This window comes from Mycobacterium sp. IS-1742 (genome assembly GCF_001500125.1).
In the GTDB taxonomy this organism is placed as follows: domain Bacteria; phylum Actinomycetota; class Actinomycetes; order Mycobacteriales; family Mycobacteriaceae; genus Mycobacterium.
Window position 1 is genome coordinate 1 of sequence record NZ_LQIV01000016.1, and the last position, 92,686, is coordinate 92,686.

Below are 92,686 nucleotides of genomic sequence, written 5' to 3' on the forward strand. Positions count from 1 at the left end.
CGACCCAGCCGACCACGACGACGACCACGCAGCCGACCACCACGACCCAGCCGACCACCACGACCCAGCCGACCACCACGCAGCCGACCACGACCCAGCCGCCGGTGACCACCACGACGAACGCGGTGACGACGACGTACGTGACGGTGCCGTTCGTGCCGGTCCCGATCCCGATCCCGGTGCCCGGCAACTGAGCGGACGGCCGCAGTCCTTGCGTTTGTTCGACAGCGGTTCACAGCTTTGCTTAAGGTTGACCCGGGGTTGGGCGAATCAGCGGGGTGAGTGATGGATGCGCATGTGCGACTGGGGCTGAGCACTCCTGCGGGTGTGTTCGGTCTCGACGAGGTCGCCGCGACCAGCGCCGCCGTCGCCCGGCAGGTGGATTACATCCTCTGGTACGAGGATTTCGCCGCCCCACCGCCGGTGAGCGGGATCGCCAAGGTGGATGCCGCCGGCGCCACTGCGGTGATCACCTGGGAACCCTGGCTCTGGCGCACCGACGTCACGGCGGCCGGCGCGGCCACGATGTCCGGGATCGCCGAAGGCCGGCACGACGACCACCTGTTCGCGTGGGCGGCGGCCCTCGCGGTGACCGGCACGCCGGTCCACCTCCGGTTCGCGCACGAGTTCAACGGCGACTGGTATCCGTGGACGCCCGCCCAGGGCACGACCCCCGACGTCTACGTCGCCGCCTGGCGTCACACACACGACCTGTTCCGCCGCGCCGGCGCGACGAACGTGCGGTGGATGTGGTCGCCGGACGCGATGTCGCGCGGTGATCAGCCGCTGAGTGCGTGGTTCCCCGGCGACGACTACGTCGACGTGGTCGGTATAGACGGCTACAACTGGGGAACAACACGTCCATGGAGTCGATGGACACCTCCGGTCGAGCTCTTCGGCCCCGCCGTCACCGAGGTCCGCGCGCTGACCGGCCGGCCCATGATGCTCGCCGAGGTCGGCTGCGCCGAGGACGGCGGCGACAAGGCCGACTGGATCTCCGCGCTGATCGCCTGGGCGGCCGCCCAACCCGACGTCGGAGCGGTCATCTGGTTCGACCACGACAAGGAGACCGACTGGCGGATCACCAGCACGCCGGCGGCGACCGCGGCGATGGCAGACGCGCTGCGGGTGGTGACGCCGTGAACGCCGAGACGACGGTGTCGCCGTACGCCCTGCCGCCGGAGGTGGAGGACGAACGCGTCCGCTCCCTGGCCCAGCTCCACGTGCTCGACACCCCGCCGGAGGACCGCTTCGCCCGAATCACCCGGATGGCGCGCCACGTGTTCGGCATCCCCATGGCGGCCGTCGCTCTGGTCGACCGGGACCGGCAGTGGTTCAAACAGGTCGACGGCCTCGACATCGGCGTCAACCTGCCGCGCAGCAGGACGATCTGCCAGGCGACCATCGCGCGCAGCTACGAGCAACCCGACAATCCGGCGCTGATCATCGAAGACGCCGCCGCGAGACCGGAATTCGCGATGGTGCCGGGCATCGGGGAGCCGGGCGGCATCCGGTTCTACGCCGGCTACCCGCTGTACGGTCCCGGCGGGCATCCCGTCGGCACCTTCTGCATCTACGACACCGAACCCCGGTCGCTGACGGAGGCCGAACTCGGGACGTTCTTCGAACTGGCCTCCTGGGCGCAGCGCGAACTCGAACAGGCCGACGACATCGAGCGCGCGGCGGAGGTCCAGCGCCATCTGCTGCCGCGAGCGCTCGGCGACCTACGCGGCTACTCGGTCTGCGCGATGTGCCTGCCCGCCTACGCGGTCGGGGGCGACTTCTACGACCACTACCGGGTCGACGGCGGCGCGGTGTTCACCGTGGCCGACGTGATGGGCAAGGGTCTGGGCGCGGCGATCCTGGCCGCCAGCGTGCGCTCGGCGCTGCGGGGCGCCTCCCGCGCGGTCGACGAGGCCGCGTGCGCGATGGACCTCGAGGACGTCGTCAAGGCGGTCGCCGAACAACTCGCCGACGACCTGAGCAGGACGGATACGTTCGTCACGCTGTTCCACTGTCACCTCGACACGGCCACCGGGAGGGTGCACTACGTCGACGCCGGCCACGGCTTCGCCGTCGTGGTCCGCGCGGACGGCCGCGTCGACGGACTCGACAGCGTCGGCATCCCCCTGGGAGTGATGCCCGGCGCCACCTGGGATTGCGGCGAGGCGACGCTGGGCGAGGGCGACACCCTGATCGTCGCCTCCGACGGGGTGCTCGACCTCATCGGTGACGGCAGCGATGTGCGCCCTGCGCTGCGCTTCGTCGCCCACCACGCCGAACCGGCCGATCTGTGCGCCCGCGCCCGCGCGCTGGTCGCCGAGAAGTCACCGCTGGACGACGTCACTCTCGTGGCGGTGCGCCGAGAGCCGACCGCGTGAGGCATCACCTGCCCGACACCCCCACCGGGACGTACCCGTCGCCATGGCTGCGGCTGCTGATCCTCTGCACCGCCCTGCTGGGCGTCAACTACATCGTCTGGCGCTGGTTCGGGTCGATCAACTGGGCCGCGTGGTGGATTGCCGTGCCCCTGGTGATCGCCGAGACCTACAGCGTCATCGACTCGCTGCTGTTCGGGATGACGATGTGGAAGATGTTGCGACGCAACCCTCCTCCGCCACCTCCCGACGATGCGACCGTCGACGTCTTCATCACCACCTACAACGAACCGATCGAGATGGTGCTGGAGACCGCCGAGGCCGCCCAGCGCATCCGCTTCCCGCACTCGACGTGGATCCTCGACGACGGCGACCGTCACGAGCTGGCCGAAGCGGCGGCCGAACGCGGGATCGGCTACATCACCCGATCGTCGAGTTGGACCCCGGACAAACCGCGGCATGCCAAGGCGGGCAACCTGAACAACGCGCTGTTCGAGACCGACGGGGAGTACATCCTCGTGCTCGACGCCGATCAGGTACCCGACCCCGGCATTCTCGACAAGACGCTCGGCTATTTCCGCGATCCCTACATGGCGCTGGTGCAGACGCCGCAGTACTTCCACAACGTGCCGTTCAGCGATCCGCTGGGCAGCCAGGCACCGTTGTTCTACGGCCCGATCCAGCAGGGCAAGGACGGGTGGAACGCCGCCTACTTCTGCGGGTCGAACGCGGTGCTGCGCCGGGAGGCACTGATGCGCCTCGGGATTCGCGGGTACGTCCGCGCCGTGGAAGAAGGTGTCCGGCGGACCTTGTATGCGGCGCGGAAGATGATCAAGACCGCGCGCAAACAGCCCGGCGGGGACCAGCCCGAGGTGCAGGAGGCGCTCGAGTCGGTGCTGCAGGCGGTGCGCGACGCCCGCCGCCAACTGCGGGACAAGCGTGCCCTGGCCGACATCACCTTCGACTTTCAGCAGCGTGTCGATGCGGCGGCGCGCACGGTGGTCGACGCCGACGTCACCGCCATGCGGGCAGACCTCGAGGTCATCACCGCCCTGAGCGAAAGCCCCGAGACCACCGCCACGACAGTGGTGTTCGACGACGAAGCGCTGGAGTCGCTCGCCGGCCGGGAGTGGTCACCGCTCGGTGCGATCGAATCGATCGGCGCGATGATCCGTGCCGTCGACGTGGGCCGCGACGACGAGGCACAGCCCATGCTGCCGATGGCCACGATCTCGGTCACCGAGGACATGGCCACCTGTATGCGGTTGCACGCACTGGGCTGGAAGTCGGCCTACCACCACGAAGTCCTCGCCCGCGGCCTCGCACCCGACGACGTGCGCACCATGCTCACGCAGCGGCTGCGGTGGGCGCAGGGCACCATCCAGGTGATGTTGCGGGAGAACCCGTTCGTGCAGAAGGGGCTCTCGATCGGCCAGAAGCTCATGTACTGGGCGACGATGTACAGCTACCTGGCCGGGTTCGCCGCCCTGGCCTACATCGCCGCGCCCGCGATCTACCTGATCTTCGGCATCATGCCGGTGACCGCCTACAGCTGGGACTTCTTCGGTCGGCTGATCCCGTTCCTGCTGCTCAACCAGTTGATGTTCATCATCATCAGCCGCGGCACGCCGACCTGGCGGGGTCAGCAGTACAGCCTCGCCCTGTTCCCGGTGTGGATCCGGGCCTGCTACACGGCGTTTCTCAACGTGGTGTTCGGGCGGCCGCTGGGCTTCGCGGTCACGCCGAAGACACGGCAGGAGGCGACCGCGATCCCGTGGCACCTGGTGAAGTGGCAGCTGGCCGCGATCGTGATGCTGGTGGTCGCGTCGATCATCGGCATCGTGCAGTTGTACTTCGGCGCGATCTCCGTACTCGGTGTGGGCGTGAACCTCTTCTGGGTGCTGTTCGACCTGTTGATTCTCAGCGTGGTGTTTCAGGCGGTGCGATACCGCGGACACCAGGACGAAGGAGTGTGATGAGCAACTACCCGACCCGCACCACCGATTCCGGTGTGTTGGTGATCCGTCCGGAGGGGCGCCTGAACATGGTGGCCGCACCGGCGCTGCGCAAGCAGATCCACGAACTCGTCGACGGCGGCAGCGCCCGCGTCGTCGTCGACCTCAGCGCGACGGACTTCATCGACTCCTCGGGCCTCGGCGCTCTCATCTCCGGCCTCAAGGTGGCCAGGCAGGCCGGCGGCGACCTCCGGATCGCGGCGCCCACCAGGCAGGTGACCACCGTGCTCGAACTGACCAACCTCAATCGTGTTCTGAGCACCTATGATTCGGCCGACGGTGCGTTCGATGCCGACGCATGATCCGTCGGTGGTACTCGAGACCACGACGGGGCCGGACACGCTCGACGCGGTCCAGCGCACGCTCGACGCACTGTGGGCGGACCATGACATCGACGAGATGGTGCGCATCCACGTCGATCTCGCGGTCGGCGAGATCGCGGCCAACATCGTCGAGCACTCCGGCGGGGGTGACTCGGTCCGGTTGCGCATGGAGGTGACCCTCGACGCGGATGCGGTGCGCACGACCTTCTTCGACGACGGCCACCCCTCGCCGGTCGACCTCGACGAGGTCAGCATGCCCGAGGAGTTGTCGGACCGCGGTCGCGGTCTGGCCATCGCGCACCGGGTGCTCGACGAACTCGCGTACCGCCGCGACAGCGACGGGAACCACTGGACGCTGGTCCGCAGCCGCACCCCCTGATCGCCGACGTCGCATCTGCAAGAATCGAGCGATGTTGGTTCCCGAGAAGCCGGGGGGATTGCGGGAGCGCAAGAAACTGAAGACCCGCGCCACGATCCGGCGTGAAGCGCTGCGGCTCATCAAACAGCAGGGATACCACACCACGACCGTCGAACAGATCGCCGCGGCGTCCGACATCTCGCCACGGACCTTCTCGCGGTACTTCCCGACCAAAGAGGCCGTCCTGCTGTCGGATGACCAGATCGCCCCGATCATCGAGGCGTTCGTGGCCGCCCCCGCCGAACTGTCGGTCATCGACGCCTACCGGCATGCGGTCGAGACGACGTTCGGCGCGTTGAGCGATGACCAGCGTGAGGACGCCATCGTCGGGCAACGGTTGATGTACGAGGTGCCCGAGGCGCGCGGACTGCTCTACACCGAGTACATCCGGCTCATCGAGCTGATCACCGAGGCGCTGACCAAGCGTCCGAATCAGCCGGACGACCTGATCGAACGCCGCACGCTCGCCGGGGCGATCGTCGGGGTGCTGATCGCGGCCTCACACGACACCCCGCTGCCCGGCGATCCCATCTCGCAGCATCTGCGCATCCTCGACGAGAAGCTGAAATAGGCCCGCACACACGACGAGGGGCGCCCGTTCCGGGCGCCCCTCGTTGCGGTTGCCGCGTCAGCGGACGGTGACGTAGACGACGCGGTCGTCGTTGTCGTAGCGGACCGAGACGATGCTGGACTGGTCGAGCGGCTTGACCATGCCCTGGTGGTTGACCCGCACCGCGTAGCCGCGGTCGTCGAGCTGCTCGATGGTGTTCTGCGCGTTGCCCGGTCCGGCCGGGGCGGCCTGGGTGGGGGCGGCGAGCCCGAAGACGGCGGTGGCCAGTCCTCCGGCGATGATGGTGGCGAATCCGAGCTTGTTCATGTCCATCCCTCTTTCTTTCCCTCTGTCTCGTGGTGGTCTGATCTGGTAAACCCCCAGGTCAGGGATTTAATTCCGGTGGCAGTCATTGATCGACGAATGGCAGGATCGGTGCCCCGCACCGCTGACCGACCGGATGAACCCGCAGGTCAGGAAACGAAAGATCTTTGCCGAAATTGCATCATCAAACGACTTTGCCGCTATCGTCAGGTGACCACCGGCCGCGATGCCGAGGGAATTCCAGATGGCGTCGGGGGATGCATCTTCAAGGGGACAACGATGGATGCTTCGGCGTACGTGGGTCGTGTGGGCGGCTTGGCGGTGGCGTTGGGGGTGGGCGCCGCGGTGATGGTCGGAGCTCCTGGTACGGCGTTCGCCACGACCGGAGAACAGCCGTCGTCGCAGACGCCGTCCGACGAAAGCGCGAAACCTGCTGAGGGCGAGCAGGTTTCGGAGCCGCAGTCGAACCTCGACCAGAGCGAGGAGGGCGACCCCGAAGAGGGGGACGAGCCCGAGGGTCTCGAGGAGGAACCCGACGACGAGCCCGTCGTCGAGGAACCGGAAGTCGTCCAGGAACCGGTGGTCGACGAGCCGGTGGTCGAAGAACCGGTCATCGAGGAACCGGCGGTCGAAGAGCCGGTGGTTGAAGAATCCGCGGTCGAGGAGACCGTCGACGCCACCACCCTGCAGCGTGACTCACGCGACCGCGGGGGCGACGCGCCGCAAGCCCAGCAGGCACTGGAGCCCGAAGAGCCCGAAACCCTCACCGAGACCGGGAACCTCGCGCGCGCCGGCTTCGACGCGGAGGCGCAGAAGGTCGCCGTACCACCCGCCGACACGGCGCAGACCGTCCTTCTCGGGAACGTCGAGCAGGTGGTGCAGTCGGTGGTGCCGCAGGCCGGGGCGGCCGTCACGGCGTTCACCGCACCCAGTGCCGCCCGCAACTCGGCTCCGGTGATCAGCCGGCTGCTCGCCGCGTTCGGTCTGGGTTCGCTGCGCAATCTGCCGTCGCTGCCCACCCCGGCGTGGGCGCTGAGCGCTCTGATGGCGCTGGGCTCGCGGCGCGAACTCGACCGGTCGGTGACGACGCGGTCGGTCACGACGAGCAGCCCCACCGTGTCCCTTGCCGCCGCCGCGGCTCCGTACGACCCGGCGAAGGACTATGTGGTGACCCCGGTGTCCGTCAGCGGCAACACCGTCCGCATCACGAACGTCACCGGCCCGGGCGGTCTGAACAACACGATGACCCGCTTCGGGATCGGCGGCACCGACCTCGGGATCGTGTGGGACAACGGGATCAAGGACGATCCGACCACGGCGGTCAACGAACACCAGGTCCTCATCGCCTTCGGCGACACGTTCAGCAACCGCACCCCGGTCCGCACCGGCGTGTGGCGGATGAACACGCTGTTCCGCAGCACCGACACGATGCTGTCCAACGGTATGTACGTGGCCGACGGCATCCCGCACGACCCCGGCATGTACAGCGGCTCGCCGATGAGCGACCCGAACTTCTCGCGCGAGATCATCGGCAACTACCACTACGGCATCGGGCCCGAGGTGACGATGATCCCGACGGCGGCGATCTCGGTGCCCGGCGCGGGTAAGAACGGCGCGACCCGGCAGTACATCAACTACATGGCCGTGAAGAGCTGGGATTCGCCCGGCCGGTGGACGACGAACTACTCGGCCATCGCGTATTCCGACGACAACGGCCAGAACTGGACCGTGGTGCCGCAGTCGTCGGTACGTCCCGCGGCCGCGGGCCGCACGATCCTGCCGTTCGTCAACGGCGACCAGAACTTCCAGCAGGGTGCCTACGTCCGCAAGTACACCGTCGACCCGGTCACCGGTAAGCCGTTGAAAAATGCTGCGGGACAGGAGATCACCGACGGCTACATCTACTCCTACGGCACCCCGGCGGGACGCACGGGTACGGCGTACGTGTCGCGGGTCGCCGAAGCCGACATCCTCGACAAGACGAAGTACGAGTACTGGAACGGGACGTCGTGGACGCCGGGCAACCCGGCCGCCGCCAAGCCGATCCTGCCGTCGACGACCACCACGAGTTTCTTCGGGCTGGTCAAGACCACGACGTACCCCACGGTCAGTGAGATGTCGGTGCAGTACAACAGCTACGAGAAGAAATACATCATGTTGTACGGCGACAAGAACAACAACATCGTGATGCGCAAGGCCGATTCGCCGGAAGGGCCGTGGTCGGCCCCGATCACGCTGGTCACCGCGTCGAAGATGCCGGGGCTGTACGCGCCGATGATCCATCCGTGGTCGTCGACGGACAACGTCAGCGCCGAGGACCAGAAGTACCTGTACTGGAACCTGTCGACCTGGGACGACTACCAGGTCAAGCTGATGCGCACCGATCTGACGAAGGTGTAGCGCCACGGCCGCGGCGGACGACAATACGGATATGACGCGAAGGACGCTGGCCGCGCTGGCCGTCGGTGCCGCCGTGCTGAGTCTGCCGGCGACGACCGTGGCGCACGCCGCGCCGCCGGCGCCACAACCGGGTGCGGGGTGTGCCCCCGGGGTGGAGCGCGCGCTGTCGCACACCGCCGACGACACCGTCGTGCAGTGCAGCGCGGGCCGCTGGGAGGTGTACGCGGGACCGTACCCGTCGAGCGACCGCTGGTTCTCCGGCGGCGACGGTCTGGATCTGCACGGGCAGGGTATGCGCAACCCCGAGATGTTGTCGGGTCCCTGGACCGGGATCCCGCAGGACCCGGCCGCCCGCTGCCGCGCCGAGCAGGCCGCCGTGGTGAGCGCAGGCGAGGTGGGAGAACCCCAGGTCGCCGAGGGTGCGCCCGGCCAACCGCTGCGCTTCGAGGTGCTGCCGGTGATGTTCACGATCCATCTCAGCGGCGACTGTCTCTGGCAGGCCGGCTGACCGGCGGTCACGGGATCGTTGCCCGGGCGAACTTGAACCGCGCTCGCACAGCGGTATGGTCAGTCCGAATTGTGCAACCAGAGCGGGAAAGACCAGTGGACCTAGTACTCGGCGTGTCGGTGACCTCGACGGCGCTACGCTTCGTGCTCGTCGAGGGCGCGACAGGTGACGGCGCGACCGTCGACAGCGGAACGCTCGCGATGCCGGTCTCCGGCGACAGCCTCGACACGCTGGTCAGCGCGGTGTCCGGCGACGGCCCGTACGCCGCGGCGCCCGGGCACCGGCCGCTCGCGGTCGGTGTCACGTGGACCGACTCCGTCGCCGACCTGGCCGCCGCGCTGATGTCCGCCCTGACCGCCAGGGGCGCGCGGAACGTCGTCGCGCTCTCACCCGCGGAGGCTGCGGCCGCACTGAGCGCCGGACTCGGTGATCTGGCCGCCCAGAACGAAGTCGCCGTGTGCGTCACCGAACCCGACGCCGCGCTGCTCGCGGTCGTCACCGCCGACGCCGTGCACGTCGACCAGATCGCCCGCACGGACGCCGGCACGTTGGCCCGCCGGGTGCAGGAGACGGCCGACTCGACCGCGGTGTACCCCGAGGCGATCTACGTCCTCGGCTCGGCCGACGACGTCGACGCGGTGGTGGGCGCGCTCGCCGGTCAGGTGGCGGCTCCGGTGCTCTCCGCAGCGGAGGCGGACCTCGCGTTGGCGCGCGGTGCGGCCTTGGCGTCGGCACAGGGGTCCGTCGGGGTGGACGCCCCGCTGGCGCTGGCGCAGGTGCGCGGCGAACGGAGATCATGGCTGGGGTGGCGGGTGCCCGCGCTCGCCTCGGTGCTCGTCGCGGCCGTGGTCACGTTCGTGGTGTCGCTGTCGGTCGCGTTGGGCCTGGAGTTGACGCCGCAGATGCGGTCGGACGACGCGGCGACCCGACAGGTGGCCAGTGCCTCGGACCAGGCGAAGGCCGCCGTCGACGCACCGGCTCCCGAGGCGCTGCCGAAGGCGGCGCCGAAACCGGCCGCTGCGCCGCCTGCGCCCCAGGCGCCGCCGGCACCGCCCCCCGAGGCGGCCGTCCCCGTCGTCGACATCGCACCCGCGGCACCGGCCCCCGAGCCCGAGGTGGCCCCGGTGATCGAACCGGTCTACGCCGCACCCGAGGTGGCGCCGCCACCGGCGCCGGTGTACGTGCCCCCGGCCCCGCCGGTGTACGTGCCGCCCGCACCGGTCTATACCGCGCCGCAACCGGCATATGTGCCGCCCGCGCCCGTGGCCCCGGCGTACACACCGCCGCAGGCGGGCTACGTGCCGCCCGTCGCCCCCCAGCAGCCACGGTTACGCGACCGGATCATCGAGCGACTGCCGATCATCAACCGCTTCCACGAACCGCAGTATCCGTAACTAGGCGTCCTCGCGGCGGTCACGGCGGCGCAGCACCAACCCGGTCACACCGCACACCACTGCGATCGTCAGCGCGACGGTGGCGATGGTGAGCCCGGCGTGGCCCGCGGACGACTCCACTCCGAGCATCTGCGCGCGTCCCCAGGTGACCCACCCGATCAGAATCGCTTTGACGATCAGGATGAGCGAGACGATGCTCAACGCCGTGGCGGGCCGCATGGAACCGAGGGTAGGCGCGCCGGGCACTGTTAACGGGTCCGCGCCGCGGACCGATATGCCACATGGGGGGTTGTGACCGGGTCTTGGATCGTCTCGGTGAACGAGACGGCGGACCGATCCTGATGCGCGTGAGCGCTGGAAGGAAGACACGTATGAACCTCAAGAAAATCGGACTGACCGCCACCGTCGCCGGTGCCATGGGAGCCGCGGCACTCGGCCTCGGCGCAGGCACCGCACAGGCAGACCACGACGAGTGGTGGTGGGGGCCGGAGATCCCGCACGTCGGCGATTTCGTCGAGCTGCCGCCGCCCGGCCACATCGGGCAGATCACCCATGTGCCGCCGGGTCAGCTCAAGAAATGGGTTCCGGGTGCCCCGCCGCCCGGGCACTGGGGCTGGTAAGACCTCAGAAGATGGCCGCCTCGTCGTCGACGGGGCGGCCATCTCGTGTCTTGACGCCTGGTTCGTCACCTTTCCGTGACCTCGCCGTGACATAACGCGGGTTATTTCGTACAGTGCTGGGGTGGGTAAGCACTCGAAGCCCAGCCAGCACCGCCGGACATCGTCCTCGTCCCTGGTGCTGGCGTTGCTCGCAGCACCCGCGGCCGTGGTTCTCGCCGGCGGCGCCGACGTGCACCGCGATGCCGAAACCGCCGCCGCACCCGCCCCCATGCCACTGCCGCCGCCGCAACTCCCGCCGTACGACGTGCAGGTCGTGGCCTCGGGATCGATCGGCGGGCCGGCCGACCTGAAGGTGGCGCCACACGAGACGGTGTCGGTGGCCAACTGGAAGGTGGCCAACCGCGCCCAGTACCGGGCGCTGCCGGTCGGGGTCGCCCCCGAACAGGGGCTGCAGGTCAAGACGGTCCTGGCCGCCCGCGCGATCAGCGCGGTCTTCCCCGAGATCCAGCAGATCGGCGGCGTCCGCCCCGACGCCCTGCGGTGGCACCCGAACGGCCTGGCGATCGACGTGATGATCCCGAACCCCGGTAGCGCGGAGGGCATCGCACTCGGCAACCAGATTGTCGCGTACGTGATCAAGAACGCCGAGCGGTTCGGTATGCAGGACGCCATCTGGCGGGGCGTCTACTACACCCCCAACGGCCCGCGTGGCTCGGGTAACGGGCACTTCGACCACGTGCACATCACGACGACCGGCGGCGGATATCCCTCCGGTTCCGAGACGTATTTCCGCTGACGCAAATCTCAATTCGCGTCAATAAATAGCGATCTCTTTTTCGCGTCGTTTCGACGTCGACTCGGTACCGTGCACATTCATTTCCCTCGGTGAGCGTTATACAGACTCCGCACCGCAAACAGGGCGAGAGGGTCGAAAAATGTCATCAGCGGGCCGATCGGCAATATCGTCGTTGTTCGCATTGACGCTCGCCGCGGGGGCAGTGGGCCTCGCGCCGATATCACACGCGCAACTCGGTCCCGGTGGCTCGACGGTGTTGACGCTGGCGCCCGCGTTCAACGAGATGGCCTCCAATTGGCTGCGCGGGGAATTGTTCGCCGCCCCGAACGTGAAGGTCAAAGTGCCCTACACGAATTTCCCGAGTGCGACCAACACGCACAAGGGCGCGGACAAACTCAACGAGATGCTGCATGCATACCCGGGACCCAAGATCGTGGCCGGACACAGCCAGGGGGCGCAGGTGGCCGACGACTGGCTGCGGCGCTACGGTCCGACGAGCGACATCGACCCGGCCACCGTGCAATTCGTTCTCACGGGTGATCTGGAGAGCAAGTACAACGGTTGTGCGAACATCCCCGGCAGCGGCTGCGTCGCGGCCTACGGCGGAAACAACTTTCCCGACGACACCCCGTACACCGTGAAGGTGATCGCGCGTCAATACGACTACTTCGCGGACTGCCCAAACGACCTGTCGAATGAAACGGCCAAAAAGAACCGCAATGCCTCCCAGTTCGTCGGCGGTAAGGGCGAACTCAAGAGCGTGCACACCAATTACAGCAACATCGGTGTGAACGATCCCGGGAACAAGACATTCGTCGAAGGAAATGCCACGTACATCCTCGGCGCTCCGGCGACGTATTTCCTACCGATGGTGACGCAGAAATGGACGTCGAACGAGTCCAAAGTGGTGGAGGACGCTCAGTTGCGTCCGATCGTGGAAGCGGCCTACAACCGGCCCATGGAAGCACCACCGGCTCCATAGACCGGGCCGGATCGACCCGTTCGGGGGATATCGGCGGGTTTGGCACCCGAAAACGCGCGCTCTCCGTTTACGGTTTGGGGGTGCCAAACATGGATCGCCGTAACGCAATGATGATGTTCGGGTTCGGGGTGGCGGCTGCCGCACTCCCGGCCGCCCAGGCCGGGGCCCAGCCCGTGATCGGCGATGCCCCGCCCGGGCCGGGTGTGCCCGAGGCCGGCGTACCCGGTCTCCTGTTCTCCGATGAGTTCAACGGACCGGCCGGATCGCCTCCGAACCCCGCGTCGTGGTTCATCGTTCCGGCACGGGAGACCATTCGGAACCCCGTCGAATGGGACAAGCCCTTCAACATGGGCCGATACGTCACCGACCAGGAACACGTCTTCCAGGACGGGGCGGGCAACCTGGTCATCCGGGCCACCCGCGGGCCGGGCGCGAACATCCAGGAGAAGTACGCCAGCGCCAAGATCATCGGGAACTGGCGGGGCGGTGTGGGAACGACGTGGGAAGCCCGCATCAAGCTCAACTGCCTGACCGACGGCGCATGGCCGGCCTTCTGGTTGATCAACGACAACCCCGTGCGCGGTGGTGAAGTCGACCTGGTGGAGTGGTACGGCAACCGGGACTGGCCCTCGGGCACGACCGTCCACGCCCGGTTGGACGGCACGCAGTTCCAGACGCACAAACACCCCGTCGACGGGGACTGGCACACCTGGCGCATGACGTGGAAGCCCGAAGGCATGTACTTCTGGAAGGACTACGTGCCCGGTATGGAGCCGTTCTTCACCGTGCTGGCGAACTCCCTGCCGGAGTGGCCGTTCAACGATCCGGGCTACACGATGGCGCCGGTGTTCAACATCGCCGTCGGCGGCTCCGGTGGTCGCGAACCGGCCGGAGGCAACTATCCGGCGGAGATGCTCGTCGACTGGATCCGGGTCTTCTAGTCCCAACCCCGACACAATCGGAGCGCCATGTCCAACTACGGACCGCCGGATGACCGCGGGTACTACTCCGACCCTTCCGGGGGGTACGGCGGCCAGCGGCCGCCCGGCCCGCCCCCGGAGGAGCCGGTCCCGTGGTATCGCACGCCCGCGGCGATGTTCGCCGCGGGGATGCTCGTCACGCTGTTGCTGGCGTTGATCGTCTGGGCCGTCTTCGGTTCGGATTCCGACGAGGTGGACAGCACCGAGACGACCACGCTCACTCCGATCACCCCGACGGCGACGACCGCCCCGGCGACGACCACTCAGGCACCGGAGACCGAGACCGAGACGGTGACGATCACGGAGACCAGCACGCCGCCGCCGACCACCACGGCCGAGCCGAGCACGTCGACCAGTGTGGTCACCAGCACCACCACGAGCACGACGACCAGCACGACGACGGTCACGGTGACGGCTCCGCCGCCCGCGCCGTAGGGGTCTTACGAGGCGTCGGTGGTCGACAGCGGGTGACGTTCGACGGAGCGCCCGAGGACGACCTTCGCCGTGATGACGCCCAACTTGACCATCCCCAGGTACGTCGACGGGTTGAACATCGTCGGCCACACCGTGCGTGTTCTGTGCTCTTCGACGGGCCGGTCGGTGAATCGATCGCGCAGCCACCTCAGCGTCATGGGCGCCGACAGGGGATGCAAAAGCAGATGACCGCAGAACCGGTCGCGGTGATAGGTGACCGCTGCACCGACCCGTTCATACTCGGCCACGAGTGCGTCGACGTCGTCGACGCTGATGATCCCGTCGTGCACCGCCTGTATGACCAGCACGGGAGGCTTGGGCTTGGATTTGCCGAGCTTGGTCTCGTCGAAGATGTGGCGCACTTCGGGCAGCTCCCACAGCTCGTCGGCCGTCATGTCGACGTACGAACCGATGTCGACGTTGCGAAACCGCCAGACAGCCTGGGCCGTCGTCATCGTCTGCAACTGCTCGAGTAGCGCCTTGCCCTCGTCGGTCGCATGCTCGTCGACGACATTCTGTGCGCCGGGAAAGACCTGCGTCAGTGCGGAGATCATCAACGCGGCGAGACCGGCGAAGAAGCTGTTGTTGAGCCGGCGTGCCACACTCCCGGGGTCCCCTACCGGCGAACCCAGCACGGCACCCACGAGGTTGATCTCCGGGGCATACCGCTCACACAGTTCGGCCGCCCAGGCCGACGCCAAGCCGCCACCGGAGTATCCCCACAGACCCACCGGTGCAGACGGCGACAGATCTACTCGCTCGCTCCGCATCGCGGCGCGCAGACCGTCCAGAATCCGGTAGCCGGGCTCGACGGGAGCGCCCCACATGCCGTGGCAGCCCTCGTGATCCGGTACGCACACCGCCCAACCTTCGGCCAGCGCGGCGACCACCAAGAGGTACTCGGCTTGAACGAATGCACCGATCGGTCGTGCGCCGCGCCGCATGGCGAACGAGGGGAAACAGCGTGACGCCACGGCGTCTATCGCGCACTGGTAGGAGAGCACCGGAGTGTCGGATTCGCGCTGCGCCGGCACCAGCACGGTCGTCACGGCGACTTCCGGTTCCTCGTGCAGATTCGTGGTGCGGTACAGCAACTGGGTGGCACTGACGGGTTGTGGGATGAGACCGAGAAATCCGATCTCCACGTCGCGCGACCGCAACACCGTGCCCGGTTCCGCGTCCTCGTAGCCCTGCGGGGCCCGGTAGAAAGGGTCGTCATCGGGGGAGATCGGGTTCTCGCCGCGTCGCAGCCCGTCGTGCGGGACACTTGCGACGCTCGCCGCCGCGAAATACTCATCCATCGGTGTGGCGCCTCCTTGGCGTTCTGCTGCCTTAACCATTACCCGCGGTACCGGGAATCAACCCTCGGTTTGGTGATCCGCACGGCGGTCCGATCGCGACGACGAGTGTCGTCATGTGAAGTCAGATCGCAGGCTACAAGTGCCCGCGCTCGGTCGAACCCCTTGGCGGACAGACGTGGCTGCACGCCATGACGGCCGCCTCGAGGTGTGGACCACCGCAACGAGGCCGGAGTGCGGTTGCCACCGCGCGATCCCTGTTCCCCCGTAATAATTGTTCGAGCAACCTGTTTCGCGCGACGGGCAAACACGTGCGGCAGGTGTCCTCATCGCCCCACACAGCGCGCGAGTGGAGCCCGTCCGCCGAAGTGCAGGCAATGGGGCTGGACCGCGAAATCCAGGCGATCTACGGATTCGTCAAATCTCGAATGTCCGCCTCGTAGAATTCGGTACGCCGCGGTCCGGGAGAGATCGAGGGAGGCCTCTGATGATCCGGGTCTTGACTTTTTGTCGTGCATTCGTCGTGGCGGCACGCCGTGGATCAGCAATATCGCCGTCCCTTCTCGGTGGGCATAAGCGCTCTCATCCCCTTTGCCGGTGAGTACAGGAATCGAGGAAATCATGACCACGAACGAACACCCCCCGTTGTTCCGGCATCTCTGGAAGTCCACCCTTGCGTCCGGCGTGCTGGCGGTGATCGTCGGCGTCTTGCTGCTGGTGTGGCCGGGCATCTCGATCCTCGTCGCAGCCGTCCTGTTCGGCGCCTACTTGCTGATATCGGGCTTCACGCAGGTCTTTTCGGCCTTCAGCCGGCACGCTGCGGACGGTAGCAGGGTGCTGCTGTTCGTCAGCGGCGCGGCATCGCTGATTCTCGCGGTGTTGGCATTCCGGCACTTCGGCGACGCCATCCTGCTGCTTGCGATCTGGATCGGCGTGGGCTTCGTCTTGCACGGCGTCGCGACCACCGTGTCGGGCATCAGTGATCGCGGCGGGTCCGGGCGTGTCTGGCAGATCGTATCGGGGGTGATCGCCGTCATCGCCGGCATCGTGGTGATGGCGTGGCCGTTCACCTCGCTGGCCAATCTCGCCTTGATCGCCGGTATCTGGTTGATCATCACAGGCGTGGCAGAGGTGGTCGCCTCGTTCGGCATCCGACGGGCTTCCAAGAACGTGGCCGAGTTCCGCGAGGCACGAAGCGACGCGCGGGCCTCGTCGGCGGGTCCGATGTTCAACCCGGGATTGAGCGGCACCGCCTGATCAACTTCGGAGCCACGGGACTCCGGCTCAGCTTCACCGCCGAGGTGCTGTCCTCGGCCGCACATTCCACACGGTTCGGGAACCCGCACGGCGGGTAAGCGGCGTCAACCGACAAAGAAACGGACGCCGATCCACGTGCCACCTGAACCGCCCGGCCCACCGACGACTCGACCGTCGCGGATCGTGGTGACCGGTGCGTCGGGCAACGTGGGAACCGGGGTCCTGCGCGCGCTCGCCAGGCAGTTGCCCGATGCCGAGGTCGTGGGGGTGTGCCGGCGACCTCCCACCCACGGTCAGCCCTACGAGCGTGTGCGGTGGCACGCCGTCGATCTGTCCGCGCCGAGCGCCGCCGCCGACCTGGAACTCGCCCTGCGCGGCGCAGACGTCGTCGTCCACCTCGCGTTGGCCGTGCACCCGGTGCGCGACGAGGACTACCTGTACCGGGCCAATGTCAGGGGCACGCAGGCACTGCTGGACGCCATGACGGCCGCCGGGGTGGGGCAGCTGGTGTACGCCTCCAGTCTCGGCATCTACGCGCCCGGCTCAGGACCGCCGGTCACGGAGGACTGGCCCACGACCGGCCAGGCCACGTCGGTCTACAGCAGGCACAAGGTGATGGTGGAGCGGATCCTGGACCGGTTCGAGCTCGACCACCCCGAGGCCACGGTCTCCCGGTTCCGTCCGACCGTCGTGGTGCAGCGCGAAGCCGCATGGCTGATCAAATCGCTGTACCTCGGTCCGCTGGTGCCGACATCGGTCCTCGGGCTGCTGCGACGTCGTGAGCTGCCCGTCCTTCCCGTTCCCGGGCGGCTGGAACTGCAGTTCGTCCACGCCGACGACGTCGGCGATGCGGTGGTCCGGCTGATCACGCAGCAGGTTCGCGGATCGTTCAACATCGCGGCCGATGTGCTCGACACCGCTGCGCTCGCCGCCCTCGTCGGCGCGCGTCCGGTCACCGTTCCCCCACAGGCGGTGCGGACCCTCATCGCCGCGTTGAGTGCCGTACGCGTCGTGGCCCTGACACCCGGGTGGTACGACGTGGCGTTCAAGACCCCGCTGATGGACACGTCGAAGGCCCGCCGAACGCTGGGCTGGACACCGGCGTGGTCCTCGACGGACAGCGCGCGGGAGCTGATTGAAGGTCTGGCGGACGGGGCCGTGGGCACCAGCGAGGCCATGGGGTGGGAGCTGCGGCCCCGCAGGGACGTCCGCGGCGCGATCGATCGTGCGCACGATGTGACCCTCGGCGTGTGGGGTGCGCTGGCTGTGCTGCGCGCGGTCGGCGGGCGCCGAGCCCGCGCCGTGGATGCGGCGGTGGTGGCGTCGAACCTGGCCAGCGGGACACCGATGGCACTGGACCGGGTCTTCGAGCGGCGCACCGATCCGGTCGCGCTGCTCGCACCGGTTGCCGTTGTCGCCGCGCTGGGCGCGACGGTGCGCGGTGGGTGGCCGGCCGTCGCCGCCACCGGCGTCCTGCAGGTGCTCCGCGTGTCCGAACGCAGGCGACGCGCGACGAAACTCGTGAGCGACGCCGAGTTTTCGGCCGCGTCCCCGGGGTAAAGCCCCCCCGATGGATGAATCCACCGCAGCGTCCGACGTGGTCGTGGTGACGGGCGCCTCCAGCGGGATCGGCGAGGAGACCGCCCTGCGCTATGCGGGGCGTGGCGCACGACTGGTGCTGGCCGCACGCAACGAGGAGGCGTTGCAGCGGGTCGCGGACGAGTGCCGCGCGGCGGGCGCCGAGGCGGTGCTGGCCCGGGCCACCGACATCGGCGTCTGCGGGGAGGTCGAGGCGCTGTTCGACACCGCCGCCGACCGCTTCGGCCGGATCGACATCGTGGTGCAGTCGGCCGCGATCACCGCCTTCGGCCGGTTCGAGGACGTGCCCGCCGGCGTCTTCGAGAGCATCGTGCGGACGAACCTCATCGGATCGGCGAATGTGGCGCGGTGCGCTCTGAATCGCTTCCACGAGACCGGGCGCGGGCATCTGGTGCTGATCGGATCACTGCTCGGGACCACGGCCGCGCCATTCCAATCCGCGTACGTGGCAAGCAAATTCGCACTCAACGGGTTGGTGCGGACCCTGCGTCAGGAGAATCGCCACCTATCCGGGATCAAGATCCACGGCGTCTACCCGGGCCCGGTCGACACCCCGGTCTACAACACCGCGAGCAACTACTTCGGCCGCACGCCCCGGGTGCCACCCACCGCGGTCAAGCCGTCGACCGTGGTATCGGCGATCGTCCGCGCCACCGATCGCGGGCGGTCGAGCGAACGTCAGGTGGGTCTGTTCAACCGGCCCGTCATCGCGATGTACCGCCTGGTGCCGCCGGTGTACGACGTGCTGATGGGAGCGTTCCTGCGCACCTTCGGCTTCACGTCCGAAGCGACGGAAGCGCACCACGGCAACGCGTTCGCCCCGAGGGGCTGAAGGTTGCAGGTCATCACGCTCAGTTGCTGGTGCTTCCGGAATCGTTCTTGCCGTTCGACTTGCCGGCGGTGCCGGAACCGCTTTTCCCGTTCGACTCGCCGGCGCGGCGTGGACGGTCGTTCGCCACCCCGCTGCTCGGGCGCGGTCGGTCGGGAGCTTCAGCTACGGAGTTCGTGGTGGACACCGACCTCTTCACCGTGGCGGCAGGCGATGGTTCGACGACCGGATCGCGGGCGATGTTCTGCTCAGGCGCCGGCGGGATCGGCGACGAAGGCACCGGGTTCACGACGTCCGGTACCGGTAGGTCGGCCGGCGCCGATGGTCCGGTCCCCGCGGGTGTCGACAGGTCGGGAGCTGACGGCGCCACCATGGTCTGGACCGGGGCCGGCGGCGGCGTCTGGTCCGGCAGGGTCACCGACGGGGCGCCGATGCCGTAGGCGTCCTGCCCGGCCACACCGGCAGGCGGTGTGCCCGGTTCGCGCATGTGGAGGACGTCCTGGACTCCGTATGTCAGTCCGGCAGGGATTGCATGCAGGAGACTGGTGCCGAAGGTGAGCGGGTCCGGGAAGTAGTGGAAGTCGGCCGGCGTGGGCGCACCGGGATTGACGGTGCGGTCGTACCCGGCCTCTACCAGCACGCGCAGGATGGGATCCAGAATGTCGACCGCGATGGGGCCGACCACCGGTATCCAGGTCAGCGGCGTCAGAAGCGGCAGAGGGTACGTCGGGATCAGGTAGTACGCGGTGTCGCCGTACGTGCCCTGGAACACCGCTTGGCTCATGTCGACGGAACCGTAGTCGGGGTGCACGAAGATCTGACCCGCGAATGCGTTGGCGACAGCGAGGATGTTCAGAGGATTGGTCGGGAAATCGGCGAACAGGTCGTACTGACGTGCGATGTCGTACGTCGTGATCTCGCCCGGGGCCGCGCCCGCCGTGGTCGTCGGGGTGGGGCCGGTGAACGAGACGTCGAGGATCGGCAAGTAGGCCCCGTCGAAGCGCGACATCAATCCACCGTTGGGGCGACTGCCGTTGCCGAGGAGCACGAAGGTGACGTCGGGCGCACCTGCTGGATTGCTCGTCCAGTACTCGTTGAACTCGCGCTTGTAGATCGTCGCGACCTGGGCGCCCTGGGAGTAGCCGAAGAAGACGCTTCCGTCCTCGACCTCGCCAGGTACCGGCAGTGCTTCCACGCCCTGTCTCACCGCGTCGTCGTACTTGGGGTCGGCGAAGTAACCGTCGGAGAACGGCCAGAAGCCGGCCGGGTAGTCGACCACGACGATGGCGTCGGGCGGATTGGCGACGGTCCCGTTGACATACGGCATCGCCAGTTCCTCGGGCGTGGGGTTCCCGTGGCAGAACGGCAGGCAGAAGGGAACCCCGTAGTCGGTTCCCCGGATGATGTAGGTCGACGCTGCGAGCGTGAAGACCAGGCCGATCGTCGAGACGAGCGCCAACAGGACGGTGCCGAGGGCGACGAGTAGAGCGACGCCGGCGCGAAGAAGAACTCGCATGTGAAATCAATCCCCAGAGCAGTACCCGAGTGAGTGCCCGCCTCCCGCGAGCAACCACACCACTGCGCAGCACAATACCCAAACGTCGATCAATATCACTAGAGCTGATTCACAGCAAATCGACAACCGGGAGGATGTGCTGGTCAGGCGCCCCGCTCGATTGACTCCGTGATCTCAACGGTGCCGAGTGTCACGGCGCCGGTCACCGGATCTACCGCGGTGCCCGCTGAGTGGAACACCGGTGACTCTCAACGCGACACGTCGATCGAATAGCCGCGTGACTGCAACCCGCGAATCGACCGAGGCTCCTCGCCTGCGCATCTCCATGGGTCTTCCGACCCTGTTTCCTCACGGGCGGGAGACCGAGCTCGCGTGGTACCGCAAGATCGACGAAGGGCCGTGGGCGGCCTGGTCACCTATGAGCGGCTCGTCTATCCGGACAGCTGGTCGGTGGTCCCGCAACTCGCCGCCGCGGCTGCGCTGACCGAGCGCGTGCGGCTGTGGACCGACGTGGTCGCGCTCCCGATGCGCAACCCCGTCCTGTTCGCCAAGGACCTGGCGACCATCGACGTCCTGTCCGGTGGGCGCCTGACGCTCGGTGTCGGGATCGGCGCGTGGGACGAGGACTACCTGGCGGTCGGCAGCCCGCTGGAACGGAAACGTCAACGCATGGACGAGGCGGTCGGGGTGATGCGCGGCGTGTGGGCCCAGGAGCCGCCCGTCGAGGGACACCTCCCGGTCGGGCCCGCACCGGTGCAGCCCGGAGGCGTCCCGCTCGTCGCCGGCGTGGTCGGTCCGAAGGCCCTCGCCCGGGCCGCGAAGTGGGCGGCCGGGGTGAGCGATCCGGCGCATTCTCTGCACTTCGACCCGCAGGGGTTGGCCGCGCAGCGGGAGCGGGTCATCCAGGCGTGGCGGGCGGCGGGTCGGGCGGAGCGGCCGCACTTCTCGGCGCCGGTCTGGTTCGCGCTCGGACCCGACCCGCAGACCCAACTTCGGGAGCATGTGAAGGACTTCTGGGACCAGGAGGTCGACGCTCTGGGAACCGAGTCCTACGTGACGGCTCCGGACGCAGGGACGCTGAACTGCGGAGCATCCGGCCTCCTCGCCGCGGTGAACGGCGCGCGCGAGGCCGGTCTCGACGAGCTGCGGCTCATTCCGTCGACCGCCGATCCCGACGAGATCGATCGGGCACGTGAGGTGCTCGGCATCTGACCCGGCTGGCAGTTACGGTTTTACGTTCGAGACAATTTTCGCCAGCAGAGGTGACCGCCTCACCGTGAGTTTGGGTTGTTGACCAGCGACGCGGCGGAAAGCAGCACCTGAGCAGTGTCGAAAGTTACTTGCGAACGCAAATGGTGGTGGGCTTGTCACCACCGTTGGGTTTGCTGTAACCGCAACGCTGCTATGTTTCGTTGGCAAGTGACGTCCCGGGGCCAAGCGCTCCCTTCAATTTCATACGACTGCGCGCGGCGGTGGTCGCGACGCGAGGAAGCGAGCGCCATGACCATCAGCGGCATTCCGAGCGTCCTGGCGGCGGTGGCCCCGGCCCGTCCGCACACGACGGTGCTCGCCCAGCACATCGGCCGCGTCGGCGCGCTGGCGGTGGCGCTGGGAATCGGCGTGGCCGTGGTCGCGTCGCCGGGCGTGGCCTTCGCACAACCCGGTACGGAGAACTCGTCGTCGGTGGGCGACAACGACACCGCTGAGGCGTCGCCGGATGACCGGGACGGCAACGACATTCAGTCGGCTGAGGGTGCGGACCCGGATGTGGATCCGGACGAGAACGACGAGGACGAAAACGACGAGGACGACGAGGAACCGGTGGCCCTTCCGGGCGACGACGGCGAGCCGGTGGACCCCGCGGACGATGACGACGACGCCGAACTGGAACCGCCCGGCGATGACGACGACGGCACCGTGGTAGACGACGGAACGACCACGCCCCCTCCGCCGGTGGTCGTCCCGGATCCTCCCGTCACAGTGACGCCCCCGCCTTCGGACCACCCGCCGATCGGCGATTCCCCAGACGATCCGATCGATCGCGGCGGCGCGGTCACCAAGAGGGCCGATGACGTTCCCTCGCCCAGCGACACAACAACTCTCATCGTGTCGAACGACGAGCCCCCCGTCTCGGCAGAGGTCGCCGACACCCTGACGTTGTCGACCGACGCCGATCCCGCGGCATTCCGCACCACCGCGAATGACCTCGGCGAGCAACCGCCGACCGCGGCGCCCGTGTCACCGACCCACAACCTGATCGCGCTTCCGGTCCGCATCGCCCACACAGTCGTGGGAGCGTTGCTCGCGCCGTTCCTGGCCCCCGCCGGGCCTGCGCCCGCCAACCCCCCGTTGTTGTGGGCGGTACTCGGTTGGGTGCACCGCGAACTGGAGCGAACGTTCTTCAACCGCTCTCCGGTGCTCGGGCAACCGGGCGCCACGCAGCAGGACGGCGTCGTCGTCACCGGAACCATCACCGCCACCGACGCCGATGGCGACAAGATCGCCTACTCCGTCGCGCCGACGACAGCACAGGGCGGAACGGTCGTCATCGACCAGCAGGGCCGCTTCACATACGTTGCGCCACAGACCTGGAACGGTGTCAGCCCGCTCACCGACACCTTCACCGTCAAGGCCACCGACCGCGGTTTCCACGTCCACGGACTGCGGGGTCTGTTCTTCGGTGGTGGGCACACGTCGACCCGCGACGTCACGGTCACCCTCGCCCCCCGGGCAACGGGCGTCACCGACACCTGGACGATCACCGCGCCGGACGCGACCAGTCGCACCGCGGTCGGACCCGACGGGACCATCGCGATCGCCAGCCGCACCGGCACCGGCACGGTGAACGATCCGTACCGGGTGACCGTCAAGGTACTGCGGCCGGGTCAGGACGTTCCGGTCGAATCCAGCGCCGCCGGTGACTTCACCTTTCAACCCTCAATCGCCGTGCTGACGGATGGGACGGTCGCCTACTCCACCGTCGTGCGCTCTGCCGACGGCGGGGTCCCGAGCACCACCACGACCGTGATGCGGCCGGGCGAAGACGCGGTAGCCCTCACCGCGCCGGGTGAACCGCTCGGCGGCGTGTACTCCGCGGGCGGCACGGGCTATCAGATGACGCGCATCGCGACCGCGGGCGCACCCACCCACGTCCGGGTGACCGTGGTGAGCGCCGATCAGCCGCTGCAGACCTACGTTCACACCGGCGACCTCACCACCCAGCCGCAGATCGCCGTCGACGGCACCGTCCACTACACGCTCGTCGAGCCCGGCGTGGCGGGCGCGCCGTCGAGTACCCATCTGGTGCTGATGCGTCCGAGCGGCATCGTCACCCGCGACGGGGTGGGTCTGGGAGGTACGGCCATCGGCGACGACGGGACCGTCGCCTTCGTCGAGTGGACCGGCACGGGCACCGACGAGGACCCGTTCGTCACCTTCCTGAACGTCCTGCGCCCGGGGGAGCAGGCGTCCCGGACGCCGGTCGCAGGGGCGCCCGGATCCGCGGTCGTCGGTCCGAACGGGACCGTCGCCTATGTCGCGACCACCGGTGCAGGCACCGCGCTCGATCCTGCGACCACCACGGTGACGGTGTTGCGGCCCGGACAGGATGCCATCGAATCGCATTCGACGGGAACGCTCTTCGCTGTCGACGCGGCGGCCGACGGCACGGTGGTTTACAGCACGGTCGTGCTCGACGACGGCTCGGGCGGCATCTTCGGCCCGGGCTCGAGTACCACCACCGTGCTGCGACCCGGGCAACCGGAGATCTCGCACACCGCGCCGACGACCAACCGCATCTACCCGCTGGTGAACGCAACGGGGACCGTCCTGGTGACCGATGTGCTCGGCACCGGTGCACCCCACGACCCGGTGTCCACCACGCTGACCATCTACCGCCCTGGTGAAACGCCCGTCGTGGTCGTAATTCCCGGTCCGCCCGTGGGCAAGGGCCTCGGCGCCGACGGCACCGTGACCTACGCGGCGTCCACCGATTCGGGATCGACGTTCACGGTGCTCCGTCCCGGCCAATCCGCGGAAACCTTCACCGCCCCGGGTGGTCCGTGGGCCAACCCATTGATCACCGCTGACGGCACCGTCGTCCACACGTCGCGGGAGAGTTCCACGATGGCGTACTTCACGATCATGCGCGCCGGTGAACCCGCCGTCACCGTCGACACGCCCGGTCTGGTCGCCAACGGGCCGGTGATCGGACCCGACGGCACGCTCTACCAGGTGACCGACGATCGGGTGCTGGGGCGCACGAACCTGACGATCGTGACCACTTCCGGGGAGGTGAGCAGATTCGACTTCGCGGGCAGCAACCCACGTCTGGCGATCGACCCGGCCGGCGGCAAGGTCGTTCTCGTGACGTCGACCCGTACCGGCGGGATCGAGACACTCACCGGCCACGAGATCACGGTCGTGACGGGCGGCGCTTCGTCGGTGTAGCGGCTCAGGCGTGGAGCCGATGACGGGAATCGAACCCGCGTATTCAGCTTGGGAAGCTGATGTTCTGCCATTGAACTACATCGGCCTGGCCAGCTGACGCTGGTGATCACGGAGATTATCACCCGGAGCCGATACTCTCGTCGGGTGCTGCTCTCCGATCGTGACATCCGGGCCGAGATCGACGCAGGACGGCTGGCTCTCGATCCGTTCGACGACAGCCTGGTGCAGCCCTCCAGCATCGACGTCCGCCTCGACACGCTGTTCCGGGTCTTCAACAACACCCGCTACACCCACATCGACCCGGCCAAGCAGCAGGACGAGCTGACCAGCCTCGTCGAACCGTCGCCCGGCGAGCCGTTCGTCCTGCACCCCGGCGAGTTCGTCCTCGGCTCGACCCTCGAAACGTGCACCCTGCCCGACGACCTGGCCGGCCGCCTGGAGGGCAAGTCGTCCCTCGGGCGGCTCGGCCTGCTCACCCACTCGACGGCCGGCTTCATCGACCCCGGCTTCAGCGGCCACATCACCCTCGAACTCTCGAACGTCGCCAACCTGCCGATCACGCTGTGGCCCGGCATGAAGATCGGCCAGCTCTGCCTGCTGCGCCTCACCAGTCCCGCCGAGCACCCCTACGGCAGCGCCAAGGTCGGCTCGAAATACCAGGGCCAACGCGGGCCGACGCCCTCGCGGTCGTACCAGAACTTCATCAAGCTGAGTTGACCCTGCGCTCAGGGCGCGAACGTGCGAGAAATCGACGCCGTGAGCGCAGAGTCAACGGCGAAAATCCTTGAACCGACAGGCGCCTGTCGCCGTTGTTCCGAGTAGGGTTTTCCGTACGCGATCAGCTAACGCCGTTGCGTGTAACGACTCGGCAGGTCGCGCCGATGAAGGTTCTAGTTGAGGGCTCGTTCGGTTCGGGCGCGCCACGGCCATATTGACGCTATAGCAAACTTTTGGAGGGCTTGGTGGACATCGTACTTGGTGTCTCGATGACACCGACGACGGTCCGCATGGTGCTGGTCGAAGGCGTGAAGGCTGACGGAGTGACCGTCGACCACGATGTCTTCGACATCAACGCGGTGGAAGGCTCAGCAACCTCGAGCGCGGCCGATCAGGTCGTCGCCGCGGTGCTCGGCACGCAGGAAAGCGCCGCCGCGGGCGGCCACCACCTCAGGTCGGTGGGCGTGGCGTGGAGTGACCACGCCTCGGCGGCCGCCCTGCGCGACACGCTCACAGCACGCGGCATCGAAGACGTCATGCTCGTTTCCGAGGGCCACGCCGCCGCCTCGCTGGCGCAGGCGGTCGGCCGCGCCGTCGGGTACGCCACCACGGCCCTGTTCTTCATCGACCGTGACACCGCGACCCTGTCGGTCGTGCAGACCGACGACGGCTCCGTCACCAAGGTGCTCAGCCGCAGCCTGCACAGCACCGACGCGATGGCCGTCCTGACCGAGATGGCCGCCGCCGTCGACGCGCAGGACTCGCCCCCGCAGGGCATGTTCGTCGTCGGCTCCGGTGTCGACGTCGGCGAGGTCAAGGCGCACCTCGGGCGCCTGCTGTCCCTGCCCATCAGCGCCCCGGACGAACCAGAACTCGCGCTCGCCCGCGGTGCGGCGCTGGCATCCGCCCACGCGCCGGACTTCGAGGCCTCGACCGTCGGGCTGGCCTACTCGCAGGATCCCGAGGACGGGACCACCGCGGGCAGCGCGTACGCCGCGTTCGGCGCCGCCGCCACGCAGATGGCGCCGGTCAGCAGCGCCGCCGCCGCCCCGCCGATGGTGTTCGCCGAGCCCGACGCCGTCCCCACCCCGGCCGACGACGAGAACCGCAAGCCGTTCCTGCTCGTCGGCAGCGCGCTGTCGTCGATCTTCGTGGTCGGCGTCGTCGCCCTGGTCATCTCGCTGGCCGTGAACATCCGCCCCACCGCCGACCAGCGGCCCAGCCCCGCCGAGGCCGCCATCGTGCCGAGCGCCGAGGCGCCTCGCCCGGCGCCCGCGCCGGAGGCCCGGCCGGTGGTCGCCCCGCCCGCCCCGCCGGCCGAGACCATCAAGGCCCCGGTTCCCGTCGTGCGCGAGGCCCCGGCCCCGGTCCCGGCGGCGCCGCGCACGGTGTACGTCGAGAAGGTTCCCGTGCCTGCGGCACCCGCCCCGGCGCCCGCGCCTGTCCCGGCAGCGCCCCCGGCGCCCGTGCCCGCCGCACCGCCCGTGCCGGTTCCCGCGGCGCCGGTGCCCGCCCCCGTCCCGGTCCTGCCTGCGCCCGCGTACCGGCCGCCAGTGGTGCTCCCACCGCCGGTCATCCGGCTCCCGCGTCCTGCGCTCCCGCCGATCTTCCGCGACGACGACGAGCCCGAACGCCCGTCGTGGCCCAATCCGTGGCAGCCGAAGCCGCAGAAGCCGCCGCAGCAGGACGACGACTACTGGCCTCAGCGTCCGACCATCCCGACTGTGCCGCAGGCGCCGAGGCCTGTTGTGCCGCAGGTGCCGCAGGTGCCGCAGACGCCCTACGTGCCCTCGGTGCCCCAGGCGCCGTCGAACCCGTACTACCCGCCGTCGAGTGGTTCGGGGTCCGGGCCGAGCCGTGGTGACTACGGGTCCGGATCCGGCGGCTCGTACGACGACGGCGGATCGTCGTCCGGCGGCGAGGATTCGCTGTGGCCGTTCCCGTCCTTCGGCGGCGGTGACTAGCGGACGGTAGCGTCTCCGGCCATGTCGCCGGTGTATGCGCTGAACCTGTTCGACGTCGCGGACCGTGACGAATACCTGGCCTACGCGCGGCGCTCACCCGCCGCGGTGGCCGCCCACGGCGGCCGCGTCGTCGCGCTCGGCAAGTTCCGTGAGTCGGTGACCGGTGACATCGCACCCCGCCAGGTGCTGATCCTGGTCGAGTGGGAGTCGAAGGACGCCTTCGACAGCTACCGCAACGACCCCGACCTGGCCGATCTGCACCCGCACCGCGAGGACGGTTCGTCGGCCTACGTCTGGCATCTGTTCGACCGCTTGGACGATCTGCGGCCCGTCCTTAAGCTCGAGTGATGGTGGACGACTCCTCGCGCGTGACGGTTCGGCAGCGGGTGCGGTGGCTGGCGCTGCATGGTTTCGTCCGCGGGATGTCCCGGATCGGAATGCGCCGCGGCGACCCGCAGGCACGGCTGATCGCCGACCCGACCGTCCGCGCCGACCCGGCCGCATTCGCCGACGAACACCGGGCGAAGGGACCCGTGATCCGCGGGCGCGTCGGCCTGATCACCTTCGACCACGCCGTCGCACACGAACTGCTGCGCTCGGACGACTTCCGGGTGTCGTCGCTCGGCGGCGAACTGCCCACACCGCTGCGCCGGGTGATCGACCGCACCGACACCGGTCTGCTGCACCCCATCGAACCGCCGTCGCTGCTGTCCATCGAGCCGCCCGACCACACCCGCTGCCGCAAGCTGGTGTCGTCGGTCTTCACCACCCGCGCCGTGGCCGCCCTGCGCGACGGGGTCGAGGCCACCGCGCAGCAGCTGCTCGACGACCTCGAACGCGACGCCGCCGGCGCCGGGCCCGTCGACATCGTCGCGCGGTACTGCTCACTGTTGCCGGTGTCGGTGATCAGCGACGTGCTCGGGGTGCCCGACGCCGACCGCGCCGAGATCCTGGGCTACGGCGAACTCGGCGCGCCCAGCCTCGACATCGGACTGAGCTGGCGGCAGTACCTGCAGGTGCACAGCGGCATCGTCGGGTTCAACGCCTGGCTGGTCAACCACCTCGAGAACCTACGCCGCAACCCCGGCGACGACCTACTGAGCCAGCTCATCTCCGCCACCGAGGACGGGGCGGGTCTGAGCGAACGGGAACTGCAGGCGACGGCCGGGCTGGTGCTCGCCGCCGGGTTCGAGACCACCGTCAACCTGCTCGGCAACGGCATCAAGATGCTGCTCGACCACCCGGAGCAACTGGCCACACTGCGTGAGCGCCCGGACCTGTGGCCGACCGCCGTCGAGGAGATCCTGCGGCTGGACTCCCCGGTGCAGATGAGTGCACGGGTGGCCAAGAAGGACGTCGAGGTCGCGGGTGTGCCGGTGCGCAGCGGCGAGCTGATCATCATCCACCTCGCCGGAGCCAACCGCGACCCCAAGGTCTTCGACGATCCGCACCGCTTCGAAATCGAACGCGACAACGCGGGCAAGCACCTGTCGTTCTCCGGGGGCAGGCACTTCTGCCTGGGCGCCGCCCTGGCGCGCGCCGAGGGGGAGGTGGGGCTGCGGGCGTTCTTCGACCGGTTCCCCGACGCCGAACTCGCGGGGGCGGGCCACCGCCGCGACACCCGGGTGCTGCGCGGGTGGTCGACTCTGCCGATCGCGCTCGGAACCGCGCGCGCCGCGCTAGGTTCGTGACGTGGACTTCCGGGCGGCGCTGCTCGAGCAGACCAACGGTTTCGGCGAACTGATCGCGACGGGCGATCCGGCGACGCCGGTGCCCACGTGCGGGGAGTGGACGCTCAAACAGCTGTTCCGCCACGTCGGCCGCGGAAACCGTTGGGCCGCCCAGATCGTCGCCGAACGGCGCCACGAACCCCTCGACCCGCGCGAGGTGCGCGACGGCCGGCCCCCCGAGGATCAGGCGGGCGCCCTGGAGTGGCTGCGCGACGGTGCCCGGCTGCTCGTCCACGCGGTCGACGGCGTCGGATCGGGCACCAAGGTCTGGACCTTCCTCGGCCCGCGTCCGGCCGGCTGGTGGGTGCGCCGTCGGGTGCACGAGGTCGCCGTCCACCGCGCGGACGCGGCCCTGGCGCTCGGCCAACCGTTCGACGTGCCGCCCGAGCTGGCCGCCGACGCGCTCAGCGAATGGATCGAGTTGGCGGCGGTGCAGGCCGGCCGCCACGGTCTGCCCATCGAGCGGGGCCTGACGCTCCACCTGCACGCCACCGACGACGTCCTCGGCGGAGTCGGGGAGTGGATGATCACCAGCACCGAAGAGGGCATCGACTGGACCCACGAACACGGCAAGGGGGACGTCGTGGTCCGGGGGCCCGTCACCGACCTCCTGCTGGCGGTGACACGGCGTCGCACGTTGGCCGACAGCGGCCTCGAGGCGTTCGGGAGAACCGATGTCTGGGACCGGTGGTTGGAGAAGACGCCGTTCTGAAGTGGCGTACCTTCACGGACATGACCACATCGGAGATGGCGACCGTGCTCGCGTGGCACGACGCGCTCAACGACCGCGACGTCGACACGCTGCTCGAACTGTCCAGCGACGACATCGAGATCGGCGACGCCCACGGGGCGGCCCAAGGCCATGCGGCACTTCGGGATTGGGCACAGGCAGTCGACGTGAACGCCGAACCCGGCCGGATCTACATCCGTGACGGCGTGGTCGTCGTCGAACAGCAGATCACCTCGGTGACCGGGGAGACCGGAACCGCGGCGGCCGCGTTCCGGGTCGTCCACGACAAGGTGACGTCGGTGTTCCGGCACGGTGACCTGGCGTCCGCACTTGCGGCGACCGAACTCGACGAAGACGACCTGACCGGCTGATGCGGGGGATCATCCTGGCGGGCGGGTCCGGGACCCGGCTGTACCCCATCACGCTCGGGGCGAGCAAGCAACTGCTGCCCGTGTACGACAAACCGCTCGTCTATTACCCGCTGTCCACGTTGATCATGGCGGGCATCCGCGACATCCAGGTCATCACCACCGCCGACGACGCCCCCGCGTTCCACCGATTGCTCGGCGACGGTTCGCAATTCGGCGTCAATCTCAGCTACGCCGTCCAGGATCAGCCGGACGGTCTCGCGCAGGCTTTCGTGATCGGCGCGGACCACATCGGCACCGACTCCGTCGCACTGGTGTTGGGGGACAACATCTTCTACGGCCCCGGCCTCGGCACCGGCCTGCACCGCTTCCACGACGTCAGCGGTGGCGCGATCTTCGCGTACTGGGTCGCCAACCCGTCGGCGTACGGGGTGGTGGAGTTCGGCGAGGACGGCACCGCGCTGTCGCTCGAGGAGAAGCCGGCCACCCCGAAATCGCACTACGCGGTTCCCGGGCTGTACTTCTACGACAACGACGTCATCGAGATCGCGCGGTCGCTCGAGAAGTCCGCGCGCGGTGAATACGAGATCACCGAGATCAATCAGCGCTACCTCGATCAGGGCCGACTGAGCGTGGAGGTCCTCGCGCGCGGCACCGCCTGGCTCGACACCGGCACGTTCGACTCGCTGCTCGACGCCAGCGACTACGTCCGCACCATCGAACGCCGTCAGGGCCTGAAGATCTCGGTGCCCGAGGAGGTGGCCTGGCGCGTGGGGTTCATCGACGACGAGCAGTTGGCCGCCCGCGGGCATCAGTTGCTGAAATCCGGGTACGGCGCGTACCTGCTGGAGTTGCTCGACCGCTGATCAGGGCAGCCCGGCGAGCACCTTGTCGAGGGTGACCGGCAGATCCCGCACCCGCACGCCGGTGGCGTTGTGGACGGCGTTGACCACCGCCGCGGCCGATCCGACGATGCCGATCTCGCCGGCGCCGCGCGAGCCCATCGGGTTGGCGTGTTCGTCGGGTTCGTCGAGCCAGATCGCGTCGATGTCGGCCACGTCGGCGTGCGCGCTGATGTGGTACGTCGCGAAATCCTGTGTGACGACGTGACCGAACCGCGGGTCGCGCACGCTCTCCTCGTGCAGCGCCATCGACAGACCCATCGTCATCCCGCCGATGAGTTGCGAACGCAGCGTGCGGGCGTTGATCGCCCGGCCGATGGAGAAGACGCCCAGCATCCGCGGCACCCGGATCTCGCCGGTGTCCCGGTTGACCCGCGCCTCGACGAAGTGTGCACCGAAGGACTGCATGGTGAACCGCTCGGATTCCGGGTTCTCGGGCGCCTCGGCCACCGTGGACGCCCCGATCGCCGGTGGGTCGCCGTGGTCTCGGCGGAACTGCCGCGCGGTCGCCACGATCGCCCGGCCCCACGAGTTGATGCCCGACGATCCGCCCGCCACCGAGGCGTCCGGTAACGCGCTGTCGCCGATCTGCAGTTCGACAGCGGCGACGTCGCAGCCCAGCGCGTCGGCGGCGATCTGCGTCAGCGTCGTCCACGTGCCGGTGCCGATGTCGGCGGCGCCGATCTGCACCAGGTAGCGGCCTTCGTCCGAGTAGGTGATCCTGGCGGTGTTGCCCGGCATCTGCATGGCCGGATAGGTCGCGGACGCGACACCCAACCCGACGTACCAGTCACCCGAGATCCGTTGCGCCGGAACCGGATCGCGCGATGACCAGTCGAACCGCTCGGCACCCAGGCGCAGACATTCGACGAGGTGGCGTCCCGACCACGGGTTGCCTGTCTCCGGGTCGACGTCGGGGTCGTTGCGCACCCGTAGCTCGATGGGGTCGACGCCACAGGCCACGGCCAGCTCGTCCATCGCGACCTCGGCGGCGTACGTGCCCGGGCATTCACCCGGGGCGCGGAACCAGAACGGCACCGGCACGTCGAGGGCCGCGAGCCGGTGCCCCGTGCGCCGGTTGGGCGTCGCGTACATCTTGCGTGACGTGACCGCCGTCTGTTCGGCGTATTCCTTGACCGCAGAAGTCTGTTCGACGACCTCGTGGACCAGCGCGGTGAGTTCACCGGTGCGCGTCGCGCCGAGACGGATGCGCTGGATGGTCGGGGTCCGGTACCCGACCAGCGAGAACATCTGCTGCCGGGTCAGCGCCAGCTTCACCGGCCGCCCGCCGCTGCGCTGCGCGGCCAACAACGCCAGGACGTCGTGGGCGTGGGGCGCCCCCTTGGAGCCGAAGCCGCCGCCCACATGCGGGGCGATGATGCGCAACTGGTCGGGTTCGAGGCCGAAGATCGGGGCCAGCGCCTTGCGCGCCGCGTGCACCCCCTGCGTGGAGTCGTACATCGTCACCGAGGTCCGACCGTCCTCGGTGGTCCACACCGCGATGCAGGCGTGCGGTTCCATCGGGTTGTTGTGCTCGAGCGGTGTGGAATAGGTCTGGTCGACGGTGATCTCGGCCGATGCCAGCGCCGCGTCGACGTCACCGTCGTCGGTGTCCGACGGATATCCCGCGTTGACCTCCTCGGGCGTGTACAGGCCGGGGTGGTCGACGGTCAGTTCCACGTCGTGCGGTTCCTCGGTGTACGTCACACGCACGAGACCCGCTGCGTGCCGGGCGATCTCGGCGGTCTCCGCGACGACACCGCCGATGATCTGACCGCGGAAGTGGACCCGGTCGTCCTGCAGGATCGACAGTTCGCCGTCGGACGTGTCGGCGAGCTCCGGGGCGTCGAACACCGTCAGCACGTCGAGTACGCCCTCGACCTGCCGGGCGGCGTCGACGTCGACGGCCGTGACCTGTCCCCGCGCGACGGTCGACTGGACCGGATGGAGGTAGGCCGGGTCAGCGACGCGCTGTTCGAATGCGTACGGGGCGGCACCGGTGACCTTGGCGCGGCCGTCCAGCCGCGCCAGCGGCGCACCGATCGCCCGCGGGTCGAGCAGCGTCATCGGCGTCCCCGATCGGTCAGTGCGCGCAGTTCGGCGATCAGGGTGCGGCGGGTCAGCGTCACCTTGAATTCGTTGCCCGGCTGCGGGTCCGCGGCCGAGAGTTCCGCGTCGGCGGCGGCCGCGAACGTCTCCTCGGTGGCGGGCGCACCGACCAGAATCTCCTGGGCGCGGTGAGCGCGCCAGGGTTTGTGCGCGACGCCGCCCAAAGCGATTCGCGCCGAGACGATGTCGTTCCCGTCGAGGCTCAGTTCCGCAGCGACAGAGACCAGCGCGAACGCGAACGAGGCCCGGTCGCGCACCTTGCGGTAGTCCGACACCGCACCGGGAGGGGGTGTGGGCAGTTCCACCGCGGTGATGAGTTCGCCGTGGCGCAGCACGGTGTCGCGGTGCGGTTCGTCGCCGGGCAGGCGGTAGAACTCGTCGACGGGGATGCGGCGCTCACCGTCGGAGCCTTCGATGACCACCACGCCGTCCAGCGCGCTCATCGCGACCGCCATGTCCGACGGATGCACGGCGATGCACTGTGGCGATGCGCCGAGGATCGCGTGATAGCGCACATAGCCGCCGATCGCCGAGCAGCCGCTGCCCGGTTGGCGCTTGTTGCACGGTGTGGTGACGTCCTGGAAGTACACACAACGCGTGCGCTGCAACAGGTTTCCCGCAGTGGTGGCCGCGTTGCGCAACTGACCCGACGCCGCCGAGAGCAGCGCCCGCGACAAGCCGGGATAGCGCGACCGGATCACCGGGTGCGCGGCGAGGTCGCTGTTGCGGACGGTCGCGCCGATGCGCACCCCGCCGTCGTCGGTGGCCGTCACGTCGTCGAGCGCGAGCCGACTCACGTCGACGAGCAGATCGGGGGTGGCGACCCCGAGTTTCATGTGGTCGACGAGGTTGGTGCCGCCGGCGAGGTAGGCGGCGTCCGGGTGGGCGGTCAGCGTCGCCACCGCGTCGGCCGGGCTCTCGGCGAGGTGGTAGTCGAAGGCCCTCATTGAACGGAAGCCCGCTCGATGGCGGCGACGATGTTCGGGTACGCCGCGCAGCGGCACAGGTTGCCGCTCATCCGCTCCCGGATCTCGTCGGCGGTCAGTTCCGGTGGTGCCTCGAGATCGTCGGAGACGACGCTCGGCGCGCCGGCCTTGACCTCGTCGAGCATCCCTACCGCAGAACAGATCTGACCCGGTGTGCAGTACCCGCACTGGAAACCGTCCGTGTCGTGGAAGGCCTGCGCGACGGGATGCAGGTCCGCACCGTCACCGAGGCCGGCGGCGGTGGTGATGCTCGCGCCGTCGGCGGCGACGGCAAAGGTCAGGCAGGTGGTCACCCGGCGGCCGTCGCGCAGCACGGTGCACGATCCGCACTGGCCGTGGTCACACCCCTTCTTGGGGGCAGTCACCCCGAGGTGTTCACGCAGCGCGTCGAGCAGGGTCACGCGGTTGTCGAGGTGCAGTGTGCGCTGCTGCCCGTCGACCTCGAGGGTCACTTCACGATGACCGGTGGGCTGGGCCATGGCGCGGGGGTACCCCTGGGCCTCACCGCGAAACGTGAGCTAGTGGCGGTTCGCCCGCGGCGTCGCCAGCACGGCCGCGATGCCCGTCGTCAGCGGGACCGACAGCGCCAACGCGATCCCGCCGACCGCCGACCGCGCGATCTCGATGGCGACGCTCTCACTGGTCAGCACGTCGACCAGCGAGCGGTTGGCCACGCTGAACAACAGCAGCAGCGGCAACGCGCTACCGGCGTAGGCGAGCACGAGCGTGTACACCGTGCTGGCGATGTGGTCGCGGCCCACCCGCATCGCGCCGACGAACACCGCCCGCCGCGAAGTGCCCTCCAGTTCGGCGAGTTCGAACGCCGTCGACGCCTGGGTGACCGTCACGTCGTTGAGCACACCGAGCGACCCGATGATGAACCCGGCCAGCAGCAGACCCGTGATCGACACGTTGCCCAGGTACGCGGCGACCTCGTTGTTCTGATCCTCCGACAGCCCGGTGAGGTGGGCGATTTCGATTGCGCCCCAGGACAGGACGGCCGCCAGCAGCAGCGAGGTCAGGGTGCCGAGCAGGGCCGCGCTGGTGCGCAGGCTGACACCGTGCGCGAGATAGATGACGGCGTAGAGGATCACCGCGGACGCCACCAGCGCGACCGGGACGGCCGACGCGCCGTCGCGCAGGGCGGGAAGCAGGAACACCACCAGCACCGCGAACGCCACCACGATGCCCACCAGCGCACGCAGACCCCGCCAGCGCGCGACCGCCACGACCACGACCGCGAAGGCGGCGGCCAGCGCTGCCAGCGGCCATCCCCGGGCGTAGTCGTAGAACGTGTAGCTGGTGGCGCCGCCCTGGCCCACCTGGCGGCTGAGCCGGATGTCGTCGCCCGCGGCCAACTGCGGTTGGCCGGGCCCGCCGCTGAACTCCAGCAGTGTGTTCGCGCCCTTGTTGGGCCCGGAATCGATCGCGACGAGCACCTGGACGCACTGCGACCCGTCTGCCGGTGCGGAGATCGGGTCGGCGGTGAGCACCTGACCCGCCGACGGGCTGCCGCACGACGAAAGGCTGGTGGCACGCACCTGCCCGGCCTCCGTCGTCACCGCACCACCCTCGGCGTTCTGGAACGGCAGCGGGATGTCGGCCTTCTGCTGGCTCGGCCACAGCAGCACCGCGCCGATCGCCACCACGACACCGATCAGCACCAGCAGTCCGACGACGATCCTGGCGGCGAGCGGGCCGAGCGGCGACGGGCCGCTCAGCGAGTGGGAATGGGCGTGCGAGTGGGTCACCCGCTACTGCCGGTAGCTGACCAGGAAGTTGCCGAGCCGGTCGATCGCGGCGGCCAGGTCACGTGCCCACGGCAGGGTCACGATGCGCAGGTGATCCGGTGTGGCCCAGTTGAACCCGGTGCCCTGGGTGACCAGGATCTTCTCCTGCAGCAGCAGGTCGAGAACCAGTTGTTCGTCGTCGTGGATGTCGTAGACCTCGGGATCCAGCCGCGGGAACGCGTACAGCGCACCCTGCGGTTTGACGCACGAGACGCCGGGGATCTCGTTGAGCTTCTCCCACGCCACGTCGCGTTGTTCGAGCAGCCGCCCGCCGGGCAGCACCAGATCGTCGATGCTCTGGTGACCGCCGAGCGCAACCTGAATGGCGTGCTGCGCAGGCACATTCGGGCACAGCCGCATATTGGCCAGCAGGCTGATGCCCTCGATGAAACTGCTCGCGTGTTCCTTGGGTCCGGTGATGACCAGCCAGCCCGAGCGGTAGCCCGCCACCCGGTAGGCCTTCGACAGCCCGTTGAACGTCAACGTGAGCACGTCGGGCGCGACCGAGGCCATCGCGATGTGCTTGGCGTCGTCGTAGAGGATCTTGTCGTAGATCTCGTCGGCGAGCAGCAGCAGCTGGTGCTTGCGCGCCAGCTCGGCGATCTGCTCCAGGACCTCGCGGCTGTACACCGCGCCGGTCGGGTTGTTCGGGTTGATGACGACCAGCGCCTTGGTGCGGTCGGTGATCTTCGACTCGAGGTCGGCGATGTCGGGCTGCCACCCCTGCGTCTCGTCGCACAGGTAGTGCACGGGGGTGCCGCCCGCCAGCGAGCACGACGCCGTCCACAGCGGATAGTCCGGGGCGGGGATCAGCACCTGATCGCCGTTGTCCAGCAGCGCCTGCAGCGTCATCGTGATCAGCTCGGACACGCCGTTGCCCAGGTAGACGTCGTCGATGTCGAAGCGCGGGAAACCGTCGACCAGCTCGTAGCGGGTGAACACCGCACGCCGGGCGCTCACGATGCCCTTGGAGTCGGAGTAGCCCTGGGCGGTCGGCAGCGCCGCGATCATGTCGCGCATGATCACGTCGGGCGCCTCGAAGCCGAACGGCGCCGGGTTGCCGATGTTGAGCTTGAGGATGCGGTGGCCCTCGGCCTCCAGTCGCGTTGCGTGCTCGTGTACCGGGCCGCGGATCTCGTAGAGGACGTCCTGCAGTTTCGACGACTGCGTGAACGTGCGGGTCCGCTGCTGATGGCCCTGGGCGTGCCAGGTCGCGGGCGTCTGGGGCATGGTCACGTCGTCCATGGTGGCATTGCCGTCCACTCATTTAGAAATTCGTGCAGGCTGCGGCTACGCATAGGTCACCGACCGGTTCGCCAGCTCGGCCCACGTGTTCGCGAAGTCCACCGGGCTCAGCACGGTCTCGACATGGTTGCCCACCGGGGCGAACAGGCCGGGCTCGAGCAGCGCGAGCGCCGTGGACTGGTCCCAGAACATCGAACGCCCGCCGTAGCCGGACCACTCCCAGGTGTCGATGGCCCACGACGCGGGCTCGCCGAGCAGCATCTGCCGCAGCGTGCCGGGCAGGCCCAGCGGACGGAGCTGCTGGACCATCGCCAGCGTCGGGCCGTGCACCGTGCCCACGCATCCCGCGCGGTTGGGTGTCGTATCGCAGTCGCTGCGCGGGACGTCGACGAACGTGTGGTCCAGTCCCGGCAGCTGCCGGTGGAAGGCCTCCTCGCAGGACGGCCGGTCGTACACGCAGTTGAAGGATTCGCCGGCATCGAGTTCCGGATCGCCTTCGAGCGGCCTGCCGGTGATGACCACCCGGCCGGTCTTCGCGCGGATCGCCGGGCCGTAGTCGGCGTACGAGGTGAAGCCGCCGAGGAGAAGCACGTCCACCTTCGCGCAGCCGGCGACGGCGTCGACGACCTGCGCGACGTGGTCCCCGCGAGCGGGCGTCGGGGGCGGTTCCTCGGGCAGGAAGTTGTTGAGCCGGTTCATCAGGGCGCGGTAGACCAGGACGTAGTCGCCGAACGTCTCGGCGATGTCGGATTCCGGGCGGTCGACGCCGGCGCCGACGATGACCGGGATCGTGCGCTGGCCCGGTTGGGCCACCATGCGGCTGACCGCCGACGCCCCGGCTTCCGGGAGCGTGTACCCCTCGGTCGTCACGATCGCCGCGACGTGGCGGGACCCGATGACCGCGGAGATCGCCATCGGGTCGTCGATGTCCATATCGGTGTCGACGACCACGCAGGCGTCCGGCGGCGCGGCGCTCGACGCTCCCGCGGCGGTGAGCGCCGAGCAACCCAGGACCACCGCCGCGGCGAGCGCGGCCAGCCGTGTCATACGCGTCCGGATTACCGCTTCCCGGGGCGGCGGGCACCCTTGGCGATGCCGAGGCCCTTGACCGGCGGTTCGTCACCGACGACGCGGGCGTCCCCGTTGCCCGATGCCGGCTGCGACGGTGTCTCGGGTTTGGTGTCCGGCTCGGGTGCTGCGTCCGGCTCGGGTGCCGACTCGGCCTGCGGTTGCGGCTCGGCCGGCTTGGCTGCCGGTGCGGGTGCCTTCTTCTTGGCGCCCGGGCGGCGCGCACCGGGGGCGATGCCCAGGCCCTTGACCTCAGGTTCGGGCTTGCTCTCCACCCCCAGGTCCGAATCGGCGGTGTCCGCCGGCCGGTTGTCGGTCTCGGTACCGGCCTCCGCCTTGTCCGGATCCACATTGGGCGGCTGCACGACCGTGCCCGCGCCTTCGTTCGGCGAAGCCTTCGGCGCGGCCTTCTTCGCACCGGGTCGACGCGCACCGGCGGCGATGCCCAGGCCCTTGACCTCGGGCTCCGGCTTGGCGGGGGCTTCCGGGGTCTCGGCCTTGGCTGCGGGCGCCTCGGCCGGGGCGGCGGCGGTCTTCTTCGCGCCGGGCCGTTTGGCGCCGGCCGCGATGCCGAGCCCCTTGGCCGGAGCCGCGGCCGGAGCCGCGGCCGGAGCCTCGGCGGTCTCGGCCTTGGCTGCGGGCGCCTCCGTCGGGGCGGCCGCCGTCTTCTTCGCGCCGGGACGCTTGGCTCCGCCGGCGATCCCGAGGCCCTTGGCCGGAGCCGCCGCGGCGGCCGGCTTGTCACCGGCCTTGTCGTCGGCGGCAGCCGTCTTCTTCGCGCCCGGCTTCTTGGCGCCACCGGCGAGGCCCAGGCCCGTGACGGGCTTCGTCGCCGTAGCCGTCGACGCCGTGGCGGCCGGCGCTTCTTCGGCTTTCTCGGCAGCCGGCTCGTCGGCGGGCGCCTTCTCCGGCGCCGGGGCCTCCTCGGTGCGGAGGGCGGCGCGTTCCTCGGCCTCCTTGGCGGCGGTGCCCTTCTCCGGCAGGGTGACCGTGCTCGTGTCGAGCGAGCCGAGCAGCAGCTGGGCGACGTCGAGCACCTCGACCTTCTCGATGTCCCTGGCGGCGGCGACCTCGTCGACACCGTCGGTCATCATCACGCGGCAGAACGGGCAACCCGTCGCGATCCGCGACGCGCCGGTGTCGATCGCCTCTTCGGTGCGCTCGGTGTTGACGCGCTTGCCGATGTGCTCTTCCATCCACATGCGCGCACCGCCTGCGCCACAGCACAGACCGCGGTCGGCGTGACGCGGCATCTCCGTCAGCTTCGCGCCGGAGGCACCGATCAGCTCGCGGGGGGCCTCGTAGACCTTGTTGTGCCGGCCCAGGTAGCAGGGGTCGTGGTAGGTGATGTCCTGCCCGTTCGCCCCGTCACCGCCGACCGGGGTGACCGGCACCAGCTTCTTGTCGCGGATCAGCCGGTTCAGCAGCTGCGTGTGGTGCAGCACCGTGTAGTTGCCGCCGACCTGCGGGTATTCGCGGCCCAGGGTGTTGAAGCAGTGCGGGCAGGTGACGATGACCTTGCGGTCGACCCGCTCGACGCCGGAGAACAGGTCGTTGAGGGTCTCGACGTTCTGCGCGGCGAGCTGCTGGAACAGGAACTCGTTGCCCGAGCGGCGGGCCGAGTCACCGTTGCAGGTCTCACCCTCGCCCAGCACCAGGTACTTGACGCCGGCGATCGCGAGCAGTTCGGCGACGGCCTTGGTGGTCTTCTTGGCGCGGTCCTCGTAGGCGCCGGCGCAGCCGACCCAGAACAGGTACTCGTAACCCTCGAAGGAGTCGACGTCCTTGCCGAACACCGGCACGTCGAAGTCGACCTCGTCGATCCAGTTGGTGCGGTCCTTGGCGTTCTGGCCCCAGGGATTGCCCTTGGTCTCCAGGTTCTTGAACAGCACCCCGAGCTCACCGGGGAACTCGGATTCCATCATCACCTGGTAGCGGCGCATGTCGACGATGTGGTCGATGTGCTCGATGTCGACCGGGCACTGCTCGACGCAGGCGCCGCAGGTGGTGCACGACCACAGCACGTCGGGGTCGATGACGCCACCCTGTTCGGCGGTGCCGACCAGCGGACGGGTGGCCTGTTCGGGGCCCGAACCCATGATCCGCTCGAAACCGGACTCCGGAACGTGGTCGTGGGAGTGCTTCTCGGACTGCTTCTCGCCGCGCAGTTCCTCGCCGAGGCCGCCCTCGGGGGTGTTCTCCAGCGGCGACTCCTTGTCGCCCAGGATGTACGGGGCCTTCGCGAACATGTGGTCGCGCAGGTTCATGATCACGAGCTTGGGCGACAGCGGCTTGCCGGTGTTCCACGCCGGGCACTGCGACTGGCAGCGGCCACACTCGGTGCACGTCGTGAAGTCGAGGTAGCCCTTCCAGGTGAAGTCCTCGATCTTGCCCCGGCCCAGCACCGCGTCCTCGGCGGGATCCTCGAAGTCGATCGGCTGGCCGTTGTACTCCATCGGCAGCAGCGGGCCGAGGCCGTTGGGCAACCGCTTGAACGTGACGTTGATGGGAGCCAGGCCGATGTGCAGGTGCTTGGAGTGCAGCACGATCAGCAGGAAGATCAGCATGACCGCGATGTGCAGGAGCAGCGCGATGGTCTCGACCCACTCGTTGACGTCATGGCCGAGCGGGCTGAGCACCCAGCCCATGAACTGCGAGAAGAACGCGCCGTTGCCGTAGGGCAGGTTGCCGACGTCGGCGGCTGCGCCGCGGACCAGGGCGTAGGTCCAGATGACGTTGAAGATCATGAACAGGATCAGCCAGGCGCCGCCGGTGTGCGATCCGTAGAACCGCGAGTCGCGGCCGTGCTTCTTGGGTTCGCGCACGATGCGGATGATCGCGAAGGTGATGATGCCGAGCAGCACGGCGACGGCGAAGAAGTCCTGCAGGAAGCCGAGCACATCCCAGGTGCCGATGATCGGGATGTGGAAGTCGTGGTCGAACAGCAGGCCGTAGGCCTCCAGGTAGACCGACGCGAGGATGAAGAAGCCCCACATCGTGAAGAAGTGCGCGATACCGGGGATCGACCAGCGCAGCAGGCGGGTCTGACCGAAGACCTCTTCGAACTGCGTGGTGATGCGCTTGCCGAGGTTGTCCTTGCGGTTGTTGGCCTCGCTCGTGGGCGCGCCGGACCGGATCAGCTTGGTCAGCCACAGCACGCGTTTTGCGGCGAGCGCGATCACGATGGCGGTCATCAGCAACCCGACGACGAGTCGGATGAGAATCTGCGTGTCCACGCGCGGCCTCCCGGTGTGAAGTTACTCAACAGTAACTTAAACTAAGTTACCCGTCGGTAACTTAGGCTCGATCCTGCTCATAGTGACATCACCGGGATACGGGCCGCTACGAAGGCTGCCCTAACCCGCGGTGGGGCTAACTCGACGGGGCGAGAAGTGCGCGCAGCATCGACAGCATCTCGGACCGCGATTCGGCCCCCAGCCGGCGGCGGATCCTCGCGACGTGGTGTTCGACCGTCTTCGCTGAGATGAACAGTTGGGCGCCGATGTCCCGGTACGGCATGCCGAGCAGCAACAGCTCCGCCACCTCGCGTTCGCGTTCGGAGAGCTGGGCCGAGGACGAAGGGCGGGCCGGCGTCCCCGCCGACGGGGCCGGCACCGGTGTCGGTGCCGCGCTCTCCACCGGGACCTCGGCGCCGGTGACGCTCTGTTTGAGGTCGCGGGCCAGCTGCAACATCGCCTGCGAGACCCGGCCGTCCGGCGTCTGCAGGGCGGCCTGCCCGGCCAGTCGGGTGGCGTCCCAGGTGTGGCCGAACTGCGCGAGCCCACGGGCGGCGGTCGTCACCTCGTCGACGTCGACCTGGTTGGCGAGCACCCGCAACCAGGTACGGCCCGCGGTGGCGAGCGCTTTCGCGAACGCGCTCTGCGCGCGCCTGTCCCGGCTGGCGGCGGTCAGCGCCTGTCCGTGCGGGGCGACGGCCTCCGGGGAGTTCGCCAGGATGCCGGCGTGCACGCCGGCCCAGTGCAGCGGCACCGACCACAACACCGGGTCGCCCAGCCCTGCCAGCAGTGCGAACGCCTCGTCGAGGGTGTGCTGCAGCTGCTCCACCTGCCGCAGCCGCGCCGCGGCCACCCAGAGCTCGCCGAGCGGGAGCAACGCGAACAGGTCCACCGAGTATTCGGCGAGCACCTCCATCGCGGAGTACCAGTGCATCTGCATGGCGCCGCTGTCGCTGCTGCGCCGGGCGATCGCCGTGTGCAGCGCCGCCGCCCACAGCGCGTCGCGGCGGTGCAGGTCGGTGCCCGGCCGCGGCGCTGCGGCGGCCGCGGCCTGCAGCTGCCCGTCCTGCATGTGGGTCCACCCCAGCAGCAGCCGGTGCCGGTGGGTGACGAAGATCGCATCGGCGGAGCCGTCGTCGCGCCCGGTGCGCACCGCCCGGCCGATCACGCTGCGGGCGCGCACCGGGTCGCCGCCGTGCAGGGCGGCCAGCGTCACCAGTGCGGCCGGGGTGTCGGGAGTGACACCGCCGCGGCCGCGCTCGGCGTTCAGTGACTGGCCCAGCCGCGCCGCCGCGACGGGGTAGGGCTCGCCGAGGGACAGCACGAGTCCCTCGCCGAGGCTGCGGGCCGCACGCGCGATCGACGTCGGCGGCCCGGCGGCCTGTGTCCGCGCCAGCTCCTCGGCGGTGGTCGCGTCGCCCGCGGCGAGGGCGGCGACGGTGCCCGCCGCGCTCAGCACCGCATCCGGGGACGGCCCGAGCCAGCGGAAGAGGTCGAGCGCCTGCGTGGCGCTGCCGTCGTGCATCGCGATGCTCGCCGAGATCCGCACCGCCGCCGCCCGCTCGTCGGGATTCTGCGAGGTGAGCAGTTCGTCGGCGATCCGCCCGGCCGTCGCGCAGTCGCCGGTCAGCGCGAGCGCGTCGGCGAGTTGCGCGCTGAGCGCGGTGGCTCCGGCGTCCGCGGCCGCCCGGTACAGCCGCGCCGCGCGGGCGGGTTCGTTGCCGGTGTGCGCGGCCAGCTCGGCGAGTGCCGCGGCGAGCCGCTCGTCACGCAGTCCGTGTTCGGCCATTCGAAGCGCGAGATCGGCGCTCAGAGTGCGCAGTTCGAGCTGTGAGCAGAGCAGGGACACCTCGATGTCGTGGTGGCGCGCGGCGCCGACGATCTGGGCGAGGCCGTCGTGCAGGGTGCGCAGGAAGCTGTGGTGGTGGCTCGGCTCGAGCAGGCCGCTGGCCCTGGCCCGGTCGACGTCGGCCAGCGCGGTCTCCGACGGTATGCGCAGGGCCGCCGCGACGTCGTCGGGTCCGAGCTCCGGGCTCAGCGACGCCACGAGCAGGGTGTCGAGCAGCGGTTCGTCGAGGCGGCGCAGACGTTCCACGAGCGCGATCCGGGCGCTGTGCCGCACCGCCGCCGCGCCGTCGCCGACCGCGGCGAGAGCCGGACGCAGCAGGAACGGCAGACCGGCGGTGACCGTGGTGAGTAGCCGGACGGCCTCGGGTGCCGGCGCGGCGCCGAGCGTCACGGCCGCCGCCCGCCCGACCTCCACCGGGGTGACGGAACCCAGTGCGACAGCGGGATTCTCGCGCTCGAGCGCGGTGGCCAGCCCGCGCAGCGCGGCGTGGTGGGCGAGCGGCTGGGTGGCGATCACCACCGTCGACGCCGAATCGGCCACCAGATCGGTGAGCCGTTCGAGGTCACCGGCGTCGAGCAGGTGCGCATCGTCGACGACCACCGCCGCGCCGGCGGGGTCGCCAGGCCGCGGCGAGCGGGACAGCACGGGACGGCCCGCCGCCCGCAGAGCCGTCCGCACGGCCGCGAGCACGGTCGACTTGCCCGTTCCGATGCCGCCGGTGACCAGGATCTTCGCAGGCGCCGCCGGGTCCGCTTCGACCGCCGCGACGGCATCGCGCGCCGCGGCCGGGAGCTCCGCTTGACGGTGCGGCGCCGGGCTCGTCATGGCGTCGGGTCAGGCGCCGTCATCGGGCACGGGGACCGTCGTGACCGGCGGATCCGGCGGGTCGACCGTCGTGGGCGGCGGCGCGACCGTGGTGGTCGGCGGCGGCTGCGTCGTCGTCGGCGGCTGGGTCGTCGTCGGCCGCGTGGTGGTCGGTTGGGTCGTCGTCGTGGTCTGCTGCGTGGTCGTCGTCGTGGTCGGTTGAGTGGTCGTCGTGGTCTGCTGCGTGGTGGTCGTCGGCGGCGGCGGGGGAGGCGGCGGCTGGCTCACCGTGGTGGTCGCGACGCCGTCGGGGCCGATGGTCACGGTGGTGACCGGCGGGGGCGGGGCCTGCGGCGACGGCTCCATCGACACCGTCGTCGCGGTCTCGGTCACCGGCGTCGAATCGCCTTCGTTGCCGGTCAGCGTGACCGCCAACCCGCCGAGCGCCAGCAGCGCCGCCGCGGCGGCCGCACCGAACAACACCGGCGGGCGTTTGTACCAGGGCAGCGGGCCCGGCTCGTCGTCGTAGCCCGTCCCGTACCCGGAGTCGTCCGGCGCGAAGGCCACCGGTGGACGCGCACCGGTCGCCGACGGGTCGTAGTCCGCGCCCGCGTAGGGCACCGGTTCACCGGCCGGCGCGTCGTCCTGCGACCAGGCCAGCGCGCGGAACGTCGCCGACGAGGCCCCGTCCGAGGCGGCCGCACCCGCGGCCAGACCGGCCGCACCCGCGGCCCAGGCCGCCGGCCCCATGCTGGTCGCGGCGTCGGCGGCCGCGGCCATACCGGTCGGGGCGTCGGCGTCCGCGCTCTGGTTGGCCACGAGCGCCGCGCCGGCCGCGACGTTGAGCTGCGACTCCGGGGTCGTGACGACCGGCGCCCGCAGGTGCTCGGAGAGCCGCTGGGTGACCAGCGGGATGGCCGCCCCGCCACCGACCGTCGCCACCGCGGCCACATTCGCCACCGGAATCTGGTTGCGCTGCAACGTGTCCTCGATGGCGTTCAGCAGCCCGCCGAGCGGTTCGGAGATCAGCTGCTCGAGTTCGGGACGCGTGACCCGGATGTCGGACTGCACGCCGGGCAGTTCCACCGGCACCGCGGTCGCGGTCTCGGCCGACAGGCGCTCCTTGGCCTGCCGGCACCCGTCGCGCAGGCGGGCGAGTGAGCCGACCGCGGCGGTGCCCGCCGGATCGGCCGCGCCCGAATCGGCGATACCGGCCAGCACATGGTTGAGCAGGGCCTGGTCGATCGCGTCGCCCGAGAACTCCGGGTACCGCACGGTCTGGCCGACGGCGTCGAGGTTGGCGCCCGCGTCGGCGAGCGAGATGCTGCTGCCGCTGCCACCGAGGTCGACGAGGACGTCGACGCCCCGGTCGGGCAGCCCCGGCGCGGCCTGCAACGCGGCGAGCGCGGCGGTCGAATCGGGGATCAGCGCGGCGGGCACACCGTGCGGCGCGAGGTTCGGCCGGTTGCGCAGCGCGCCGCGCAGCGCCCCGACCGTGCCCGGGCCCCAGTGGGCGGGGACCGCTATCGCGATCGGCGACCCGCCGTCGACAGTGCGGGCCATCGCGTCGAGCGCCTCGGCGAGCACCAGCTCCCCGCGGTGCGCCGAACCGTCGGCGGCGACGAGCGGGACCGGATCGCCGACCCGGTCGACGAAACCGCTCAGCACGAGGCCGGGTTCGGTGGGGTTCGCCGACCATTCACTGGGCACACCCACCTCGGGTGCCCGGTCGCCGAAGAGCGTGAGGATGGCGCGTCGGATCACCGGCGGGCGGCCAACGCGGGCCGCCACCAGATTCGTCATCCCGATCGACAACCCAAGGGGTTCGGTCATGGTGGCTTGTCTCCTGTCTGGACCGGTGACCACAATAACGCCGGAACCCCCGCATCCTCGGGAAATCCCCCTAGTGGCGCGGACCCCCTAACGGCAAACCCCCTAACGGCCCGGGGTCAGGAGTGGGCTGTGCACCGATCCCGGCGACGCCCAGCGTGCATAGCATCGTGACAAGCAGTCGGGGGACTGGCTCCCGACCCGCATGAACAAGGTCCGCCATGGGATCGGTAATGGAAAAGGTGCGCGATGGCTAACTCGTTACTCGACTTCGTGATGTCGCTGGTGCGAGACCCGGACGCAGCCGCACGCTACGCCGCCGATCCCGCCGCCGCCATCGCCGATGCCCAGCTGTCCGACGTGACCAGTGTCGACGTCGACAATCTCATCCCGGTGGTGACGGAGTCCATGCCGATGGCGGCGCCGTCGGCCGGCCTGGACCCGTTCGGGGCGGAGGCCGCGGGCAACGTGTGGTCCAGCGGCGCGGCCACTGCCGCCTTCGACGCGTTCGCCGATCCGGCGCCCGCAGCGGCTGTCATCGACACCGCGTCCGCCGTCATCGACACCAGCGACGGGTTCGATCCGGCCGTCGAGGCCCTCACCTCACCCGACCCTCTGGTCGGCACGGCATCGCCGCAGTTCGCGGACCCGGTTCTCGACGATGCGGCGCCCGCGGGCACGGGCCTCGACGACGTGTGGGGTGCGGCGGTCGACGACGCCCAGCCGGCCGACCATGCCCCCGGGTTCGACCTGTTCGACTGACCTCGCCAGCACAACCGAAGCCCGCACGGATTCCGATCCGTGCGGGTTTTTTGGCGTCTGAGCTGTGAGTATTCCGTTCTCCCCGCAGGCCCCCGGCCTATCCCCTAATCCCCTAACCGGGTGGTGCGCACACCCCCTACGCGGGTCGGCGAGGCAGGGGTGGCAACCCCGTTTGCCGGGTGTCGCGAACTCCATAACGTGGTGTCCAGATCGCCGGAGGGCCGGCGAGACAACCTCCCCGGCACCCGGGAAGACAGAAAGGCAGTCACATGACCAGCATCATCGACTTCATCCTCGATCTGTTCCGCAACCCGGCCTCGGCGGCCTCCTTCGTCGTCGACCCGGACGGTGCGCTGCGCGACGCGGGCCTGCCGAACGTGACCGCCGCGCAGCTGGCGTCGGTGGCCGCCACGGCCGCTCCCGCCGGCTACGCGCTCGGCGGCGGCGACCCGATCGTCGGCCTGCAGCGGGCGGTCGCCGACCACCACCAGCTCGCCTCGAACTTCGCCTCGCCGTTCTCGCCGCAGACCTCGTTCGCGCCGACGACCGAGTTCGCCAGCCGCAACGACACCGACCTGCTCAGCGGGAACAACGTCCCGGTCGCCAGCCCCATCCAGGACGCAGGCGCCAACGCCCAGAACGGAGCCTTCAACCTCGGCTTCGGTGACATCACCCTCGGCGACAAGACCTCCAACACCGCCACCAACGGCGGCGTGGTGGTCGCCGGCGACAACGACGGCGACATCGTCAGCGGTGACGGCGCGGCGCTCGGTGACGGCAACACGATGAACAACGGCGACATCCTCGCCGGCTCCGGCTCCAACGTGGTCGTCGGCAAGGACAACGAGGTCGAGGACAACTCGCAGACCGCGGGTGGCGACCTCATCGCCGACAACGACGCCCCGGTGCTCAACGACGTCGACACCAGCGGCGGCAACGGCGGCGGCGCCGACGGCGGCGGCAGCCTGATCGGGATCGGCGGCGGCAACGCGGTCGGCGGTGACGGCGGCAACGGTGGCGGCATCATCATCACCGACAACGACGTGAACGCCGGGACGCAGATCGACGGCGACTACGGCAGCGACAACGTCGAGGACAACTCGGTCAACACCTCGGTGGAGACCAACACCTCGACCTCGACCGAGAGCTCGATCGAGGACAACTCCTCGAGCTACGAGTCGAACATCGGCTCCGGCAACGACACCGCGATCGGCTCGGGCAACGAGACCAACACGTCGCTGTTCTCGGGCAACGAGACGAACACCGGCTTCGAGACCGACCTGAGCGCAGACGTGGCCTCGAACAACGACACCAACACCGGTCTGGACGCGTTCTGACCGACAACCGGATAGCGCGACTGGCGGGGACCGACATGGTCCCCGCCAGTTCGCGCGCTTACCGTGAGAGCAACTCCGTGTGAGAGAAGGGCGTCATGACCCAGCCGGCCAAGGCCGATCCGCGCCGCGTCATCGGTGAGCTGATCGAGCACACCACCAAGATCGCCGAGACCCAGGACCGCGGCGACCTGGTGGCGCGGCTGGCGCGCGCCCGCACCCGCCTCGGCGACCCACAGATCCGGGTGGTGATCGCCGGGCAGCTCAAACAGGGCAAGAGCATGCTGCTCAACTCGCTGCTCAACATGCCGGTGGCCCGCGTCGGCGACGACGAGTCGACGGTGCTGGCCACCGTCGTCTCGTACGCCGAACAGCCGTCGGCGCGGTTGGTGGTGGCGCGGCCCGAGGGCGAGGAACCCGAACTCATCGAGATCCCGACCACCGACCTCGGCAAGGACCTTCGCCGCGCGCCGCAGGCCGGCGGACGGGAGGTGCTGCGCGTCGAGGTGACCGTGCCCAGCCCGCTGCTCAAGGGCGGCCTGGCGTTCGTCGACACACCGGGCGTCGGCGGCCACGGGCAACCCCACCTGTCGGCCACCCTCGGCCTGCTGCCCGACGCCGACGCGATGCTGATGATCAGCGACACCAGCCAGGAGTTCACCGAGCCGGAGATGACGTTCATCCGGCAGGCCCTGGAGATCTGCCCGGTCGCCGCGATCGTCGCGACCAAGACGGACCTGTATCCGCACTGGCGACAGATCCTCGACGCCAACGCCGCCCACCTGCACCGCGCCGGTGTCACCACCCCGGTGATCCCCGCCTCGTCGACGCTGCGTAGCCACGCCGTCCAGCTCAACGACAAGGAACTCAACGAGGAGTCCAATTTCCCGGCGGTCGTGAAGTTCCTCTCCGAGCAGGTGCTCTCCCGCAACAGCGACCGCGTCCGCGATCAGGTGGTCGGCGAGATCCGCGCCGCGGCCGAACACCTCTCGATGGCGGTGCAGTCGGAACTGTCCGCGCTCGACGACCCACAGGCGGGCGGCACCCTGACCGCCGACCTGGAGCGTCGCAAGAAGGAGGCCGAGGAGGCGCTGCAGCAGACCGCGCTGTGGCAGCAGGTGCTCAACGACGGCATCGCCGACCTGACCGCCGACGTCGACCACGATCTGCGGCAGCGCTTCCGCAACATCACCTTCCACACCGAACGGGTCATCGACTCCGGCGACCCGACGCTGCACTGGGCCGAGATCGGGGCGGAACTCGAGGACGCCGTGGCGACCGCCGTGGGCGACAACTTCGTGTGGGCCTACCAACGGGCGGAGGCGCTGGCGGCCGAGGTGGCCCGCACGTTCATGGAGGCCGGGTTGGACGCGGTGCGGATGCCCGCGATCGACGCCAGGGAGATGGGGGCGGAGTTCGGCGAGTTCCGGTCGCTGGCGCAGCTGGAGGCCAAACCGCTCAAGATGGGCCACAAGATCGTCACCGGGATGCGCGGGTCGTACGGCGGCGTGCTGATGTTCGGCATGCTGACCTCGTTCGCCGGGCTCGGCATGTTCAACCCGCTGTCGCTCGGGGCCGGCTTCGTCCTCGGCCGCAAGGCCTATAAGGAGGACATGGAGAACCGGATGTTGCGGGTGCGCAGCGAGGCGAAGACCAACGTCCGGCGGTTCGTCGACGACGTGGCGTTCGTGGTCGGCAAGGAATCCCGCGACCGGCTCAAAGGCATCCAGCGTCAACTGCGCGACCACTACCGTGAGATCGCCAACCAGACGACCCGCTCGCTCAACGAATCGCTGCAGGCCACGATCGCCGCGGCCAAACTCGAGGAGTCCGAACGCAACGCCCGCACCAAGGAGCTGCGACGGCAGCTCAACATCCTGCGGCAGGTCATCGACCATGCCGAGAAGCTCGCCACGCCTGCCGCGGCGCCGGTCGCCGCCCCCTGACCCGCGGGCGGGGTCTGGCAAGCTCAATGGGTCAGCAGTCGGGTAACGGGAACGGACTGGGCGAACCCTGAGCACAAGCGACCACGTGCGCGCGATCCTGGGCGGCACCATCGCGGCCTACCGGGAGGATCCGGCGTACCGCCAGCGCCCCGACGTGCACAACGAACTCGAGCGCATCGGCGCCCGGCTCAACCAGCCGATCCGCATCGCGCTGGCCGGCACGCTGAAGGCCGGTAAGTCGACGCTGGTCAACGCGCTCGTCGGCGAGGAGATCGCCCCCACCGACGCCACCGAGGCCACCCGCATCGTCACGTGGTTCCGCCACGGACCCACCCCGAAGGTGACCGCCAACCACCGCGGCGGCCGGCGCTCGAATGTGCCGATCGCCCGGGATCCGCACGAGCGCGGCCTGACCTTCGACCTCGCCCGGCTGGACCCCAACGACGTGCTCGACCTCGACGTGGAGTGGCCGGCCGCCGAACTGATCGACGCGACCATCATCGACACCCCGGGCACCTCCTCGCTGTCCCGCGACGTGTCGGCGCGCACGCTGCGGCTGCTGGTGCCCGACGACGGGGTGCCGCGGGTCGATGCCGTGGTATTCCTGCTCCGCACGCTCAACGCCGCCGACATCGCGCTGCTCAAGCAGATCGGTGAACTGGTCGGCGGCTCGGCGGGGGCGCTCGGCGTCATCGGGGTGGCCTCGCGCGCCGACGAGATCGGCGCCGGGCGCATCGACGCGATGCTCTCGGCCAAGGACGTCGCCACCCGGTTCACCGGGGAGATGGACCGCACCGGCATCTGCCAGGCGGTCGTGCCGGTGTCGGGACTGCTCGCGCTGACCGCGCGGACCCTGCGCCAGAGCGAGTTCGTCGCGCTGGAGAAGCTCGCGGGCGTGGACCCCGCCGAGCTGGCGAAGGCCATGCTGTCGGTGGACCGGTTCGTGCGTGAGGACAGCCCGTTGCCGGTCGACGCGGCGACCCGGGCCGCGCTGCTGGACCGGTTCGGCATGTTCGGTGTGCGCATCTCGATCGCCGTGCTGCGGGCCGGGGTGAAGGATTCGGTGGCGCTGGCCGACGAACTGCTCGAACGCAGCGGCCTGGTGGCGTTGCGCGACGTGATCGACCAGCAGTTCGCGCAGCGATCGGACCTGCTCAAGGCGCATACGGCGCTGTTGTCGCTGCGGCAGTTCGTCCAGCTGAACCCGATCTACGCGACGCCGTACATCATCGCCGACATCGATCCGCTCCTGGCCGACACCCACGCGTTCGAGGAGCTCAGGTTGCTGAGCCAGCTGCGGTCGCGGGCGACCACCCTGACCGACGACGAGATGGCGTCGCTGCGGCGGTTGATCGGCGGCTCGGGGACGGACGCGGCGAGCCGGCTGGGGCTGCAGCCCGAGGACCCCTACGACGGGCCCCGCGCGGCCTTCGCCGCGGCCCAGCGGTGGCGCAGGCGGGCCGAGCATCCGCTCAACGATCCGTTCACCGCGAGGGCTTGCCGGGCTGCGGTCCGCAGTGCCGAAGCGCTGGTCGCCTCGTATGCGGCGAAAGGTCGCGGATTCGCTTAACGTTTGACCGCGCGCCGACGACAAAGAGGTATGCGCACTTCTCTCGGCGTATCCCTCGGCGCGGCCAACCTGGTCGCCGTGGCCGACGGACGCCCGATCATCCGGCCCGCGGTGCTCACTCTGGGCGGGTCGACGATCACCGGTTTCGTGGACCGCGTCGGCGATCCCGTACCTCTGATCGCGCCCGACGGATCGGCACACTACGGCGGGCAGCTCGCCGCCGCCGCGATCGAGGCGATCACCCGCGCCGCCCACCCGTACCGGCGCCCCGACAGCGTGGCCGTGGCCGTGCCCGCGCACTGGTCGCCGACTGCGGTGGCGGCGTTGAGCGCCGTGATCCCGCAGTCGACCGTCGTCTCCGACGCCGTCGCGGCGCTCACCGCACTGCAGGCCAACCCCGGACTGCCCGCGCGGGGCGTCGTCGCGCTGTGCGACTTCGGGGCGAGCGGTACCGGCATCACGCTCGCCGACGCGGGCGACGGGTTCCGTGTGATCGGCGAGACCGTCCGCTACGACGACTTCTCCGGAGACCTGATCGACCAGGCCGTGCTGCAGCACGTGCTCGCCGATCTCGAGGTGGACCCGAGCGGGACGTCGGCGGTCGCGTCGCTGCAGGCGCTGCGCGAGGAGTCGCGCGCCGCCAAGGAGCGGCTGTCCGTGCAGACCGCGACGGCACTGACCGGTCCGCACGCCAACGTGCGGCTGACCCGGCCGGAACTCGACTCGCTGCTGGCCGGCCCGCTCGCCGGGTTCGTCGACACCGTCATCGACGTGCTGCACCGCAACGGGGTGGTGCCCGCGCAGCTCGCCGCGGTCGCCACAGTAGGTGGTGGGGCGCGTATACCGCTTGTCACACAACGTCTTTCGGAGGCGTTGCGGCTGCCGGTGATCACCGGGCCCTACGCGCAGGTCGCCGCGGCGGCGGGTGCGCAGCTGCTCGCGTCGCGCGGGGGGGAACTGGAGGCCGTCACCACGATCGCCCCCGTGCCCGACGCGTTCGTGAGCGACGCCCCCGCGACCGAGGCCGCGATCCCGCTGGCCTGGTCCGCCGAGACCGTCGACTTCGACGCGGCGACGCAGTACGTGCAGCCCGTCTACGACGCCGCGATGGCCCGGCCCGGGATGCACTTCGACCAGGCGCCGGTCGAGGAGGCCCCGGACGGCTCGCCGTGGTTCCGCAAGCCGGGGGCGCTGTTCGCCGGTGCCGCCTGTCTGGCGGCCCTGGCGGCGACGGGTCTGATCCTCACCTCGCAGACCGGCGACGCGGAGGCGGTGCAGGCCGGGGCCTCGGGGATCACCGCGCCGGTGGCGACGCAGCCGATCGACCAACCGGCCCAGCCGGTCGAGGCCCCGCAGCAGGGGGCCCCGGCTCCGGCCGTCACCGAACGGGTGGCCGCCGCGGCCCCGCGGCCCGCGCCGAGGGCGGTCCGGCCGCCGTCGCAGCCGAGCCCGAACAGCGCGGCCGAGCGGCGGGTGGCGTCGAAGCAGGTGGCGCCGCGGCCGGCGGCACCTGCTCCCGCGCCCGCGCCGCGTGCCCCGGTACCCGCTGCCCCTCCGGCGCCCGCGCCGTCGATGGGTCTGCCTCGGCTCCCGCTGCCGGCGTTCACGCCGCGGCCGGCTCCGTCGCCGCCGTGCTCGGCGCCGGCTCCGTCGCAACCCGCACCGTCGCCTGAGCCGGCACCCGAACCGGAGCCGACGCAGGAGCCCGCACCGCAACCGGAGCCGACGCAGGAGCCCGCCCCACAGCCGGAGCCCGAGCCCGCACCGGAGCCGGAGCCGACCGCCGCGCCGCAGCCGACGCAGGAGCCCGCGCCGCAGCCGTCAGCGGAGCCCACGGTCGAGCCGGCGCCGTCGGAGTGCGTGCCGGACGCCGAAACCGTCTGCTAGGCGCGCCGAACCGCTCAGCCGCCGGGTGGGACCAGCGTCGGGACCGTGATCGTCACCGTGCTGGTGCTCGTCTCCACCGTCGTGGTGGGCGGCGGCGTCGTGGTCGTGGTGGGGGCCGTGGTGGTCGTCGTCGGCGGTGGCGGCGTCGTGGTGGTCGTCGTCTCCGCCGGAGTGGTCTCCTCCGGAGCCGTGGTCGTCTCCGTCGGCGACTCGGTCACCGTCTGCGGAGGAACCACCGACGGCGCTTCCGACGTCGTGGTGGTCGTCGTCGTGGTGGTGGATTCGGACGACGAGTCGTCACCCGACACCAACTGCACGATGAGCCAGATGATCAGCGCCACCAGCAGGGCCGCGACCGCGCCGAGTGCGATCAGCGCGCCCGGCTTGCGGTACCACGGCTGTGGCTCCTCGGGCGGTGGCTGGTCGTAGGCGCCGGTGTAGTCGCCGTACTGGGTCGGCTCCGCGCTGTACGCATTCGAGTACTGGGTCGGCTCGTCGTCCGAATAGTTCGGATCTTCAGGAGGTCGCGCCACGGGCTCCGATAGTAGGCGTCGTTGCTCAGGGACGCGGGTAAAGCGTGCGTGTCTCGTTGAGCCGGGGCCGGTTGCGCGTCGTCGTCGGCGGATCCTCCTCGGTCGACGGGCTCTCCTCGGACTCCTCCTCCCGGGTCGTGGGCCGCTCCCGCGAACTCGAGGTCTCCGACGGCGAAGGGGGAGTCGACGAGGGGATCACCGGTGGGAGCTCCAGGTCGGTGGTCAGCGGTGGGCTGATCCGCGTCGTGGTGGTCGAGGTGGTCGCCGAGCTGGACCTGGTGGTCATCGACGAGAAACTCGGGTCGACGAAGTTCGTCGGCGCCTGCGGCGAGTCCCCGGCCCGCGATGCGAACAGGACCCCGGTCACGATCAGCGCGATCGCGGCGATGCCGGCGAGGCTCGCGCCCAGCACTTTGCCCGTCGAGTGGTGCCACGGCGTCGACGCATCCGCCTGCCGGCCGGATTGCTCGTCGTCGTCGCGGGCGCCCGTCACGGGCACCGATCCTAACCGCGACCAGGCGCGTCGTGCCGGGTCAGCGCAGCTGGGGCAGCACTTGACCGGCGACCAGCGCGAGATGGTCGAGATCGGACATGTCGAGCAGTTGCAGGTACACCCGCTCCACCCCGGCCTCGGCGAACGGACCGAGTTTGTCGACGATCTCCGCGGGCGTGCCGACCATCGGGGAATTGCCCCGCAGCTCGTCCACCTCGCGGCCGATGGCGTCGGCGCGCCGGGCGATCTCGGTGTCGTCAGCGCCGGCGCACAGGACGAAGGCCGCGGAGTAGACCATCGAATCCGGTTCGCGGCCGGCGTCGGCGACCGCGGCCCTGACCCGGTCGAACTGGGTGCTCAGCGTGTCGAGGGGGACGAACGGCACGTTGAACTCGCCTGCGTACTTCGCCGCCAGCGCCGGGGTGCGCTTGGCGCCCAGACCGCCGATCACGACCGGCGGCACCGCCTGCACCGGTTTGGGCAGGGCGGGGGAGTCGACGACGGTGTAGTGCGTGCCGCGGTAGTCGAACGTCTCGCCGACGGGCGTGGCCCACATCCCGGTGAGGATGTCGAGCTGTTCGGTGAGCCGGTCGAACCGTTCACCCAGCGGCGGGAACGGGATCGCGTACGCCTGGTGTTCGGCCTCGAACCAGCCTGCGCCCAACCCGAGTTCCACGCGTCCGCCACTCATCTCGTCGACCTGGGCGACGGCGATCGCCAGCGGGCCGGGATGGCGGAAGGTCGCCGAGGTGACCATGGTGCCCAGCCGGATCGACGACGTCTCACGGGCGATACCCGCCAGCGTCACCCAGGAGTCCGTCGGCCCGGGCAGGCCGTCACCGCTCATCGCCAGGTAGTGGTCGGAGCGGAAGAACGCCGAGTAGCCCAGTTGTTCGGCGGCGCGGGCGACGGCGAGCTGGTCGGCGTAGCGGGCGCCCTGCTGCGGTTCGACGAAGACACGGAAATCCACGGCGGCCAACCTACAGACCCTTCGGTGCGTCGCGCAGCGCCTGGACGGCGGCGGGATCACCCTCGAACTCGACCCGGGCCTCGCGTCCGACGGCGAAGAGCAGCAGTTCCTCGGGCCGCCCGGTCACGGTGACGGGAGCGCCTCTCCCCGCGGTGACCAGTGTCTTGCCCTCCGGCGTGCGCAACGCCGCGCGGGCCGGCGCCTTGGCCAGGGTGAGCCGGGCCATCAGTGACAGCGTCCGGGTCAGCCCCTTCACCGTCGCGTCGTCGAGTGTGCGCGGCTCCCAGCCCGGCTGCGCGCGCCGCACGTCCTCGCAGTGGATGAACATCTCGGCGAGGTTGGCGACCGGGTCGAGCAATTTGAACGGCGAGTACAGCGGCGGACCGGCCGCGATTTTGGCCAGCAGCGCATCCCACTCGGTCGCCTCGGCGGTGCGGTTCTGCACCTTGTCGGTGTACTTCGCCAGCGCGGGGACGGCGATCCCGGCCGTCGCGTCCGGGCGGTGCTCGCGGATGTAGAGGTGGGCGGCCAGGTCCCGGGTCGTCCAGCCCTCGCACAGGGTCGGCGCATCGGGACCCCGGGCGCGCATGGCCTCGACGAGCGCGGCGCGTTCCCGCTGGGCGGCGGTCATGGTGTTCCTCCATCTGGTCCGTCGAGAGAGAACGTGGGCATCGGGTTCAGCAGTACCCCCGCCCCGGATCGACTACGCCTCCGCGACGAACGCCGGTGTGAGAGGTATCACCTGCGGTGCGATGGGGTATCCCACCCCACGGTGGACACCTCGCGTGGCTTCGGACGAGCTTCGCGGCGGCCGCTGACCAGGGTCGCCGCGCTGACCGTCGTGTTGTCCGCGGGGCTGACCGGATGTTCGGAACAGAAGTCCACCGAACCGCCGGTCACCCGCGCCACCGTGACCGTCAACGACATCGCCGTGGGGCCACTCGTGCCCCGGTGTGAACGGCAGCAGCGGTATCTGTCCGTTCGGGCCGGTGATCCGCCGGGGGAGATCACCGGGGTCGTCGACGTCGGCGGTGCGCGGCCGGTGGCGAAATGGGTGAAGATCCGCGACCTGGGCGGCTTCACCGGTGACGCGTGGGAGGGCGGCGTGGGGAACATCGCGACGGTCCGGAACGACGGTCGCATCACCGAGGTCACCGGCACCGCCTACGGCGTCTACACCGCGCGTCCGCATGAACTCGCCCGGACCGCCCGCTTCTCCATGACGGTGCAGTGCTGAGCGCGGCGGACGTCACTCGTCCGGCAGCCGCCAGCGCGCTGTACCCGGCAGGGCCAACGCCTGTTCGGGACCCCACGACCCGCGGGCGTAGGTGTGCAGCGGCGGCGGAGTGTTCAGCACCGGCTGGCATACCTGCCACAGCCGGTCCACCTCGTCGGCGCGGGTGAACAGCGTCTGGTCGCCGCGCATGACGTCGAGCAGCAGGCGTTCGTACGCCTCGAGCGGGGTGTCGTCGGAATTCTCGTCGGCCACGCCGAGGCTCAGATCGAGGGGCATCAGCGCGAGGTCGGGCCCGGGGCGTTTGGCCAGCAGGCGCACCTCGAACTCGGGTGAGTCGGTGAGTTCGAGGACGAGCTGGTTCGGGCGGGGATCGTCGGCGCCGAAGAGCGCCATCGGCGGGCTGCGGAAGGTCAGCGTCACGGTGCGGCGGGTGGCGCCGAGGGCCTTGCCGGTGCGCAGGTAGAACGGCACGCCCTGCCACCGCTCGGTGTCGACGAACGTCTCCAGCGCGACGAACGTCTCGACCTGCGAATCGTCGTCGACGCCGTCCTCGTCGCGGTAGCCGTCGTACTGGCCGAACACCACCCGGTCGGGGTCCAGCGGCCGCATGGCCTGAAAGACCTTGGCCTTCTCGTTGCGCAGCGACACCGGGTCGAGGTGGACCGGCGGTTCCATCGCGACGAAACCGAGCACCTGGCACAGGTGGGTGGAGATCATGTCGCGGAAGCATCCCGTCGATTCGTAGAAGCTGCCGCGACCCTCGATCGAGAGTTCCTCGGGCACGTCGATCTGCACCGACACGACGTGAGTGCGGTGCCAGGCGGGTTCGATCAGACCGTTGGCGAACCGGACGGCCAGGATGTTCTGCACCGCCTCCTTCCCGAGGAAGTGGTCGATGCGATAGACCTGATCCTCGTCGACGACCTCCTTGAGCGCCTCGTCGAGCGCACGCGCCGAATCCAGGTCGGTGCCGAAGGGCTTCTCGACCACCACGCGTGCCCCGTCGGTGAGCTGCTCGCGGCCCAGCATCGTGATCATCGGCTGCATCGCCCTCGGCGGGACCGACAGATAGATCAACGTGCGGGCGTCGTCGCCGAGCCGTGTCCGCGCGGCGCGGACGGCCCCGGCGAGTTCGGCGCCGTCGTCACTGTCGGACGTCTGAAAGGACAAGCGTTGCAACAGGTTCGAGAGAACGTCGTCATCGACGTGGTCGACCGAGTCGCGGAGGCCGGCGCCCACGGCGTCGCGGAACTCGTCGTCGCTGCCGGGCGAATGCCGGCCCGATCCGATGATCGCGTAGTCCTCGGGCAGGCGTCCGGCCGCGGCCAACCGGTACAGCCCCGGGAAGAGTTTGCGTTTCGCCAGATCCCCGGTCGCCCCGAACAGCACGAAAATGTGTGGGGCAGGCCGCTGTTCGCTCACCGGTGCTGCATGCCCGGCGGACGTGAGGGTTCAAACCGGTGTGACCGAGGAGTCAGAAAGTCTGCACCCGTTCGACGGAGACGAACATGCCGCGGTGGGTGCGGTCGTTGCTGAAGCGGGTGCCGTCGCTGCCTGCGTCGATGGTCCAGCCCACCGCCGAATAGCGCCGGTAGTCGAGGGTGACCGCCGGAATGTCGCCCAGATTGCCCACCACCCACTCGACCTGCCCGTCCGCCGACAGCCGCACCCCGTTGGCCGGCAGCCCGCCGACCTCGGGGGCGTCGGTGAACGGCGCCTCGCAGCCGACCTCCTCGGCCGACAGCTGGCAGCGCGTCTTCCCCGATTTCGTCTCGATGAACACGTAGCCGTTCTGCGGTGAGAGCACCTCGGCCGCAGGCGCGGGTGCGGGCGACGCGCTGGGCGGGGCCGGGGTCAGGGTGCGCGGCGGCGGTGCGGGCGTCGAGGTGCGCGACGGCCGGGGAGTGGGGACCGTGGGCTCGGTCGGCGAGTCAGGGCTGCGGACGGCGGTGCCGGTGGTGTCGCTCTGGCAGCCGGTGAGCAGCGTGGCGACGGTGACGGTGACCTGCACGACGCCCGCCATCACGACTTTCGACCGCACCCCCCAACCCTACGGGGATTGTGGTGCAAGTGGCGGAAGTGACGCGCGCATCATGTCGGTGTAGCCGTCGGCGAGGCGACGCAACTGGTCCTCGCCGTCGCCGGTGAACGACGAACCGTGCATGATCGCCAGTGTCGTGGGACGCAGCTCGGCCAGGGCCGTCAGGGTGGGAACGAGATCGGTGCAGAGCCCGGTGGCGTGGAAGAAGCTCTCCGCCTCGAGAGCCGGAGCGACGCAGTCGTTTTCGGTGAGTGCAGGACAACGGCCGACGTGGGTGAACAGGTCTCCGGCGAGCAAGGTGCCCGTCGCCTCGTCGAACCACAGGCCGGCCTCCCAGTTGTGCGGGACATGCGGGGTGGCGATGAACCGCAGCGCGTGTCCGCCGGTGTCGAGCGGTTCGTCGGCGGCCGCGACCGGCGGCCGGTCGCACATGTCGATCAGCGACAGCATGCAGGCGAGCTGGCCGTGCACCACCTGGGCGTTCGGGGCGGCCTCGAGGAGCAGGTTCACCGCTCCGCACTCATCGGCCTCGAGATGACCGAACGAGATCCATCGCAGCTTCTCCAACGGGACGATCCGTTCGATCGCCGCCGACACCAGCGGGAAGAGTTGCCGCTGTCCGCAGTGGAAGAGAAACGGCTCGTCGCCGGTGAGCAGGAACTGGTTGAAGGTGAACCCGTGCTCGGTGATCTCGGGAACGTAGGTCGACAGCCGGAACACTCCGGGCGCGATCTCGTCGACTGTGGTCTCCATGCCCCGATGGTCCGCCCCTCGACGTCGGCGTTGGGCGTTGTGGGCAAAAAATCCGCGGCGGGAACAAATCCGCCGGACGGTCCGTTGAGCCTTTCGACAAGTTGAGTGAAACACGCTCAAGTCTGAGTTGACAGCCGGGCCTCCGGCGGAGCAGTCTTGAGTGCGGTCCGCTCAGACCCCACAAACGTAGTAGTCGGTAACAAGGAGGACACACCATGGCTCGTGCGGTCGGAATCGACCTCGGGACCACCAACTCCGTCGTCGCGGTGCTGGAGGGTGGCGACCCCGTCGTCGTCGCCAACTCCGAGGGCTCGCGCACGACGCCGTCCGTCGTCGCGTTCGCGCGCAACGGTGAAGTGCTGGTCGGCCAGCCCGCCAAGAACCAGGCGGTGACCAACGTCGACCGCACCATCCGGTCGGTCAAGCGGCACATGGGCACCGACTGGAGCACCGAGATCGACGGCAAGAAGTACACCGCCCAGGAGATCAGTGCGCGCACGCTGATGAAGCTGAAGCGCGACGCGGAGAGCTACCTCGGCGAGGACATCACCGATGCCGTGATCACGGTGCCCGCGTACTTCAACGACGCCCAGCGTCAGGCCACCAAGGAAGCCGGCCAGATCGCCGGCCTCAACGTCCTGCGCATCGTCAACGAACCGACCGCCGCGGCGCTGGCATACGGCCTCGACAAGGGCGAGAAGGAACAGACCATCCTGGTCTTCGACCTCGGTGGCGGCACCTTCGACGTGTCCCTGCTGGAGATCGGTGAGGGCGTCGTCGAGGTCCGTGCGACCAGCGGTGACAACCACCTCGGTGGCGACGACTGGGACGAGCGTGTCGTGACGTGGCTCGTCGACAAGTTCAAGGGCACCAGCGGCATCGACCTGACCAAGGACAAGATGGCCATGCAGCGGCTGCGTGAGGCCGCCGAGAAGGCCAAGATCGAGCTGAGCTCGAGCCAGAGCACCTCGATCAACCTGCCGTACATCACCGTCGACGCCGACAAGAACCCGCTGTTCCTCGACGAGCAGCTCACGCGCGCCGAGTTCCAGCGCATCACCCAGGATCTGCTCGACCGCACGCGGCAGCCGTTCCAGTCGGTGATCAAGGACGCCGGCATCTCGGTCGGCGACATCGACCATGTCGTGCTGGTCGGCGGCTCCACCCGGATGCCCGCGGTCTCCGAGCTGGTCAAGGAGATGACCGGCGGCAAGGAGCCCAACAAGGGCGTCAACCCGGACGAGGTCGTCGCCGTCGGCGCCGCCCTGCAGGCCGGTGTGCTCAAGGGCGAGGTCAAGGACGTCCTGCTGCTCGACGTGACCCCGCTGTCGCTGGGCATCGAGACCAAGGGCGGCGTGATGACCAAGCTCATCGAGCGCAACACCACGATCCCGACCAAGCGGTCGGAGACCTTCACCACGGCCGACGACAATCAGCCGTCGGTGCAGATCCAGGTCTTCCAGGGTGAGCGTGAGATCGCCTCGCACAACAAGCTGCTCGGCTCCTTCGAGCTGACCGGTATCCCGCCGGCCCCGCGCGGTGTCCCGCAGATCGAGGTCACCTTCGACATCGACGCCAACGGCATCGTGCACGTCACCGCCAAGGACAAGGGCACCGGCAAGGAGAACACGATCCGCATCCAGGAGGGCTCCGGCCTGTCCAAGGAAGAGATCGACCGGATGATCAAGGACGCCGAGGCGCACGCCGACGAGGACCGCAAGCGGCGCGAGGAGGCCGACGTCCGCAACCAGGCCGAAACGCTGGTGTACCAGACGGAGAAGTTCGTCAAGGAGCAGCGTGAACCCAAGGAGGGAGAGGGCGGAGGCAAGGTCCCCGAGGACGTGTTGACCAAGGTCGACGGCGCGATCTCCGAGGCCAAGACGGCGCTCGCCGGCACCGACATCGGCGCGATCAAGGCGGCGATGGAGAAGCTGGGCACCGAGAGCCAGGCGCTCGGCCAGGCGATCTACGAGGCCACCCAGGCCGAGCAGTCCGCGGGCGGCGCCGGTGCGGGTACGGCAGGCAGTGGCGGAAACAGCGATGACGACGTCGTGGATGCCGAGGTCGTCGACGACGATCGGGAGAACAAGTGACCCGTCCCTTCGACAGCGGAGGCGATCCGCACGAGCCGGTGACCGTCACCGACAAACGGCGCATCGATCCCGTGACCGGTGAGGTACGCGATCCGTCCGGCCCGGCCCCCGGAGCCGCTTCGGCGGCAGCCCCCGGTGGGCCGGCGCCGGACGCCGCGCCGGAGGCCTTCGCCGGGGAGACCCCGGAGGAGGCCGACAAGGCCGGTGAACTGCTCGCCGATCTGCAGCGCGTCCAGGCCGATTTCGCCAACTACCGCAAGCGGGCACTGCGCGATCAGCAACTGACGGCCGACCGCGCCAAGGCGGGCGTGATGGCACAGCTGCTGCCGATCCTCGACGACCTGGACCGGGCGCGCAGCCACGGCGACCTCGACAGCGGCCCGCTCAAGGCGGTCGCGGACAAGCTGGTGAGCACGCTCGAGGGCCTGGGCCTGACGTCCTACGGCGAGGAGGGCGACGAGTTCGACCCCCTCCTGCACGAGGCCGTCCAGCACGAGGGCGAGGGCACCCACCCCGTCCTCGGCGCCGTGATGCGGCGTGGCTACAAGGTCGGCGAGCAGGTGGTGCGCCACGCGCTCGTCGGCGTCGTGGACACCGTGCCGGAGGCCGACACGGCCGAGAACGCCAGCGCGGCGCCGCATCAGGCCGCAGAATCAGACGACTGAACAACGAGAAAGGTGAGGAGGTGACGCGGCATGGCCCAACGCGAGTGGGTCGAGAAGGACTTCTACAAGGAGCTCGGCGTCTCCTCTGACGCCGGCGCGGACGAGATCAAGAAGGCCTACCGGAAGCTGGCCCGCGATCTCCACCCCGACACCAACCCGGACCCCACGGCCGCCGAGCGGTTCAAGGCCGTGTCCGAAGCGCACAGCGTGCTGTCGGACCCGGCCAAGCGCAAGGAGTACGACGAGACCCGCAGGCTGTTCGCCGGCGGCGGTTTCGGGCGTGGCCGCTTCAACGGCGGCAGTGGGGGATTCGGCGGGTTCGGCGGCGGCGGTGGCTACGGGTCCGAGGGGGTCGAGTTCAACCTCAACGACCTGTTCGACGCCGCGGGGCAGACCGGCGGCGCCAACATCGGCGACCTGTTCGGTGGACTGTTCGGGCGGGGCGCCTCGCCCCGGCCCAGCCGCCCACGTCGAGGCAACGACCTCGAGACCGAGACGGAGCTGTCGTTCCTGGAGGCCACCAAGGGGGTGGCGATGCCGTTGCGGCTGACCAGCCCCGCCCCGTGCACGAATTGCCACGGCAGCGGCGCACGTCCGGGCACCAGCCCGAAGGTGTGCCCGAACTGCAACGGCGCCGGCGTGGTCAACCGCAACCAGGGCGCGTTCGGGTTCTCCGAACCGTGCACCGAGTGCAAGGGCAGCGGCTCGATCATCGAGCACCCCTGCGGCGAGTGCAAAGGCACCGGCGTGACCACCCGAACCCGCACCATCAACGTGCGGATCCCCCCGGGTGTGGAGGACGGTCAGCGGATCCGGCTGGCCGGTCAGGGCGAGGCGGGTCTACGCGGGGCACCCTCGGGTGACCTGTACGTGACCGTGCACGTGCGCCCGGACAAGGTGTTCGGCCGCGACGGTGACGACCTCACCGTCGCGGTACCCGTCAGCTTCCACGAGTTGGCGTTGGGCACAACGCTTTCGGTTCCGACGCTGGAGGGCAAGGTGGGTGTGCGGGTGCCGAAGGGCACCTCGGACGGCCGCATTCTGCGGGTGCGCGGCCGCGGTGTGCCCAAACGCGGTGGTGGGCACGGCGATCTGCTGGTCACCGTCAAGGTGGCGGTTCCGCCGAACCTCGACGGTGAGGCCGCCGAGGCGCTCGAGGCCTATGCCAAGGCCGAGCGGGCGAGCGGTTTCGACCCGCGGGCCGGCTGGGCGGGGGCGTGAGCCGATGGCAGCCAAGCGACACGAGGAAGCCCGGACCTTCCTGATCTCGGTGGCCGCGGAGTTGGCCGGTATGCATGCGCAGACCCTGCGCACCTACGACCGGCTCGGTCTGGTCAGCCCCCAGCGCAGTTCCGGTGGCGGCAGGCGGTACTCGGAGCGCGACGTCGACCTGCTGCGCGAGGTGCAGCGGCTGTCGCAGGACGAGGGCGTCAACCTGGCGGGGATCAAACGCATCATCGAGCTGACCAATCAGGTCGAGGCGTTGCAGTCCCGGGTCAAGGAACTGGTCCGCGAGGTCGAGGAGTTGCGGGCCAACCAGCGCCGCGACATCGCGGTGCCCACCAAGAGCACTGCGCTGGTCGTCTGGCAGCCGCGCCAGGGCCGAGGCCGCTAGGCGACCCTGATAGAGAACCGGCTCGTGTCCGGTTCCCCGGGGACGGCGACCCGGTGGTTCTCCCGCCGCAGCGCATCGGTCGGCGCGGCCATCGGTTCGACGGCGATCAGGTCGTCGCTGCCGGGTGCGAACAGTTGCGCTGCCGGATAACCCTTTTCGAACGTCACGTCCACCCGCCGGTCGCCACCGGCGAGGACGAACACCGCGCCGTCGTCGACCTGGTCGAACCCGTCGTCGAGTTCGGTGCCGCCGAGCGGCGCATCGCCGCCCGCCCACGCCTCGGTGGCGCCCGTCGGCAGGCCCCAGGTGTCGGCGGTCAGGCGACGCATCGCCGGGGACCGCAGCCGCCACTGCGGGCGCGGGACGTCGGGGATCTGCAGATACGGGTGATAGCCGTAGCAGAGCGGAACCGGCGTCGCGGCCGACGGCGTCACGGTGGTCTCCACGGTCAGAGTGCGGTCGGCCAGTCTCACCGCCATGGTCAGGACGTGCGGGAACGGGAACGTGGCCAGCAGCCGTGGCTTGTCTGCCCAATTCACCTCGGCCACAAGTGTGTTCGTGGTCTTCTCGACCACCACCCAACCCCGGTAGGCGCCGAGCACCCCGTGGATCGGCACGCCGTGCTCATCGGTGCGCACCCCGGCCACGCCGGGAGTCAGCGTCACCACGCCACCGTCGATGGCGTACTTCATGGCGCCCAACCGGTTCGCCCACGGGTAGAGGATCGGGATGCCCATCGTCTTACCGCTGGTGATGTAGGCCTCGACTCCTCGCCGCTGGCCCAGGAATTCGGTATCGCCGTCGGCGAGCGAGGTGCAGATCATCCCCGCCTCGGGCACATACGTCGCGGTCACCGACGACGACGGATCGCGCAAGGTGACAGGTTGGTATTCGGCCACGCCGCCAGTGTGGCATGAGTCAGGCGGTGAGCGGGTCGTGCTGGATGCGCTCGGGCGGCGCGCCCCTGGCGATCAGCGCGGCCTTGGTGGCTTCGGTCATCGCCACCCCGCCGCAGATCAGGATCTGCCGGTCGCCCCAGTTGCCGTAGCGGGTGACCACCTCGTCGAGCCGCCCGGTCTGCCGGACGTGCAGTCCGCGCGGCGGTGACGGGTCGGGATACTCGGACGCCCACGGCGGATCGCTGCTGTACTCCGACACCGGCGTGACCGACAGCCAGGGGTTCGTGGAGGCGATCTGCCACAGCGTCACCAGGTCGTAGAGATCGCAGGGGAACCGCCCGCCGAAGAACAGGTGCACACGCGGGTTGACCCCGAACCGGGTCATGTCCATGATCAGCGTCCGCAGCGGCGCCAGACCGGTGCTGCCCGCGACCATCAGGACGTCGCCGCCGTCGCGGTCCACGGCCAGCCCGCCGTGCGGATTCGACATCCGCCACCGGTCCCCGACGCGGGTCTCGTTGACGATCGCGGTGCTGACCATGCCGCCGGGCACCGAACGGATGTGGAACTCGACGTAGCCGTCGGGATCGGCCGGGATCGCCGGGCTGAGGTACCGCCAGCGCCGCGGCCACTGAGGCACCTGGACGGTGACGTACTGGCCCGGGTGGTAGGCCAGCGGCTGGTCCAGTTTGAGCCGCACCACCGAGACGTCGCGGGTGGCGCGGATGTGTTCGATGACGGTGCCGTCGCAGAAGGGCGGGCCGTCCTCGGCGTCGGCGGCTCCGCGCATCACCCCGGTGGCCAGCGCGACGGCGTCGTGGGCGGCCTCGGCGAGCCGGTCGGACCACTGCTCGGCCAGCCGGCTCCGCAGCGCGGCGTAGAGCGCCTCGCCCATGGTGTCGTAATGCCGTTGCACCACACCGTATTTGCGATGGTCGCGGCCGAGTTGGGCGAGAAACGCCACCGGCTCCTCGGCGCGCTGGGCGATCAGTTCGCCGAACAGCCAGGTCATCGCCTCGGCGAACACGGTCCGCTGGCGGGCCATGTCCGGGGGGAAGAGGTCGCGCACCGAGAGGTCGGCGGCGAACCAGCGGGTGTAGAAGTCGGCGATCAGCGCATCGGAGCCACGGCGGGGATCGACCGCGTCGCGCAGTATCGCCAGCGCGTCACGGTCGTCGAGTCCCACGTCGTGCGAGTGTAAGTCAGTCCGCTGTGCGTGCCCGTTGCCGCAGCGCAGCCATCGCGACGAGCGCCGCGCCGACCAGCGCCCAGCACACCGCCACCACGACTGCCGTGGTCGCCCCGGCGCCGCCGAAGTACGCCGTGGAGCGCAGCAGCGTGGCGGTCGCGCCCTGGGGCAGCCATTGGCCGAACTCACCCCACCCGCGGGGCAGCATCTCGGGCGCACTCGTCAGACCCGAGAGCGGATTGCCGACCAGGACGGCGAGCGCCGCGCCGACGGCCAGCCCGACCCGGCCGAACAGGGCGCCCAGTCCGAGCACGGGCAGCGCGCACGCGAGCAGACCGAGGGTCAGGCCCGCCGTCACACCCCAGAAGTTCTGGTCGAACGAGCCGAGGACGTAGTACAGGAGCGCGGCGATCGTCCACGCCGCGACGCCGCTGAAGACGACCGTCGCGGTCAACCGCGTCCACACCTCCTGGCGCAGGGCCACGGTCAGGGCGATCGCCGAGAGGATGCCCGCCAGCGTGATCGGCAGGGCCGAGGCGGCCAGGCCGGTGCCGCGCGGGTCGGTGTCGGGCAACGGCGCGACGTCCTCGATGACCGGGGCGCTGCCCGCCTGCGCGGCCATGCCGGTGCCGAGCTGGGTCAGCACCTGCGCGACGGCCGGGCTGGCCCCGCTGGCGATGAGCAGTGTGCGGCCCTGCGGGCCGAGCGCCAGACCGCCGTAGACCTGACGGTTCGCGATCGCCTCACGCAATGCCCCCTCGCCGGGGTAGTAGGTGACGGCGAAGGCCCCGGGTGCCCGTTCGTCGAGCATCGCGGCCACCTGACCGTTGGCGGCCTGTGGGCCCGCGACGCCGATCGGCACGTCGTGGGGATCGGACTTCGCGGCGGGCAGCGCGAACGCGAGCGCGACGATCGCGACGGCCGCCGTCAGCGCGATGACGATGCCGGCGGCGCGGGCGGCCGGCGGCGGTTCCCGGTGGGTGCGGGTGTGGAGGGATGACGTCGTTGTCATGGCCCCGGCTCCTTTTCATCTGTCGTTGAAATTCGTGGCCAGAGCGTAACCCCGTGCGGCCAATTATTCAACGGTCAGTGAAATGATAGGGTCGCGATATGGCCTCACCTGCGAAGACGCCGCGACGCCGCGGCCGGCGGCAGGGGGAGCCGGTGTCGCGTGAGGCGGTCCTCGCCGCGGCCAAGAACCGGTTCGCCCTCGACGGCTACGAACGCACCACGTTGCGGGCGATCGCGAAGGACGCGCACGTCGACCCGTCGATGGTGCTGTACCTGTTCGGGTCGAAGCTCGACCTGTTCCGCGAATCACTGCGCCTGATCATCGATCCCCAGGTGCTGGTGGCGGCGCTCTCGGAGGCAGGCGGCGACGTCGGCACCCGCATGGTGCGGGTGTACCTGCAGATCTGGGAGTCGCCCGACACCGGACCGAGCATGGTGGTGATGCTGCAGTCGGCCACCTCCAACGGCGAGGCGCACGAGGCGTTCCGCAGTTTCATGCAGACCTACGTGCTCGGCGCGGTGTCCGGGGTGCTGGGCGGTGACGAGCAGGCGCGACTGCGCGCCATGTTGGCCGCCACCACGCTGGTCGGCACCGCGATGTTGCGGTACGTCATGAAGATCCCGCCGCTGGCGACGCTGTCCGCGGACGATCTGGTGGCGCTGCTCGCCCCGACGGTGACCCGATACCTGACCGCGGACGCCGACGAGTTGGGACTCCCGCGTTACAGTGCGTGAATTCCCTTGTACAACACCAGAAGTCCGATGACGACGAGGATCACCGCCATCAGGGTGGAGTGATTGCGCTCCATCCAGTCCTTGAGCCGCGCGAGCGGATCGTCGAGTCGGCCGCCGGAGACCGCGTAGGCCAGGACCGGCACTGCGACGCTGCAGCCGGCGATCGCGGCGAAGTACACCACCGCGGCCCACACGGCAGTGCCCAGGCCGGCCGAGCCGATCGCCAAACCGGCTGCGACACAGATGAACAGCACCTTCGGGTTGGCGACGGTGAGCGCGGCGGCGGCGGCGGCCGCCTTCACCGGGCCCAGGGTCGTCATGGTGCGCAGCCACGCCGGTTGGTGCGACGAGGAATGCCTGCGCGCGAAGCGGACGACGCCGAAGACGATCAGCGCGGCACCGATGACGATGCGCAGCCAGGACGCCCAGCTCGGTGGCTTCTCGAAACCGCCGATCGCGCCCGAGACCGCCACGAAGATCGCGGTCAGGACCCCGAGGCCGATCACCCAGCCCGCCATGAAGGCCAGCGCGGTCGGACGCGGCCGGGGCGTCTGCAGCATCAGCACCGCGGGTATGACGGACAGCGGCGAGAGCGCGATGACCAGGGCCAACGGAACCAGTTCGGTGAGCACGCTTCCCCAGCTGCCGGTCATGGTGCGACAAGGTAGCAAGCCGGGCGGGGGTTCAGGTCCCGTCGAAGCGGTTGCACCCCAGCGTGTCGACGAAGGTGGGCCCCAGCAGCTCCAGTTCGCCGCGGTAGTCGTCGGCCCATCCGCTGAACGGGTGGAACGCCAGGTGCTCGTTGCGGAACCGGTCGTCTTCGGACACCTCGGTGGTGCAGAACGACGGAATCACCAGATCGACGACGGGGGAGTCGCGTTCCACCTCGGCGAGCACCAGCGGCGCGTTGCCGCCCAGGAACCGGTCGATCACCCAGCCGTCCTCACCCAGCCAGACCGACGATCGGACCTTGACCACGACGTGCTCGGCCCGGGAGACGATCTGCCCGGCGACGAGTGGATCGAGTTCGCGTTCGGCTTCGTAGCGGGTGCCGCCGGCGGCCGGCCCCTTGGCCGTCATGGTGCCGATCGCCTCCTCGCCCAGTGCGGCCACGAGCTCGGCAGGGCTGACGTCCACGTCCACGGGTGCCCGGCCCTGTATCCGGACTCGTACCGCATAGCCGTCGGAGGCGAACAGATACGCCTGGGCGATCAGGGCCGGACTCGGGTCGGAGGCGGCCACCGCGGGCATGTCGCTGACGAGGAACTTCCGCTCGTACTCGAAGTCGCCGAAGTCGGACACACGCCGACGCTAGCCCGGGTGCGGCCGGGACCGTGGAGTTGGCGTTCGTGTCCGCGAAAAAAAGCTAGACTTGAGCGGAACAGACTCAACCTTGACCGCGTTGAGTATGGCGACAAGCATTCTCACCAGACGATCGGAGGTGTCGTGGACTCGTTCAACCCGACGACCAAGACCCAGGCGGCGCTGACTTCGGCGTTGCAGGCGGCCAGTGCCGCAGGCAACCCCCAGATCGCGCCCGCTCATTTGTTGATGGCACTGCTGACGCAGAACGACGGCATTGCCGCACCCCTTCTGGAGGCCGTCGGCGTCGAACCCGCGACGATTCGCGCCGAGACGCAGCGCTTCCTCGACCGGCTGCCCAGCGCCAGTGGCGCCAGCAGCCAGCCGCAGCTGTCGCGTGAGTCGCTGGCCGCGGTCACCGCCGCCCAGCAGCTCGCCACGGAGATGGACGACGAGTACGTCTCCACCGAACACCTGATGGTCGGCCTGGCCACCGGCGACTCGGACGTCGCCAAGCTGCTGACCGGCCACGGGGCGTCCCCGCAGGCGCTGCGCGAGGCGTTCGTCAAGGTCCGCGGCAGCGCCCGCGTCACCAGCCCGGACCCCGAGGGCAGCTACCAGGCGCTGGAGAAGTACTCCACCGACCTGACCGCGCGCGCCCGCGAAGGCGAACTCGACCCGGTGATCGGCCGGGACACCGAGATCCGCCGCGTCGTGCAGGTGCTGAGCCGCCGCACCAAGAACAACCCGGTGCTCATCGGTGAGCCGGGCGTCGGCAAGACCGCGATCGTCGAGGGCCTGGCCCAGCGCATCGTCGCGGGCGACGTCCCGGAGAGTCTGCGCGGTAAGACCGTCATCTCGCTCGACCTGGGTTCGATGGTCGCCGGGTCCAAGTACCGCGGTGAGTTCGAGGAGCGGCTCAAGGCCGTCCTCGACGACATCAAGAACTCGGCCGGCCAGATCATCACGTTCATCGACGAGCTGCACACCATCGTCGGCGCCGGCGCCACCGGCGATTCGTCGATGGACGCGGGCAACATGATCAAGCCGATGCTCGCCCGCGGTGAGCTGCGGCTGGTCGGCGCCACCACGCTCGACGAGTACCGCAAGTACATCGAGAAGGACGCCGCGCTGGAACGCCGCTTCCAGCAGGTCTACGTCGGCGAACCGTCGGTCGAGGACACCGTCGGCATCCTGCGTGGCCTCAAGGAGCGCTACGAGGTGCACCACGGTGTGCGCATCACCGACTCCGCGCTGGTGTCGGCCGCGGCGTTGTCCGACCGCTACATCACCGCCCGCTTCCTGCCGGACAAGGCCATCGACCTGGTCGACGAGGCCGCCTCCCGGCTGCGGATGGAGATCGACTCCCGGCCCGTCGAGATCGACGAGGTCGAGCGGCTGGTCCGTCGTCTCGAGATCGAGGAGATGGCGCTGGCCAAGGAATCAGATGATGCGTCGCAAGAACGCTTGGCCAAGCTGCGCGGCGAGTTGGCCGACTACCGGGAGAAATTGGCGGAGCTGACCACGCGCTGGCAGAACGAGAAGAGCGCGATCGACGTCGTCCGCGAACTCAAGGAGCAGCTCGAGACGCTGCGCGGGGAGGCCGACCGGGCCGAACGCGACGGCAACCTCGAGAAGGCCGCCGAGCTGCGCTACGGCCGCATCCCCGAAGTCGAGAAGAAGCTCGACGCGGCCATCCCGAGCGCGCAGGCTCACGAGGACGTGATGCTCAAGGAGGAGGTCGGCCCCGACGACATCGCCGAGGTGGTGTCGGCGTGGACCGGGATCCCCGCCGGCCGCATGCTCGAGGGCGAGACCGCCAAGCTGCTGCGGATGGAGGACGAACTCGGTAAGCGGGTCGTCGGCCAGAAGAAGGCCGTGCAGGCCGTGTCCGATGCGGTGCGGCGTTCTCGCGCGGGCGTGGCCGACCCGAACCGGCCCACGGGCTCGTTCATGTTCCTGGGCCCGACCGGTGTCGGCAAGACCGAACTGGCCAAGGCGCTGGCGGAGTTCCTGTTCGACGACGAACGGGCGATGGTCCGCATCGACATGAGCGAGTACGGCGAGAAGCACTCCGTCGCCCGCCTGGTCGGTGCGCCTCCCGGTTACATCGGCTACGACCAGGGCGGTCAGCTGACCGAGGCGGTGCGCCGCCGCCCGTACACGGTGGTGCTGTTCGACGAGATCGAGAAGGCCCACCCGGACGTCTTCGACGTGCTGCTGCAGGTGCTCGACGAGGGCCGCCTGACCGACGGGCAGGGTCGCACGGTCGACTTCCGCAACACCATCCTGATCCTGACGTCCAACCTGGGCGCGGGCGGCACCGAGGAGATGGTGATGGCGGCGGTGCGCTCGGCGTTCAAGCCCGAGTTCATCAACCGGCTCGACGACGTCATCATCTTCGACGGGCTCAACCCCGAAGAGCTGGTGTCGATCGTCGACATCCAGTTGCAGCAGCTGGCCAAGCGGTTGTCGCAGCGCCGGCTGACGCTCGAGGTGTCGCTGCCCGCGAAGAAGTGGCTGGCCGAGCGCGGGTTCGACCCGCTCTACGGCGCCCGGCCCCTGCGCCGGCTGGTGCAGCAGGCCATCGGTGACCAGCTGGCCAAGATGCTGTTGGCCGGCGACGTGCACGACGGTGACATCGTGCCGGTCAACGTCAGTGCCGACGGCGAAACGCTCGTCCTGGGCTGACGCCACAATCGTTGACTCTGCGCGGAGGGCTGTGCGCACTCGCACTTTTCCGCCCTCCGCGCAGAGTCGACGTCAACACCGTGACTTGTGTGACTCACGAGGCTTCTGGCAGAGCCTGAGACGGGGTTGTGACCAACTTGAGTTCGGGCGAAAGCGGTACCAGCAAGTAGGCTAGGCCCGATGGTCCCGCTCTGGTTCACGCTGTCTGCGCTCTGCTTCGTGGGTGCAGCCGTGCTTCTCTACGTCGACATCGACCGTCGACGCGGGCTCGGTCGACGCCGGAAGTCGTGGGCCAAGTCGCACGGCTTCGACTACGAACACGAATCCGCCGACATCCTCACCCGCTGGAAACGCGGCGTCATGTCCACCGTCGGGGACGTCACCGCCAAGAACGTCGTGCTCGGCCAGATCCGCGGCGAGGCGGTGTTCATCTTCGACCTCGAGGACGTCGCCACCGTCATCGCGCTGCACCGCAAGGTCGGCACCAACGTCGTCGTGGACATGCGGCTCAAGGGCATCAAGGAGCCCCGCGAGAACGACATCTGGCTGCTCGGCGCGATCGGGCCCCGGATGGTGTACTCCACCAACCTCGACGCGGCCCGCCGCGCCTGCGACCGGCGCATGGTCACGTTCGCCCACACCGCGCCCGACTGCGCCGAGATCATGTGGAACGAGCAGCACTGGACGCTGATCAGCATGCCGGTCACCAGCACCCGCGCTCAGTGGGACGAGGGGCTGCGTACCGTGCGGCAGTTCAACGACCTGCTGCGCGTGCTGCCCCCGATCCCGCAGACCGATTCCGTGCAGGCCGTCGCCCGGCGCAGCGGTTCGCCGAGCCGGCCGATCACGCCAGGGCCGCACCGTCAGCCGGAACCGCCGCAGGGCCGCCCCGACGCCGGCCGTCCCGGCCCCGCCGCCCCGGCCCGTCCCTATGCGCAGCGTCCCGAGGCCGGCCGCCCCGACGGCCCGCCCGCGGCACGCCCCGACACCGCGCACCGGACCCCGCCGGCACGCAACGGGCACCAGTCGCCCAACTTCCAGCGCTGAGGGCGCCCAGACGCGATGCCTCGTCCTGTTGCCCTGATCACCGGACCGACCTCCGGCCTCGGTGAGGGCTTCGCCCGCCGCTACGCCGCCGACGGCTACGACCTCGTCCTCGTCGCCCGCGACGTCGCCCGCCTCGACACGCTCGCGGACGGTCTGCGCGCCGAGACCGGCGCCGCGGTCGAGGTGCTCCCCGCCGACCTCGCCGACGCCACCGACCGCGCGAAGGTCGCCGAGCGGTTGGCCGACGGCGTCCGGGTGCTCGTCAACAACGCCGGCTTCGGCACCTCCGGGGAGTTCTGGACGGCCGACTATCCGCTGCTGCAGTCCCAGCTCGACGTCAACGTCACCGCGGTCATGCAACTCACCCACGCGGCCCTGCCGCCGATGCTCGACGCGCACGCAGGCACGGTCATCAACGTCGCGAGCGCCGCGGGTCTGTTGCCCGGCAGGGGGTCGACGTACTCGGCGTCCAAAGCGTGGGTGATCGCGTTCTCCGAGGGGCTGGCCAACGGGCTCGGCGGCACCGGGGTGGGCGTGCACGCACTGTGTCCCGGCTTCGTCCGCACCGAATTCCACCAGCGCGCCGGCATCGAGATGTCCGGGACGCCGTCGTGGATGTGGCTCGAGGTCGACGACGTGGTCGGCGACTGCATCGCCGACGTCGCCAAGGAGAAGGTCGTCATCGTGCCCGGCGTGCAGTACAAGGTCATGACCACCGCCAGCCGGCTGGTGCCGCGCAGCCTCGTCCGCGCCATGACACGGACCGTCGGCCGCGGCCGCGGCCGCACCTGATCGCCGGTGCGCGCGCTCATCGCCGTCGTCGCGACGGTTCTGCTCGTCACGGTCACCGGCTGCTCGGACGCCGAGGGCGCGTCCGACACCTACGCCGCGCCGACCGCGAAAGTCGGTGAATCGCTGGCGGTTTCGGGGTGGAACATCTCGGTGTCGAATCTGCGGTTCGAGGCCGACCACGTCCTCGTCGACGTCGACGCCGCCCACTCGGGCGACGGTAAGCCGGTGGCGGCCGAGTCACTGCGATTCGGGCTGTACGGAGCGTTGGCGCACCCGATCGAGGCGAACGGGCTCGGTGGGTGCGAGAACGTCGACGCGCTCACCATCAACCCGCTGTCCGCGCCGAACCCCGACCGGCTCAGCGGCACGGTGTGCCTGGGCCCGCAGCGCGACCAGAACCAGGTGCGCGGCGTCTACGCCTATTCGCCGCAGGACCGGATGGCCGGGACCACCGTCGCCTACGCGGCGGCGTTCCCGGTCGGGCTGCTGCCCACCAAGGACACCGAGACCGGACTCACGCTGAAGACCACCACCCTCGATGCGTTCCGCGCCGACGGCGCTCAGCTGAACCAGGCCGCACTGGGCGATCCCGAGGCCTTCAGCGGCAACGGCTACATGCTGCTCGGCCTCCAGATCGACGGTCTGGCGAGCCGGTACCGCGAGGACTCCGCGCGCCGCGGGGGCCCGCTGATGATCGTCGTCGCGCCGACGCTGCCGGGTAAGGGGCTCAGTTTCGCGTGCGCGGCGTACGGGGCGTCGGTGCTGGTGCTTCCGGATGCGTCGCGTGACGCGGTGAACCTGCGCGCCTCCCTGTGTACGCAGGGTGAGATCAACCAGGCGCTGCTGTTCGCCTCGGTGTCGGTCATCGGGACCCACGCCGCGCTGTGGACCATCGGTGACTGAGGCGCCCGGCCCCACCGAGTGGGGTGAGGGCCCCGGTGTCGGACCGTGGGATCGGGAACGGCTGGGCGACCCGCCCGAGGATCCGCGCTACGACGAGGACCTGCTGCGCGACGGCGACACCCGCAACGTGGTCGACGCCTACCGCTACTGGACCCGCGACGCGATCGTCGCCGACATCGACCGGCGCAGACACCCGTTGCACATCGCGATCGAGAACTTCGGCAACGACGCCAACATCGGTTCGGTGGTGCGCACCGCCAACGCCTTCGCGGTCGACACCGTGCACATCGTCGGCCGTCGCCGCTGGAACCGCCGGGGCGCCATGGTCACCGACCGCTACCAGCGGCTGCGCCACCACGACAGCACGGCCGAACTGCTCGACTTCGCGGCCGGGGCGGGTCTGACCGCCGTCGCGGTCGACAACGTCCCGGGGGCGGTCCCGCTCGAGCACACCGAGCTGCCGCGTGAGTGCCTGCTGATCTTCGGCCAGGAGGGGCCCGGCATCACCGACGACGCGAAAACCGGTGCGCGGCTGACGGTGTCGATCGCCTCATTCGGCTCGACACGCAGTATCAACGCGGCCGTCGCCGCCGGCATCGCCATGCACACCTGGATCGTCCAGCACGCCGACCTCGGCAAGGCCTGGTAGCCGCTCGCGCAGCAGCACCCACACCGTCACCGCCGAGGTGAGCATCAACGCCGCGCCGACACCGGACGCGATCGCCAGTCCGCTGCTGAACGATTCGCGCGCCGCGTCGAGCAGTGCACCGGCCTGCGCGGGCGGGAGCCCGGCGGCCACGTCGGTCGCCGCGGCCAGCGAGTCGCGGGCTTGTGTCGCGGCGGCGGGCGACAGGCCCGGCGGCAGGACGAGGGTGCGGTACACCCCGGTGAGGATCGAGCCGACGACCGCGATGCCCAGCGCCATCCCCAGTTCGTAGGCGGTCTCCGAGACGGCGGCGGCCGCGCCCGCGCGTTCCCGCGGAACGCTGGCCAGGATGACGTCGCTGGCCACGGTGAACGCCAGCCCCAGCCCGACGCCGACCACGAACAGCGCGATGCCGAGGTGCGGGTACGGGGAGGCCGGGTGGATCGTCGTGAGCGTGGCCATCGCGACACCCACCAGGGCGAGGCCCGTGGTCAGCACGGTGCGTCGGGTCCAGCGGCGCACCGCGAACCCGGCCAGCACACCGAACACCGTGGCGGTCACCGCCGCGGGCAGTTCGGCCAGTCCGGCGCCCAGCGGGCTGTACCCCTGCACCAGCTGGAAGTACTGCGACAGGAAGAACACCAGACCCGAAAGGCCCAGCACCGACAGCAGATTCGCCCCGACGACACCCGAGAACGCGCGGTTGGCGAACAACCGGACGTCGATCAACGGGCTGGGCAGCCGCAACTGCCTGCGCACGAACGACGTCAATGCGAGCGCACCGGCCAGGGCGGCCGCCAGGGCGCTCAGCCGTGGGCCGTGCGCCGCGGTTTCTTTGATCGCGTAGACCACGCCGAGGATGCCGACCATCGACAACCCGACGCTGGGCAGATCCCACGGCCCCGGTTCGGGATTGCGGTGCTCGGGCAGCAGGGTGAGCCCGCCGATCAGCAACACGACCATCACGGGCGCGTTGATCAGGAACACCGAACCCCACCAGAAGTGTTCGAGCAGAACGCCGCCCACCACCGGCCCGAGGGCGGCGCCGGCCGAGAACGCGGCCGCCCAGATGCCGACGGCCATGGAGCGCTGCCGGGCATCGGTGAAGATGCCGCGGATCAGCGCGAGGGTGGCCGGCGCCAGCGTCGCCCCCGCGACGCCGAGCAGCGCGCGGGCGCCGATCAGCGCCTCGGCGGTGGGAGCGTAGGCGGTGGCGACCGACACCACCGCGAAAAACGTTGCCCCACTTAGCAGGAGCTTGCGGTGGCCGATGCGGTCACCGAGGCTGCCCATCGTGATCAGCAGGCTGGCGAGCACGAACGAGTAGATGTCGCCGATCCACAGCAGTTCGGTGGCGGAGGTGTGCAGATCGCTGCTGATGAACGGTGTCGCGAGCGCCAGGACGGTGCCGTCGATGCCGATGAGCAGGACCGCGAGGGTGAGCACTCCCAGGGCGAGCCAGCGGCGGGTCATGGGGTCTGCACTCCAGTCAGCAGTAGTTCGGAGATCATGCGCTCGAAGTCGCGGCCGGCCGCTCGGCCGACCTGGATACACCAACCGGCGCCGGCGACGAGGCTGTAGAGCGCTTCGGTCAGCCAGGCCGCGGTCAGGTCGGGACGGAACTCGCCCGCCCGCTGGCCGCGTTCGAACAGCGCGGTGATCGCGGCGTCGGATTCGGCCCAGCCTTGCATGGACTGGTCGCCGTCGATGTCCTGGCTCTGGCTGTAGAGCAGTGCCAGATACGGCGACACCGGCCGGCAGGCGGTGACCAGTCGGCGCAGCGCGTCGGCCGCCGAACCCTCCGACAGCCGCGCGGTCTCGACCGCGGTGCGCATCTCGGCGATCGCGAGGTCGTCGAGTGCGGCCATCAGCGCCGGTTTCCCGGCGAAGTGCCGGTGCAATGTCGCCCGGCTGACGCCGACGGCGGCCGCGATCTCGTCCTGGGTCGCGTTCGGCCGACGGCCCAGGAAGTCCGCGGCAGCGCGCAGCACCGCCTCACGATCCGTCGCCATGAAGCGAGAGTATCTCATCTGAGACATTTTTGTCTCATCGCTTCTTCTCGGAGCGGTTCCCGCGGCGGGTGCGGTGAGGCAGGATCGACCCATGAATCAGCTGTGGGCCAACCGGGCGGCCAGCGCCGAGGCGGCGATCACCCAACGGCATCTGCGACGCCTCTGGGGGCTGCCGGGCACCCAACTCGGTGTGGTGGCCTGGCCGGCGGCCGGCCCGCACAAGCAGTTCCGCACCTGGCACTACTGGTGGCAGGCCCACCTGCTGGACTGTCTCGTCGACGCGCAGGTCCGCGACCCCGGCCCGGAGCGCCGGGCCCGCATCGTCCGGCAGATCCGCGCGCACCGCCTGCGCAACATCGGCCGGTGGACCAACGACTACTACGACGACATGGCGTGGCTGGCGCTGGCCCTGGAACGCGCCGGCCGGCTCGCCGGGGTGGCGAAACCCCGGGCGCTCGAGACGCTGAGTGAGCAGTTCGTGAACTCCTGGGTGCCGGAGGACGGCGGCGGCATCCCGTGGCGCAAACAGGATCAGTTCTTCAACGCGCCGGCCAACGGCCCCGCCGGGATCTTCCTGGCCCGCCACGTCACCGCCCGCGGTGACCGGCTGCGGCGCGCCCAGCAGATGGCCGACTGGATCGACGAGGTGCTCATCGACCCGGAGACCCATCTGGTGTTCGACGGCATCAAGGGTGGATCGCTCGTGCGGGCGCAGTACACGTACTGCCAGGGCGTGGTCCTCGGCCTGGAGACGGAGCTGGCGGCACGCATCGGTGATGACGGCGGGGGTGGCGAACACGCCCTGCGGGTGCACCGGCTGGTCGGCGCGGTCGCCGAACACATGGCCCCCGAAGGGACCATCAAGGGCACCGGCGGCGGGGACGGCGGCCTGTTCAACGGCATCCTCGCGCGCTACCTCGCGCTGGTCGCCACCACGCTCCCGGGGGACACGGCCGAGGACGTCGCGGCCCGCGACACCGCACGACGGATCGTGCTCACGTCCGCGGAGGCGGCATGGGCGAACCGGCAGACCGTCGGGAGTGAGGGCGCCGGGCTCCCGCTGTTCGGCGCATCCTGGGAGCGCACCGCGGAGCTGCCCACCACCGTCGGGCGGCAGGCCGAATCCGTCGAGGGCGCGGTCAACGCCTCCGAGATCCCCGAGCGCGATCTGTCCGTGCAACTCTCGGGCTGGATGCTCATGGAAGCCGCCCACACGGTCAGCGGCCAGCCCTCCGGCGCGGAGCCCGTCGACAGCGAAACCGACACCGAAACCGACACCGAAACAGGGCCCACCGAAACGTGACCGAGGCGCCCGCACGCACCATCGGTTCGCTGCCCAGCCGCTTCAGCCGGGACCCGAAGACCCCGCGCTCGAGCGGTAACCGGGCGGCAGCGCTGTTGCTGGCCTCCACCGTGCTGGCTGTGCTGTGGGCGAATTCGCCCTGGGCGCACACCTATTCGGCATTCTGGGACACCGATGTCGCGGTCAGCTTCGGGGAGTACCGCGCCGCGTTGTCGGTCAAGCACCTCGTCAACGACGGACTGATGGCGTTCTTCTTCTTCATCGTCGGATTGGAGGTCAAGAGCGAGTTCGTGATCGGCGAACTGACCGACCGGTCGCGGGCCGCGGTGCCCGTCGTCGCGGCCATCGCCGGGCTGATCGTTCCCGCCGTCATCTTCCTCGCCTTCAACCCCTCCGGGGAGGACGCGCAGGCCTGGGGTGTGGTGATCTCCACCGACACGGCCTTCCTGGTCGGCGCGCTGGCGGTGATCAAACCCAAATTCCCCGCGCGCCTGCGGATCTTCCTGCTGACGTTGGCCGTCGTCGACGATGTCGGCGCCCTCGGCGCGATCGCGCTGTTCTACACCGACGACCTGGAACTCACCCCGCTGGCGGTCGCCGCGCTGCTCATCGCCGCGCTGGCGCTGGTGCGCAGACTGCCCACCCTGCGCGGACCCGCATACGCCGTACTGGGTTTCGCGTTGTGGATCGCGCTGTACCTCGCCCACGTGCACCCGACGCTGGCGGGTGTGGCCGTCGCGTTGCTCATCCCGGTCTTCACTCCCGAGCGCAGACGGGTCGAGCAGACCGCCGACCTGGTCCGGGCGTTCCGCCAGTCACCGAACCCGCAGTACGCCCGCGCGGTGACCCGTGGCCTGCGCGAGTCGATCTCGATCAACGAGCGGCTGCAGATCGCCGTCGGGCCCTACGTGTCGTACGTGGTGCTGCCGATCTTCGCCCTCGCCAACGCCGGCGTGCACCTCGACGAGGAGACCGTCACCGCCGCGATGAGTTCGACGCTGACGTGGGGCATCGTGGCCGGGTTGGTGATCGGGAAGTTCGTCGGGATCACCGCGGCCACCGCACTCGTGAGCGCCACCCGTTGGGGGCAGCTCGCACCCGGTCTCTCGCTGCGGCGAGTGGCCGGGGGAGCGGCGCTGTCCGGGATCGGTTTCACGATCTCCCTGTTCATCGTCGACGTCGCGATCGAGGACCCGGCCCGTCAGGACGAGGCCCGCGTCGGCGTGCTGGTCGCCTCGGTCCTGGCATTCACGTTGGGCTGGGCGCTCTTTCGGCTCACCGACTGGGTCAGTCCGCCGGAACCGGTCGGGCTCACCCTGGTGCGCGACGTCGATCCGGAGCGCGACCACATCCGCGGTGATCCGGATGCCCCGCTCGTCCTCGTCGAGTACGGCGATTACGAATGCCCCTTCTGCGGCCGCGCGACCGGCGCCATCGACGAGGTGCGCGCCCACTTCGGCGACGACCTGCTGTACGTGTGGCGCCACCTGCCGCTCGAACGCGCGCACCCGCGGTCATTCGACGCCGCCCGCGCCAGCGAGGGCGCCGCGCTGCAGGGCAAGTTCTTCGAGATGGGTCGCGAATTGTTCGCCCACCAGGACGATCTGGAGTGGTCGGACATGTACCGCTACGCGGTCGCGATCGGGCTCGACATCGAGCAGTTCGACCAGGATGTGCGGGTCCATGCCTCGAAGGTGCTGCACCGGGTGCGCGACGACGCGCAGGACGCCGAGGTGATGGACCTCAATTCCACGCCGACGTTCTTCGTCAACGGCACCCGTCACAAGGGCCCGTGGGATGCGGCCAGCCTGATCCGCGCGCTGGAGGCGGCCCGCTAGCCGCCTCAACTCCAGAGGGTGACGTGCACCTTCGGTTTGAACCGGGTGACGCCGACGCCGCTGCCGCGGATCATCGCCTGTGTGCAGCGGGGTGTGGTGATGAACCGCACCAGTTCCGAGGCCGCCGGTTGGCGCGCGGCCGGGGTCAGCGTCGAGGCGAACCACTCCCCGGACGACTGCAGGCCCGGCCCCTTGATCTGCACCAGGCGGCGCGACGACAGATCCTTCGACACCGCGAATCCGAGGGTCAGCGTCACGCCGCCGACGCGCTGCACCTCCTCGAGCGCGGCCGCCTCGCTCTGGAAGATGCGCTGCCGGGACTCCGGGATCGCCAGGTTCCGCAGCATCGCGGCGACCTCACCGTCGACGCTGCCCGCCGACGGACCCAGCATCCAGTCCTGCTCGCGCAACCGCTCGGCGGTCGGGACGCCCCGGCCAGCGGTGTTGTCCGGGCCGGCGACGGCGATGATCTGGTATTTGAGGAAGGGGCGGACGACGAGGCCGGGTCCGGGGTCGGCGGGCGCCGGGCCGAGCGTGATGTCGACCGCCCGTGACTCGACGAGGTCACGGAACCGGCTCGTCGGATGCACCGACAACTCCACCGAGAGGTCGTCGGCTCGCGAGGAGAACAGCTCGATCAGTCCGGGCGCGGCGTGTTCGGCGAACATCGTCGACGCAGCGATGCGCAGCAACCGCCTGCCGTGAGCCGCTTCGGTCACCTCGATCGCGGTCTGCTGCTGCAGTCCCAGGATCTCGATGGCGCGGCTGGCGAGCCGGAGGCCGCCCGGGGTGAACGCCAACCCCGCCGACGTCCGGCTGAACAGCGGATCGTCGAGTTCCTTGCGCAGCTGCGTGACGTGCATGGAGATACCCGCGTCCGACATGCCGAGCTCCTCGGCGGCCGCGCGCACGGAACCCAGTCGCACCACCGCCGAATAGGCCCGGAGCTGAGCGGGTGTCACGGTGTGCAGCCTACGGTGGGCCTACATTGGGCAGCGTGAGAGACGTGCTGAGCGCCCTGTCAGCAGTGTGGCGGACCGGCGGCACGGCGGGTGTGGCGACGGTCGTGCGCACCTTCCGGTCGGCGCCGCGCCAGCCCGGCGCCGCGATGGTGGTGGCGCCCGACGGCACGGTGACCGGTTCGGTGTCGGGAGGCTGCGTCGAGGGCGCCGTGTACGAACTCGCCGGTGACGTCGTCGGCAGCGGGATTCCGGCGCTGCAGCGTTACGGCGTCAGCGATGACGACGCCTTCGCCGTCGGGTTGACGTGCGGCGGCATCCTCGACGTGTTCGTCGAGCCCGTCTCGCCGGCGACGTTCCCCGACCTCGAGGCCGTCGTCGAGGACATCGAGTCGCATCGCCCCGTCGCGTTGGCCACCGTCATCGCCCACCCCGACCCCACCCGGGTGGGGCGTCGCCTGGTGGTCCGCCCCGACGCCGTGAGCGGCACGCTGGGATCGCCGCGCGCCGACGCCGCGGTGACCGACGACGCCCGGGGGCTGTTGGCCACCGGTCGCAACGAGGTGTTGACCTACGGACCCGACGGCCAGCGGCGCGGTGCGGGCATGGAGGTGTTCGTCGCGGCGTACGCCCCGCGGCCGCGAATGCTGGTGTTCGGCGCCATCGACGTCGCCGCCGCCGTGGCACAGCAGGGGTCCTTCCTCGGCTACCAGGTGACGGTGTGCGACGCCCGGCCGGTGTTCGCCACCACCGCCCGCTTCCCCACCGCCGACGAGGTCGTCGTCGACTGGCCGCACCGCTACCTGACCGCGCAGATCGAGGCCGGTGCCGTCGACGCGAGAACCGTCATCTGCCTGCTGACCCACGACCCCAAGTTCGACGTCCCGCTGCTGGAGGTGGCCCTGCGGTTGCCCGACCACGCGCGGGTCGCCTACATCGGCGCCATGGGTTCGCGTCGCACGCACGCCGACCGGCTGGCCCGGCTGCGGGAGGCCGGCCTCACCGACGCCGAACTCGACCGGCTGGCGAGCCCCATCGGGCTCGACATCGGGGCCCGCACGCCCGAGGAGACGGCGGTCTCGATCGCCGCCGAGATCATCGCCGCCCGGTGGGGTGGAACCGGCCGCCGGCTCACCGACACCGACGGCCGCATCCACCATGAGCAGGGCAAAGACAGTGAGTTAAGTGATTCCTTAACCCGGTATTGACGCCCGCGTCGGGCGGGCCGACACTGAAGGCCCTTCCGACGATTGTGAGGGCGATCACATGCAGGTGCCCGGTCCCTTCGAATACGAACGCGCCACCAGCGTCGACCACGCGATCGGCCTGCTCGACCGGCTCGGTGACGGCGCCATGATCGTGGCGGGCGGACACAGCCTGCTGCCGATGATGAAGTTGCGCATCGCGAACCCGGAGTACCTGGTCGACATCAACGACCTGACCGGCGAACTGGGCTACATCACCGTCGGCGCCAAGGCCGTGCACATCGGCGCGATGACCCGGCATCGGCAGGTCCTCGAATCAACCGAGCTGGCCGAGGCGTGCCCGATCTTCGCCGACGCCGAACACATGATCGCGGACCCGGTGGTCCGCAACCGCGGCACGCTGGGCGGGTCGCTGTGCCAGGCCGACCCCGCCGAGGACCTCACCACCGTCTGCCAGACCCTCGGAGCGGTCTGCGTGGCCCGCGGACCGTCCGGTCAGCGCGAGATCCCGATCGACGACTTCCTCGAAGGGCCGTACGAGACGTCGTTGGCGCACAACGAGATCCTGACCGAGGTGCGTGTCCCGCTGTCGCCGAACACCTCCAGCGCCTACACGAAAGTCGAGCGCCGGGTGGGGGATTGGGCGGTCACGGCCGCAGGGGCGATGGTCACGCTCGACGGTGACGCCATCACCGCCGCCCGCATCGGCCTCACCGCGGTGAACCCCGATGCCGATGCGTTGGCCGCGGCCGGTGCGGCACTGGTCGGGCGGACCGCCGACGAGGACACGTTCGCCGACGCGGGCCGTCTGGCCGCCGAGGCGTGCGCACCCGACTCGGACATGCGGGGCAGCGCCGAGTACAAGCGCCACCTCGCCTCCGAACTGACCGTCCGCAACCTGCGCACCGCGGTGCGGCGCATCCGAGAGAGGGCCTGAGCATGCAGGTGACCATGACCGTCAACGGCGAGCAGGTGAGCGCCGACGTCGAACCGCGGATGCTGCTGGTGCACTTCCTGCGGGACCAGTTGCGGCTCACCGGAACCCACTGGGGCTGTGACACCAGCAACTGCGGGACGTGCGTGGTGCTCGTCGACGGCGAGCCCGTGAAGTCGTGCACCATGCTGGCCGTGATGGCAGGCGGCCACGACGTCCGCACGGTGGAGGGACTCGAGATCGACGGGACGCTCGACCCGGTTCAGGAAGGGTTCATGCAGTGCCACGGCCTGCAGTGCGGGTTCTGCACCCCGGGCATGATGATCACCGCCCGCGCCCTGCTGGACCGCAACCCCGACCCCACCGAGGGCGAGATCCGCGAAGCGATATCCGGGCAGATCTGCCGGTGCACCGGATACACCACGATCGTGCGGTCGGTGCAGTGGGCCGCTGAGCACGCGCGCGGCCGCGTCGTCGAACCGGCCCCGTCCGCAGACGATTTCGCACCGCAGGCGCAGCGCGACGACACCCTCGGCCCGGTGGCCGGGGACCATCTCATCGAGACAGGAAGCCCATCATGACGGCGGTGGAGGAGCGCCCGGAGGCGCAGGCGGACAACGACAAGAAGCCGTGCGGCTACGGCCGGATGCTCCGCAAGGAGGATCCGCGGTTCATCCGCGGGCGCGGTAACTACGTCGACGACGTCCAGCTGCCCGGCATGCTGCACCTGGCGATCCTCCGCTCCCCGTACGCGCATGCGCGCATCGCGAGCATCGACACCTCGGCCGCCGAGGCGCATCCGAAGGTCAAGGCGGTCGTCACCGGCGCGGACCTGGCGGAGAAGGGCCTGGCGTGGATGCCGACCCTGTCCAACGACGTGCAGGCCGTACTCGCCACGGACAAGGTGCGGTTCCAAGGCCAGGAGGTGGCGTTCGTCGTCGCCGAGGACCGCTACTCGGCCCGCGACGGCGTCGAGCTGATCGACGTCGACTACGAGCCTCTCGACCCGGTCATCGACGTCCGTCGGGCACTGGACCCCGAGGCGGAGGTGATCCGCACCGACCTCGATGGCAAGACCGACAACCACTGCTTCGACTGGGAGACCGGCGACGCCGCCGCCACCGACGCGGCGTTCGACAGGGCCGACGTCGTGGTCAAACAGGAGATCGTCTATCCGCGTGTGCATCCCGCGCCGATGGAGACCTGCGGGGCGGTCGCCGACCTCGACCCGGTCAGCGGGAAGCTCACGCTGTGGTCGACCACCCAGGCGCCGCACGCGCACCGCACGCTGTACGCCCTGGTCGCCGGGCTGCCCGAGCACAAGATCCGGGTGATCTCGCCCGACATCGGCGGCGGCTTCGGTAACAAGGTGCCGATCTATCCCGGATACGTCTGCGCCATCGTGGGTTCGCTGCTGCTCGGCAAGCCGGTCAAGTGGATGGAGGACCGCAGCGAGAACCTGACCTCGACCGGATTCGCCCGCGACTACATCATGGTCGGCGAGATCGCCGCCACCCGCGACGGCAGGATCCTGGCCATCCGCTCGAACGTGCTGGCCGACCACGGCGCGTTCAACGGCGTTGCGGCGCCGACGAAGTACCCGGCCGGCTTCTTCGGGGTGTTCACCGGCAGTTACGACATCGAGGCCGCCTACTGCCACATGACCGCCGTGTACACGAACAAGGCGCCCGGCGGGGTGGCCTACGCATGCTCGTTCCGGATCACCGAGGCGGTGTACTTCGTCGAGCGGCTGGTGGACTGCCTGGCCTTCGAGCTGAAGATGGACCCTGCCGCGTTGCGGTTGCAGAACCTGCTCAAACCCGATCAGTTCCCGTACCGGTCGAAGACCGGGTGGACCTACGACTCCGGCGACTACGAGACCACCATGCGCAAGGCCATGGAGATGATCGGCTACGACCGACTGCGGGCCGAACAGGCCGAGAAACGTGAGCGCGGCGAACTGATGGGCATCGGGATGGCGTTCTTCACCGAAGCCGTGGGCGCCGGGCCGCGCAAGGACATGGACATCCTGGGACTCGGCATGGCCGACGGCTGTGAGCTGCGGGTGCATCCGACCGGCAAGGCCGTGGTCCGGCTGTCGGTCCAGACCCAGGGGCAGGGCCACGAGACCACCTTCGCCCAGATCGTCGCCGAGGAGTTGGGCATCCCGCCCGACGACATCGAGGTGGTGCACGGCGACACCGACCAGACCCCGTTCGGCTTGGGCACCTACGGCAGCCGCTCCACCCCGGTGTCGGGCGCGGCGGCCGCGTTGGTCGCGCGCAAGGTGCGGGACAAGGCGAAGATCATCGCCTCGGGGATGTTGGAGGCGTCGGTCGCCGACCTCGAGTGGGACAAGGGCGCCTTCCACGTCAAGGGCGACCCGGCGGCGTCGGTGACCATCCAGGACATCGCGATGCGCGCGCACGGCGCCGGCGACCTGCCGGAGGGTATCGAGGGTGGGCTGGACGCCCAGATCTGTTACAACCCGGAGAACCTCACGTATCCGTACGGTGCCTACTTCTGCGTGGTCGACGTCGATCCGGGCACCGCGGTCGTCAAGGTCCGACGCTTCCTCGCCGTCGACGACTGCGGCACGCGGATCAACCCGATGATCATCGAGGGCCAGGTGCACGGCGGCATCGTCGACGGGATCGGGATGGCGCTCATGGAGATGATCGCGTTCGACGAGGAAGGCAACTGCCTCGGCGGGTCGCTGATGGACTATCTGATCCCCACCGCGCTGGAGGTACCGAACCTGGAGACCGGCCACACCGTCACCCCGTCCCCGCACCACCCGATCGGCGCCAAGGGAATCGGTGAGTCCGCCACGGTCGGTTCGCCGCCCGCGGTTGTGAACGCGGTCGTCGATGCGTTGGCGCCGTTCGGCGTTCGGCACGCGGACATGCCGCTCACCCCCTCGCGGGTGTGGGAGGCCATGCAGGGCCGGCCGACACCGCCCATCTGATCATGAGGTCCGCCACCACGATGCACGACCGTGCGCAGCAGCTGCTGCGGACGCGCACCCCGTTCGTCCGCGCCACGGTGGTGCGGGCCCAGCAGCCGACGTCGGCGCACCCCGGCGACGAGGCGATCCTGTTGTCCGACGGCACCATCGAGGGTTTCGTCGGCGGCGAGTGCGCGCAGAACTCGGTGCGCAAGGCGGCGCTCGGGGCGCTGCAGTCGAACCAGAGCGTCCTGCTGCGGGTGCTACCCGACGGGGACGTGCACTTCCCGGACGCCCCCGGCGCATGCGTCGTGGTCAACCCCTGCCTGTCCGGCGGAGCCCTGGAGATCTTCCTGGTGCCCGAGGTGCCGCCGCCGCTGGTGCGGATCTGCGGGGCCACGCCGATCGCCGAGGCGCTGACCGAGGTGTGCGCCGTCCTCGGGTACGAGGTCACCCGCTCGGCGGGCGAACTCGCCGACACCACCGCGGTCGTGATCGCCAGCCACGGCGGACCGGAAGCCGAGATGATCCGCGCCGCACTCGATGCCGGTGTCGGGTACATCGGGCTGGTGGCCAGCCGGGTGCGCGGCGCCGCGGTGCTCGACGGCCTGCACCTGACCGACGTCGAGCGCGCCCGGGTGCACACCCCGGTCGGTCTGCCGATCGGCGCCCGCACCGCGGCCGAGATCGCGGTGTCCATTGCGGCGGAACTGATCTCGGCCATTCACGTCGACGCAGCCGCGCCGCGGGTCGCCGAGGCGGGCACTGCGGAGGACCATCATCACTGCCACTGACCCGCCCTTCGTCGACGTCGCCGACGTCGTCGCCCGTTTCGACCGGCGGGACCACCTCCTCGACACCGGCACCGCCTCCGCGATCTATCTGGCGACGACACTCGGCCGCCCGCTGCTGCTCGAGGGTGAGCCGGGGGTCGGGAAGACCACGGCGGCCAAGACCCTCGCCGACGTGCTCGGCGCACCGCTGGTCCGGTTGCAGTGTTACGAGGGGCTGACAGCGGGAGAAGCGCTCTACGACTGGAACTACCAGCGGCAGCTGCTGAGCATCCGCCTGGCCGAGGCGCGCGGTGACCGCATCACCGAAGCCGACCTCTACACCGAGACGTATCTGGCCGACCGGCCCATCCTGCGGTGCGTGCGGCACTCCGGCCCGGCACCGCCGGTGCTGCTGATCGACGAGATCGACCGCGCGGACGACGAATTCGAGGCACTGCTGCTCGAGTTCCTCGGCGAGTCGAGCGTGACCGTCCCCGAGATCGGCACCTTCGTCGCCGCCGCGCCGCCCATCGCCGTGCTCACCTCCAACCGCAGCCGCGACCTGCACGACGCGTTGCGGCGGCGTTGTCTGTACCACTGGATCGACTACCCGGAGCCGGAACGGGCCGTGGCCATTCTCCGCAGGAGCGTGCCCGGCGCCACCACCGCGCTCATCGAGCAGGCTGCGCAATTCGTCGGCGTGGCAAGGGAACTCGACCTGGACAAACCGCCGGGGATCGCGGAGACCATCGACTGGGTGGCCGCCCTGGTGACCCTGGGGGTGGCCGAACTCGTCGAGTCCGTCGACACCGTCCTCGCCGGCTTCAGCGCGCTGGCCAAGACGCCCGACGACCGTGCGGTGCTGCGCGATGCGCTGGTCGACCACAGTTGGACATGAGGCAGGAAGGAAGTCGATGAAGATCGCGAACGAGTTCACGGTGAGCGCGCCGATCGAGCGGGCCTGGGATGTGCTGACCGACCTCGAACAGGTCATCCCGTTGATGCCGGGAGCGTCGATGACCGGGCGTGACGGCGACGACGTGATGGGCAAGGTCAAGGTCAAGGTGGGACCGGTGACCAGTGAGTTCAACGGCAAGGTCCACTTCGTCGAGCAGAACCGGGCCGAGCACCGCGCCGTCATCGACGGCCGCGGCAAGGAGGCGCGCGGCACGGGCAACGCCGCGGCGACCGTCACCGCACAACTGCACCCCGCCGGCGATCACACCCGCGTCACCGTCGACACCGATCTGAAGATCGTCGGCAAGCTCGCGCAGTTCGGCAGCGGCATGCTGCAGCAGGTGTCGGAGAAGCTGCTCGGCCAGTTCGTCGAATCGCTGGAGACCAAGCTCGCCGACGACGCCGCCCCGCCCGCCGCCGGCCAGGAGGTCGCCGCACCCGATCAGCCGGTGGCTCCCGCCCCGCCGGCCCCGCCTGCCCCGCCGGTCGAGGCGCCGCCCATCGACCTGCTCGATCTCGCCGGCGGCGGAGCCGTCAAGAAGTACGCGCCGCCGGCCGTCGGCGCGCTGCTTCTGCTCCTGGTGCTGCTGCTGGTGACGCGACGCCGACGGCGATGAGCACACCCCTGCTGCTGCGCGGGGTCGACCTGGCGGCGTTCGCGGTCGCGCTGGTCGCGAGGCTGCGCGGCGGCGGGGTGGTGGTATCGGCCAGCGGGCCCGCGGAGTTCGTGCACGCGATGCGGGCCCTGCGGCCCAGCCGGCGCACCGACCTGTACTGGGCCGCCCGCCTGACCCTGGTCAACCGCGCCGACGATCTCGAGACCTTCGACCGTGTGTTCGAGGCGGTGTTCGCCGACGCGGTGCTGGGCCTCGACCCGGCCGGGATGAGACAGCGGTCCACCGATCCGGTGGCGTCGAGTCCGGCAGCCCGGCCCGGGCAGGGTCCGCCGCAGGACGTCGACGGCTTGCCGTGGATCACCCGGCCGGCGAACATCAGCGCGGCCGCCGGATCGGAGGGCACGATCACGCTGCCCGACGTGCTGCCCAGCCGGATCGTCGCGCGCGCCGACGAGCCGTTCGACCAGTTCGAGCCCGAGGATCTTCGGCTGCTCGGCCAGTGGCTGGAGGACGCCGCGCCCCACTGGCCGCGCCGCCGCACCCTGCGCCGTCGAGCACACCCTCGCGGCGATCGCATCGACCTTCGTCGTACCGTCCGGGCATCCCGCACCACCGGATGGGAGCCCATCCAGCTCACCCGTACGCGTCGTCGGCACCGGGATCGCCGCATCGTGCTGATCTGCGACGTCAGCCGCTCCATGCAGGCCTACGCGACGGTCTACCTGCACCTCATGCGGGCGGTGATGATGCGGAAGGACCGCCTCCGGCCCGAGGTGTTCGCGTTCTCGACGTCACTGACCCGGCTCACCGCGGTGCTGTCCCACCGGTCACCGGAGCTGGCGCTGGTCCGGGCCAACGAGACGGTGGCCGACCGCTACGGCGGCACACACGTCGGGCGCAGCATCGGTGAACTGGTGTCGGGTTCCCACGGCGCGGTCCTGCGCGGGGCGGTGGTGATCATCGCCTCGGACGGATGGGACAGCGACCCTCCGGACGTCCTGGTGCACGCGCTGGCCCGGGTCCGCCGCCGGGCGTATCGCGTGGTGTGGCTCAACCCGCGCGCCGCCCATGCCGATTACCGGCCACTGGCCGGCTCGATGGCCGCGGCGCTGCCCTTCTGCGACGACTTCATGCCGGCCCACTCGATCAGCGGGCTCCGGGACCTGTTCGACGTGCTGATGCGCGGGCGAAGTGGGCCCGCCGCCCCGCACCGGATGCCATGCTGAGGGCCATGGATCAATTTCGGCGCGACGGTCTGGTGTTCGACGTTCGGGACGAGGGACCGGCCGACGGCCCGGTCGTGGTGCTGCTGCACGGTTTCCCGCAGCGCAACAGCAGCTGGGACGCGATCATCGAGCGGCTCACCGCGCAGGGCTACCGCTGCCTGGCGCCGAACCAGCGGGGGTACTCTCCCGGCGCGCGGCCGAAGCGGCGCCGTGACTACCGCATCCCCGAACTGGTCGCCGACGTCGGCGCCCTGATCGATGCGAGCGGAGCCGACCGGGTGCACCTCGTCGGCCACGACTGGGGCGCCGCCGTCGCATGGAGCGTCGCCGCGGAGATGCCCGAGCGGCTCGCCACCCTGGTTCCGGTGTCCGTGCCGCATCCGGGGGCGTTTCTCAAGGCGATCCCCACCAGCAGACAGGGTCTGGCCTCCTGGTACATGTACTTCTTCCAGCTGCCGTACCTGCCCGAGCGGCTGCTCCTCGGGCAGGGCGGCCGGGTCGCGAACCGCTGGTTGCAGCGCATCGGTCAGACCTCAGAGCGCGCCGAACGCGACGTCGCCGCGATGCGCGAACCGGGCGCGCTGACCGCGGGCATCAACTGGTACCGGGGGATGCCGTTGATGGATCCGCGCGCCGCCGGCGGCAAGATCACGGTCCCGACGCTGTTCGTCTGGAGCGACAACGACCCCGCGCTGTTGGCCAAGGCGGCCTACGACACCGTCAACTACGTGTCCGGGGAGTACCGCTTCGAGGTGATGTCCGGTGCCTCGCATTGGATCCCCGAGGAACGCCCCGACGAACTGGCCGGCCTGATGCTGGAGTGGTTCGCCGCCCACCCGAGCGCCTGACCTCTCCGCGGTCCGGTTAGGTTGGGCCGGTGAGCGAATCCAGCAGGCCGACCATCGAATTCCCCGCCCGTATCGGTGTCTGGTGGGCCAGCGAGACCTGGTCGATCACCGACGCGCAGGACGTCGCGCGCGAGATCGAGGCGCTCGGCTACGGCTCGCTGTTCATCCCCGAGGTGACGGGCAAGGAGTGCCTGACCCAGTCGGCGGCGTTCCTGTCCGCGACCGACCGGCTGGTGATCGGCACCGGCATCGCGAACATCCACATCCGGCTGCCCTCGGCGGCCGAGACCGGTGGGCGCACGCTCAACGCGCTGCACCCGAACCGCTTCGTGCTCGGGCTCGGCGTGAGCCACGCCCCGCTGGTCGAGCACGGCATGGGTGGGACGTACTCGAAACCGCTGGCGACGATGCGGTCCTACCTCGAGAAGATGGCCGCGGTGTCGGAGGCGATCGAGCCCGGTGCGCCCCGGCCGACCCGGCTGCTCGCCGCGCTCGGCCCGAAGATGATCGAGCTGTCCGGCACGCACGCGGACGGCGCCCACCCGTACCTCGTCACCCCCGAGCAGACCCGCACCACCCGCGACATCCTCGGGCCGGACAAGTGGATCGTGTCGGAGCAGGCCGTCGCGATCGGCGGGGACGACGCCGACCAGTTGCGCCGCGCGCACCAGCACCTCGAGGTCTACAGCGGGTTGCCGAACTACCGCAATTCGTGGCTGCGGCAGGGGTTCGACGAGTTGGATCTGGTGCGCGGCGGATCGGACCGGCTGGCCCGCGGGGTCGTCGGCATGGGGTCGGTCGCTGACGCCGCCGCCTCGGTGACGGCGCATCTGGACGCCGGCGCCGACCACGTGGTGCTGCAGGTGCTCGGCGACAACCCGATGGCCGACCCGCGGCCGGCGCTGCGTGAGCTCGCCGACGCGCTGGGGCTCGGGAAGTAGGCAGCGCGCTCACGAATACCGCTGAGCGTCAACCGATCTCGGCTCAGTTGGCGGTGGGTGGTGGGGGCTCGTAAGGGGTGTACCACCACCAGTCGGCGCGTTCGCCGGATGGTCCGCGGTAGGGCGGCACGGTCGGTGGGGCGGTGGTGGGTGGCCGCGCCAACGACCCCGAGTGCATGGTGTGCCCCCGGCTGTCGGTGATGACCAGTTGGCCGGCCGGTCCGGTGATGGTGATGAGTCCGCGGTGGTGGGCCCGGTGATGGAACGGGCAGAGCAGCACGAGGTTGTCCAGGTCGGTCGGTCCGCCGTCTTCCCAATGCTGGAGGTGGTGGGCGTGCAGCCCGCGGGTGGCCCCACAACCCGGCACGACGCAGGTGCGGTCGCGGTGCTCGAGGGCGCGGCGCAGGCGGCGGTTGATCAGTCGGGTGGTGCGCCCGGCGCCGAGGGGTTGGCCGTCGCGTTCGAACCAGACCTCGCAGGTGGCGTCACAGCTGAGGTAGCGGCGATCGGCATCCGACAGCAGCGGGCCGAGGTGGAGGGCGGCGATGCGGTCTTTGATGTCGAGATGCATGAC

The 92,686-nt window shown here is 69.9% G+C and carries 85 protein-coding genes and 1 tRNA gene; 53 read left to right on the top strand and 33 right to left on the bottom strand.

The genetic code is table 11. The features are described 5' to 3' along the window. A partial coding sequence (locus tag AU196_RS25825; RefSeq protein WP_059095266.1) for a hypothetical protein occupies nt 1-190 on the bottom strand: 190 nt, incomplete at its 3' end. Nucleotides 191-285: 95 nt separating this feature from the next. Between AU196_RS25825 and AU196_RS11800 the strand changes: the two genes are divergently transcribed. The 6 genes from AU196_RS11800 to AU196_RS11825 are packed head-to-tail and all read left to right on the top strand — an operon-like array spanning nt 286 to nt 5,705. After that, a complete protein-coding gene (locus tag AU196_RS11800; protein WP_059095267.1) occupies nt 286-1,143 on the top strand; it encodes a glycoside hydrolase family 26 protein in 858 nt (285 codons plus the stop codon). Then, nucleotides 1,140-2,381 carry a PP2C family protein-serine/threonine phosphatase gene (locus AU196_RS11805; protein WP_059095268.1) on the top strand — a complete coding sequence of 414 codons (1,242 nt, stop codon included), beginning with the start codon at nt 1,140-1,142 and terminating at the stop codon, nt 2,379-2,381. The genes AU196_RS11800 and AU196_RS11805 overlap by 4 nt, the downstream gene beginning before the upstream one ends. Next, on the top strand, nt 2,378-4,354 hold the full coding sequence (locus tag AU196_RS11810; RefSeq protein ID WP_059095269.1) for a glycosyltransferase: 1,977 nt from the start codon (nt 2,378-2,380) through the stop codon (nt 4,352-4,354). Before AU196_RS11805 ends, AU196_RS11810 begins: the two co-directional genes overlap by 4 nt. Continuing rightward, nucleotides 4,354-4,695, top strand: a complete 342-nt coding sequence (locus AU196_RS11815; protein ID WP_059095270.1) for an STAS domain-containing protein — start codon at nt 4,354-4,356, stop codon at nt 4,693-4,695. The genes AU196_RS11810 and AU196_RS11815 overlap by 1 nt, the downstream gene beginning before the upstream one ends. Then, complete coding sequence (locus AU196_RS11820) at nt 4,682-5,095, top strand: ATP-binding protein (RefSeq protein WP_059095271.1); 414 nt, start codon at nt 4,682-4,684, stop codon at nt 5,093-5,095. Before AU196_RS11815 ends, AU196_RS11820 begins: the two co-directional genes overlap by 14 nt. A 31-nt stretch (nt 5,096-5,126) precedes the next feature. Beyond that, nucleotides 5,127-5,705, top strand: a complete 579-nt coding sequence (locus AU196_RS11825) for a TetR family transcriptional regulator (RefSeq protein WP_059095272.1) — start codon at nt 5,127-5,129, stop codon at nt 5,703-5,705. A 57-nt stretch (nt 5,706-5,762) separates the two neighbouring features. Here the strand turns inward: AU196_RS11825 and AU196_RS11830 are convergent, their stop codons facing one another. After that, entirely contained in the window at nt 5,763-6,011 is a 249-nt protein-coding gene (locus AU196_RS11830) for a hypothetical protein (RefSeq protein WP_059095340.1), read from the bottom strand. Between the two features lie 276 nt (nt 6,012-6,287). On the opposite strand from AU196_RS11830, the gene AU196_RS11835 reads away from it, so the two are divergent. The 3 genes from AU196_RS11835 (at nt 6,288) to AU196_RS11845 (ending at nt 10,310) form a co-directional block, all read left to right on the top strand. Continuing rightward, on the top strand, nt 6,288-8,408 hold the full coding sequence (locus AU196_RS11835; RefSeq protein WP_059095273.1) for a glycoside hydrolase family 183 protein: 2,121 nt from the start codon (nt 6,288-6,290) through the stop codon (nt 8,406-8,408). A 31-nt stretch (nt 8,409-8,439) separates the two neighbouring features. Next, complete coding sequence (locus AU196_RS11840; protein WP_059095274.1) at nt 8,440-8,916, top strand: hypothetical protein; 477 nt, start codon at nt 8,440-8,442, stop codon at nt 8,914-8,916. Between the two features lie 95 nt (nt 8,917-9,011). Next, nucleotides 9,012-10,310: a DUF7159 family protein gene (locus tag AU196_RS11845; RefSeq protein WP_059095275.1), complete on the top strand. Its 1,299-nt coding sequence runs from the start codon at nt 9,012-9,014 to the stop codon at nt 10,308-10,310. On the opposite strand, the gene AU196_RS11850 is transcribed toward AU196_RS11845, so the two are convergent. After that, entirely contained in the window at nt 10,311-10,529 is a 219-nt protein-coding gene (locus tag AU196_RS11850; RefSeq protein WP_059095276.1) for a hypothetical protein, read from the bottom strand. 152 nt (nt 10,530-10,681) lie between these two features. Between AU196_RS11850 and AU196_RS11855 the strand changes: the two genes are divergently transcribed. The 4 genes from AU196_RS11855 to AU196_RS11870 all read left to right on the top strand — a co-directional run bounded on the left by AU196_RS11855 (nt 10,682) and on the right by AU196_RS11870 (nt 13,649). After that, nucleotides 10,682-10,930 (top strand): hypothetical protein, encoded by a 249-nt coding sequence (locus AU196_RS11855; RefSeq protein WP_059095277.1) that lies wholly within the window; start codon nt 10,682-10,684, stop codon nt 10,928-10,930. 121 nt (nt 10,931-11,051) lie between these two features. Continuing rightward, on the top strand, nt 11,052-11,726 hold the full coding sequence (locus AU196_RS11860; RefSeq protein ID WP_197415770.1) for a VldE C-terminal domain-containing protein: 675 nt from the start codon (nt 11,052-11,054) through the stop codon (nt 11,724-11,726). A 139-nt stretch (nt 11,727-11,865) separates the two neighbouring features. Next, complete coding sequence (locus AU196_RS11865) at nt 11,866-12,708, top strand: PE-PPE domain-containing protein (protein WP_059095278.1); 843 nt, start codon at nt 11,866-11,868, stop codon at nt 12,706-12,708. Nucleotides 12,709-12,797: 89 nt separating this feature from the next. After that, entirely contained in the window at nt 12,798-13,649 is an 852-nt protein-coding gene (locus AU196_RS11870; RefSeq protein WP_059095279.1) for a glycoside hydrolase family 16 protein, read from the top strand. 62 nt (nt 13,650-13,711) lie between these two features. On the opposite strand, the gene AU196_RS11875 is transcribed toward AU196_RS11870, so the two are convergent. Genes AU196_RS11875 through AU196_RS11880 form a run of 3 tightly spaced genes read right to left on the bottom strand, consistent with a single transcriptional unit; the run spans nt 13,712 to nt 15,463 of the window. After that, nucleotides 13,712-13,951, bottom strand: coding sequence for a hypothetical protein (locus AU196_RS11875; protein WP_059095280.1), 240 nt, complete (start codon nt 13,949-13,951; stop codon nt 13,712-13,714). Beyond that, entirely contained in the window at nt 13,952-14,095 is a 144-nt protein-coding gene (locus tag AU196_RS25530) for a hypothetical protein (RefSeq protein ID WP_157546266.1), read from the bottom strand. It abuts the gene before it with no gap. Between the two features lie 33 nt (nt 14,096-14,128). Next, the gene (locus AU196_RS11880) at nt 14,129-15,463 is read right to left on the bottom strand and encodes a lipase family protein (protein WP_059095281.1); all 1,335 of its coding nucleotides are present in this window, start codon (nt 15,461-15,463) and stop codon (nt 14,129-14,131) included. A gap of 618 nt (nt 15,464-16,081) precedes the next feature. Here AU196_RS11880 and AU196_RS11885 point away from each other — a divergent pair. From AU196_RS11885 to AU196_RS11895, 3 genes are all read left to right on the top strand, one after another. Further along, nucleotides 16,082-16,717, top strand: coding sequence for an HdeD family acid-resistance protein (locus AU196_RS11885; RefSeq protein ID WP_082695690.1), 636 nt, complete (start codon nt 16,082-16,084; stop codon nt 16,715-16,717). 183 nt (nt 16,718-16,900) lie between these two features. After that, on the top strand, nt 16,901-18,277 hold the full coding sequence (locus tag AU196_RS11890) for an NAD-dependent epimerase/dehydratase family protein (RefSeq protein ID WP_231737535.1): 1,377 nt from the start codon (nt 16,901-16,903) through the stop codon (nt 18,275-18,277). Nucleotides 18,278-18,287: 10 nt separating this feature from the next. Further along, complete coding sequence (locus AU196_RS11895) at nt 18,288-19,148, top strand: SDR family NAD(P)-dependent oxidoreductase (protein WP_059095283.1); 861 nt, start codon at nt 18,288-18,290, stop codon at nt 19,146-19,148. Nucleotides 19,149-19,167: 19 nt separating this feature from the next. Here AU196_RS11895 and AU196_RS11900 read toward each other — a convergent pair whose 3' ends face one another. After that, on the bottom strand, nt 19,168-20,661 hold the full coding sequence (locus tag AU196_RS11900) for a PE-PPE domain-containing protein (RefSeq protein ID WP_082695691.1): 1,494 nt from the start codon (nt 20,659-20,661) through the stop codon (nt 19,168-19,170). A gap of 399 nt (nt 20,662-21,060) precedes the next feature. Here AU196_RS11900 and AU196_RS11910 point away from each other — a divergent pair, with 399 nt between their 5' ends. Continuing rightward, entirely contained in the window at nt 21,061-21,873 is an 813-nt protein-coding gene (locus tag AU196_RS11910) for an LLM class flavin-dependent oxidoreductase (RefSeq protein ID WP_059095284.1), read from the top strand. Nucleotides 21,874-22,161: 288 nt separating this feature from the next. After that, nucleotides 22,162-25,110: a VCBS domain-containing protein gene (locus AU196_RS26085; protein WP_059095285.1), complete on the top strand. Its 2,949-nt coding sequence runs from the start codon at nt 22,162-22,164 to the stop codon at nt 25,108-25,110. Nucleotides 25,111-25,121: 11 nt separating this feature from the next. Here AU196_RS26085 and AU196_RS11920 read toward each other — a convergent pair. Then, nucleotides 25,122-25,195 (bottom strand) — tRNA-Gly (locus AU196_RS11920). A gap of 59 nt (nt 25,196-25,254) precedes the next feature. Between AU196_RS11920 and dcd the strand changes: the two genes are divergently transcribed. The 7 genes from dcd to rfbA all read left to right on the top strand — a co-directional run bounded on the left by dcd (nt 25,255) and on the right by rfbA (nt 31,485). Next, nucleotides 25,255-25,827 carry a dCTP deaminase gene (gene dcd, locus AU196_RS11925; RefSeq protein WP_059095286.1) on the top strand — a complete coding sequence of 191 codons (573 nt, stop codon included), beginning with the start codon at nt 25,255-25,257 and terminating at the stop codon, nt 25,825-25,827. Between the two features lie 245 nt (nt 25,828-26,072). Continuing rightward, entirely contained in the window at nt 26,073-27,791 is a 1,719-nt protein-coding gene (locus AU196_RS11930) for a DUF7159 family protein (protein WP_059095287.1), read from the top strand. Nucleotides 27,792-27,812: 21 nt separating this feature from the next. Next, nucleotides 27,813-28,139 (top strand): DUF1330 domain-containing protein, encoded by a 327-nt coding sequence (locus AU196_RS11935; RefSeq protein ID WP_059095288.1) that lies wholly within the window; start codon nt 27,813-27,815, stop codon nt 28,137-28,139. Then, entirely contained in the window at nt 28,139-29,482 is a 1,344-nt protein-coding gene (locus tag AU196_RS11940) for a cytochrome P450 (protein ID WP_059095343.1), read from the top strand. Before AU196_RS11935 ends, AU196_RS11940 begins: the two co-directional genes overlap by 1 nt. Nucleotide 29,483: 1 nt before the next feature. Then, entirely contained in the window at nt 29,484-30,233 is a 750-nt protein-coding gene (locus tag AU196_RS11945; protein ID WP_059095289.1) for a maleylpyruvate isomerase family mycothiol-dependent enzyme, read from the top strand. A 20-nt stretch (nt 30,234-30,253) separates the two neighbouring features. Next, the gene (locus AU196_RS11950; RefSeq protein ID WP_059095290.1) at nt 30,254-30,622 is read left to right on the top strand and encodes a nuclear transport factor 2 family protein; all 369 of its coding nucleotides are present in this window, start codon (nt 30,254-30,256) and stop codon (nt 30,620-30,622) included. After that, the gene (rfbA, locus tag AU196_RS11955; RefSeq protein WP_059095291.1) at nt 30,622-31,485 is read left to right on the top strand and encodes a glucose-1-phosphate thymidylyltransferase RfbA; all 864 of its coding nucleotides are present in this window, start codon (nt 30,622-30,624) and stop codon (nt 31,483-31,485) included. Before AU196_RS11950 ends, rfbA begins: the two co-directional genes overlap by 1 nt. Here the strand turns inward: rfbA and AU196_RS11960 are convergent, their stop codons facing one another. The 9 genes from AU196_RS11960 to AU196_RS12000 form a co-directional block, all read right to left on the bottom strand. Further along, nucleotides 31,486-33,588: a xanthine dehydrogenase family protein molybdopterin-binding subunit gene (locus AU196_RS11960; RefSeq protein ID WP_059095292.1), complete on the bottom strand. Its 2,103-nt coding sequence runs from the start codon at nt 33,586-33,588 to the stop codon at nt 31,486-31,488. It abuts the gene before it with no gap. After that, nucleotides 33,585-34,577: an FAD binding domain-containing protein gene (locus AU196_RS11965; protein WP_059095293.1), complete on the bottom strand. Its 993-nt coding sequence runs from the start codon at nt 34,575-34,577 to the stop codon at nt 33,585-33,587. Before AU196_RS11965 ends, AU196_RS11960 begins: the two co-directional genes overlap by 4 nt. Then, on the bottom strand, nt 34,574-35,095 hold the full coding sequence (locus AU196_RS11970) for a 2Fe-2S iron-sulfur cluster-binding protein (protein ID WP_059095294.1): 522 nt from the start codon (nt 35,093-35,095) through the stop codon (nt 34,574-34,576). The genes AU196_RS11965 and AU196_RS11970 overlap by 4 nt, the downstream gene beginning before the upstream one ends. A gap of 39 nt (nt 35,096-35,134) precedes the next feature. After that, nucleotides 35,135-36,367 carry a YibE/F family protein gene (locus tag AU196_RS11975; protein WP_059095295.1) on the bottom strand — a complete coding sequence of 411 codons (1,233 nt, stop codon included), beginning with the start codon at nt 36,365-36,367 and terminating at the stop codon, nt 35,135-35,137. 3 nt (nt 36,368-36,370) lie between these two features. Beyond that, a complete protein-coding gene (locus AU196_RS11980; protein WP_059095344.1) occupies nt 36,371-37,651 on the bottom strand; it encodes a pyridoxal phosphate-dependent aminotransferase in 1,281 nt (426 codons plus the stop codon). Nucleotides 37,652-37,696: 45 nt separating this feature from the next. Then, on the bottom strand, nt 37,697-38,698 hold the full coding sequence (locus AU196_RS11985) for a nucleoside hydrolase (protein ID WP_059095296.1): 1,002 nt from the start codon (nt 38,696-38,698) through the stop codon (nt 37,697-37,699). 11 nt (nt 38,699-38,709) lie between these two features. After that, nucleotides 38,710-41,955, bottom strand: a complete 3,246-nt coding sequence (locus AU196_RS11990; RefSeq protein WP_059095297.1) for a heterodisulfide reductase-related iron-sulfur binding cluster — start codon at nt 41,953-41,955, stop codon at nt 38,710-38,712. 136 nt (nt 41,956-42,091) lie between these two features. Beyond that, nucleotides 42,092-44,629 carry an isoniazid response ATPase/transcriptional regulator IniR gene (gene iniR / locus AU196_RS11995; protein WP_059095298.1) on the bottom strand — a complete coding sequence of 846 codons (2,538 nt, stop codon included), beginning with the start codon at nt 44,627-44,629 and terminating at the stop codon, nt 42,092-42,094. 9 nt (nt 44,630-44,638) lie between these two features. Then, the gene (locus AU196_RS12000; RefSeq protein WP_059095299.1) at nt 44,639-46,441 is read right to left on the bottom strand and encodes an Hsp70 family protein; all 1,803 of its coding nucleotides are present in this window, start codon (nt 46,439-46,441) and stop codon (nt 44,639-44,641) included. A 246-nt stretch (nt 46,442-46,687) separates the two neighbouring features. On the opposite strand from AU196_RS12000, the gene AU196_RS12005 reads away from it, so the two are divergent. The 5 genes from AU196_RS12005 to AU196_RS12025 all read left to right on the top strand — a co-directional run bounded on the left by AU196_RS12005 (nt 46,688) and on the right by AU196_RS12025 (nt 53,937). Continuing rightward, nucleotides 46,688-47,200, top strand: coding sequence for an Rv0340 family IniB-related protein (locus AU196_RS12005; protein ID WP_059095300.1), 513 nt, complete (start codon nt 46,688-46,690; stop codon nt 47,198-47,200). Between the two features lie 269 nt (nt 47,201-47,469). Next, entirely contained in the window at nt 47,470-48,537 is a 1,068-nt protein-coding gene (locus AU196_RS12010; protein WP_059095301.1) for an IniB N-terminal domain-containing protein, read from the top strand. Between the two features lie 95 nt (nt 48,538-48,632). Beyond that, the gene (gene iniA, locus AU196_RS12015) at nt 48,633-50,480 is read left to right on the top strand and encodes an isoniazid-induced dynamin-like GTPase IniA (protein WP_059095302.1); all 1,848 of its coding nucleotides are present in this window, start codon (nt 48,633-48,635) and stop codon (nt 50,478-50,480) included. Nucleotides 50,481-50,547: 67 nt separating this feature from the next. Continuing rightward, on the top strand, nt 50,548-52,050 hold the full coding sequence (locus tag AU196_RS12020; protein ID WP_059095303.1) for a dynamin family protein: 1,503 nt from the start codon (nt 50,548-50,550) through the stop codon (nt 52,048-52,050). A gap of 30 nt (nt 52,051-52,080) precedes the next feature. Continuing rightward, complete coding sequence (locus AU196_RS12025; protein WP_059095304.1) at nt 52,081-53,937, top strand: Hsp70 family protein; 1,857 nt, start codon at nt 52,081-52,083, stop codon at nt 53,935-53,937. A gap of 14 nt (nt 53,938-53,951) precedes the next feature. Here the strand turns inward: AU196_RS12025 and AU196_RS12030 are convergent, their stop codons facing one another. The 4 genes from AU196_RS12030 to AU196_RS12045 are packed head-to-tail and all read right to left on the bottom strand — an operon-like array spanning nt 53,952 to nt 56,564. Next, on the bottom strand, nt 53,952-54,470 hold the full coding sequence (locus tag AU196_RS12030; RefSeq protein WP_059095305.1) for a hypothetical protein: 519 nt from the start codon (nt 54,468-54,470) through the stop codon (nt 53,952-53,954). Nucleotides 54,471-54,495: 25 nt separating this feature from the next. Then, a complete protein-coding gene (locus AU196_RS12035; protein ID WP_059095306.1) occupies nt 54,496-54,963 on the bottom strand; it encodes a hypothetical protein in 468 nt (155 codons plus the stop codon). Nucleotides 54,964-55,003: 40 nt separating this feature from the next. Next, on the bottom strand, nt 55,004-55,933 hold the full coding sequence (locus AU196_RS12040; RefSeq protein WP_059095345.1) for an LLM class F420-dependent oxidoreductase: 930 nt from the start codon (nt 55,931-55,933) through the stop codon (nt 55,004-55,006). Between the two features lie 10 nt (nt 55,934-55,943). Next, on the bottom strand, nt 55,944-56,564 hold the full coding sequence (locus tag AU196_RS12045) for a TIGR03085 family metal-binding protein (RefSeq protein ID WP_059095307.1): 621 nt from the start codon (nt 56,562-56,564) through the stop codon (nt 55,944-55,946). 141 nt (nt 56,565-56,705) lie between these two features. On the opposite strand from AU196_RS12045, the gene AU196_RS12050 reads away from it, so the two are divergent. Next, nucleotides 56,706-57,170: a lipoprotein LpqH gene (locus AU196_RS12050; protein WP_059095308.1), complete on the top strand. Its 465-nt coding sequence runs from the start codon at nt 56,706-56,708 to the stop codon at nt 57,168-57,170. A 12-nt stretch (nt 57,171-57,182) separates the two neighbouring features. On the opposite strand, the gene zwf is transcribed toward AU196_RS12050, so the two are convergent. The 3 genes from zwf to AU196_RS12065 are packed head-to-tail and all read right to left on the bottom strand — an operon-like array spanning nt 57,183 to nt 59,964. Beyond that, entirely contained in the window at nt 57,183-58,592 is a 1,410-nt protein-coding gene (gene zwf, locus AU196_RS12055; protein ID WP_059095309.1) for a glucose-6-phosphate dehydrogenase, read from the bottom strand. Nucleotides 58,593-58,644: 52 nt separating this feature from the next. Further along, nucleotides 58,645-59,211 (bottom strand): hypothetical protein, encoded by a 567-nt coding sequence (locus AU196_RS12060; protein WP_059095310.1) that lies wholly within the window; start codon nt 59,209-59,211, stop codon nt 58,645-58,647. Between the two features lie 9 nt (nt 59,212-59,220). Further along, complete coding sequence (locus AU196_RS12065; RefSeq protein ID WP_059095311.1) at nt 59,221-59,964, bottom strand: oxygen-binding di-iron domain-containing protein; 744 nt, start codon at nt 59,962-59,964, stop codon at nt 59,221-59,223. A gap of 215 nt (nt 59,965-60,179) precedes the next feature. Between AU196_RS12065 and dnaK the strand changes: the two genes are divergently transcribed. From dnaK to AU196_RS12085, 4 genes are read left to right on the top strand one after another with little or no spacing between them, the layout of a single operon-like run. Then, nucleotides 60,180-62,057, top strand: coding sequence for a molecular chaperone DnaK (dnaK, locus tag AU196_RS12070; RefSeq protein ID WP_059095312.1), 1,878 nt, complete (start codon nt 60,180-60,182; stop codon nt 62,055-62,057). Continuing rightward, nucleotides 62,054-62,722: a nucleotide exchange factor GrpE gene (gene grpE / locus AU196_RS12075; RefSeq protein ID WP_059095313.1), complete on the top strand. Its 669-nt coding sequence runs from the start codon at nt 62,054-62,056 to the stop codon at nt 62,720-62,722. Before dnaK ends, grpE begins: the two co-directional genes overlap by 4 nt. Nucleotides 62,723-62,752: 30 nt before the next feature. After that, on the top strand, nt 62,753-63,943 hold the full coding sequence (gene dnaJ, locus AU196_RS12080) for a molecular chaperone DnaJ (protein ID WP_059095314.1): 1,191 nt from the start codon (nt 62,753-62,755) through the stop codon (nt 63,941-63,943). Between the two features lie 4 nt (nt 63,944-63,947). Then, nucleotides 63,948-64,337, top strand: a complete 390-nt coding sequence (locus tag AU196_RS12085) for a heat shock protein transcriptional repressor HspR (RefSeq protein ID WP_059095315.1) — start codon at nt 63,948-63,950, stop codon at nt 64,335-64,337. Here the strand turns inward: AU196_RS12085 and AU196_RS12090 are convergent. From AU196_RS12090 to AU196_RS12100, 3 genes are read right to left on the bottom strand one after another with little or no spacing between them, the layout of a single operon-like run. Beyond that, nucleotides 64,334-65,236, bottom strand: a complete 903-nt coding sequence (locus AU196_RS12090; protein WP_059095316.1) for an aldose 1-epimerase — start codon at nt 65,234-65,236, stop codon at nt 64,334-64,336. The genes AU196_RS12085 and AU196_RS12090 overlap by 4 nt on opposite strands. Nucleotides 65,237-65,255: 19 nt before the next feature. After that, entirely contained in the window at nt 65,256-66,422 is a 1,167-nt protein-coding gene (locus AU196_RS12095; protein WP_059095317.1) for an FAD-binding oxidoreductase, read from the bottom strand. Nucleotides 66,423-66,438: 16 nt separating this feature from the next. Continuing rightward, nucleotides 66,439-67,437 (bottom strand): ABC transporter permease, encoded by a 999-nt coding sequence (locus tag AU196_RS12100; protein ID WP_059095318.1) that lies wholly within the window; start codon nt 67,435-67,437, stop codon nt 66,439-66,441. Nucleotides 67,438-67,535: 98 nt separating this feature from the next. On the opposite strand from AU196_RS12100, the gene AU196_RS12105 reads away from it, so the two are divergent. Further along, entirely contained in the window at nt 67,536-68,171 is a 636-nt protein-coding gene (locus AU196_RS12105) for a TetR/AcrR family transcriptional regulator (protein ID WP_197415772.1), read from the top strand. Here the strand turns inward: AU196_RS12105 and AU196_RS12110 are convergent. Then, the gene (locus tag AU196_RS12110; RefSeq protein WP_059095319.1) at nt 68,159-68,824 is read right to left on the bottom strand and encodes a GAP family protein; all 666 of its coding nucleotides are present in this window, start codon (nt 68,822-68,824) and stop codon (nt 68,159-68,161) included. The genes AU196_RS12105 and AU196_RS12110 overlap by 13 nt on opposite strands. 31 nt (nt 68,825-68,855) lie before the next feature. Continuing rightward, nucleotides 68,856-69,422, bottom strand: coding sequence for a CYTH domain-containing protein (locus tag AU196_RS12115; RefSeq protein WP_502687257.1), 567 nt, complete (start codon nt 69,420-69,422; stop codon nt 68,856-68,858). Between the two features lie 195 nt (nt 69,423-69,617). On the opposite strand from AU196_RS12115, the gene clpB reads away from it, so the two are divergent. The 5 genes from clpB to AU196_RS12140 all read left to right on the top strand — a co-directional run bounded on the left by clpB (nt 69,618) and on the right by AU196_RS12140 (nt 75,555). Beyond that, the gene (clpB, locus tag AU196_RS12120) at nt 69,618-72,164 is read left to right on the top strand and encodes an ATP-dependent chaperone ClpB (RefSeq protein ID WP_059095321.1); all 2,547 of its coding nucleotides are present in this window, start codon (nt 69,618-69,620) and stop codon (nt 72,162-72,164) included. A 180-nt stretch (nt 72,165-72,344) separates the two neighbouring features. Beyond that, complete coding sequence (gene ttfA / locus AU196_RS12125; RefSeq protein WP_059095322.1) at nt 72,345-73,211, top strand: trehalose monomycolate transport factor TtfA; 867 nt, start codon at nt 72,345-72,347, stop codon at nt 73,209-73,211. Between the two features lie 15 nt (nt 73,212-73,226). Then, nucleotides 73,227-74,003, top strand: a complete 777-nt coding sequence (locus AU196_RS12130) for an SDR family NAD(P)-dependent oxidoreductase (protein ID WP_059095323.1) — start codon at nt 73,227-73,229, stop codon at nt 74,001-74,003. 6 nt (nt 74,004-74,009) lie between these two features. Beyond that, nucleotides 74,010-74,906: a hypothetical protein gene (locus AU196_RS12135; protein WP_059095324.1), complete on the top strand. Its 897-nt coding sequence runs from the start codon at nt 74,010-74,012 to the stop codon at nt 74,904-74,906. After that, nucleotides 74,899-75,555: a TrmH family RNA methyltransferase gene (locus AU196_RS12140; RefSeq protein WP_059095325.1), complete on the top strand. Its 657-nt coding sequence runs from the start codon at nt 74,899-74,901 to the stop codon at nt 75,553-75,555. Before AU196_RS12135 ends, AU196_RS12140 begins: the two co-directional genes overlap by 8 nt. Here AU196_RS12140 and AU196_RS12145 read toward each other — a convergent pair. After that, nucleotides 75,457-77,025, bottom strand: coding sequence for an MFS transporter (locus tag AU196_RS12145; protein WP_059095326.1), 1,569 nt, complete (start codon nt 77,023-77,025; stop codon nt 75,457-75,459). The two genes, AU196_RS12140 and AU196_RS12145, sit on opposite strands and share 99 nt — an antisense overlap. Continuing rightward, nucleotides 77,022-77,564, bottom strand: coding sequence for a TetR/AcrR family transcriptional regulator (locus AU196_RS12150; RefSeq protein ID WP_059095327.1), 543 nt, complete (start codon nt 77,562-77,564; stop codon nt 77,022-77,024). Before AU196_RS12150 ends, AU196_RS12145 begins: the two co-directional genes overlap by 4 nt. Nucleotides 77,565-77,655: 91 nt before the next feature. Here AU196_RS12150 and AU196_RS12155 point away from each other — a divergent pair, with 91 nt between their 5' ends. Continuing rightward, nucleotides 77,656-78,867: a glycoside hydrolase family 76 protein gene (locus AU196_RS12155; protein ID WP_059095328.1), complete on the top strand. Its 1,212-nt coding sequence runs from the start codon at nt 77,656-77,658 to the stop codon at nt 78,865-78,867. Beyond that, nucleotides 78,864-80,705 carry a Na+/H+ antiporter NhaA gene (gene nhaA / locus AU196_RS12160; protein WP_059095329.1) on the top strand — a complete coding sequence of 614 codons (1,842 nt, stop codon included), beginning with the start codon at nt 78,864-78,866 and terminating at the stop codon, nt 80,703-80,705. The genes AU196_RS12155 and nhaA overlap by 4 nt, the downstream gene beginning before the upstream one ends. A gap of 5 nt (nt 80,706-80,710) precedes the next feature. On the opposite strand, the gene AU196_RS12165 is transcribed toward nhaA, so the two are convergent. After that, on the bottom strand, nt 80,711-81,667 hold the full coding sequence (locus AU196_RS12165; protein ID WP_059095330.1) for a LysR family transcriptional regulator: 957 nt from the start codon (nt 81,665-81,667) through the stop codon (nt 80,711-80,713). A gap of 35 nt (nt 81,668-81,702) precedes the next feature. Here AU196_RS12165 and AU196_RS12170 point away from each other — a divergent pair, with 35 nt between their 5' ends. Genes AU196_RS12170 through AU196_RS12215 form a run of 10 tightly spaced genes read left to right on the top strand, consistent with a single transcriptional unit; the run spans nt 81,703 to nt 92,112 of the window. Beyond that, nucleotides 81,703-82,872, top strand: a complete 1,170-nt coding sequence (locus tag AU196_RS12170) for an XdhC family protein (protein WP_059095331.1) — start codon at nt 81,703-81,705, stop codon at nt 82,870-82,872. Nucleotides 82,873-82,930: 58 nt separating this feature from the next. Continuing rightward, nucleotides 82,931-83,806 carry an FAD binding domain-containing protein gene (locus AU196_RS12175; protein WP_059095332.1) on the top strand — a complete coding sequence of 292 codons (876 nt, stop codon included), beginning with the start codon at nt 82,931-82,933 and terminating at the stop codon, nt 83,804-83,806. A 2-nt stretch (nt 83,807-83,808) separates the two neighbouring features. Beyond that, nucleotides 83,809-84,384 (top strand): (2Fe-2S)-binding protein, encoded by a 576-nt coding sequence (locus AU196_RS12180; RefSeq protein WP_059095333.1) that lies wholly within the window; start codon nt 83,809-83,811, stop codon nt 84,382-84,384. Further along, the gene (locus tag AU196_RS12185) at nt 84,381-86,771 is read left to right on the top strand and encodes an aerobic carbon-monoxide dehydrogenase large subunit (RefSeq protein WP_059095334.1); all 2,391 of its coding nucleotides are present in this window, start codon (nt 84,381-84,383) and stop codon (nt 86,769-86,771) included. Before AU196_RS12180 ends, AU196_RS12185 begins: the two co-directional genes overlap by 4 nt. A 2-nt stretch (nt 86,772-86,773) precedes the next feature. Continuing rightward, nucleotides 86,774-87,544: an XdhC family protein gene (locus tag AU196_RS12190; RefSeq protein WP_059095347.1), complete on the top strand. Its 771-nt coding sequence runs from the start codon at nt 86,774-86,776 to the stop codon at nt 87,542-87,544. Further along, entirely contained in the window at nt 87,531-88,421 is an 891-nt protein-coding gene (locus AU196_RS12195; RefSeq protein ID WP_082695696.1) for an AAA family ATPase, read from the top strand. The genes AU196_RS12190 and AU196_RS12195 overlap by 14 nt, the downstream gene beginning before the upstream one ends. Nucleotides 88,422-88,437: 16 nt before the next feature. Then, nucleotides 88,438-89,097, top strand: a complete 660-nt coding sequence (locus AU196_RS12200; RefSeq protein ID WP_059095336.1) for an SRPBCC family protein — start codon at nt 88,438-88,440, stop codon at nt 89,095-89,097. Next, nucleotides 89,094-90,323, top strand: a complete 1,230-nt coding sequence (locus AU196_RS12205) for a vWA domain-containing protein (RefSeq protein ID WP_059095337.1) — start codon at nt 89,094-89,096, stop codon at nt 90,321-90,323. The genes AU196_RS12200 and AU196_RS12205 overlap by 4 nt, the downstream gene beginning before the upstream one ends. Before the next feature lie 5 nt (nt 90,324-90,328). Beyond that, nucleotides 90,329-91,171: an alpha/beta fold hydrolase gene (locus AU196_RS12210; protein WP_059095338.1), complete on the top strand. Its 843-nt coding sequence runs from the start codon at nt 90,329-90,331 to the stop codon at nt 91,169-91,171. Nucleotides 91,172-91,200: 29 nt separating this feature from the next. Continuing rightward, entirely contained in the window at nt 91,201-92,112 is a 912-nt protein-coding gene (locus AU196_RS12215; protein ID WP_059095339.1) for an LLM class F420-dependent oxidoreductase, read from the top strand. Nucleotides 92,113-92,155: 43 nt separating this feature from the next. On the opposite strand, the gene AU196_RS12220 is transcribed toward AU196_RS12215, so the two are convergent. Next, the coding region (locus AU196_RS12220) for an HNH endonuclease signature motif containing protein (RefSeq protein ID WP_082695698.1) at nt 92,156-92,686 on the bottom strand (531 nt) is incomplete at its 5' end.

Excerpts from the sequence above, each read along its gene's own strand:
- AU196_RS11800 (WP_059095267.1), top strand. The coding sequence starts at position 286 with ATGGATGCGCATGTGCGACTGGGGCTGAGCACTCCTGCGGGTGTGTTC.
- AU196_RS11815 (WP_059095270.1), top strand. The coding sequence starts at position 4,354 with ATGAGCAACTACCCGACCCGCACCACCGATTCCGGTGTGTTGGTGATC.
- AU196_RS11820 (WP_059095271.1), top strand. The coding sequence starts at position 4,682 with ATGCCGACGCATGATCCGTCGGTGGTACTCGAGACCACGACGGGGCCG.
- AU196_RS11825 (WP_059095272.1), top strand. The coding sequence starts at position 5,127 with ATGTTGGTTCCCGAGAAGCCGGGGGGATTGCGGGAGCGCAAGAAACTG.
- AU196_RS11830 (WP_059095340.1), bottom strand. The coding sequence starts at position 6,011 with ATGAACAAGCTCGGATTCGCCACCATCATCGCCGGAGGACTGGCCACC.
- AU196_RS11835 (WP_059095273.1), top strand. The coding sequence starts at position 6,288 with ATGGATGCTTCGGCGTACGTGGGTCGTGTGGGCGGCTTGGCGGTGGCG.
- AU196_RS11840 (WP_059095274.1), top strand. The coding sequence starts at position 8,440 with ATGACGCGAAGGACGCTGGCCGCGCTGGCCGTCGGTGCCGCCGTGCTG.
- AU196_RS11850 (WP_059095276.1), bottom strand. The coding sequence starts at position 10,529 with ATGCGGCCCGCCACGGCGTTGAGCATCGTCTCGCTCATCCTGATCGTC.
- AU196_RS11855 (WP_059095277.1), top strand. The coding sequence starts at position 10,682 with ATGAACCTCAAGAAAATCGGACTGACCGCCACCGTCGCCGGTGCCATG.
- AU196_RS11865 (WP_059095278.1), top strand. The coding sequence starts at position 11,866 with ATGTCATCAGCGGGCCGATCGGCAATATCGTCGTTGTTCGCATTGACG.
- AU196_RS11870 (WP_059095279.1), top strand. The coding sequence starts at position 12,798 with ATGGATCGCCGTAACGCAATGATGATGTTCGGGTTCGGGGTGGCGGCT.
- AU196_RS11880 (WP_059095281.1), bottom strand. The coding sequence starts at position 15,463 with ATGGATGAGTATTTCGCGGCGGCGAGCGTCGCAAGTGTCCCGCACGAC.
- AU196_RS11885 (WP_082695690.1), top strand. The coding sequence starts at position 16,082 with ATGACCACGAACGAACACCCCCCGTTGTTCCGGCATCTCTGGAAGTCC.
- AU196_RS11895 (WP_059095283.1), top strand. The coding sequence starts at position 18,288 with ATGGATGAATCCACCGCAGCGTCCGACGTGGTCGTGGTGACGGGCGCC.
- AU196_RS11900 (WP_082695691.1), bottom strand. The coding sequence starts at position 20,661 with ATGCGAGTTCTTCTTCGCGCCGGCGTCGCTCTACTCGTCGCCCTCGGC.
- AU196_RS26085 (WP_059095285.1), top strand. The coding sequence starts at position 22,162 with ATGACCATCAGCGGCATTCCGAGCGTCCTGGCGGCGGTGGCCCCGGCC.
- AU196_RS11935 (WP_059095288.1), top strand. The coding sequence starts at position 27,813 with ATGTCGCCGGTGTATGCGCTGAACCTGTTCGACGTCGCGGACCGTGAC.
- AU196_RS11940 (WP_059095343.1), top strand. The coding sequence starts at position 28,139 with ATGGTGGACGACTCCTCGCGCGTGACGGTTCGGCAGCGGGTGCGGTGG.
- AU196_RS11950 (WP_059095290.1), top strand. The coding sequence starts at position 30,254 with ATGACCACATCGGAGATGGCGACCGTGCTCGCGTGGCACGACGCGCTC.
- rfbA (WP_059095291.1), top strand. The coding sequence starts at position 30,622 with ATGCGGGGGATCATCCTGGCGGGCGGGTCCGGGACCCGGCTGTACCCC.
- AU196_RS11960 (WP_059095292.1), bottom strand. The coding sequence starts at position 33,588 with ATGACGCTGCTCGACCCGCGGGCGATCGGTGCGCCGCTGGCGCGGCTG.
- AU196_RS11965 (WP_059095293.1), bottom strand. The coding sequence starts at position 34,577 with ATGAGGGCCTTCGACTACCACCTCGCCGAGAGCCCGGCCGACGCGGTG.
- AU196_RS11970 (WP_059095294.1), bottom strand. The coding sequence starts at position 35,095 with ATGGCCCAGCCCACCGGTCATCGTGAAGTGACCCTCGAGGTCGACGGG.
- AU196_RS11980 (WP_059095344.1), bottom strand. The coding sequence starts at position 37,651 with ATGGACGACGTGACCATGCCCCAGACGCCCGCGACCTGGCACGCCCAG.
- AU196_RS11985 (WP_059095296.1), bottom strand. The coding sequence starts at position 38,698 with ATGACACGGCTGGCCGCGCTCGCCGCGGCGGTGGTCCTGGGTTGCTCG.
- iniR (WP_059095298.1), bottom strand. The coding sequence starts at position 44,629 with ATGACGAGCCCGGCGCCGCACCGTCAAGCGGAGCTCCCGGCCGCGGCG.
- AU196_RS12000 (WP_059095299.1), bottom strand. The coding sequence starts at position 46,441 with ATGACCGAACCCCTTGGGTTGTCGATCGGGATGACGAATCTGGTGGCG.
- AU196_RS12005 (WP_059095300.1), top strand. The coding sequence starts at position 46,688 with ATGGCTAACTCGTTACTCGACTTCGTGATGTCGCTGGTGCGAGACCCG.
- AU196_RS12010 (WP_059095301.1), top strand. The coding sequence starts at position 47,470 with ATGACCAGCATCATCGACTTCATCCTCGATCTGTTCCGCAACCCGGCC.
- iniA (WP_059095302.1), top strand. The coding sequence starts at position 48,633 with ATGACCCAGCCGGCCAAGGCCGATCCGCGCCGCGTCATCGGTGAGCTG.
- AU196_RS12025 (WP_059095304.1), top strand. The coding sequence starts at position 52,081 with ATGCGCACTTCTCTCGGCGTATCCCTCGGCGCGGCCAACCTGGTCGCC.
- AU196_RS12045 (WP_059095307.1), bottom strand. The coding sequence starts at position 56,564 with ATGACCGCCGCCCAGCGGGAACGCGCCGCGCTCGTCGAGGCCATGCGC.
- AU196_RS12065 (WP_059095311.1), bottom strand. The coding sequence starts at position 59,964 with ATGGAGACCACAGTCGACGAGATCGCGCCCGGAGTGTTCCGGCTGTCG.
- dnaK (WP_059095312.1), top strand. The coding sequence starts at position 60,180 with ATGGCTCGTGCGGTCGGAATCGACCTCGGGACCACCAACTCCGTCGTC.
- dnaJ (WP_059095314.1), top strand. The coding sequence starts at position 62,753 with ATGGCCCAACGCGAGTGGGTCGAGAAGGACTTCTACAAGGAGCTCGGC.
- AU196_RS12085 (WP_059095315.1), top strand. The coding sequence starts at position 63,948 with ATGGCAGCCAAGCGACACGAGGAAGCCCGGACCTTCCTGATCTCGGTG.
- AU196_RS12100 (WP_059095318.1), bottom strand. The coding sequence starts at position 67,437 with ATGACAACGACGTCATCCCTCCACACCCGCACCCACCGGGAACCGCCG.
- AU196_RS12105 (WP_197415772.1), top strand. The coding sequence starts at position 67,536 with ATGGCCTCACCTGCGAAGACGCCGCGACGCCGCGGCCGGCGGCAGGGG.
- AU196_RS12110 (WP_059095319.1), bottom strand. The coding sequence starts at position 68,824 with ATGACCGGCAGCTGGGGAAGCGTGCTCACCGAACTGGTTCCGTTGGCC.
- AU196_RS12115 (WP_502687257.1), bottom strand. The coding sequence starts at position 69,422 with ATGCCCGCGGTGGCCGCCTCCGACCCGAGTCCGGCCCTGATCGCCCAG.
- ttfA (WP_059095322.1), top strand. The coding sequence starts at position 72,345 with ATGGTCCCGCTCTGGTTCACGCTGTCTGCGCTCTGCTTCGTGGGTGCA.
- AU196_RS12130 (WP_059095323.1), top strand. The coding sequence starts at position 73,227 with ATGCCTCGTCCTGTTGCCCTGATCACCGGACCGACCTCCGGCCTCGGT.
- AU196_RS12145 (WP_059095326.1), bottom strand. The coding sequence starts at position 77,025 with ATGACCCGCCGCTGGCTCGCCCTGGGAGTGCTCACCCTCGCGGTCCTG.
- AU196_RS12150 (WP_059095327.1), bottom strand. The coding sequence starts at position 77,564 with ATGGCGACGGATCGTGAGGCGGTGCTGCGCGCTGCCGCGGACTTCCTG.
- AU196_RS12155 (WP_059095328.1), top strand. The coding sequence starts at position 77,656 with ATGAATCAGCTGTGGGCCAACCGGGCGGCCAGCGCCGAGGCGGCGATC.
- AU196_RS12175 (WP_059095332.1), top strand. The coding sequence starts at position 82,931 with ATGCAGGTGCCCGGTCCCTTCGAATACGAACGCGCCACCAGCGTCGAC.
- AU196_RS12180 (WP_059095333.1), top strand. The coding sequence starts at position 83,809 with ATGCAGGTGACCATGACCGTCAACGGCGAGCAGGTGAGCGCCGACGTC.
- AU196_RS12185 (WP_059095334.1), top strand. The coding sequence starts at position 84,381 with ATGACGGCGGTGGAGGAGCGCCCGGAGGCGCAGGCGGACAACGACAAG.
- AU196_RS12190 (WP_059095347.1), top strand. The coding sequence starts at position 86,774 with ATGAGGTCCGCCACCACGATGCACGACCGTGCGCAGCAGCTGCTGCGG.
- AU196_RS12200 (WP_059095336.1), top strand. The coding sequence starts at position 88,438 with ATGAAGATCGCGAACGAGTTCACGGTGAGCGCGCCGATCGAGCGGGCC.
- AU196_RS12205 (WP_059095337.1), top strand. The coding sequence starts at position 89,094 with ATGAGCACACCCCTGCTGCTGCGCGGGGTCGACCTGGCGGCGTTCGCG.
- AU196_RS12210 (WP_059095338.1), top strand. The coding sequence starts at position 90,329 with ATGGATCAATTTCGGCGCGACGGTCTGGTGTTCGACGTTCGGGACGAG.